Genomic DNA, 111,579 nt, shown 5'->3' with positions numbered 1-111,579 from the left:
TGTGTGTGGCAGGCATCGCAGCAACATCTGCAATCGCCCAACAGGCGACAAGCACCAACCGCGTTGCTGCAAAAACGGATTGGAGCGTTTTTGTCGAAGACGATCCCACCGAATGCTGGAGCGTCTCGGCACCCAAGGAAACCGTAAACACCCGCGGTGGACGTGTGGTTTCCGTACGGCGCAGCGATATCCTGCTGTTTGTGTTCTATCGCCCGAATGCCGAGGTGAAAGGCCAATTGACCTTTACCGGCGGCTACCCGTTTGCCGCGGGTTCGACGGTGAACCTGAATGTGGACGGGACCGAGTTCGAACTGTTCACAGAAGGCGAATGGGCCTGGGCCGCATCGGATGCGGATGATGCCAAGATCATCACCGCCCTGAAGCGCGGAACCGAGGCTGTTCTGACCGCCCGGTCCGAGCGCGGTACGCAGACGAAAGACACCTTCTCGCTGCTGGGCTTTACCGCAGCGATTGAAGACGCTGAGAAGCGCTGCACCAACTGATCTTGTCGCGTCGAGTGTTGAAAAGGCCCCGCCTCGTAGCGGGGCTTTTGACGTCTGGTCATCTGCCAGTTTTGATCCGTATCAAAGTTTCGCACTCGGCAATGTGAACTAAGTGGTTCAGCCACCTAGAGAGGACATCGTGATGAAACAGAAAACTTGGATCACTCTGGTTCTTGCCGCATCCGTCGCCGTGCTGAGCGCTTGCGAGAAGAACGCTGATTCCTATCCGATATCGGGCGAGCAATGTGGCCCGGAAGATCCGGTTCAGACCCTGGACGCCAGTGATTGCTACACACCGCCGCCGGTAAACTGATCAAAAAGGCCCGGCATGTGCGTCGTGCCGGGCCTGCCGGCTTAGGAAACCTTTTGAACTTTGCGCAGGTTCCTATATAGAGGCGCATCCCAAGCCCGATTCCTTTGAGATACGCCAATGTCGCCCAAAGCGCCGATCACCCAAGACGTCATGACCATCCCGCGCAAACTGCCCGACGGGAAGATCAACCTTGTCGGCCTTACGCGCGACAGGTTGCGCGACACCTTGATTGAACACGGCACGCCCGAGAAACAGGCCAAGATGCGCACCGGCCAGATCTGGCAGTGGATCTATCAATGGGGTGTACGCGATTTTGCCCAGATGACCAATCTCGCCAAAGCCTATCGCGCACAACTGGCCGAGCATTTCGTGATCGAAATCCCCGAAGTGGTGACGCGTCAGGTGTCCGAGGATGGTACCCGAAAGTATCTGTGCCGCATCGCCGGCGGGCATGAGGTCGAGGTGGTCTATATCCCCGAAGAAGATCGCGGAACCCTGTGCATCTCGTCTCAGGTGGGCTGTACGCTGACCTGTTCGTTCTGTCACACCGGAACCCAAAAACTTGTACGAAACCTGACATCCGCAGAAATCGTCGGCCAGATCATGATGGCGCGCGACGATCTTGAAGAATGGCCAACCCCCGGCGCACCCAAGGACGAAACTCGCCTGCTGTCGAACATCGTTCTGATGGGCATGGGCGAGCCGCTTTACAATTTCGAAAACGTCCGCGACGCGATGAAAATCGCCATGGACCCCGAGGGCATTTCTCTGTCACGCCGGCGGATTACCCTGTCGACCTCGGGCGTGGTGCCCGAGATCGCGCGCACGGCCGAGGAAATCGGGTGCCTGCTGGCGATCTCGTTCCACGCCACCACCGATGAAACCCGCGACGTTCTGGTGCCAATCAACAAACGTTGGAATATCGAGGAACTGCTGACAGCTTTGGCCAGCTATCCCAATGCTTCGAATTCCGAACGGATCACGTTTGAATATGTGATGCTGGATGGTGTGAATGACAGTGACGAAGATGCGCATCGTCTGATCGATCACATCAAGCGACACAACATTCCGGCCAAGATCAACCTGATCCCGTTCAACGAATGGCCCGACGCACCGTACAAGCGCAGCTCGAACAACCGCATCCGCGCCTTCGCCAACATCATCTATCAGGCCGGCTATGCCTCGCCCATCCGCAAGACACGCGGTGAGGACATCATGGCGGCTTGCGGTCAGTTGAAGTCGGCGACCGAGCGGGCGCGCAAATCACGCAAACAAATCGAGGCCGAAACGGGTCTGAGCCGATAGGGTTTGGTCCATCTCGGCTTGGCTTGATCGGATCGCGCCTTAAGTGTTTTCTGGCTCTGTCTGCACGTCACAATTGTTTTGTTCAAACTTAATGTTTCAGATGCTGAAACCACATGCATAATTTGCTATATTTCTCGAGCCCGTCGCTGAATTTGCCTCTTCAATTCGATGCACAAGCCGGTGAGGTGTCCGGGTCAGAGATGGCGAGTTATTGCGATTCCGCTAGACTGTTCCAAGTGGTGCAGAAAGCGCTCAGGTGAACTGAATTTCAGGTGGGCCACGATTATGAATGCAAGTTCTTTTTCGATCATCCGTTTTGGTGCCGCTGCGCTTGCTATCGTCTCGGGTTCAGGCTTGGCCTTTGCTGACGGCCAGGACGCTCATATCGCAATCGAAAACCCTGCCGAGTTGAGCAAACAAGAGGCTTTGGAACACTACCGATCCCTCAATCGCCGCATGGCGCGTGGCTACGCCGTGGCGCAACTGGACCTAATCCTCAACTACCAAAGCTGGCCGCTTTTCAACGATGCGCCCTATATTTCGGCAACCCACGGGCAAAGGTATGTGAACAGCTATGCCAATCGCATGGCGCATAACTACGCGACGTTGCAGGAAGGTGAAGAACTTCCCATGGGGTCGGTTCTTGCCAAGGACAGCATGACCGTGACGGATGAAGGTCACGTGCATCCCGGTGCTATGTTCGTAATGGAGAAACTGGCAGAAGATGCCAGCCCGGACACGGCGGATTGGCGTTACATCATGGTCTTGCCGGACGGCTCGGTCTTTGGGGACACTATGGGCGACCGCGCCGGTGCCGTGGCCTATTGCCATGTCTGCCACGAACAGGTGGCAGATCGGGACTACACGTTTTACGTGCCGGAAGAGTATCGAACACGCGACTGAGCCGGCTCAGGCTTGTTGCGCGCCCGGCAGCTTCAGTTCCGTCGCCTCGCGGCGGCTGAGTTGTTCGCCTTGTTTGCGCTTTGACAGAACTTCACGGGCCAGCGCGTATTTGTCGTCCTGCCAGAAAATCAAGCAGCCGTTGCAACCTTTGCCACAGCAACCCTCGGTGCCGATGCGGTTGGTTTTGAAACGGCGTTCGTTACCGTCTTCGCCGATCTTTTCAACCAAGGCGTCGCGACGGCGGGCATAGGCGCCAGGGTTGTCACGGCCCGAGGTTTCCAAACCCTGCACCAGCTTGTCAAAGCGGATGCGGCTCCAGTGTTCGTCGGTCAGGGCGCGTTCCTTGCGCAGAACGGAATAGACGGGGAACCGGGCGCGCAGATCGTCGATATCCTCGTGGTCGAACAGGGTGAAGGGCAGGCGGATCACTGTTTTGGTGCTGCCATGCACCACGTCCATCCGCGCACCATCGGATGCGCGTTCGAAATCATAGACCCGCAGCAGAACCGTCTCGCGCGAGATGGGCGAGACGAAATCCAGCACATCGCCCGGTTCCAGCTTGTTCTTTACCTCGACCAGAAAGGCATCCTCGGTCACTTCGGTGACGATCCCGGCATATTCCCACTGCGCGATGGACGCCGTGTGCTCGTAATCATGGGCGTAGTTGGTCAGCCGCCCCTCGTGGAAGGCCAGCGTGTAGCCGCGGTTTCCCACAGTCTCCAACTCGCGCATATAGGGTTTCGGGTCCCAGTTCTGGGGGTCGGCATAGTAATCGTCGATGGCCATGCGATAGGCCCGCGCGACGATGGCGGCGTAGTATTCCGACTTGCCGCGCCCCTCGACCTTGAGGCTGTCCACGCCGATCTTCAGGTATTCGTCTAGCTTGGGCATGATGCACAGATCGCGCGAATTGAGGATGTAGGAACCGCGGTCGTCTTCCTCGATCGGCATCAGATCACCGGGGCGACAGCCTTCTTCCAGCAGGAATTCGAACAGGTCGGCGTTTTCCTTGGTAATGCGCAACTCCTGATGGGTGCCATCCTTCAGGCGCAGTTTCAGCGCATAGTTCCAGCGGCAGGAATTGGCGCAGTTGCCCTGGTTCGCGCCGCGTTCCGCCATGAAGTTCGACAGCAGGCAACGGCCCGAATAGGTCATGCACATGGCCCCGTGGACGAAGGCCTCGAGCTTGATGTCGGGGCATTTTTCGCGGATCTCCACCAGTTCGGGGTAGGAAACCTCGCGTGCCAGAACCACCAGTTCCGCGCCCTGATCCTGCCAGAACTTCACCGACAGCCAGGAACAGATATTGGCCTGGGTCGAGATGTGCAGCGGCAGTTCCGGCGCGCGGTCCCGCACGTACTGGAACACGCCGGGGTCGGCGATGATCAACCCGTCCGGCTGCACTTTGCGGACCGTGTCGATATATTCGTCCAGCTTCGGGATGTCCTTGTTGTGCGAGAACAGGTTCAGCGTCAGATAGGCGCGCCGGCCATGGCTGTGGCAGAACTCGACACCCTCAATCACCTCTTCCAGCGAAAACTCGGATTTTGTGCGCAGCGACATATCGGGCGTGCCCAGATACACCGCATCCGCCCCGTAAAGGACAGCGAGTTTCAGCTTGCGCAGATTGCCCGCAGGCATCAGCAATTCGGATCTGGACTGGGTCATGGCGCCACCTGTCAAAGGATCAAGCCGGCCTTCTAATCCAAATGTTTCGAGTCCAAAACCCCGTTATCTGCGACGGAATCGCGCTGTACCGATGACCTTGACCAGTTGCTGCCGCACAGGTTCGGGTTGCGCCTCGATCGCGTTCAGAACTTCGCGCAGTTCGGCCCGCAGCCCGTGCAACTGGTCGATCAGTGAGATCATCATCGACAGTGCATCGGCCTCCATGTCGTACTGTTCGTGCAACTCGCAGGCCAGTTCCAGACGGGCGACGTCGATATTTTGATAAACCAGCCCTTGATCCGATTGTTCCGGAATCACGATTTCCGCCGCCAGGTATTCGGTCAGGCGGTCCGAGGTCAGGCGGGTGACCGTTTCGATCAGTTCCTTTTCGGTCAGGGTCATGACGGCATTCCTTTCCGCGGATCGTAGCTGTATGTTTTGCGCCAGGTCTCCATGAACTGTTTCAGATCGTCATCGATTTTGTTGGGCATCGAGACGGTCAGTTCGATCAACTGATCCCCACGCTCGGACGAGCCGCGTTTTTTGACACCCTTGCCCCGCAATCGCAGGGTTTTACCACTGCTGGTGCCCGCCGGTACGCTGACATTCACGCCGCCATCAATCGTAGGGGCGGGGACTTTGCCGCCCAGAATCGCCTCATCAATGCTGATGGGCAGCGTGATGTGGATGTCGTCGCCCTGACGATCAAACACCGGATGACTGGCGACCGAAACAGTTACCAGAGCGTCGCCAGGAGGGCCTTCGCCATATCCCGGGGCCCCTTTGCCCCGCAGGCGGATGGTTTGGCCGTCGGTAATACCTGCAGGGATTTTGACTTCGATCCGGTCGCCGTCTGGCAAGGTCAGTTTCTGGCTGGCACCGAACACGGCATCCAGAAAGCTGATCTGCAGCGAATAGTTCAGGTTGTGCCCCGGCGCGTGAAACTCATGGCCGCGCTGGCCGCCAAAACCGCCACGGCCCCCCATGAACTCGGCGAAGATGTCGGACATGTCGTCCGGGTCTGCCTGACGTCCGCGATAGGGGTTTCCAGCGGCTTCAGCATATTCACGGTAGTACTGTTGTTGCGGACGTTCCTGCCCCGAGGCGTCGATCTCACCATTGTCATACCGGGCACGGGTTTCCGGGTCTTTCAGCAGATCGTATGCGGCGGCGGCGGCTTTGAACTTTGCCTCAGCCTCGGCATCGCCGGGCTTCAGGTCCGGATGGCATTCCTTGGCGATGCGCCGATAGGCTTTCTTGATATCGGCGGCGCTGGCGTCTTTGGCCACGCCAAGAACGGAATAGGGATCGTCGCTCATCTCACACTCATGGCTCAGGGACAGGTCTGATCTTGATGAATGTGTTCTACCATGCGATTTCAACGGGTAAAACGAAAGAGGCGATTGAATTGTTTCGTAAAATCCTGCAGGTCTGTTAACATTTGCATGTTTCTAATTGTTGATTGACGGAGATCGTCACATGTCGCGTAGAATTAAATCGGCTTTGGCCTTGCTGGCGGGGAATGCCATTGGGTTGTTGCTTGCCTCGCTGATACTGTCGGGATTTGCGATCAAGCCGATCTCGTTCATCGTGGTGGTGATTGTCTTCACCGTCGTGCAGGTTGTCGCTGAACCCCTGATCCTGAAACTGGGCGAAAAGAAAGCGCCTGCGCTGAAGGGCGGGATTGCTTTGATTGTGACCTTTGTGGGCCTGTTGGTGACTGATCTCATAACCGCTGGGCTGACCGTAGGTGGAGTTGCGAACCTGTTGGGAGCAACGCTGTTGGTCTGGCTGGGGGCGCTGATCGCCAGCGTTGTGCTGCCGATCTACGTGTTCAAAGAACTGCGCGAAGCCAAGAAGTAATCACAGCGCGTTCAGGCTGGCCTCGATGGCTTGCCACAGTTCTTCTACAGGTTCGCATCCGACGGACAGGCGGATAAAGGCCGGATCAACGTCGTCGCCCCATCGCGCGCGCCGCTCGGCCGAGCTGTGGACGCCCCCGAATGACGTGGCCGGGCGCAGAAGCGGGCAATTGTTGATGAAGGCTTCGGCCTGGTCTTCGCTGTTCAGCGTCAGGGACAGAAGAAAGCCGAAACGTGTGGTCTGTTCTTGCGCCAGTTTATGCGACGGGTCGTTGGCCAGCCCGGGATAGCGCACCTGTTTCACTGCGGGATGTGCCGCCAGGCGTTCGGCCAATACTTCGGCCGAGCTGCACATCCGGTCGAACCGAACGTCCAGCGTTTCAAGGCCGCGATGCAGCAGCCATGCTTCATGTGGCCCCGGTATCGAGCCGGAGACTTTCCGCCATTCCCCGACCCGTTCCATGATGTCGCCGTTGCGGCTGGCCACATGGCCCATCAGCATGTCGGAATGCCCGCCCATCGCCTTGGTATCGGACGAGACAACCACGTCGATGCCTAGATCAAGAGGACGCTGACCCAGCGGAGTCATCGTCGTATTGTCGGCAATGGTTATGCCCCCGACAGCGCGCACCCGATCCGCCACCTCGGTCAGATCGATCATGTCCTGCCCCGGATTCGAGGGGCTTTCGGCAAAGATAACATCGAACCCGTCAAAACCGCCTTCGGCAAAGGCGATGGTGGGGCGTTCTTCAACGATCACACCCAGCCGCGACAGGAAACGATCGGCCAAAAGGCGCGTCACGTAATAGCCATCGGAGGGGATCAGCAGGCGTGTCCCGGCCTTTACGGTGGCAAACAGTGCTGCGGAAATCGCCGCCATGCCCGAGGGAAAGCTGAGGCAGGGCGCGTCCTCCAAATGCGACAGAACATGTTCCAGATGCACCCAAGTCGGGTTGTCCACCCGGCCGTAACTCGCCCGCCCGTCCGGGGTGCCCGGCAGGTGGTACATGCTGCTTTGGGTCAGCGGCAGCGCTACGGGTTCGCCCTTGCTCAGGGCATTTCCACGCAGATGCAGCATCTCTCCGGTCTTGGGTGCCATGGTTCAGCGCCCCGGGATTTCGTCGCGGGGCGGGGCGGGCTCCCAGTTTTCGATGATCTCGACCGCCTCCTGCGCCGTGTCCACAAAGCGGAACAGATCAAGATCCTCGTCCGAGATGGTTCCGGCATCGGCCAGCGCTTTCCAGTTGATGACCTTTTCCCAGAATTCGCGCCCAAACAGCAGGAAGGGCACGCGGTCCATCCGGCCGGTCTGAATCAGGGTCAGGGATTCGAACAGCTCGTCCATGGTTCCGAAACCGCCGGGGAAAATCGTGATGGCGCGGGCGCGCATCAGGAAGTGCATCTTGCGGATGGCGAAATAGTGGAAGTTGAAGCTGAGATCCGGCGTCACATAAAGGTTCGGGGCCTGTTCGTGCGGCAGAACGATATTCAACCCGATAGAACATCCGCCCGCGTCCTGTGCCCCACGGTTGCCTGCCTCCATCACTCCGGGGCCGCCGCCCGTGACAATCACGTTTTCACGGCAGCCGGTCTCGTTCGATTTCACGGTCATCAGCCGCGCAAACTCGCGCGCCTCGTCATAATAGGCCGACAGACCAGCCAGCGTTTCCGTTCGTGCGGTGTGTTTCTGCGATGGTTCAGGGATGCGCGCGCCGCCGAACATCACGATGGTCGAGGTGATCTCGCGTTCGCTCATGATCATCTCGGGTTTCAACAATTCCAGTTGCAGACGTACCGGGCGCAGCTCGTCCCGGCACAGGAATTCGTCATCGGCAAAGGCAAGGCGATAGGCGGACGATCGCGTTTGCGGCGTGTCCGGCACTTCGCTCGCGGTCGAGCGATCTGTCTGCGCATCGCGAAACGGATTGTGGCGGTCTTCTCTCATGGGTGATCGATCCCTGCTTGCGTGTTTTCCAAACAGCTATAGGGTTCGCGGGCAGAGTGCCAGTCACGGAAAGACAAGAATGAATTGGAAGAGCGAAATATCAGCGGCGCGGGATCGTATCGCCGGACATACGCAGGTGACGCCGGTGGTCGAGAGTCGTATTCCGGGCCATCCCATTGAGCTGAAGCTGGAGCACATGCAACACACGGGCAGTTTCAAGGCGCGCGGTGCGTTCAATACGTTGCTGAGCCTCGACGTACCCGATGCGGGTGTCGTGGCTGCATCCGGCGGCAATCATGGTGCAGCGGCGGCCTTTGCGGCGCAGGCGCTTGGATATCCGGCCAAGATTTTCGTGCCCGAACTGGCGGGGCCATCCAAGATTGCATTGATCCGGCAAACCGGAGCGGATCTGAGCGTTGTGCCCGGCGAATACGCCAATGCGCTGACACAGGCGCAGGCGCATGAAGCGGAAACCGGAGCGATGCAGATTCACGCCTATGATGCGCCGGCTACCGTGGCGGGGCAGGGGACCTGCTTTGCGGAATGGGATGCGCAGGGGCTACAGGCAGATACGGTTCTGGTCGCTGTCGGCGGGGGTGGGCTGATCGCCGGGGCGTTGGCCTGGTTCGACGGAGCGCGCAAGGTCGTGGCGGTCGAACCCCAGACCTCCTGCGCATTGAATGCGGCGTTGCAGGCCGGTGAACCGGTGGATGTTTCCGTATCCGGCATCGCGGCAAACGCGCTGGGCGCGCGCCGGATCGGGCAGATCTGTTTCGACCTGGCACAGGGGATGACGTCGGTCCTGGTGTCGGATGATGCCATCGCGGCGGCTCAGAAGGCGTTGTGGCAGGCGCATCGTATTCTGGTGGAACCGGCGGGCGCTACGGCGTTGGCAGCCTTGACCTCGGGCGTGTATCGGCCCGAACCAGGCGAACGCGTGGCCGTTCTGGTGTGTGGTGCGAATGTCGCGCCGGACCCGCTTGCGGGGTGAATTATCTGGTTGAGGATAGCTGTCGCAAATTTTATCTATAATTTATGACCGCTACGATCTCGGACACGATTTACCAGAACCTCAGCCAGCAAATCATCACCGGAGAGCTGAGCGCCGGGGAAAAGCTGCGGCAGGATCATATTGCCCGCACCTTTGACACCAGCCATGTTCCGGTGCGTGAAGCCCTGTTGCGGCTTGAGGCGCATGGATTGGCCCGGCACGAGCCGCGCCGGGGCATGCGGGTTACGGCGCTGGACCCGGCAGAGGTGCGAGAGGTCATCGAAATGCGCGTGGCGCTGGAAACACTGGCGTTGCAGCAATCGGTGCAGAACATGTCTCCGGTCGCATTGGACAAGATCGATCGCGCACGCATCGCCTGTGACGAGGCGCAGACGATGCCCCAATGGGAAGCGTTGAACAGAGCATTCCATCGCGCCATCCTGACACCTTGCGGGTTGCCCCGTCTGTTGCACACCATCGACGATCTACATATCGCAAGCGCACGCCACTTGTTTGCGCACTGGCGGTCGAAATGGGTGCAACAAACTGACAAGGATCACGCCGCACTTGTTCAGGCGCTCAGGCGGAAGGACCTGAGCACGGCAAAAGGTATTCTGACCCGACATATACGCCGCGCCAGCTGAATAGCGCCTTTCAGACGCAAAACGGCCCGTGTTCGTCGCATTGCGCCATTGGCCCGGCTTGCGTATAGGCCAAACCAACATGAACAGATTCTGTAGGGAGACGCCCCATGTCCAACGCGCAACTGGAAGCCGCCATCGAAGCCGCCTGGGAGGCACGCGACACGATCACACCCGCCACGGCAGGTGAACAACGCGAAGCGATCGAAGACACGCTGAATGCGCTGGACAGCGGGTCTCTGCGTGTTGCCGAAAAGCTGGAAAACGGTGACTGGCACGTGAACCAGTGGGCCAAAAAGGCGGTTCTGCTGGGCTTTCGCATCAAGGACATGGAAATTCAGACTGGCGGTCCGCAGGACGGCGGCTGGTGGGACAAGGTGGACAGCAAGTTCGCTGGTTGGGGTGAAGATCAATGGCGCTCGGCTGGATTCCGTGCGGTTCCCAACTGCGTTGTGCGCAAGTCGGCCTATATCGCGCCGGGCGTGGTGCTGATGCCATCCTTCGTCAACCTTGGTGCCTATGTGGATGAAGGCACCATGGTCGACACCTGGGCGACCGTCGGCTCATGCGCGCAGATCGGCAAAAACGTCCACCTGTCGGGCGGTGTGGGTATCGGCGGCGTGCTGGAGCCGATGCAGGCCGGCCCGACCATCATCGAGGACAACTGCTTTATCGGCGCGCGCTCCGAGGTGGTCGAGGGCTGCATCGTCCGCGAAGGATCGGTTCTGGGGATGGGCGTGTTCATTGGAAAATCCACCAAGATCGTGGATCGCGAAACCGGCGAAGTGACATATGGCGAAGTCCCGCCCTATTCCGTGGTCGTCGCGGGTTCGATGCCGTCAAAGAACAATATCAACCTGTATTGTGCGGTGATCGTGAAGCGGGTGGATGAAAAGACCCGGTCGAAAACCGGCATCAACGAATTGCTGCGGGACTGATCGCCCCGGTTGTACAGAAAGGCCGGAGCTGACCCGCTCCGGCCTTTCCAGTTTTTGGGGTGTTACGCGTATGTGACCGAACCTTGGTCAGAGCCGGTCCTGAGATTGTGTCCAGGCTCGGACGAACGCTCTGTGTGGATCAGCGATTTTCACCCTGCATAGCGTCAACTTCTGAGCTTCCTGCGTTGGTTTCCGTGCCTTCGCTTTCGTTGTCGCCGCCGCTTTCGCTGTCGCCTTCGCTTTCGTTGTCGCCGCCGCTTTCGCTGTCGCCTTCGCTTTCGTTGTCGCCGCCGCCTTCGTTTTCTCCACCACTCTCGTTATCGCCGCCGCCTTCGTTATCGCCGCCGCTTTCGTTGTCGCCGCCGCCTTCGTTATCGCCGCCGCTTTCGTTATCGCCGCCGCTTTCGTTGTCGCCGCCGCTTTCGTTATCGCCGCCGCCTTCGTTGTCGCCACCGCTCTCGCTATCGCTATCGCTACCGCCTTCGCTTTCACCGCCGCCGTCTTGGGCGTAAGCTGCACTTGGCGTCGCAAAAGACAGCACGGTGACAGCAGGTACTCCGGAAAGCACAATCACACTTGCAGTTGTCATCATTAACTTGGACAGAACACTCATTTTAATTCTCCTGTAAAAAATGACTTACGCAGTGGCTGCATCTTAGAGTTGGCTTCTCTTCACCGTTGTGAAAGGCAGGAAACGCGTCGAACTCAGCAGGAAATGGCCAAAATTGAGGCCAAAATGTGGCAGAAATGTGCCCGATTCAACTCAGGGAATGGAGATGAAACGCTGCTCAATTTTTGGGCGAAAACGGGAAAAGGGCTTTGCTGAGTCGCATTTCTGCAAGTCCTCAGTGCCTATGGGCGGGGCAAGGGGCTGCGTAAGATCCCATACTTAAAGCTAGGATCGATGGAAGCAGTTGACCCTTCAAAACGCCGCGCGTAATGCAGGGCCCATGGAAAAGCGCAAGAAGCCCTCACGTCAGCAAGTCTATACCCTTCTGGTCCAGATCGGCCGTAAGGATGGCGACGGGCTGCCGGACGGTGCGACGGGGGCAGCACTGATCTGCTACGCCAGTGGCGTGGACGAAGCCGAGGCCGTGCGCGAGACGGTTGCTATTCTGAAGCAGGCCGACACCGCGCCTTTGGATGTCACCGGGTACGGGACCTTGGCCGAGCGTGAGGCACAGGGACATGAAATCGAACCTGACGAACGTGCCCTGATGCAGCGTGCTCTGGATGAAAACGCCGTGATCGTCGCGCAGATGACACCGTTCTTCGGAGACGAGGCGCAGGCCTAGTTCCGCATACCGAACCACTTGCGATAGATTTCGTCATAAGTTCCGTCTTCACGCAATGAAAGCAGAGCCTGGTTGACATCCTCGACCAGAGGCGACCCGGTCGGGAAAGCGATGCCATAGTTCTCGCGCAGGAAAACGCCGCCTGTCATCGACGCCGTTCGCCGGCCTTCATGGGCCGCATAGTAGGACAGGATTGGCGCGTCGAATACGACGGCATCCAGTTGTTTGGACTGGAACGCATCCAGCATCTGCTCCAGCCCGGGATAGCCGGTGAATTCAATATCACGCCGGTTCAGAAAACTTGCCGCGGTCGAGTCCGTGATTGTCCCGACACTTTTGCCATACAGGTCATTCACCGAATTCACGCTGCCTGTGATCGCATCCACGGTCATGACCGAGGTGATGCGGGCCGTGAAAACGGACACGATGAACAGTGACGAAACAACCAGAACGACACCCAGAAGCCGGCCGAACGGCGTGCGCGGCATCCTCTCTTCGAACCCGCCGTTCACGACAAGGTTCAGCGCCCACCAGAACGAGGGAAACCAAGCCTCGTTCAGCTTGCGATCGAAATAGGGTTGAGCACTACGTTCAAAGCTCCACATCAACATGCCGCCGCCCAACAGAATGGCGAAGGCTAGGCCGATGGCGATAAACAACTCTTTTGAGAGCAGCGCATGCAGCAGCGAAGGCTGGCGCGCGGCTTCCGATGGCACCATGATCTGTAGGCCCGCCTCAAAGATCGGCTGGCTGAAGTCCATTTGCGTTTCCCGCAGCGCAGTGATCGAGATATTGGCGACCGCAAGATCGGCGGACCCATTCTGAACCGCCTCCAGCATATCCGAGAATGAATCGACCCGATTGATGGAATAGTCCCAGTTCAGCGCCTCTGCCAGCGCGGCGAGCAGATCCATCGAAAAGCCGGTTTCCGCACCGTCCTCTACATAGGAAAACGGGGGGCGGGTCACCGTCGTAACCGTTAGAGACTGTGCCATGCTCTGCTGCGCGAGGACGGCGAAAGTCAGGCAGATCAGTGCGTAGAATGCGCGCTTCATTTTCATTCACCTGTTTCGCGGCCCTGTAACGCGATTGTGCGGCGGGCGGCAAGATGGTCGCCGGGTAAACCGCCATGATTTGTTAGGGTGTCGCTTTGATATCTGCACATTTGGTCGCAACGATATTTTTGCGAATTGGGGTTGGAAAACCGGCCAATTCGTTGAATCTGTGCGCGAACCCGCGAAAGATACAGTTCCAGAGGCCATTGCATGACCGACCCCGTCCAATTGACAGCCGATCTGATCCGTTGCCCATCGGTCACACCTGCCGAAGGTGGCGCGCTGGTTCTGCTGGGATCGGTGCTGGCGGATGCGGGGTTTGAATGCACGCGTGTCGACCGTGGTGGCGTCAGCAACCTGTTCGCACGATGGGGTCAAAAAGGCCATCCGCGGAGTTTCGGGTTCAACGGCCATACTGATGTTGTGCCGGTCGGCGACGAGGCCGCGTGGACGATGCCGCCTTTCGGGGCCGAAATACGCGATGGTGTGATGTATGGGCGTGGGGCAACGGATATGAAATCCGGCGTTGCGGCGTTTGCGGCGGCGGCAATCGATTTCGTGCGCGACACCCCACCGGACGGAGCCATCATCCTGACGATCACCGGCGACGAGGAAGGCGACGCGCTGGATGGCACGACCGCTTTGCTGGATTACATGGACGGCGCGGATGAACATATGTCTGTCTGTTTGGTGGGTGAGCCGACCTGCCCGAACAAGATGGGCGAAATGATGAAGATCGGCCGTCGCGGGTCGATGACCGCATGGTTTACCATCACCGGTGTTCAGGGGCATTCGGCCTATCCGCATCGTGCCAAAAACCCGTTGCCAGCCATGGCGCGGCTGATGGATCGGCTGGCGGGGCACGAACTGGATCAGGGCACGGACCACTTCGATGCGTCGACATTGGCAGTGGTGACAATCGACACCGGGAATGCGGCTACCAACGTAATCCCGGCGCAGTGCAAGGGAACGGTGAATATTCGTTTCAATGATCTGCATTCCGGGGCCAACGTGAGTGACTGGCTGAAGACGGAAGCAGATGAGGTGGCCGCTCAGTTCGGCGTTGAAATAGATGTCACAATCAAGATTTCAGGCGAAAGCTTTCTGACCCCGCCGGGGCCCTTGTCGGATCTGGTGGCCAAAGCGGTAGAGGCGGAAACAGGCGCATCGCCCGAGCTTTCGACGACCGGTGGTACGTCGGATGCGCGTTTCATCAAGAACCATTGCCCGGTTGTAGAGTTCGGTCTGGTCGGTCGCACGATGCATCAGGTCGACGAATGCGTCGAGGTGGCCCAGATCCAGCAACTCAAATCGATTTATACTCGTATCCTGACCGACTATTTCGCCTGATCCATGCAGCGCACATTGGTGATCATGGTGAAGGAACCTCAACCGGGCCGCGTCAAAACACGGCTTGGACGAGAAATCGGCATGGTCGCGGCGGCGTGGTGGTTTCGACACCAGACCCGGTCCTTGATCCGGCGGCTGCGTGATCCCCGTTGGCGAATCGTTTTGGCCGTCTCACCCGATCAGCAGGGTCTGAACAGCCGGGTTTGGCCCGCTGACCTGCCGCGCGCCGCGCAGGGGCGTGGGGACCTGGGGGATCGCATGGGGCGGATGCTGCGCGGGATGCCCAAGGGGCCGGTTTGCCTGATCGGTGCGGATATTCCGGGCATTTCGCGCCGCCATATTGCCCGTGCCTTCGACGCATTGGGGCGTTCTGAGATGGTGTTTGGGCCAGCCCCGGATGGTGGCTATTGGCTGGTCGGCGCGCAACGATATGCAGCCTTGCCGGCAAGGCTGTTCCAAAACGTGCGCTGGTCGACGGAACACGCATTGGCTGACACGCTGGCCTCGATTTCTGGCGGTCGGGTGTCATTGCTTGATCAGCTGCGCGATGTGGATACGGTTGCCGATCTTGAACCCTGAGGCTTTTTGGTCATGACGCGGTCGCAAACGCGTGCTAGGCCGGACGTATGACTCGCATCCCTACCAAGCAGGAGGTCCTGGACTGGATCTCGGCGAACCCCACCCTGACCTCAAAACGCGATATCGCCAAAGCCTTTGGCATCAAGGGCGCGGATCGGATTGATCTGAAACGTATCCTCAAAGAGCTTGAGGCCGAAGGCCATCTTGAGAAGCGCAAGCGCAGTTACCGCGACCCGGATCGCCTGCCGCCGGTCAGCGTGTTACAGGTAAAGGCGCCGAATGCCGATGGCGACCTGTTCGCGCGGCCACTGGAATGGCATGGCGAGGGGGTCGAGCCCATCGTTCTGATCATTGCTCGTGCCAGCGACCCGGCGCTGGGCGAAGGTGATCGCATTCTGGCTCGTCTGACCGTGGTGCATGAGGAAGACCACAATTACGAAGCCCGCCTGATCCGCCGTATCGGGACGAACCCTCGGAAAATCGTGGGTATCTTCCGCAAAGGGGCTGAAGGCGGGCGGATCGTGCCGATCGACAAGGCCGGATCGACCGAATGGCTGGTGGCCGAAGGCGCTGCGCTGAGCGCCAGGGATGGCGAACTGGTCGAGGCTGAACAAGCCGGGCCGAAAAACCGCATGGGGCTGCCACGCGCGCGTATCGTAGAACGGCTGGGCGACCCGACTGCGCCCAAGGCCGTTTCGTTGATCGCGATCCATCAGCACGGCATCCCGGATGATTTCCCCGACAAGGTGATTGCCGAGGCCGACAAGGCCAAGCCTGTCGGCCTGAAAGGCCGCGAGGATCTGCGGGATATGCCTTTGCTGACGATCGATCCCTCGGACGCGCGCGATCATGACGACGCCTGTTATGCCCATGCAGACGATGATCCCAAGAACCCCGGAGGGCACGTCATCTGGGTCGCCATTGCTGATGTCGCCGCCTATGTGCGGCCCGGCACCGCGCTGGACGGCGAGGCGCGCAAGCGCGGCAATTCCAGCTATTTCCCCGACCGCGTCGTGCCGATGCTGCCCGACCGTCTGTCGGGTGATCTGTGTTCGCTGCACGAAGGCGTGCCGCGCGCCTGTATCGCGGTGCGTATGCAGATCGACGCGGATGGCAACAAGATCGGTCACCGGTTCGTACGCGGTCTGATGCGCTCGGCCGCGTCCCTGAACTATGCCGAGGTGCAAGAGGCCATCGACGGTCATCCGAACGACCGCACTGGGCCGTTGCTGGAGCCGGTTCTGAAACCGCTTTATGCTGCATATACCGCGCTGAAAAAGGCCCGTGCTGATCGCCAGCCGCTGGAGTTGGACCTGCCGGAGCGCAAGATCGTTCTGAACGACAAGGGCGAGGTCGAAAGCGTGGCCTTCCGCGAGCGGCTGGACGCGCACCGGCTGATCGAGGAATTCATGATCCTGGCCAACGTGGCCGCCGCCGAGACGCTGATCGCCAAGCGCAGCCCGCTGCTGTTCCGGGTGCACGAAGAACCCGCGCCCGAAAAACTGGAAAGCCTGCGCGAGACGGCGCAGGCCGCCGGGCTGAATCTGGCCAAGGGGCAGGTGCTCCAGACCCGTCACCTGAACGCGCTGCTAAATGCCGCCGCCGGCACCGAGGATGCCGAGCTGATCAATCTCAGCACCTTGCGGTCGATGGCGCAGGCCTATTACAGCCCGGAAAACTTCGGCCATTTCGGGCTGGCGCTGCGCAACTACGCGCATTTCACCTCGCCCATCCGGCGCTATGCCGACCTGATCGTGCACCGGGCGCTGATCTCGGCCCATGGCTGGGGCAAGGACGGGCTGACCGAGGACGAAATTGCCCGGCTCGAAGAAACGGCCACGCATATTTCGGATACAGAACGCCGCTCGATGATGGCCGAGCGCGATACGACTGACCGCTATCTAGCGGCTTATCTGAGCGAGCGCGTCGGCAACGAATTCACCGGGCGGATCAGTGGCATTGCCCGGTTCGGGGCCTTTGTGAAAATGGACGAAACGGGCGCGGATGGCCTGGTGCCGGTGCGGTCTTTGGGGCGCGAATTCTTCCATTTTGATCGAGAGGCCGGAACGCTGATGGGCTCGGATTCCGGGCTGATCATCGCCATCGGCCAGCGGGTCACGGTGAGACTGACCGAGGCGACACCTGTGACCGGCGGGTTGGAGCTGGAGCTGCTGTCCATCGACGATCAGGCGCTGCCGCGCGGGCGCGGGCCCGCCAAGCGGTCGACGCGACGCAAGGCAGCCAGCACCAAACGCAAGAAGGACAAGATCAAGCGCAAGGTCGAACGCAAGCGCCGTCAAAGGTGATAGGTCAGCGCCCGGGCAATCAGCCAGCCATGGCGGGTTTCATCGATCTGGCTCGGGTCATCGAACAGAATGGCCCGGTTTCCGTCAATCCGGTCCTCGCCCGGAAAGGCCGTGGTGAAATCACCGATCAATCGGCTTTGGCAGTGCACGAACAGTGCGAAATCCGCGGATTTGTGAGCCCCCAGCCGGATCGTTGATCCTTTGGGGGCAAGATAGGCGGGCTGGCCCCAGCGCAGCTCTTCTCGCAATGGATTGGCGGCGGGCAGAGACTCTGCTGTGTTCAGTATCAGGTCGCGAAGCGCCAGGGCCCCCGCGCGTGCTTGCGGGGGCATGGCTTCAAAGGCCGAGGCGACCGAGGGGTCATCAAAAGGTTTCGGGGTCATCAAAAGGTTTCATGCAATCGGTATCGCCTGTTCCATCCGGTCTACGTAACTGTTCAACAGATTATCCTGTTTGATCCTGCGGGTCAGTGGGGTATCGGCAGGCGTTGCGCGCATGGCGGCGAGCATCGGGCCGACGCTCATATCTGCTGAAGTCGGTTGATCCGCCAGCAGGAAGCGGGATTGCCACAGATGGGCCGAGATCGCCTCGAGATCGCGTTCGACCCGGTCCATGCGCTCGGGCAACGAGAACCGGCCGATCCCTTGTGACGTGATCCCTTTCAGAACGGATTTTCGGATCGCATTGGACGCCGGCTTTCGGATCAGAGCCGGAATTCCAGTGAAAAAGGTTTCGCGAAGGATCGGCCAGACCTCGTCATTGCCCCAGCGGTCCAGAACGATGTGGAAATACAGATGCTCTTCGGCCATTCGTACCAGCGCGCGGGATTGCGCTTTTTCCACATCCGAAAGCCCCTGATCGAACTCCGCCCCCTTTTGTTCCAGCCAATCGCGGATCAGATCGCTGTCTGGTATCAACCGCTCTGGCGTGCGCAGCACTGGCAGTTTTTGATGCGGCATCCTGCGCGGGTCAAGCATGTCCGAACGCTGCCAGACCTGACCGGAGTGCTGAAGCATCAAGGCTGTCTTGACGCAGAACGGGCTGGCGCTGAACAGTCCGAAGGCGGAAGGATAGGTGAGAAGGGTCAGCATCGCATGGCTCCGTGTTTTTGACGTGCCGGATGAGTAAACCGGCCTGATGACAGTTTTTGTCATTAGGGATAGGCTAGGGTTCATCATGTCCCGCACCGCCCGATTGTTCCAACTGATGCAAGCTCTGCGTTCTGGCCCATCGCCCAGAACGTCTGAACAACTGGCGCAGGATCTGGGAGTTTCTGCCAGGACGATACACAGGGATATTGACGCGCTGCGTGGTCTGGGGGCCGTTATCGACGGTGAGGCAGGGTTTGGGTTCACCCTGATCGAAGATGCCACTTTGCCGCCATTGGGTTTCACCGATGACGAGCTTGAGGCCCTGGTTCTTGGCCTGCGCGAAGTTCAGGTGATTGGTGACCCGGCCTTGTCAGATGCAGCCAGCGCCGCCCTGCGGAAATTGCAGGGGCGATTGCCACAGCGACAATCCCATCGGCTGAGCCACGCGGTTCTGGCGGCAACGCGGTTCAATCGCCCGCCCGCGCCGACAATCGACGTGGCCATTTTGCGGCAGGCGACGTGGGACGAACGCGCGGTCGAGTTCTCGTACACGGACGCAAAAGGCGATGCCACACAAAGACGGGTCAACCCGCTTAGCATCGTCTATATGGATCGATCAAATGTGTTGCTCGGCTGGTGCCACCTGAGACAGGATTTTCGCGTTTTCCGGTTGGATCGCATGCAGGACATGTCCGTGACAGATCAAAGCTTTAGACCGAACCGGGTGCCCATGCTGCGCGAAGTTTTGGCGCAAATCCGCGCAGCGCACTACGCGCAAGAACGCGATGAGGGTGCCTGAGACTTTGTGATTCGCCGATTTTGCGCTACTCTGAGGTCGAGCAGTAATCAGGAAAAATCGGAATGCAAAAATGCGTAGGCGGCGTCATGACCGTCGCATTGTGGGCATCCATGGTGCAGGCGGACATATCAGAAAAAACGACTTGGCCAGACAGTGCAGTGTCAGGCGAAAAGATACAGCTGGCCTCGGCGGATGTGGCGGTTTCGATCCGTCCGGTCCCGCGCCCGGCGGTTGAGGCTTTGCGGGTGTCCGCGGCCGTGACCGCACGGTTTCAGGCCTGGCTCGGCGCGTTTCAGGAGCGCGCGAAGCAGCAGGGTATATCGGAAAGAACATTGAACAGGGTGTTCTCGGACATGATCTTTGACGAGGACATCCTGAAAAAAGACCGCAATCAGGCTGAATTTTCGAAACCGATCTGGGAGTATCTGGATTCCGCCGTCTCGGACATGCGCGTTTCCAATGGTCGTGCCGCGATGCAACGATATCGGCAGGTGTTGCAGCAAATCGAGGCGGAATATGGCGTTGAAAAGGAAGTGGTCACGGCAATCTGGGGGCTGGAAACATCATTCGGCTCTTATCGTGGCAGCAACCGGACGCTGAGTTCCTTGGCGACACTGGCCTTTGATGCACGGCGGGCGCAGTTCTTTGAAACGCAGTTGATCGCCGCCCTGAGGATCGTGCAGGCAGGCGATGTCAGCGCCAAAAACATGCTGGGCAGTTGGGCAGGTGCGATGGGGCACACGCAGTTCATGCCAACCTCGTATCTGGATCACGCAGTTGATTTCGATGGCGATGGTCGGCGTGACATCTGGTCGGATGATCCGACGGATGCGCTGGCCTCGGCCGCGTCCTATCTGGCGCGGCACGGTTGGAAAAAGGGGCAGCCCTGGGGCGTCGAGGTGCGCCTGCCCGAAGGGTTCGACTATGCCACCGCCAAACGGGACTACACCCTGCTGCCGTCAGATTGGGCGGCGCGTGGCGTGGTGGGGCGTGACGGCAAACCGGTACCGGATCACGGGCAAGCCGCAATCCTTTTGCCCGCCGGGGGGCAGGGCGTGGCGCTGATGATTTTCGACAATTTCAGCGTGATCGAGGCCTATAACGGCGCCGACGCTTATGTGATCGGTATCGGGCACCTGTCCGACCGGCTTGCGGGTGGCACACCGTTTCAGTCCGACTGGCCCCGAGGTGAGCGGGCGCTGAGCTTCGCCGAGAAGAAAGAGCTGCAAACCCGCCTGACTGATGCGGGGTTCGATACAAAGGGTATCGATGGGCGCACTGGGCCGAACACCATCAATGCGGTTCGCGCCTACCAACTGGCGCAGGGTTTGGTGCCGGACGGCTATCCAACTGCGACACTTTTGGAGCGGCTGCGGTGAACGACAAGAGGCGACCCAGACGGGCCGCCCCTTTGTAGAAGCCTTTTTCTGAACTCAGGATGCGGCTTTCATCAGCCCCTGAGCGATGATTTCCGCCTGTGCTTCGTCCAGAGATTTGTAAATCCGCACGAACATCTCGTCGATATCCGTAGGGGTCAGGATCAGCGGCGGCGAGATGATCATACGGTCGCCCACATGACGCATGATCAGGTTGTTGGCAAAGCAACGGTCACGGCAGATATAACCGACCGTGCCGGGCTCGGACGCGAACTTGGCGCGGCTGGCTTTGTCGGGTGTCAGAGCGATGGAGGCCATCATTCCGACGATCTTCGCCTCACCCACCAGCGGGTGATCGGCCAGCGCCTCCCATTTCTGTTTCAGATAGGGGGCGGCAACATCGCGCACATGCTCGACGATCTTCTCTTCTTCCAAAATGCGCAGGTTCTCAAGCGCCACGGCAGCGGCGACGGGGTGGCCGGAATAGGTGTACCCGTGGTTGAATTCCGTCCCGCCGATCACTTCGGCGATCTCGTCATTCACGATGGACCCGCCGATCGGCGCATAGCCCGAGCTGAGCCCCTTGGCGATGGTCATGATATGCGGTCTGATGCCCACGGTTTGCGATCCGAACCAGTTGCCGGTTCGGCCGAACCCACAGATCACCTCGTCCGCAATCAACAGGATATCGTATTTGTCGCAGATGCGCTGAATCTCCGGCCAGTAGGTATCGGGCGCCACGATCACGCCGCCTGCACCCTGAACCGGCTCAGCGATGAAGGCCGCGACACGGTCTTCGCCCAGCTCCAGAATAGCCTCTTCCAGCTCGCGCGCGCGGGCCAGGCCGAATTCCTCGGGCGACATGTCGCCGCCTTCGGCCCACCAGTTGGGTTGGTTGATATGGTGAATGTTCGGGATCGGAATGCCGCCCTGCGCGTGCATGCCTGCCATGCCGCCCAGCGAAGCCGACCCGACGGAAGACCCGTGATACGCGTTTTTCCTGCTGATGATGATATTTTTGTCCGGCTGCCCCTTCTCGGCCCAGTATGTGCGCACGAGGCGGATATTGGTGTCGTTTGCCTCGGACCCGCCAGCTGCGAAAAAGACATGGTTCAGATCACCTGGTGCCAGTTCGGCGATTTTGGCCGCCAGTGCGATTGCCGGCACATGGGTCGTCTTGAAGAAGGTGTTGTAGTAGGGCAGTTCGCGCATCTGACGCGCCGCGACATCGGCCAGCTCATCGCGGCCATAACCGATATTGACGCACCAAAGACCTGCCATTGCGTCCAGGATTTCCTCACCTTCGCTGTCGGTCAGGTAAACCCCGCTGGCGCGTGTAATCACGCGGGCCCCTTCCTGCCCCAGCGCACCATTGGCCGAGAAAGGATGGATGTGATGCGCCGCATCCAGCGCCTGCAATTCGGCGGTCGGCATATGGTTGGTTATGGTGGACATCGGAGAATCTCCTACAAGAACGCAGTTGCGGATCACAATATGATCAAATTCATCGCTGTCAATCGAATCAGGCTGAGTTAAGCGGAAGTCAGGGCGTCCGACATCAATTCCATACCTTGCTCAATGTCCTGAGCCGTTGCCTTTGCCGCTTTTTCGGCGTCGCCTTCGCGCAAGGCGGAAATGATATCCTTGTGCCGATCCGGCAGGCTTTGAGTCCCGAATCGACCACATACGACACGCAGCGAAGGGCCGAACCGCAACCAAAGCCTTTCGGCAAGATCACTGAGAATCGGTGCGTTTGCATGAGAGTACAGCGTTTCGTGGAACGCCTGATTCAGACGCAGATATCCGCCCACATCCCCGTCGGCGATCATACGGTCCAAATGCGTATCGAGCCGCTCAAGATGATCGATGTCCTCGGCCTGCAAATTCGACGTCGCGCGCCTTGAAAGCTCTGATTCTATTGAGGTTCTTGCAAAGATCATTTCCTGGATATCGCCCGGGGACAGCAGCGGCACGCTTACGCGCCGATTGCCCTGGAACACCAATGCCCCGTCCGAGATCAACCGGCGGATGGCTTCGCGCACCGGTGTCATACCAACACCCAGCGAATCAGTCAGGCCCTGGATCGTGACAGGCTGGCCCGGAACCAATTCGCCGAACAGGATCTGTGATCTGAGCGTTTGATAAACCTGCTCATGCGCGGGCTGTTTCCCTTTGTCGTTTGTCGACGCAGATGCCTTATTTTTGATCAAATCCAATTGGTTCTTCCCATTTCGACTAACCCTGACTTGTCAGGTGACAGACCTCGTGAAACCATACGCTGGATCGAGGAAAAACGCAAAACTTGATCAAATCCAAAAAAACGGGAAAATAGCCGTACACTTGCAGGGAGAAGAATATGACAATCAAAACGCTGACCATGACAGCGGTCATCGCATTGGGGACTTCGGCGGCATTCGCCGAAGAGGTGCGTGTTTACAACTGGTCCGACTACATCGACGAAGAATTGCTGAGCAAATTCGAGGAAGAAACCGGCCTGACCCTGATTTACGATGTGTTCGACAGCAATGAGGTTCTGGAAACCAAGATGCTGGCCGGTGGTTCAGGATACGATGTGGTGGTGCCGTCGGGCACGTTCCTGCAACGTCAGATTCAGGCGGGCGCATTTCAGGAACTGGACATGGCCAAGATGCCGAATTCGGTAAATCTGTGGGACGTGATTCAGGAGCGTACCGCAGGGTATGATCCGAACAATGCCTACTCGATCAACTACATGTGGGGAACGACGGGCATCGGCGTGAACGTCGACAAGGTCAGGGAAGTCTTGGGTGGCGATGTGGCCCTGAACAGCATGGATTTGGTTCTGAAGCCGGAGAATATGGAAAAGCTGGCCTCGTGTGGCGTTCACTTCCTTGATGCGCCAGCCGAAATGATACCGATGACCTTGCAGTACATCGGTGAAGACCCCGACAGCCATGACCCGGAAGTGATCAAGAAGGTCGAAGACGTTCTGACAAGCGTTCGCCCCTACATCCAGAAGTTTCACAGTTCGGAATACATCAACGCGCTGGCCAATGGCGATATTTGCGTAGCCGTGGGTTGGTCCGGTGATATTTTGCAGGCGCGGGACCGCGCGGCCGAAGCCGACAACGGTGTGAACATCGAATACCACCCGTTCGCAGAAGGGTCGTTGATGTGGTTCGACCAGATGGCAATTCCCGCCGACGCGCCGAATCCGGAAGGTGCGCACAAATTCCTGAATTTCATTCTGGATGCCAACAACATGGCTGCTGCGTCCAACTACGTGTACTACGCCAACGGCAACAAGGCGTCTCAGGAGTTTCTTGAGGAAGACGTGATCGGCGATCCGGCAATTTATCCGGATGAAGCCACGATGCAGAACCTGTACATCACGACTCCGTACCCCGCGAAGACACAGCGGGTCGTGACCCGTCTTTGGACCAAGATCAAGTCAGGCACCTGATCCGGTCAAAAGCGCGGGGCGGTCTGGCGATCGCCCCGCCGCACTATTGTCCAAACTGACCATGCGGGGGCTGCTTTGAGTTCTGACGTTTTTGCGCCGTGGAATGACCCACAGGCGAAACCCTTGATCCAGTTCCAGAACGTGACCAAGCGCTTTGGCGAGTTCACGGCGATCGACAACCTGTCTCTGGATATTTTCGAACGTGAGTTTTTTGCCCTGCTAGGCCCTTCTGGGTGCGGCAAAACAACGATGATGCGGATGCTGGCCGGGTTCGAGACTCCGACCGAAGGCCATATCCTGCTGGGCGGGCAGGATATCGACCCCATCCCGCCGAACAAGCGGGCCGTGAACATGATGTTCCAGTCCTATGCCTTGTTCCCGCATCTGAGTGTCTGGGAGAACATCGCTTTCGGTCTGCGCCGAGACAACATGCCCAAGCACGATCTGGAAGACCGGGTCGAAGAGATGCTGCGCCTGACCCGGCTGGAACAGTTCGCCCGTCGCAAACCGCATCAGATCTCGGGCGGTCAGAGGCAGCGCGTCGCACTGGCGCGTTCGTTGGCCAAAGCGCCCAAGCTTCTGCTGCTGGATGAACCGCTGGGGGCGTTGGACAAGAAGCTGCGTCAGGATACCCAGTTCGAATTGATGGATATCCAGGAAAAGACCGGCACCACCTTTGTCATCGTCACCCATGATCAGGAAGAGGCGATGACAGTTGCCACCCGCGTCGCGGTGATGGATCAGGGCCAGTTAAAGCAAGTGGCCACCCCGGATCGGATCTATGAAAACCCTGAATCTGTTTATGTCGCTGACTTCATCGGAGATGTGAACATCATCGAAGGCCGCGCGACGCCATCCGGAGAGGACGCCTATCAGATCGATTGGGCCGAAGGTCAGGCCCCGTTTTCGGCGTCTTCGCCTGCTGTTTTCTCAGACGGTCAGTCCTGCCATCTGGCGATCCGCCCCGAGAAAGTGACGATCTCTGCCGAACGGCCCGTCGATGCGGTCAACGCCGTGCAGGGCAAGGTTCACGACATTGCCTATCTGGGCAATCTGTCCACCTATCACGTTGAATTGGCAAACGGCACGATCATCAAGGCGCAGACGGCCAATACCCGCCGCATCTCGCGCCGTTCGTTTACCTGGGAAGACCCGGTCTGGCTGTCCTGGACAGCCACGGCTGCGGTTCTGCTGGCCAACTGATGCGCCGCGCCGTTCTGATCGCCATTCCTTACGTCTGGCTGTTGGCCCTGTTTCTGGTGCCGTTCTTCATCGTTCTGAAGATTTCGCTGTCGGATACCGCACTTGCCATCCCGCCTTATACTCCGACTTTGGACCTGTCTGCCGGTTGGGCGGGAATCAAAGAGTTCTTCAGCCAGCTTGATCTGGAGAATTATGTCTGGCTGACCGAGGACGATCTGTATTGGAAAGCCTACCTGTCCAGTGTCAAGATCGCTTTGATTTCGACATTACTGACACTGCTGGTGGGCTATCCCATTGCCTACGGCATGGCCCGCGCGCCTCAGGAATGGCGACCGACACTGATGATGCTGGTCATCCTGCCCTTCTGGACCTCGTTCCTGATCCGGGTTTACGCTTGGATGGGCATTCTGTCGAACGAAGGGTACCTCAACCAGATCTTGCTGTGGACCGGTATCATCTCGACCCCGCTGACGATCCTGAACACGTCAACTGCCGTCTATATCGGCATCGTCTACACCTACCTGCCTTTCATGATCCTGCCGATCTATTCTGCGTTGGAGCGGTTGGACGGATCATTGATCGAAGCGGCCGAGGATCTGGGGTGTTCGCGTTTGCAGGCCTTCTGGCTGGTGACCATCCCGCTGTCCAAACCCGGTATCATTGCAGGGTGTTTCCTGGTGATGATCCCCGTGATCGGTGAATTCGTGATCCCATCCCTTCTGGGTGGTTCCGGTACGCTGATGATCGGCAAGGTTCTGTGGGAAGAGTTCTTTTCGAACCGTGACTGGCCGGTGGCAAGTGCGGTGGCCATCGTGCTGCTGCTGATCCTCGTCATTCCCATCGTGCTGTTCCAGCGCAACCAGCAGAAACAGGCGGAGGCCGAGGGATGAACAGATTGAGCTGGTTCAACACGGTTTCGCTGACGCTGGGTTTTGCGTTTCTGTACATCCCGATGATCATCCTGATCGTCTTCAGCTTCAACGAAAGCAAGCTAGTCACGGTCTGGGCCGGGTTTTCGACGAAATGGTACGGAGAGCTGCTTCGGAACGAAGCGTTCCTTGATGCTGCCTGGGTCACGATCCGGGTCGCGGTCTTTTCGTCGACGCTGGCGACTATTCTGGGAACGGCCGCCGCTTATGTGCTGGTCCGCAGCGGGCGTTTCTTTGGCCGGACACTGTTTTCCGGCATGATCTATGCACCGCTGGTCATGCCCGAAGTGATCACCGGCCTGTCGCTGCTTTTGCTGTTTATCGGCATCGGCCTGGATCGGGGTATTCTGACCATCGTTCTGGCGCATACGACCTTTTCGATGTGTTTCGTTTCCGTTGTCGTATCCTCGCGCCTCATCACCTTTGACCGCTCGCTGGAAGAGGCTGCGCTGGACCTTGGGTGTTCGCCCGCGCAAGCCTTCCGTCTTGTCACCCTGCCGATCATTGCGCCTGCGGTAATCTCGGGCTGGTTGCTGGCCTTTACCTTGTCACTTGATGATCTGGTGATTGCATCCTTCACTTCGGGGCCGTCGGCAACGACATTGCCGATCAAGATATTCTCGGCCGTGCGCCTTGGCGTCAGCCCGGAAATCAACGCGTTGTCGACGATCATGATCGCTGTGGTGACGGTCGGGGTAATCACGGCCTCGCTTGTGACCAAACGCGCGATGGTACGTCAGCAGCAGGATGAAATGGCCGCAGCGCGCACCGAATGAAGCGGATTTTTCCAGACTACGCCTATGGCAGCGAACCTCGCGACGGCTGTTGGTGGGACGAAACTGTTGCCAGCCCGGATTGGCCAGAGTTCCAGGGTGACATGCATGTGGATGTGGCCATCATTGGCGGCGGATTTACAGGCGTTTCGGCTGCTCTGCATTTGGCTGAAAAAGCTTCGGTTGCGGTGTTCGAAGCCGGCGCACCGGGGTGGGGAGCCTCGGGCCGAAATGGCGGGTTTTGCTGTCTTGGCGGCTCAAAACTTGGCCACGCATCCATGCAGCGCCGATTTGGCTGCGATGCCGCTTTGGACTATGCGGCAGCGGAACAGGAAGCGGTCCGACTGGTCGCCGATCTGTTGGCACAACATCAGATCGATGCGGATACCCACTCCAGCGGGGAAACCCAGCTGGCGCATTCCAGGCGGGCGATGGACATGCTACGCCGCAATGCCGACGAGGCGGGAACCCTGCACGAAGCCAGAGACCTGCCCGCGAAGGGCATGGGTGGCGCGTTTCATGGTGGATACACTTCGCCGGTTGGTTTCGGGTTGAATCCCCGCAAATACCTGTTCGGGATTGCCCGAGCCGCCGAAGCAATGGGCGCGCATCTGTTCCGGAATTCCCCGGTTCTGAGCGTTGAAAAAACGGCGTCCGGCTTTGTGTTGCAAACGCAGAGCGGGACAGTCAAAGCGCAGGCGGTGTTGGTGTGTACCAACGGCTATTCCAGCGAGGATATCCCGGCCTGGATGTCCGGACGATACATGCCTGCTCAGTCGACCGTCATGGTAACGCGACCCCTTGGTCGAACCGAGCAGATGGCACAGGGATGGACATCGGATCAGATGTGCTATGATACGCGCAATCTGTTGCACTATTTCCGCCTGATGCCGGACGGGCGCTTTCTGTTTGGTATGAGGGGCGGCCTGCGGTCATCGGCCGAGGCTGAAGCAGCCATTCGGCAAAAGGTCCAGCAGGATTTCAAACATATGTTTCCTGCTTGGTCGACGGTCGAGGTCACTCATATCTGGTCCGGTTTGGTGTGCCTGTCGCGGGCCCTGACACCTTTTGTCGGCCCCGTTCCGGATCAACCGGGGATGTTTGCCGGTTTTGCATATCACGGCAATGGCGTCGCCATGGGCACGTATTGCGGTCGAGCATTGGCGCGGTTGGTTCTGGGGCAGGACGCCAGGCTGCCGGTCGTGATGATGCAAACACCGGGTCGGTTTCCTTTGGGTCGCTGGCGCCGTGTGCTCATGCCGCCAGCCTACGTCATGCTGGCGCTGGCCGACCTGCGATGAGGCGGGGCGTTACAGAATTGCGGTTTCCAAGTTCAACCCTGTCGCGTAATCGGGCGCACCATTTTCAGCGCGCCAGAGGCAATACGTCGCCATGCGCCACGCATACCATGGCCTGAGTTGTTCATAGCGCGCGACGATTTCGGGCCTGCCGTAGGCCGAAAGAAACTGGTCTTCCTCTTTCTTCGACAGCGGTGAGCCTCGGTAAAGCTGCTGCATTGCAGGCGACAAAAACAGCGCAAGGTCTTCGCAGGGATCGCCCAGGGCCGGGCATTGCCAGTCGATCAAGGTCAGACCACCGGTCGCCACCAGGATATTGCCTGCCACGGGGTCGCCATGGATCAGGCACGTCTGTTGCGTGGGTGCGACCGAATTTGATGGTTGCAAATCAGCGAGTTTGTCGCGCCCGTTTGACGTACAGCCTTGCAGAATTCTTTTTCCATGAGCGCGCAAGTCTGCGCTGCCATTGCATCCGGCTGGCGCCTGGACGGCAATGGGCAGGGTATGAAGCTTGCGCAGCAAGGCGCCAACCTGTGCTGAATCCTGCCGCCAGGGGGCTCCGGGGGCGTGGTCGTAAAACACCCAACGGGCTTCATCGTATTGCCCTGTGGCCCGCAGCCTTGGCACGAAACCCGTGGTGCCAAGCGCCTTCAGGCATTGGGCCTCCAACTCTGCATCATTGCGAAACAAAGGATTGCGCAATGCCGTGCTGTAGAGTTTCAGGACTTTGTCACTGTCGCGGCCCTTGACCTTCCACACCCTGTTGGTGCGCCCGCCGTACAAGGTCGCGAACCGAGGATGCGCGTTGACCAATCCTTGCGCGTGAAGATGGTCAACCAGATCACGAGGGGGGGCAGGCAGGTCGGGCAGAGGTTCCATCACTTCTTATGGCGAGTCGATTTGCCAAGCTTTGGCCCGTCCCGCCCGACAGATCAAGCACCAGTTCGGACTGCGGTGACCTGAGTTGCGGGAATCACCTGACCGCCCTGCAAGGTCAGCAAAACAGTATCGTCGCCAACCTGTGCTTCGACGACGCGACCGTAGGCGGCGACAGGTTTCTCGGAGAGCAACTCATCGCCTTTGTAGCTTTCCAGGGTTGCAGTGTAGTTTCCTGATGCCAATGGATTTCCAGAAGAATCCACGCCCGCCCAAACAAACTCTTCAGTTGTCGTGGGTACAGTGACTTTATCGATCACCGTACCGTCACTGTCGCGGACCACCAATTTGGTTGCGTCCGCATCAGGGTCGGCCTGAGCAAACAGTGTTACGGGCTGGCCGTCAAAGTGAAAGGCTGATGTCGAACGGACGTCCATGCCCACCCAACTTGCAAGCTCGTTCAGTTTCGTACCGCCCAATGCGTTGGCCAGGGTGGACAAGAGGTCATTGGTCTGGACTTGTTGCTCGACCATCGAGAACTGCGCCAGCTGAGACGCATACTCGGTCGAATCCATCGGCTCCAACGGATCTTGATTCTTTGCCTGCGCCGTTAGCATCAGCAAGAATGTCTCAAAGTCCGACGTAATCGCGGATTTCTGAGATGCCCCGGCCTTTTGTTGATCCGCAACGGGCTGCGTGGTGTTGACAGGCGTAATCATTGGTCAAAACCTCATGTCGATGCCCCGGCCCGAGGCCAGATACTGTGTGTGGGAAGTTGTGTGATCGATCCGTTCGTGCGGCGCAGCTTCTGAATGTGAAGGGGATTGTGTGTCAGCGTCGTTTGCGTCCATTTGATGTGCGCCAGAACCCCAAGAGGTTCCCAGATCAAAGCTCAGATCCCCATAACCCAGCTTCTGAAACTCTTCTGTCAGAACGGACAAATGACGCCGCATTAAATCGAGGGTTTCCGGGCGCTCGGTCGCAATGGTGATTTGCAGCCCGTCCTCCCGGCCGTTCAGAACAATGGACACACGCCCAAGCTCTTCCGGATTCAGCGCTATTTCCGTTGCTCCTGATCCGGTGCGGGTCTGGACAGCCGCCGACAGCTGACCAGCAATCGCCCGGGCGATTTCCGCTCGGGCGGCAGTGGACGGAGCCGCGAATTGAGGCACGGACTCACGCGAGGTCAGCGGCAAAGGTTCCTCTCTGGCGGCCGGCGGGGCCTCAGCTTCGACAACGGGTGCCACGGGTTCGGCTTCAACGGCAGTTGCCATCAGCTGAAGCTGCGCCACCGAGGGCGCCCGGTCAGGCGCTGACGATTTGGGCGTCAGAATGTTCACTTCGGGCAACGGCTTCTTTTCAGGGTCCAGCGGGAGGGGGACGGCCCCCGTTTGTTCGACCGTGCCTTTGGGCTTTGCAAGCTGATCAAACATCTGGCCGAGTTCGGTCATGGCTGTCACGTGCACAGGTTGGGGCGTCGGACCCTGCACCTTCTGCGAGAGCGCCGGAACCGGGGAAGGTGTGTCGCTTTGTGTGGGCAAACCTTTTGGTACCGATGCCGGTGGTTGATTCGATATTTCCGAGGGTGCTTGTTTTACCTCCGCCAACTCAACCGGCACCACCTTTACTTCGTCCAAGTCCGGGGTTTCCAGGAATGCAGAAGGGGGTTGCTGTTCGCCGATGTGTTCTGAAATCGGGGTGGGATGGGCCGTTGCAGATGCCTCGGCCGATGTCTCCGGCACAGGTTCGGGCTCTGCTTCGACACTTTTCAGCTCGGCATTGATGGCAGCGTTTTCGCCTTCTGGGTGGCCGGTGGCACCAACCTCTTGCCCGAGGACATCCTGAAAGCTTTCTGAGCCAGTGTTTTGGCCCGGAGCCTTACGCGATGTGACGGCTTTCTCGGGCGTGGTCGGCGTTGCGTTCGCCAGCGTAAGGGGGTTGGGCATTTTGCTCCGGCTCCGTGTGACTGGTCGGAACACTGCCTGTAGGAAGTTACGATTATTTTAATCGCTTTCACCTTTGATCGAGAAAGTTCGAAGCAAATTCGGAGAATGCCATGAAGGTTTCCACCCTTCCTCACGTATCTCAATCACAGTCACCCCAGACCCGGCTGAAAAACGCCGCCATAGAGCTGGAGGCCGCGTTTCTGGCCGAAATGCTGAGATCCGCCGGGTTGGGAAAAACCCGCCAGTCCTTTGGCGGTGGCGCCGGTGAGGATCATTTTTCTTCGATGCTTGTTCAACATCAGGCGCAGCAACTGGCCCGGTCTGGTGGCGTGGGCCTTTCCGAAATTCTGTTCAAGTCACTGATGGAGAAAACCGATGACGTCTAAAGTCGATAATGCGTTGATCAAGTCTTTGGAAGAAGTCCTGGATTTGGAACGTGCCGCACTTGTGCAGGGGGATCTGGACCGTTTGTCCAGCATGGTGCCTGAAAAAGAAAAGCTGATCGGGGCAATCAATGATCTTCAGGTGCTGGAAAGTGAGGCACTGATTCGCGTTCAACAGAAAGCCGAGCGCAATCAGGCGCTGCTGAACAGCGCGGCTGAGGGCATCCGGGCAGTCGCCAGCCGAATGGCTGAATTGCGGCGCGTTCGGCAGGAATTCAGCACCTATGGTGCGGACGGACAGCGAAGTGAATTCGCGGTGCGCAGCACGGCAAAGCTGGAAAAGCGGGCATAGGCAGAAGTTTGATTCAAATCCGAAATTTCTGGGCCGGGCGCTTTAGCACTCCGTTAGGGGATCGAGTTCAAAAGTGGTGTTGCACCTGAGATCAACAGGTGGCGCGAACGGCCACGCGGCGCGTCGCACAGGTCAGAAAGACACCAATGCCCGCAAATAGTGCGGGGTGAACATGGGCAAAATGGCCCGAACGGAAAAGGATGAAAGCTATGTCCAGCATTCTGACAAACAATGGCGCGATGGTTGCGCTGCAGACTCTCAAGTCGGTCAACAAAAACCTGGCGATGACCCAGAACGCAATCTCGACCGGCAAGGATGTCGCAACGGCCAAGGACAACTCGGCAGTTTGGGCGATTTCCAAAGTGATGGAGTCGGACGTCAAAGGTTTCAACGCCATCAAGGACAGTCTTGCGCTTGGCGAATCGACCGTCGCCGTTGCACGGAATGCCGCGGAAACCGTCACTGATCTGCTGACCCAGATGAAAGGCAAGATCGTCGCGGCGCAAGAAGACAACGTTGATCGCGGCAAAATCAATGATGATGTGACTGCACTGAAAGATCAGATCGCGTCCGTTGTCAGTGCGGCGCAGTTCAATGGTCTGAACCTGGTTGACGGCTCTGCCGGTTCCGCTTCGATCCTTGCATCGCTGGATCGTGACAACACAGGTGCTGTGACCTCGTCGTCCATCACCGTTGTAGGGCAGAACCTGTCGACCGGTGGTTATGTCACCAAGCAGGTTTTTGACGGTTCGACCGGCGCATCGACAGGCAACGATCGCGTCGGCGCAACCATCGATAACGGTGCAACCGCCGCAACCGCGCTGGTCACCGACGAATCCAGCGGTGTTTTTGCCGCCGGGGACAAGGTCGTCGTAGCGATCAACGATCAGGTCGTATCCTATACCGTTTCCGCCGAAGACGCTGCCGCGACAACAACCGGTGATCTGGTTGCTGTTGGGTTGAAATCGAAGATTGAAGAGCTTGGGATTACCGGTCTGACCGTCGATTATGACTCGGGTACAGCCGGAACCTTGTCTGTCACCAACGGTACGGGCTCGGACATTTCGTTTTCGGCTCAATTCGTGAACGCCGGTGCAGGTGGTCTGGGCGCGCTGGCCGGCATTGATGTTTCGACCGGTGCGGGTGCGACCGCTGCCCTGGCCGCCGTTGAGTCGCTGATTGATACTTCGATCGACGCGTCTGCTGCTTTCGGTTCCTCTCAAAGCCGGATCGAAACTCAGAAAGAGTTCATCTCGAACCTGTCCGACTCGTTCAAGTCAGGCATCGGGTCGCTGGTCGACGCGGACATGGAAGAGACTTCGGCACGGTTGCAGGCGCTTCAGGTTCAGCAACAGTTGGCGACACAGTCGCTTTCGATCGCCAATCAGGCACCGCAGTCGATTCTGTCGCTGTTCCGCTAATTCGCGAAATCGGTTGGGGCGCGGATTTCGCGCCCCATCAATGACTGCCTGATGACGGCCCTTTGGAAGGATTTCAAGTGACACCGCAAACCCTAGCCCATCAAACCTATGCGCAAACCGCCGCGCCGACTCGGACGCCTCGAGACACGGAATACGAAGCGATTTCAAGGATCACACGGCGTCTGAAGGCAGCAACAGCGCAAAAGGCAACGGATTTTTCGGGCTTTGTACAGGCCGTGCACGAAAACCGGCGGCTATGGGGGGTGCTCGCCACCGGCGTTGCCGATTCCGAGAATGCCCTGCCCAACGACCTGAGAGCCAGGATCTTCTACCTTGCCGAATTCACCGAACAACACAGCAGCCGCGTTCTGGGAGACGGCGCAACCGTTGAACCGTTGGTGGAAATCAACACGGCCGTATTGCGCGGATTGCGCCAGATGAGGGCAACTTGATGAGTGGTCTGGTCCTGAAGCTTGCCCCGAAAGAAAGGGTTCTGATCAACGGGGTCGTGATTGAGAACGGCGATCGCCGCGGCCGGTTTTCGATCATGACGCCACAGGCAAATGTACTTCGACTGCGGGATGCGATTCATCCGGATGAGGTGAATACGCCGGTGCGCCGCGTCTGTTATGCCGCGCAGCTTGTATTGTCGGGGGACATCGAACCTGGCCAAGCACGTCAGCAATTGTTGCGCCGCGTGGAAGAGCTGAGCCAGGTTTTTACGGATGCAGATAGCCGCCGGGTCTTGGCCGAAGCCACGGATGCCCTGGTTGCAGAGCATTATTACAAGTGCCTCAAATCGCTTCGCTCGCTTCTGCCGCGCGAAGAGCGGCTGATGGCTTACCAGCAATGACATTCCAACCGGTCATCCCAAGCGGCGGAATCGTGGGCTGGCGGTTTCTGCAACGTACCTATGAAGGTCAGCTCCAGAGTTTTTCGTCGTCCGCTGCGAATGAAAGAGAGACAAAGTATTTTCTGGACAACATTGGGAAAATCCAATCCGCCGAAGAGCTGGTTTCGGATCGCAGGTTGTTGCAGGTCGCTTTGGGTGCGTTCGGCTTGGAAGGAGATTTGGACAACCGGTTTTTCATACGCAAAATCCTCGAGGATGGGGCACAGGCGGATGACGCGTTGTCCAATCGATTGGCCGACAAGCGATACCGGGAATTTTCTGACGCCTTTGGGTTTGGTCCCGGTGCTGTCCGAAAAACCGCGCTGACGTCCGACATGGAGCAAATCGCCCAGGCCAATTTGACGGCCCGGTTTGAAATTGCCGTTGGCGAGTCGGATGAAACGATGCGTATTTCGCTCCATGCACAACGAGAGCTTTCAGATCTTGCCAACAGAACCTCAAGCGCAGACACAAAGTGGTTCGATCTGATGGGGTTGCCGCCCTTGCGCAGCATGATGGAAACGGCACTTGGACTGCCGTCATCCTTTGCGCAGCTGGACATTGACAAACAACTGGTCGAGTTCAAGGCCAGGTTGCTCAAACTGACCGGCTCGGAGGATCTGGCACAGTTTTCGAACCCAAAGTCCATCGAGAAACTGACCGACACCTATTTGGCCAGAAGTCAGATTGCGCAACTTCAGAACACGATCTCGCCGGCGCAGACCGCATTGATCTTGTTGGGGGCCGTTTGAGCAGAACGCCTCCGGATCGAAGTGATCGGTGAAGCATGATCGCAAGGGCGTCACGCTGATCAAGGCAATGCGGTTTTCTTCAGAACTGCAACGAAAGGCCTCAACCGTTCAGAATCTCATCGGCTGCGGTTCGTAAAGCATATGATCTGACGGGTCGGGACACGTTGTGCAGATTGACGTCTCCCAGCGGTACAGCATTGGAACAGGCCGGTTCGATGTCTTCTGAAACGACAATGCGGTGCCCTTGCGACTTGCCGAACTCGCCCAAACGTGCGGCGATGTTTGCGGCCTGACCGATAACTGTGAAATCAAGCCGTTCGCGAGATCCCACATTGCCGTAGGTGACACGCCCATACGCGACGCCGATCGAACAGTCGCAATGCCTGTCCGTACCTTCTTTGCGCAGCTCTCCCAAAGTTTCGACGATTTCGATCGCCGAGCGCTGGGCATTGGTGCGGGCCGTACTGGCATCCTCGTCCGTTGCCGGGAAAACGGCCAGAACAGCGTCACCAATGAACTTCAGGACTTCTCCGTTGTTGTCATGAACAATGCCCGAGACCGTTTCAAAGAACTCGTTCAGGAGATTGATATACTCGCCCCGGCCCAGCTTCTCTTCCAGGCTCGTTGAATTGCGGAGGTCGCAGAACATGATGGCGGCGTCGATCTCATCCCCGTCACCCCGCCTGATTTCGCCGCCCAATACGCGCGCGCCGGTGCGTTTGCCGACATAGGTTTCCAGCAGGACCTGCGCGTTTTCGCGCTGCATGAACACTTCGTAGAAACGGGCGATTACCGAAGAACATTCAAAGACAAGGCCCAGATTTTCGGTGGTAAACCCGTCCGGGTGATCGCAGGTCAGCGTCAGAACATTGGTGCGCCCGTCGGAAAACGGCAAGGGCATGGCCACGTAATCTGTTGCGCCCTTGGCCCGCAGATCCTCCATGATCGGGAAGCTGTTTTGCGGGTTTTCATCATTCAACCTTTGCCGCACGCCACCCAGGCCGTTCGAGACATGCCGCAAGGGGCTGTTGATGAAAGCTGGGTGATCATAGATTTCGTATGTCGGAGCCCTAGTCAGAATCTCTTCTTCATCTTTTTCCCAGATATAGTGCTTTCCCGCGATCAGGGGGTGAAGGGACCAGGCCAGAATGCTCAGCCTTTGTATTGCGATGCCGTGCTCCAGCATCTTTTCGGCCAGCGCTTTGGTAAAGCTTTCGGGTGTTGCCGCGGTCGAAGCACCACGCATCAACCAATCAATCAGGGGCCCGCTGATGTTGCCGTCTTCAGGTTCACGAAGGCGGTTGTCGCCCAGATCGATTTTCGTATAGGCGCCGGGCACAAAGCCGATACAGCCTTGAATGGCCGCGCTTTCGGGCAGGGCTTCTTCATAGGCCCAGACAGAATTGGCCAGGTTTTCGGAACCCAGATTGATGTCGTGATATGTGGCAGTGCCTTTGAACGGGCAGAATGTTTGCAGATCTGTTTCTTCGCTCAGATCAACACAGACATCCGCGCGGGGAACATAGATCGTGGGCGGCAGGCGCGTTTCATACATCACCTTGGCATCTGTGCTTTCAGCCAAAAGCACATCATTGCGGTAAATGGCAATTCTGCCATTCAGCGATTCAACCGAGATTCCATACCCATTGATTTTTGGTGCGGCGTGGACGTTCATATGCGACCTCCCTTGCCTGGGTTTTTTCTAGAATGGGGCTTTGCATCCCACATTCCAAGTGGCGCAGAAGGGAAAAGTACCAACGCATACGGTCATGCAGCAAGGCTCAGACCATTTGTATCACGTCTTTTTCGATGGACAGCATATACCCTTTTTTGGCGATGTTCTTGACCAGAAGTTCACTGACCATCTGGTTGCCAAGCGCATCCCGCAACCGTTTGATCCGCGTCGCGCCTGCGGCTTCGTCGCAATCGGCCTCATTGCGGCCGGAAATCATCGCCTCGATCTGGGCGCCGGACAAAACCTCATCATCCAGTCGCGATTCAGCCAGAACAGACAGGGTTTCCATGGCGGCGGGCGTGAGTTTGAAATCCATGTTGTTGAGGTAGACGGTGTTTTCCTCGCGGCTGATCAGCAACGAGGTCACCTGAATGCCGGTGCGTTCGATCTGCGCCATGCGTCGGTTCAGCAGTACCAGCATCACCAGAAAGACCAATGCCGAGGCCATCATGGCACAGGCAAAAACCAGCAGCACATAGATCACCATCCGATAACTGGACAGGGTGTCGGCGAAGGCGGTGCCGGACTGGGCCAGAATTTCAAGCAACCGGATTTCGGTTTGCGAGGTCAGATCGGTCTCGATGAACAATCGCTCGACCCGGGCGTTGAATGCGTTGGCGTCCGGCAGGGTCCAGAACAGGAAAACGGCGGCGGTGATCAGAATGGCGACAATGGCTGCGACGCCCAGCACGACCAGACGGACCCCCGACCGGCGTGCGTCAGAAACGGAGATAGAATTTTCCGGCATTGCCTTTCCTCTGATCCAACCCTTCCGGCCCGAAAACGGACTGCACTTCAAGCAAGGTCCAGCCTGACGCGCTCAGGCGCTGGGCGATTTCTGCCTGGGCCTGGCCCTTGTCGCAGTTCGAGACCTGAATGACCCCATAGTGCAGACGCAACGGGTTGTCTTTCTTGGCCTTGTAATCCGCATAGCAATCCGCCGCAGACGCAGCAGAGCCAAGCGATATCAGGGCCGCAAAGGTCAGAGAAGAGAGGATCTGTTTCATAGGCCGCATCCTGCGCATGAGTTGCCGCGATATTCAATAACCCAAGGGGTTTGCGGGCTCTGATATCCGATAACACCGGGCCGTTATTGCTTGTCTGGACCGGTCACCCCCAGTGTCAGGGCAATCAGGACGCGCTCCGTCACACGGTCGCCCAAACACTATGAAGGACACGCATCATGCACAGGAAATTCATCGCTTTCATCGTTGCGACCGCGGTTGCAATAACCGGGGTTTCTGCGTCTCAGGCACGGGCTGCGGACGCAAAGGACATTCTTGGCGGGCTGGCGGCCATCGCGCTCATCGGGGCCGGGGTTCACTATTACAACAAGGAAAAGAAAAAGGATCGGGCGACTCGCCATCAGACCTATACCCCGGCACCTTACACGCCGCAGCCGGTGCGCCCTCTGCCGCCGCGCGTGGCGCGTTATGATCTGCCCCAGCGCTGCCTGCGCACATTCAACGGGTATTCACAGGATCATCCGCTGCTTGGGCCGAAATGCCTCAAGAAGCACTACAAACATGCCAATAGCCTGCCGCAAGAGTGCAAAGTCGGTTTCTGGAATGGCCAAAAGGTCAAGCGGGCATACGAACCCGCGTGCTTGCGCCAGAAAGGATACCGTGTCGTTTACCAGTAATACCGGTTGAGCAGGAGCGGCGCCAAAGACGCGCCGCGTGAGAGAGGGTGGTGTGGGCTGCCCTCTCTCTTTTTTCTTGCGGCGCTGTGTGAAACGCGGTTTTCCAAGGGTATGACAAAACCAGATTTCGAACTTGAACAGGCGCTGCTGGACCGGGGCCATTTTCGCATCGCGGGAGTGGATGAGGTCGGGCGCGGCCCCTTGGCCGGCCCGGTCGTCGCCGCGGCCGTGATCCTGAGCCCACAGGCCATCCCCGAAGGGTTGAATGATTCCAAAAAGCTGACGGCCAGACGTCGGGCCGCCCTGGATGCCGAGATCCGGCACAGCGCCGAGTTTGCCGTGGCCGAAGCTTCGGTCGCCGAGATTGACGAGATCAACATCCTCAGGGCATCGCATCTGGCGATGCTGCGCGCGGTCGAGGCACTGACACCGGCCCCCGATTTCCTGCTGATCGACGGGAACATGATTCCATGCGGCCTGAAAATCCCGTCGCAGGCGGTCGTGAAAGGGGATGCCCGATCGGTGTCGATTGCAGCCGCCTCGATCCTTGCGAAAAACTGGCGCGATCAGGTGATGGTGGATTTGGCGCAACAGCATCCGGGATATGGATGGGAAACCAACGCCGGTTATCCGTCAAAACAACACAAGGAAGCACTGCAAAATCTTGGCGTGACCCCACACCATAGACGTTCGTTCAAGCCGGTGCACAATATCTTGTATCAAGAGTAAATCGTAAGTCGCTGATTCAAAAAAGAAATTGACGCCGATTCGTCTTTGACTCATCCTTGTCTCAACCAAATGAGCGCAAAAGCGCCGTGGACACTTGAGGCAGTGATATGACGACAACCACCAAAAAGGGCGCAATAGCGCCCCCTTTAAACACGATTCTATCCGGGGACTGCATCGAAGTGATGAACAGTCTTCCCGAGGCATCCGTTGACCTGATTTTTGCGGATCCGCCCTATAATTTGCAGTTGAAAGGTCAGCTGCATCGCCCGGACAATTCTCAGGTGGATGCGGTGGATGATCACTGGGATCAGTTTTCCAGCTTTGGTGCCTATGACCAATTCACCCGCGCGTGGTTGAAGGCGGCGCGCCGTCTGCTCAAGCCAAATGGTGCGATCTGGGTGATCGGCTCTTACCACAACATCTTCCGCGTTGGTTCGGCGTTGCAGGACGAGGGCTATTGGATTCTGAACGATGTGGTCTGGCGCAAGTCAAACCCGATGCCCAACTTCCGCGGCAAACGTTTTACCAACGCGCATGAGACGATGATCTGGGCATCCAAGCGCGAAGGGGCCAAGTACACCTTCAACTATGAGGCGCTGAAGGCCCTGAACGAAGGCGTGCAGATGCGCAGCGACTGGGTGCTGCCGATCTGCACCGGGCATGAACGTCTGAAGGATGAAAACGGTGACAAGGCACACCCGACGCAAAAGCCGGAATCACTGCTGCACCGTGTTCTGATCGGCTCGACCAACCCCGGGGACGTGGTGCTGGATCCGTTCTTCGGCACCGGAACGACCGGAGCCGTCGCCAAGATGCTGGGCCGCGAGTTCATTGGTATCGAACGCGAGGAAAGCTACCGCAAGGTGGCCGAGAAGCGCATTGCCAAGGTCCGCAAGTTCGACCGTGAGGCTCTGGAAGTCAGCGCCAGCAAGCGCGCAGAACCCCGCGTTCCCTTCGGCCAACTGGTCGAGCGTGGGATGCTGCGCCCGGGCGAAGAACTCTATTCAATGAACAGGCGTCACAAGGCCAAGGTCCGGGCCGATGGCACATTGGTCGGTGACAACGTCAAAGGCTCGATCCATCAGGTGGGCGCCCATCTGGAAAATGCGCCGTCCTGCAATGGCTGGACCTATTGGTGCTTCAAGCGTGACGGCAAAACGGTTCCGATCGACGTTCTGCGCCAGCAGATCCGGGCCGAGATGAACTGATACAAAGAACACCGCCGGTGCCTGTGGCCTGACACAAGGCACTACGCCTTGCCCCGCCGATCCTACGGCGGGGTCTTTTGTTTTCGGATCAACAGTGATTGCATGTTGTTGACCCTGACACTGCAAGAAAGATCACGGCCATGACCGAGACAACCGCGCAGCCCCGCCGCAGTCTGTTTTTCACGGAACCTGACACGTTCGATCTGGACAACAAATACACCGAGGCCGCGTTGGAGCGGCACAAGCGTGAAGGGTTGGAACTGGCCGTTCGCGCGCGCTGGGTGGCGATGGCACTGACCGGGGTTCTTCTGGTTTTCCTGAACCCGCAATGGGAGGTGCTTTGGTATCACTTCATTCTGCTGCTGATCTGCGCCAACGGTTGGCTGATCCGCCGTTCCGGTCGGGTGGGACAATCGCGGGTCGAGCTTCTTTTGATCTTCGTGGATTTGCTGATCATGACCCTTGGAATGATTGTGCCCAACCCGTTCAGCGACGATGTCCGCCCTCTGGCCATGCAATACCGGTTTGACAACTTTCAGTACTTTTTCGTCATCCTGGCGGCTGGAACCCTAGCCTATTCCTGGCGCACGGTCATTGCCATCGGTTCGTGGACGGCATTGATGTGGACGATCGGTTGGATCGTTGCCTCGTGGGTGGCAACGCCGATTCCGGGCATCAGCGAAAAGGTTGCAGAGGCTTTGCAGGGCTATCCGGATGTTGCCGAACTGTTGGACCCCAACAGTTTCATGGTCCCTCAACGCATCCAGCAAGTGATCGTATTCATAATGGTCGCGGTAACGCTGGGCATTTCGATGCGGCGTCTCAATCAATTGTTGATGAACAACGCGGGATTGGAACGGGAACGGGCAAACCTGTCGCGGTATTTCTCGCCCAATGTGGTGGATGAGCTGAGCCAGAACGATGAGCCGCTGAAACAGGTCCGCAAAGAAGATGTGGCCGTTCTGTTCATCGATATCGTCGGGTTCACCAAATACGCCGCCGGGCGGGATCCCTATGAAGTGATCGAGGTTCTGCGCGGGTTTCATGCCCGTATGGAAACCGAGGTATTCCGGCACCACGGGACCTTGGACAAGTATCTGGGCGACGGTTTGATGGCGACCTTCGGCACTCCGGTGCCAACGCCCCTGGACGCGAGTAATGCCCTAGACTGCGCGCGTGCGATGGTGGGTGTGATCGACCGTTGGAATCTGGAACGCCGCCGGGCGGGTGAGCCTGAAATCCATGTCGGCGTTGGGGTGCATTACGGCTCGGTCGTACTTGGGGATATCGGTGCCAACCGGTTGGAATTCGCGGTGATTGGCGATGCGGTCAATGTGGCGGCCAAGCTTGAGGCACTGACGCGTGATTTCAAGGCGCGTATCGTTGTCAGCGATGCCGTGCGTTTGCGGGTTGAGGAAGAAAACCCGCAGGCGCCGGAGGTCATGGCCGGTTTTGTTGCCTGCCGCGACCAAACCGTGCGAGGGGTCGAGGCGCCGATGGATGTCTGGGTGATGAAAAGCTGAGGGCCTCCCGCCCGTCAGAACAGCATCGCAGATGCAGTGCTGACAGTTGGGTCCAGCAGCGCGCCTGTGCGCGCTGCGGTCACGCTTTGGGCATGGGGTTCAAAGATTTGTTGTAGGGGTGCCAGTCGGTGATCTCGGGATAATAGTGGCGTCGCCACGCGCGAACGCGCGGGTTCATGACCCGCCGCCAAAGCGGAGGGATCATAGCGAACACGGTCATGACGGGATAGCCATAGGGCAATTGTGGGGCTGCGTCCGACGCGTGATGTTGCAGCAGCGGAAACCGGCGATTGGGTTTGTAATGGTGGTCCGAATGGCGCTGAAGATTGATCAGCAACCAGTTCGAAGCTTTCTGCGAGGCATTCCAGGAATGGCGTGGCAGGACATGCTCGTACCGTCCCTCGCCCAGGTGTTTTCGGGTCAGGCCGTAATGCTCGACGTAATTGACCAGCTCGAGCTGCCATATTGCGACACCAGCCTGCAGCAGAAACAGCGCCACGCCGGACCATCCTCCGATCAGGCCGGCCAGTGCCAGCATCCCACCTTGCAGCGCCCAATACCGCCAGAACGGGTTTGAACGATCTGTCCACGGTCTGTCGATGCGGGCCAGCTTGTTGCGCTCGGCCTTGAAGGCCGAAACCCAGCATTGCCACAGAACGCGGGGATAGAAGCGATGGAAACCTTCGTTGTAGCGCGCCGTTACCGGATCGCGCGGGGTGCCAACATGGCGGTGATGGACCAACAGGTGCTCGGACCGAAAATGAGAATACAGCACCATGGCAAGAAGGATGTCCCCCAGCCAGCGTTCCAAGCGGCTTTTCTGGTGCATCAACTCGTGGCTGTAATTGATCCCAATCGTGCCCGAAATGACGCCCATGCCAAAGAAGAGGCCGATTTTCTCAAGCGTTGACAGATGGGTGCCGTGGGTTGCGTACCAGATGAGACCAAAAAGGGTAACGAACTGGATCGGGGCCCAGAGTTTTGTCAGCAATATGTACCATTGCAGCGCCGTGTCCGGCGTCTCGGGGTCGGCGTTTTGAGTGTTGAGCCCGGTGATCCGGTCCAGCACTGCAAAAGCCCACCAGGTTGCGGCAGGAACCAGCAGGACAGACCATCCACCGGTAGCAGCTGAAAACCAGACCAGCGGAATCAGCAACAACGACACCCAGAAAGGGGATGCAGATTGCCAGCGGGACAATGTGCCTGTTGCGATCATCTTTTCTGCTCCAAATTTATGGAGATATCCTAGCCATGGCCCGAAGACTTGCACAGCGGACTTATTGTCCTCGCCAAAGATCATAGACCTTGCGCATCACGGTTGGCAGGTCGCCGGGCCTGAAGCTGTGTTTGTCTACAACTGTCAGATGTTCGGGTATGTCGTGATCGGCGGCATCCGTGGTCCAGATCCGCAAAATCAGGTGGAAATGTGTAAACGTATGGCGCACTTCGCCCGGCAACATCGTCCAATTCGCAGGGAATGGAGGCCGTTCGGCCGGGGCATCGTTCCACTCTGATCCGGGCCAGCCCAGCATTCCGCCCAGCAAACCTTTGTCAGGCCGGCGTTCCAGCACCATGGCCCCGTCTGCACTTTGCGCAACATACACGTGCCCACGGCGCGTGGGTTTGGGCTTTTTGGGTGTTTTTCGTGGCAGGTCGGCCTGGGTGCCTGCGATGCGGCTCTGACAGGGGTCACGCAGGGGGCAGATGCCACATGCCGGCGACTTCGGCGTGCAGATGGTTGCCCCCAAATCCATGACCGCCTGCGCGTAATCGCCGGGACGTATGGCCGGGGTCAGGGCCGACGCCTTTTCCTTCAGCAGGGGTTTGGACCCGGGCAGCGGATCGTGAATGTCATGGAGCCGGGCCATGACCCGTTCGACGTTTCCATCCAGCACGGTTTCAGGCCGATCAAACGCGATGGCCGAGATCGCAGCGGCGGTATAGGGGCCTATGCCGGGTAGGTTCAGCAGCGCTTCTAAGCTGTCGGGAAACCGGCCATCGTAGTTCTGCGTGACGGCACGGGCGCATTTCAAAAGATTGCGGGCGCGGGCGTAATAGCCAAGCCCGGCCCATTCCCCCATGACCTGCTCGTCCGGTGCGGCGGCCAGAGCCTGAACCGTGGGCCAGCGGGTGGTGAAGCGCAGGAAATAGTCGCGAACGGCGGCAACTGTTGTTTGCTGCAACATCACTTCGGACAGCCAGACCCGATAGGGGTCGGGGCGCATCCCGGCGGCGCGATCCGCCGGACCGATGCGCCATGGCATTTCGCGGGCGTGGCGGTCATACCATTCCAGCAACGCATCACTGACGGTGAATTCAGCAGAGTCACGCAAGTTTTATTCAACTCCCGGTCGGGTTTCGCTGGCACATGGTGGCCTGCCCAGTACAATAGAGGTGTAGGAGCAGGAAACCAGATGCAACGCAGACGTTCTTCGACCCGCGGGTTCAAACGCACCGCATCCTTGCTGAACGATCAGATCCGGCGCGCCGGGGAAAGCCGGGGGTTTGCCGTGTCGCGGCTTTTGACCCACTGGGCCGAGATTGTCGGCCAGGAAACCGCCGCCATCGCGCGCCCGGTCAAAGTGGGTTATGGCAAGGGCGGATTTGGTGCCACCCTGACCGTGTTGACGACCGGGCCACAGGCTCCGATGCTGGAAATGCAGAAGGAACAGCTGCGCGGCAAGGTAAACGCGGTCTATGGCTATAACGCCATCAGCCGTGTCCGTATCACCCAGACCGCTCCGACCGGATTTGCCGAGGGGCAGGCCAGTTTCGACCACAAGCCGAAGCAAGCCAAACCCCAGATTGCGCCTGACATTGCCACCGAGGCCGACAAAATGTCACGCGATGTACATGATGAAGATCTGCGCGCGGCTCTTGAACGTCTCGGGCGCAACGTTTTATCCAAACAGAAACGCTGAGAAAGGGCTGAAAATGAGCCGTATTGCAACCTTAATCTGTGCGGCCGTCGCCGTGGCCGCTGGCGGCTATTGGCTGACAGGGTCGAACACCAATGTCACCATTCCACTGGTCAGTGCCGCCGAAGCGCAGGAGGCAGACCTGGATACTTCGACGATCGTCGAGATGGTGCTGGGCGCCGAGGATGCACCTGTCGAAATCATCGAATATGCGTCCTATACCTGCCCGCATTGCGCGAGTTTCCATCAGGGCGCCTTCAAACAACTCAAGAAAGACTTCATCGACACCGGCAAGGTCAAGTTTACCTATCGTGAGGTGTATTTTGACCGCTACGGCCTTTGGGCATCGATGGTTGCACGCTGCGCTGGCCCCGAAAAGTTCTTCGGTATCACAGACCTGATCTATGAAGGGCAGGCAGAATGGACACGCGCAGGTGGTCCGGCCGAGATCGTGGACGAGCTGCGCAAGATCGGTCGTTTGGCCGGCATCGATGGCGATCAGCTCGAGGCTTGCCTGCAAGACGGTACCAAGGCGCGGACATTGGCTGCGTGGTATCAGGAAAACGCCGAACGAGATGGTATTCAGGCGACTCCGTCGTTCCTTGTGAACGGCAAGAAGGTCGACAACCAGTCCTACGCTGACTTCAAAAAGCTGATCGAAGACGAACTGGGTGGCTAAACACCCTTTTCCGGTTGGCCCTGTCTGGGCCGACCGGGCCTATTGTGGTGCAGGTGCTGCCTTCAGCAGCATGTCGCGGACCTTGTCGGTTTCGCCGACTCGCAGACGCACCGGCAGAGTGATCACTTTGCTCCGAAAAGCCGGGGGCAGACGTACGGCATCTTTCTCGGTCGTTATCATCTGAGCACCCAGTTGGCGCGCCTCGTTTTCCAGACGGGCCATCAGTGCCTGAGTCAGAGGCTGGTGATCGTCCAGGGCTTCGGCGCGGACCAGGTCTACGCCCAGCTGCCGCAGGGTTTTGAAGAACTTCTCGGGGTGGCCGATGCCGGCAAATGCCAAAGCGCGTGTGCCGGTCCAGTCCATGCCGGTTTGCAGGGGTTCGATTGCTCCGGTGACATGGGGAACGGACAACTTGTCGCCCCACTGAGCAGTGAAAGCCATTTGAGCGGCCTCATCGCCCAGAGACAACACAAGGTCGGCCCGTTTCAACCCGATGTCGACCGGTTCCCGCAGTGGCCCGGCAGGCAGGCACAAACCGTTTCCGAACCCGCGTTGAGCATCGACAACAATGATCGAGAAATCCTTGGCCACCGAGGGGTTTTGAAACCCGTCATCCAGCACGATTACCGTGGCGCCCGCCGCTGCGGCGGCCCGTGCGCCTGCCGCCCTGTCCTTGGCAACCCAGACTTCGGCAAACATCGCCAGAAGCAGCGGCTCGTCCCCAACTTCGGCAGCCGTGTGCCGGGCCGGATCAACCTGCACCGGCCCGTCCAAAGAGCCTCCGTGCCCCCGCGTGACGACATGTGGTTCGTGCCAGGCGCCTCGAAGCTGTTCAAGGGTCCAAATCACCGTTGGTGTTTTACCGGTTCCACCAGCATTGAGGTTGCCGATACAGATCACGGGCACACCCGGCTTTTCGCCGGATTCCGAGGCGATCCTACGGGCGGTTGCCGCTGCATATAGGCGCCCCAACGGTGCCAGCATACGCGCCCTTAGATCCGGTTGATCCGGAGTCGTGTTCCAGAATTCAGGTGCCCGCATGATCCGCACCCCGCTGATCCAGAATATCCTGCACCATTTCGATCAGGGCGTCAGCCTGCGGTGCGCCTTCGGTCAACAACTGCCATCCAGCCAAAGCCATGCCGGCAGCTTGATCCGGTGCCAGAAGCTGCACAACGGCGTCGCCCAGTTCGGTTGCCGTCTTAACCTCTTTGGCGGCGTTCACCTGTTGCAGGCTGGAATAGAATTCCTGATGACGCTGCACATATGGTCCGAACATGATCGCAGACCCCAGCGCGATTGCTTCGGACGGGTCCTGACCGCCCGCGCCGCGTTCCAGCGAGCTGCCCATGAAGGTCACTGGTGCCATGCGATGCCACAGGCCCAGGTTTTCGGGGTCCGATGTCAGGACGACCTGAGTGGTGTCTTCAATCATGTCCCCTTCATCCCAGTTGATGCAGCGCAGGTCCATCGATTCCAGCCGCCGTCTCAGCGGCGAGACTTCCGGCTCGTTTGCCACGTGCAACACCAGAACCAGCCGATGCAGCATCCGCAGCGCCTGACGGTGGGCTGTCAGAACCGAGATGAATTCCTTGTCCTGAACCCATGCTGCCAGCCAAACCGGACGCCCGGCAAGTGTATGAGTGGTCTCGATAAGTTCGTCTTCTGGCCAGGGCCGGGGGTTGGGGCTGATCCGCAAAGGCGGTGATTCCGCAACTTTTCCGGATTGGATTCCGAGGCGGCGGATCTGTCGAGCCGTCTCGGCGGATGGCGTGAGAATCTTGCGGAAACAGTCAAAGGTCACCCGCGTGATGTCCGGCAACCAACGGGCGTTCCGGGACAGTGTGACGCTGAATTGGGCGTCGAACAGGACCAGCGGGATCGCCTGTTCGTCAGCGCGCGTGACAATGTTGGGCATCAGATCGCCACCGACCCACAACCCCATGTTCGGACGCCAGTATTCGATAAACTCGCGGGCGGCGCCACTCTGTTCCTGTGGCAGGTTGATCAAAGGGAACCTGCTGTCCGGCCAGTTGGACAGATCCTCATCCGGGGGGGCTGTCAGCAGGAAATTCAGCTTGGCCCTGACCTGCGACAGCCGACGGCAGAAGTCGGTCACAGCCCGCAGCCGATCCGGTGTGGCAACATGGATCCATAGCAACTCACCTTCGGGGCGCGGCGGGTTGGATTGCGGCGCAACCCCGTTGCGCAACCCCCATGACAACACCCTGTAGGCGGCCAGGCTGAGTGAGCGCGGTTTGCTCATGTTCCGATTCCCGGCCCGGCCGGATCCAGCAGTGCCGACAGTTGCTGATGAATCGAGGCGCTGGCGGCGATCACGCCGTTCAACCTGGGATGCATATTGTTGAAGATCAGCCGTTGACCCGTACGGTCGGAACAGACGCCGCCGGCTTCTCGGATGATCAGGTCGCCGGCGGCAATGTCCCATTCCCAACTGGGGCGCAGGGTCAGCATGCCATCGAACCGCCCCTGCGCGACCAAAGCCATGCGATAGGCAAGTGACGGACGATAGGCGCGTTCGAAATCTGGCGCCTGCGCGTCGCGCCAGTGCCGAGTGTCAAGATTTGGCTTGGCGGCCAGAATTTCTGATTGCAAAAGCTCTGCGGTATCCGAGGTCGTGATCGTCTTACCATTGAGAGTGGCGCCCTGACCCTGTGCCGCCGTGTACAGCAAATCCCGCATCGGCAGGTAAATGACCGCCGCCGTCACCACGCCGTTATCGGCGACGGCTATGGAATGCGCCCAGGTGCGCGCGCCTTCTGCAAAGCTCCGGGTGCCGTCGATCGGGTCGATGATGAAAGTGCTGTTACGGTCCAGCCGGTCGGTGGAATCCTCGGATTCCTCACTGAGCCAGCCATAGCCCGGTCGCGCCGAACACAACCGCTCCTCCAGCATCGTGTTCACGGCAAGATCCGCCTCGGTCACTGGGCCGGCGCCATCGGGTTTGTCCCAGCGCTGTGCTTGCGTGCCGGAATAGCGCGTGGCGATCTTGCCGGCCTCCAGCGCCGCCTCGATCAGCAGGGGCAGATCAGTTGCCGGCAAGTGTCATTCCTTCGATCAGAAGCGACGGAACCACGCGCGACAGGTATGGGCGGGCATCGTTCGCCGGGATGATCCGGCGCAGCATGTCCCGCAGATTGCCCGCGATGGTGCATTCATTGACCGGATGCGTGATCTCGCCATTCTCGACCCAGAAGCCCGATGCACCCCTTGAATAGTCACCGGTATTGGGGTTGATCGTCGATCCGATCATGGACGTGACCAGCAACCCGGTACCCATATCGCGCAGCAGGTCGGCGCGGCTTTGGTCACCTTGTGTCAGGCTCAGGTTCCAGTTGCTGGGCGATGGCGGGCCCGAGACCCCACGAGCGGCATTTCCCGTGGACGCCATATCCAGTTTTCGCCCGCTCGACAGGTCCAGCGTCCAGCCGGTCAGAGCGCCGTTTTCCACGATTGCCCGGCGTTGTGTCGGCAGACCCTCGGCATCAAAGGGACGCGAGCCCGAAATGCGCGGGCGGTGTGGGTCTTCGATCAGGGACAGGTACGCAGGCAGAACGTCCTGCCCCAAGCAATCCTTGAGCCAGGATGCGCCTCGCGCGATCGCCGCGCCATTGCTCGCGGCCAGAAGGTGGCCGATGAGCGAGGACGAGATCCGTTCGTCGAAGAGCACCGGAAAACTTCCCGTCACAGGTTTGCGCGCACCAACCTGTTGCACCGCGCGTTCGCCTGCTGTGCGCCCGATTTCTTCCGCGCTGCGCAGGTCGAATTGGAACGTCCGGCTGTCGCCGTCATAGTCCCGTTCCATCCCGGTGCCTTCGCCCGAGATCGCAACACAGGAAACTGACCGGCTGCTGCGCGCATACCCGCCGGTGAACCCGTTTGTCGCGGCCAGATGCACATGGTGGGTTCCGTAACTTGCGGCCGCATCCGACACCTGGGTAACGCCGGCGACGGCCAGTGCTGCGGCCTCGGCCGTCAGAGCATCCTGCATCAGGGCTTCGGCAGACGGGGCCGGGGCGGGGTCTGACAATTCCAGTGACTCTATGTTCCAGTCTGTGACCAGCTGGTCCTTGTCAGCCAGCCCGGAAAACGGATCTTCGGGGGCCTCTCTGGCCATTGCGACAGCTCGTTCCGCCATGGCGCGCAGGGTTTCAGGGCGGCTGTCGGAACTGGACACAATGGCGGATCGTTTGCCCAGAAACACCCGCAATCCCAAATCAGTCCCTTCCGAGCGTTCGGCATGTTCCAGCGCGCCGCCCCGCACTTCGACGGAAACAGAGGATCCGTCGATAACGATGGCATCCGCCGCGTCCGCGCCTGCCTTGCGGGCCACGTCAAGCAAGTGATGGCTGATTTCTTCTGGTGAGCAGGTCATGAGGCCTCCGGGTTGATTGCCAAGGACCTAGCCTTGGACCGCCCGTCTCGCAAGACCTGTGACCAGATTGTGCGTTGAGGATCGCGGTGAACCCGTGCCGTTTCAGAGGTTTGGGCAGGGGTTGGCAGGACAGAGAAAGGGCCGCATGTTGCGCGGCCCTTTCCGTTGATTGTCACTTGATACGTTGACCATTCGCTAGGATCTGGCCGTCTTCGGTGAACTCGATCTTCGAGTTCAGTGTGTCAGGTTCTTCGCCCGGAACTGCCATCAGACCCATCATCATGCGGGCGCCCAGCGCGTCTTCGTCCGAGATGATTCCCATTCCGATCAGGGTGTCGATCAACTGGTTGGCGCCAACCAGCTGAAGGTTCGCCACGCCGCTTGGGCTGGGCAGGCCATCAAACTCTTCGGTGTTGGTGTTGTCGAAAGCAAAATCACCGTCACCGGTCAGTTTGGCGCCAACTAGCGAAACCAGCAGTTCGTTGATCTTCAGCGAGTGCAGTTCCCCCGGCGCTTCGTCGGATTCGACGTCGATTTCAGGATCGAAGATATTCATCAGCACTTTCGCGGTTCCCGTCGCATCCAGCGCAATCGTCGCCGGATCACGCGGCAGCGCGCCCGCAGGATCGAAAATGCCCCACAATATGTCCGACATGGTGAAATCGGTCAGGTTCAGCCCAAAGCCGAAGGGTTGAACCTCGTCCGATTGCTGGATGGGGAATTCGAAGTTCAGGCCCGCCTTGGCCATCGAAAGTTCGATCGGGAACGGCAGGCCCGCCGTGGTAACGGCCATCTTCGTGCTGTTCTGGTCAATGTCATAGACGATACGCTCTGCATCGATGCTGGCTGCAAAACGCCCGCCTTCGGACGTGCTGTTCATCGAGAACGCCTGACCTTCGCTGGTCCCGCTCAGATCCGTGCTGCCCGCGGCATAGGTGAAGGTGCCGTCAAACGAAAAACCAGCCTTGTAAAAGGCTTCTGGGTCCGAAAAGTCAAAATCCGGCGGGACCACGTTGTTGCCCTCAAATGCCAGTTGATCGAGTTGACCGTTGATCAACCCGCTTTCGCCGCTTTCAGGATCCTGAAAGTTCAGATCATAAGTTAACGTGGCTGCGTTGAACGTCTGGCTGATGTTCCGATTGTCACCGATCTGCATCCGCGAGCTGCCGGACAGATCGCTTGCTTGGACATCGATGCCAAACACATCATTGGGCAGAGCCTCACCATCGACCTCAATCGAATCCAGTTTCACGCCCAGATTGTCAGCCTTGTAGTCATAGGTCATGTCGTCCGGTGTGCCTGACACGACCATTTTCAGTTGGTTGTGGGAATAGGTGACAGTGGCTGCGAAGTTTTCGTCTTCGGCCTGACCGGTGATTTCCATGGGAAAGCTTTCCGGCAGGTCAATGGTAACGGTCCCGTCACCATTTTCGGTCAGTGTCATTTCCGGCATGACCATCTGAAACTGTCCGTCCTCTTCGGGAAGGGCCACTGAAAGTGTCATGTTGGAAATCGTGGTGACGTCGCCCGAGGTGCTTTCGTCTCCTGTGACGGTGTAACCCATCGAGGTGAAATAGCTCTGCCAATCAGACCAGACGTCATCGGCCGACAGATCGGCAAACGCCCCTTGGGTGGCAACGGCATAAGCCAGGGCAGCGCCGCAGCTGCGGCGAAGGAAAACGGACATAAGGTAACCCTTCTTGATCAATTTGTGGCGCATGGTCGGTTTTGTGGCGGGTATCGTCAAGGGGGCAAGGGCTGGACCCTTTCCCCGTTTACGCGCTACGGCTGTAGCCGACAGAGATTGCAATACGTGAGGAAGGGCAAATGCAGGGAAAAACTGTTCTCATAACCGGGGCCAGCCGAGGAATTGGGGCCGAGGCAGGGCGCGTTTTTGCCGCAGCCGGCGCCAATGTCGCATTGGTGGCTCGCAGCAAGGACCAGATTGACGCTCTGGCGGCCGCATTGGGCGATCAGGCCATCGCATTGGCCTGTGACGTCAGCGATTTCGCGCAGGTGGAACAAGCCGTGGCCACATGCGTGGACCGGTTCGGTGGGTTGGATGTTCTGATCGGCAACGCGGGTGTGATCGATCCGATTTTTCATCTCTCGAATGCTGACACCGAGGCGTGGAGCAAGGCCATCGACATCAACCTGAAAGGTATTTTCTACGGGATGCGCGCGGCGTTGCCGGTGATGCGGGCTGCGGGAGGGGGGAGCATTCTGACGATCTCGTCCGGTGCTGCATCGAACCCGGTCGAAGCCTGGAGCCACTATTGCGCCTCGAAGGCCGGGGCCAAGATGCTCACGGAATGTCTGCATATGGAAGAAGCCCATAATGGTATTCGCGCCATGGGCCTGTCACCGGGGACGGTGGCCACCGATATGCAGCGGTCGATCAAGGCCAGCGGCATAAATCCCGTCAGTCAGCTGGACTGGGATGTGCATATCCCTGCGGACTGGCCCGCACGGGCGCTGTTGTGGATGTGCTCGGATGATGCCGATGAGTTTCTTGGCACTGAAATTTCGCTGCGGCTTGAAGACATCCGCAAACGGGCCGGGCTGATATGATCGATTTGACCAAAGAGGACGGCCTGTGGACCGTCACGATCAACAATCCCGGCAAGGCGAACGCCCTGACCGGGGCCATGCTCGCGGAACTGGCCGAGATCGCCGAATCCGCGACAGAGGCCAAGGCGTTGATCCTGACCGGCGCGGGCAAAGTGTTCAGCGCTGGGGCAGATCTGGACGAAGCGCGCGCCGGTCTGGCCAAATCGGATGTCTGGGAAAGGCTGTCCGGTGCCATTGCCGCGTTGCCCTGTCTGACCGTTGCCGCACTGAACGGCACTTTGGCAGGCGGGGCCAACGGTATGGCACTGGCCTGCGATCTGCGCATTGCCGTGCCATCGGCCAAGTTCTTCTATCCGGTGATGAAGCTGGGGTTTCTGCCACAACCGTCCGACTCCGCGCGGCTGGCGGCTCTGGTCGGACCGGCAAGGGCCAAGTTGATCCTTGTGGCGGGTCAGAAAATCACCGCGCAGGAGGCGTATGAATTTGGCCTCGTGGACCGAATTGTGGATCCCGATCACCTGATGCAAACCGCACGCGATCTGGTGGCCGACAGCGTGAACGCCGACCCCGAGATCGCGGCGGGAATCGCAAGGTTGTGCTCATGAGGCTGTCTGCACTGCGCCTGCGGGTCGCCGACCCGGATCGGCTGGCCGCGTTTTATCGCGACATTCTGGGCATGTCCGTCGGCCCAGCAGAAACCGGCTACCGTGTCGGCTATGACAGTGCAGACGCAGATATTTTGTTGCTGCCGGGTGGAGGAGGGTACACCCACGACAAGGGGCAGCGCTACTGGAAGATAGGAATCACCGTGCCGGATGTCGATCTTGCTGCGGCTCATCTCCGCAGGTTCGACGTTCCAGTTAGCACGCCGATCCAGTTTCTGGACATCGGCTACATGTGCCATCTTGCGGATCCCGAAGGATTCGTCATCGAACTGCTGCAACATGATTTCGAAGGCAACCGGCCGCCGTATGCAGCGGACCCCGACGCGCCTTTTGCGCAGGCTCGGATCGGTCAGATTACCCTTCGAACCGGCGATATTGCCGCCGAAGACGCATTCTGGCGCGCCCGGGGCATGTCGTTGCTGTCGATGCAGGAGGTCGCCCCTTACGGCTTTGACCTGCATTTCTATGCCTTTACCGACGAAACCCCGCCCAATCCTGACCTTTGGGCTGTTGAAAACCGCGAATGGCTGTGGAAACGCGCCTATACGACGTTGGAATTCCAACATGTTGCGGGCGCACAATTCGCCCATGTACCGGACTTTCGGGGTATCGAGATCGAAGGCCTGTCCGAACCTCTCACAGATATTGTCGGCGACCAGATCCTGCCAGGTTGATCAGCGCCCGCGCCGCTTGCCCGGAACTTTCGAACGAAACCCGGGTGGACGTTTGCGGACCCAAGTCAAAAATTTCTCGAGCCTAGGATGCGCACGCAGGGCCTCGACTGTGTTGAAACTGCGTGCCAGTTCGGCTTCGGTCAGGGTGGCGTGCACCTCTTTGTGGCAGATCTGATGCAGCAGAACGGTAGGTCCGCCCTTGCCTCCTTTGAGTTTTGGGATCAGATGATGCAGGCTGCCACCCCCGTTGGGGATCGGGCGGCCGCAAAGCGGGCAGATCGGATCGCTGTTCGTCATGATGATGTGAAACTTGCGCCTGTGACGGGCGAAGGCAAGAGGGTGCGAATGGCGCAGGCAGTGGTGATCGGAGCAGGCCCCGCCGGGTTGATGGCGGCAGAACAGCTGGCCGCAGCCGGGCATTCCGTGTTGGTGGCCGAGGCCAAACCTTCGGTCGCGCGCAAGTTCCTGATGGCCGGGAAATCGGGGCTGAACCTGACCAAGGACGAGCCGCTTGATGACCTGATCCGCACCTATGGTGAAGCGGCGGATTGGTTGCGTCCGATCATGTCTGACTTTGATGCCGAAGCTGTTCAGCACTGGGCGCGCGGGTTGGGGCAGACGCTGTTTGTCGGCTCGACGGGGCGCGTGTTTCCCGAAGCAATGAAGGCCTCGCCCTTGTTGCGGGCCTGGTTGGCACGATTGGACAAGGCCGGGGTCGAGATCAGGACCCGCTGGCGTTGGGCCGGCTGGGAAAGTGATGCGCCGGTGTTCGACACTCCGGACGGGCGGCGCAGTGTTTCGACGGATGTCACCGTGCTGGCACTGGGAGGTGCAAGCTGGGCCCGCCTTGGCTCGGACGGTCACTGGGCGCAGATATTGGCCGGAAAAGACGTGGCTTTGGCACCCTTTGAACCCGCAAACTCAGCCATTTCCGTTGATTGGAGCCCACATATGCAGCCCCATTTCGGGGCCGCATTGAAATCGATCCGATGGATGGCAGGCGATTTGAAAAGCCGAGGAGAGGCTGCGATTTCCAGAACCGGTCTGGAAGGCGGAGGGCTGTATACGCTGACACCGGCCTTGCGCGCGGGGCAGCCATTGTTTGCTGATCTGACGCCTGATCTGGACCAACAGGCTCTGCTGGCGCGGTTGTCCGCGAAACGGTCGAAAACAACGCTGTCCCAGTGGATGAGGAAATCGCTGAACCTGTCTGCTCAGAAAATCGCCCTGTTTCATGAAATGGCAAAACGCGGCGGCCACCCTCAATCCGTGCAGGTGAGCATGTTGAAAAAGCTGCCTATCCGGCATGCCGGCCTTCGCCCGATGGACGAAGCCATTTCGACCGCAGGTGGTGTCAAACGGACAGCGCTGGATGGTGGGCTGATGCTGACGGCCCTGCCGGGTGTGTTCTGCGCTGGGGAAATGCTGGATTGGGAAGCCCCGACCGGGGGCTATCTGCTCACGGCTTGCCTGGCGACCGGGCGCTGGGCCGGTCGGTCTGCCGCCGACTGGCTGGAAAAGGCTGAGTGACCTAGCGGGATCGCGCCAACATCGCCAAACGGATCATCGCGCGTTCCACCAGCGCCATTGCAGGGGCCGTCTGCCCGGCCGACCGCAGTGCCAAATCCGTATCGGTCAGAACCGTCAGCGCGGTTTGCAGCTTGGCCGCCCCCCAACCTTGTGCCTGCCGCAGGATACGGTCACGCCGTTTGCCGTAAACCGGCGGACGCAGCTTGCCGATGCCCTGCGCAGCACCACCGGGATCGGACGCGCAGGCATAGAGTGTCCGAAAATGCCGCGTCGCCCCGATGCACAGTGTCACGCCATTGGTGCCTTGCGCCTGCAACCTCCGGATCAGCGGCCCGATCTCACCCGCGCGGCCTTCGGCCACGACGTTGAGAACGTCATCCAGCGCCGCCTCGGTCGAGCGCGGAGCGCAGGCCTCGATATCTTCGACTGTCAAGTCAGAGCTGTCATCACGCTTGTAAAGAGACAGTTTTTCAACCGTTTGCGCGAAATCACCGGGGCTGAGGCTGACGGCCAATTCGCTGATTGCAGACATGACATCTCGGGGCACGTTTTTCATACCCGACTCGGCAAGAACCCGTTCCACTTCGGCGCGTGAGGGCGGGTCGTCATAAATGCCGACGGCATAGGCGGCAGGGTGGCCTTCGAACACCTTGCGGATTTTCGAGCTGGGTTTCAATTGCCCTGCGGTTACGATGATCTGGGCGTCTCCGGGGGCCCAGTCTTCGAGCGCGGCCAGAATTGCAGGCGCTGCGGTTTCGGTTGCGTCTTCTACGAAAACGGCACGTGGGCCGGGAAAGAAGCCGACCGCCTTGACCGCGTCCAGCAACAAAGCGGGATCACCACGCAGATCGCCACCGGGCATGCGGGTCAGGCGCATTTCTTCTTCGGCTTCGGGGCCAAGCAGAGCGGCCAGCACCTGTTGCCGCTTGAGCGCAACCCGCATCGCATCCGCGCCATATATAAGCAGCCCGGTCTTGTCCGCGTCCGGCTTGGCAAAATACCCCTCAGCCTCGCGCGGGCTCAGCTTCATGCGGCCAGGTCCGGTGTGGCGTAAAGGCGGTTCATGATCTGACCCGACAGTATCATCATCAGCCGTCTCTTGGCATCGCGCTCATCCGCCAAGGTGGAAACGGTCGATCCTGCGGCGGAATATGACACAAAATCCGCCACCGAGCCCGAGGCGATGATCTGACCGGTTGCGTTGGACCGCAGCGCGTATTGCGCGCGTCCGTCGATGGTGTAGCGTTGCGTTTCGTTCGTGGTAGTGATTGCTGCGCCACGCGTTACGGTCGAAACCTGAACATCCAGCTTGTAGTCGTTGACCGATCCGGCGCTTCGCCCCAGTTGCTGTTCCAGATTTTGGACCAGCAAATAGCTTTCCACGGTGTTGGGGGCCGACACCTCGACACGGCCATACAAGGCCGAACCCGATCCGCCGGGCGCATAGACGGGCTCAAAGCCGCAGGCGGCCAGCGCCAGCGGCATCAGCAAAAAGGTTCTGCGATCAAACGACGACATTCACAATCCGGCCCGGAACGACGATTACTTTCTTCGGCGCATTCCCTTCCAGCGCCTTTTGGACAGCTTCGGTGCTGAGCGCGATTTTTTCAACCTCGGCTTTGTCCAGATCTTTGGCCACGCTGATTTCCGCGCGACGCTTGCCGTTGATCTGAATCGGCATGGTGACGGTGTCATCGACCAGCATCGCCTCGTCGGAGACGGGCCATGGCGCAACGGCCACAAGGCCTTCGCCGCCCTGATGGGCCCAAATATCTTCCGCCAGATGCGGTGTCATCGGCGACATCAGCTGTGCCAGCGTTTTGATGGCCTGCTTTTGGGCCGCAGCACCTGCCTTGGATTTCGCCAGGGTGTTGGTGAAGGCATAAAGCTTGGCGATGGCCGCGTTGAAGCCAAAGCTTTCAACACCCAATGTCACGTCGCGGATGGTTTTGTGCATCTCGCGCAGCAGCTCCTCATCGCCTTCGCCCGTGGCGTTCGGGTCCATGGCACCGATCTTGTCGCAGAGAGTCCAGACACGGTTGAGGTGCTTGTACGCGGCCTCGGCCCCCGCAGCCGTCCATTCCACGTCCCGTTCGGGCGGCGAATCGGACAGCACGAACCAGCGGGCTGTGTCGGCGCCGAAGGCCGAGATGATGCTGACCGGGTCGACAACGTTCTTCTTGGACTTTGACATTTTGGCCGATGGGAGAACGTCAGGGTTTCTTTCAACATAACCGACACTGTTTGCTGCTTCGGTTCGGCTGAACTCCTTTTCTTTTTGCCAAAGGTTTTCCAATTCCTCGGGGTTGCCCGCCGACACACCGTTTTCTTCGACAAAACTCTTCAGAAGTGCTTTCTCAGTGCCATTCCACTGAAACCGCACAACTTCTTCGGGAAAGAAGAATACTGGCCGCCAAGTTCGTCCAGCTTTGATTACTTGTTGCTCATGTTCGTCGTACCGTTCTCCAGCGACTTCCACCACTTCCCGGCTTGCATACATCTCGTGCGTCACCATGCCTTGGGTGAACAGCGCGTCGAAGGGTTCGATGGCTTTGTCCGGCAAATGCCCGGTGATGTTCATCGCGCGGGCGAAGAACCGCGAATACAGCAGATGCAGAATCGCGTGTTCGATACCGCCGATATACTGGTCGACATTCATCCAGTATTCCGCCTCGGCCAGATCGGTGGGCGTTTCCGCGCGCGGAGCGGTGAAACGGGCGAAATACCATGACGAATCCACGAATGTGTCCATCGTGTCGGTCTCGCGCTTGGCTGGGGCGCCACAATTCGGGCAAGCGCAGTCGCGCCAGGTCGGGTGGCGGTCCAGCGGGTTGCCCGGTTTGTCGAAGGTGACATCATCGGGCAGGCGAACCGGAAGGTTCTCTTTCTTTTCAGGGACCACGCCACAGCTTTCGCAGTGAACGACTGGAATCGGACAACCCCAATAGCGCTGGCGGCTGAGGCCCCAGTCGCGCAGGCGATATTTCGTGACCCCTTCGCCCCAACCGGCTTTTTCGGCGAAATCGATGGTGGTGTTGATCGCCTCTTCGCCGGTTGCTTCGGTCAGGCCCGCGAAATGGTTCACCCAGCGGACTTTCTCGGTCTTTGGCGGGACAAAGGCGATCTTGTCGACCGGCGTGTCGTCGTCCAGCGCAAAGAACGTATCGATCACCGGCAGATCGTATTTGCGGCAGAAATCAAGGTCGCGCTGGTCATGGGCCGGGCAGGCAAAGATCGCGCCGGTGCCATAATCCATCAGGATGAAATTGGCGATCCAGACCGGCAGTTCCCAGTTCGGGTCCAGCGGATGCTTGACGCGGATGCCGGTGTCGAAACCCAGCTTCTCGCCGGTTTCGATGGCTTCTTCCGTGGTGCCGCCCTTGCGGCATTCGGCAACGAATTCAGCGACCTCCGGGTTCTCGGCCTCAAGCTGTTTGGCGATCGGGTGATCGGGCGAGATCCCCACGAAGGATGCGCCCAGCAGCGTGTCGGGGCGCGTCGTGTAGACAGTGATCGGTTCCCCACCATCGGTGCGCTCGAACCCGAATTGCAGGCCGCGCGACTTGCCGATCCAGTTTTCCTGCATCAGTCGAACCTTGGCGGGCCAGTTTTCCAGCGTGTCCAGAGCGTTCAGCAGTTCTTCGGAATAATCCGAGATCTTGAAGAACCACTGCGTCAGCTCGCGCCGTTCCACCAGCGCACCCGAGCGCCAGCCGCGCCCGTTTTCCACCTGTTCATTGGCCAGAACGGTCATGTCGACCGGATCCCAGTTGACCACGGCATTCTTGCGATAGACCAGCCCGGCCTCGAGCATGTCGAGGAACAGCGCCTGCTGCTGGCCGTAGTACTCCGGATCACATGTGGCGAATTCACGGGACCAGTCGATCGACAGGCCCAGTGGCTTCATCTGGGCGCGCATGTCGGCGATATTGCCGTAAGTCCACTCTTTGGGGTGGCCGCCGATCGCCATGGCAGCGTTTTCCGCCGGCATCCCGAACGCGTCCCAGCCCATGGGGTGCAGAACATTGTGCCCGGTGGCCAGCTTGTGCCGCGCGATGACGTCGCCCATCGTATAGTTGCGCACATGCCCCATATGGATTCGGCCGGACGGGTAGGGGAACATCTCAAGCACATAGTATTTCGGCTTGTCCGCCTTGTGGTTGGCGGTGAAGATTCCTGCCTTGTCCCAGGCTTCTTGCCATTTTGCTTCGATTTCGGTGGCCGAATAGCGCGACATTGTGCGGTCCTTCGTGAATGAAAACGCCGGGTAGGAACCCGGCGTGGTATTAGTGTGATTTTCGGCGGAGTGCTAGAACTTGTTGTCCGCGATGCGCAGCTGACGCGCGCGGGACAGAATCGCATCCTCTACAGCACGGGTTGTTGCCGCGCTTACCGGGGCGCCGCCGCTGGATTGCAGGGCAACGGACAAAGACCGGGCCGCAAGCGCCGGATCACTGATGTGTACGGTCGCCCTGTATGACCGTCCTCCGCCCGGAGGAGTGCCGTAACCCGTTACGATCACTCCGGTAAACGGATCGACCTCCTGCACAGGCAAGAAGTTCAAAATGTCCAGTGAAGCTGCCCACAAGTACCGGTTTACATTGGTGGTCTGCTCGGCCGTGCTGCGGTCGAAAATGTCCCACAGCGTCGAACGTTCAGGATCGTTCAACTCGCGTTCATCGGAATTACCGCTGGCGGGATTGGCGGAATATGTCGAAGTGCTTCGATTCTGCCCGCATGCCGCAATAGTGGTGGTCAGCATGATTAATCCCAAAATCGTAGGCAGGCGCATTGTCAGCAGGTCCTGTTTTCACTTGTTGTGCAGTATTCAGGGCATACTCCTAGCCAAGGACCCTCGCTGCAACAAGCCTATTCTTCTGAAATGTAAGCGTGTCAGCCTGATCCGGGCAAAAACGAACTGTGGCATCCTTGCACCAATCTGACCCCAATGACGTGACCGGGTTTATGCCAAGCTTGCGCAACAGGGGCAAAAAGAGCGAAACGGTGTCCGTGCTGAGACATATGCCGAGGCATGTGTCGAGTAGATAACTCTTTTGAATGAAACCGAGGGAAACAAGATGAAAAAAGTTCTCTTCGCATCGACGGCGCTGATCGCGACCGCAGGCGTTGCAGCAGCTGAAGTTAACTTCAGCGGTTATGGCCGTTTTGGTATTGGCTACACTGAAGATCGTAGCGAAACCACCATCGTACGTGGCCCTGGCGCAGATGGCCTGAACGGGACAGCCGACGACGTCCTGGCAAGCTCGACCGCTCAAACCGACGACGTCATTCTGGTGTCGCGCTTCCGTCTGAACATCGACGGTATCGCAGAAACCGACGGCGGCGTACGTTTTGAAGGCCGTGTTCGTCTGCAGGCCGACGAAGACGCCAGCAACGGTGAAGCAAACTCGGCCGGCCTGAACGGCGCGCGCTTCTCGGTCATCTACGGTGGTCTGCGTGTTGACGCGGGCAACGTCGCAGGTGCCTTTGACAACCTGGCAAACTACTACGGCAACGAAGTAGGTCTGGAACTGTTCGCTGGTCAGTACTCGGGCGTTAACTATAACTTCCTGGCGTACTCGTCGACCGGTTCGGGTGCGAACGCTGTGTTCTTCCAGTACTCCGTAGGCGACTTCTCGTTTGGCGCATCGTATGACCAAGCACAGGCTACCGTTATCGGAGCTGGTGGTACAACTTCGACCACCGTTGACGCAGACCGCTGGGACATCAGCGCAACCTACACCTTCAACAACATCACTGCTGCTGTGGCCTATGGTCAGACCGACGCGGGTGTTGCCGGTGTAAGCGATCCGAGCCTGACCGTTCTGACCCTGGGTGGCGAATGGGGTGACTTCTCGGGTACTCTGTTTGTCGCGGACGACGCAACCCAAGTTGCTTCGACCGACGGTACTGCATGGGGTCTGTCGGCTGCCTACAACTTGGGCGCTGCAACCACCCTGCTGTTCACCTACGGTGACGGTAACGCTTCTGCTGACACTCAGCAGGTTGCTATCGGTGCGATCTACGACCTGGGTGGCGGTGCATCGCTGCGCGGTGGTCTGGGTGTAAACGACTGTGACTCTTGCGCAGACTCGACCATCAAGGCTGACTTCGGTGCTCAGTTCAACTTCTAAGCTGATCTGAACCGTAAGGTTTAAGGGCGGGTCTTCGGACTCGCCCTTTTCTTTTGCGCCGACTTGGTGTTTTTCTGCGCCAAAGACAGATTGAGGGCCCCATGTCGTTGCAAGAAATCACCTCACGCATTGCAAATTCCGAAGCCAGATCGGACCGCCCTGCCGGTTCCGTCAAACTGATCGCTGTATCCAAAGTACAACCGAATGAGCGGGTTCAGGCGGTGCTGGAGCAGGGCCACAGGTGTTTTGGTGAGAATCGCGTACAGGAGGCGGCCAGCAAATGGCCCGCTTTCAAAGAGCAATTCGATGCCGTCGATCTGCATCTCATCGGCCCGTTGCAGACCAATAAGGCCAGGCAGGCGATGGAACTGTGCAATGCGATCCATTCGGTCGACCGCCCCAAACTGGCCAAAACCCTGGCGCGGCTGGCGCAAGAGGTGGGATACTGCCCCGACCTTTTCATTCAGGTCAATACGGGTGAAGAAGCGCAGAAGGCAGGCGTTCTTCCTGCGGACGCGGACGGGTTTATCGCGGAATGCCGATCGCTGGACCTTCCGGTGCGCGGGTTGATGTGCATCCCGCCGGTCGATGAAGAACCCACTTTGCATTTCGCCCTCTTGGCCAAGATCGCCGCACGCAATGGGCTTGAGGGGTTGTCGATGGGGATGAGCGGTGATTTCGAGCAGGCCATCGCCTTGGGCGCGACCCATGTTCGTATCGGGTCGGCCATTTTTGGTGAGCGGGTCAAACCTCAGGGATGATCAGGCGCGTTCCAAGGGCAATTCGCCCTGCAATCCAGTGCAGATGGTCCCGACGGAAGGCAATGCAGCCCTCGGTGGGGTAGCCGGGCCTGCGCCACTGGTGCAGAAAAATAGCCGATCCCTTGCCGGGAACGGCATTCGGCCAGTTCCAGTCGGTCAACAGGACCAGATCGTAAAGCGGATCAGCCCGGCGCAGTTTTTCATGACTGAACGCATAAGGGGCCGGCACCATGTGATTGTAGTGGCTGTCCTCGACGTCATCCGACCACAAGTCCTGCGGCCCAATCGGGATTGCCCAGAAGTTGGGGGCGACCAGCCGGTCGGGCCGGTAGAGCAAGCCGACGATTCGATGGCATCCGGTAGGCGTCGCCCCATCACCCTCGTGTTTCGTGTTGCTCAATCCGCCTTTGCCAACCGAACAGGGGAACGTCCTGCCAAGAAAGCGAACGCCACGCGGGGTGAGCACAAGATCGTCTGGGGTCACAACAGGTGCCCGGATTTCGCGGCTTTCGTGGCCAGGTATCCCCGGTTGTGCGCGGTTTCACCCACTTTCAAAGGAACGCGCTCGGTCACGGCGATCCCCGTGCGTTCCATCATCGAGATCTTGGCAGGGTTGTTGGTCAGCAGGCGCACCGAGTTGAAACCCAAAGATTTCAGGATATCCGACCCGAGTCGGAAGTCACGCTCATCATCCTCGAAACCCAGCCTGTGGTTTGCTTCTACCGTGTCAAAACCCTGATCTTGAAGAAAATAGGCGCGCATCTTGTTGGCCAGCCCGATACCACGCCCTTCCTGGTTCAGATACAGAAGAACGCCAGCCCCTTCGGCCCCCATTTGTGCCAGCGCGCCGCGCAATTGCGGACCGCAGTCGCATTTCAGGCTGCCCATCAGATCGCCCGTGAAACAGGCGGAATGCAATCGGGCCAGCACTGGTTTGTCCCGATCCGGGCGGCCTATTTCGACTGCGTAATGTTCTTCTCCGCCATCTTCGGGGCGGAAAACATGCAGGCGGCCGGCCTCGGATACTTCCATCGGAAGACGCGCGGCAACCACCTCATGCAGGGCGCTGCGGTCCGCCAGATGCGGGGCGGCGCGCGTGTGGTCAATGCAGGTCAGGCCGTGCGATACGGCAAAGGCCCGACCGTCTTCGACCGGCACGACGACCGCGGCGGGAAGAATGCGCGCGGACTTGGCCAACGCAATCGCGATGCGGTGCAAATTGGCGTTGCCGTGGCGCTCGGTCATCAACGGGCCTTTCATCGGCGCGTTCAGATCGTCAGAGGGATCAGCAACCGCCTGCACCCAAGTGATGTCTGCATCGGCGGGAATCGAAACGCGCGCGAGATCGCCGTCATAGGCCCGTGCCTTGAGTGTTTCGGCCCGCCGCCCGGTAATGGCCACCACCGGGTCTCCGAGCTTTTTCAGATCGGCCAGGCGCTGCGGGTTGAGCGTTTCCGCAGAGATCGCCAAAACGCTAAAGCCACTGTCATCGGTCAGCACCACTGGAACGCCCATGCGCAGATCGGCCCGGGCCCGGGCAAGAAGTTCGGTGATATCGGGAATGAGGCTCATCTATGTTACCCTATAACGCTCAGCCCTTCTCCTAGCTGTTTCGAAAGGAAATGTGAAACATTTCTGCCAACTCTGACACGAAGGCGTGAAACCGTTGCAGCAAATCTTGTTGATTGCATATTCCGCGCGCAAGTGATGGAAAAGCGTTTGGAGGATCGGGAAATGGCTCAACTCAAGAAAATCCTGTTGGTGGACGATGACGAGGATCTGCGCGAGGCGCTCAGCGAGCAACTTGTCATGACCGAAGACTTTGACGTTTTCGAAGCGTCAGACGGCCAGTCCGCGATGGAGCGTGCACGCGAAGCGATCTATGATCTGGTCATTCTTGATGTGGGTTTGCCGGATACCGACGGGCGGGAACTGTGCCGCCTGATGCGCAAACAGGGCGTCAAGAGCCCGATTCTGATGCTGACCGGTCATGACAGCGATGCCGATACGATCCTGGGCCTGGACGCCGGCGCGAATGACTATGTCTCCAAACCGTTCAAATTTCCGGTATTGCTGGCCCGGATCCGCGCTCAGCTGCGGCAGCACGAACAATCCGAGGACGCGGTATTTGTTCTTGGCCCCTATACGTTCAAGCCGGCGATGAAGATGCTGATCACGGAAGAAGACCGCAAGATCCGTCTGACCGAGAAGGAAACCAACATCCTCAAGTTCCTGTACCGATCAACCGACGGTGTCGTGGCACGGGATGTGCTGTTGCACGAAGTGTGGGGATACAATGCCGGGGTCACGACCCACACGCTGGAAACCCACATCTATCGTCTGCGTCAGAAGATCGAGCCCGATCCGTCCAATGCGCGCCTTTTGGTCACAGAATCGGGTGGATATAGGCTCGTGTCTTAACTGGTTGTGGATTGATGTGGATCAAAGTGATACTCTGCACTCATAATTAGGTTACTCCCAACCCGTGCATGTCCGGGTTATGACATGTACCTCCCTGTTGGACTGCCGGGCCGAATGGCCCGGCTTTTTTTCGTTGCTGAGGGGCGGTTTCCACAGAAGGCAGACAGCAGCACTGACCGATATTCGACCAATGGTGGAGGTGAGCTCCGCCGCGGTTCACCCTTGCGCCGGGGCAACGGCGCGCTGGTAAAGGTGCCACGTGGTGTGGCCAAGGATCGGAAGGGTAAAGATCAGGCCCAGAAACGCCGGAACCAGCGACAGCAGTATCGTGACCGAGATGATCGCCGCCCAGCTGAGCATGACCGCCGGGCTTTCGGATACGACGCGCAAAGAGGTCAACATGGCAGAGATGAAGTTGGTTTCCCGGTCCAGCAGCAAGGGCATGGCGACAACGGTCACCGAAAACAGCACGGCTGATAGGAACGCGCCGACACAGGTGCCTACGGCAAGGAAGATCCAACCCTGCGGCGTAAAGAAAACGGTGTTCAAAAACCCGTCGAAATCCGAGAAGGATGCGCTCTGGAGGATGATCGCCAGCCAAAGCCGGACCTGGTAGATCCACACCCAGAAAATGAAAAGTGTGACAAAGGCCATCCAGCCCAATTCGCGTTTGCGTTGATTGGCCATGACGCTGAGGATTTCAGCCCAGCCAAAGCTTTCGCCTTTCTGCAAGCGGCGCGACATTTCATAAAGCCCGGCGGCGGCGAAAGGCGCGACCAGCGGAAAACCGACAATGGCGGGAATGATCATCCAGATCTGGCCAAGCCAGATCAGGGCCCAAACCAGCAGAATTCCGAATACTGCATAGAACAGACCGAAAAAGCCGCTCAGGACAGGGCGGGCCAGAAAGTCGGAAAACCCGGCTTTCAGCGACGCCCTGATGTCATCCGTCGTGATCTTGTTGACCTGCGGCATGTCCCGCTGCTGCGGCGTCAGATTCTCCGGTGGCGTGGAACCTGCGGTCTCGGATGCCATGACACACTCCTCCCAAAGCATGGTGCCGGGCCGGTCTGTTCGCGAACAGACCCAGCGGTGAAACAGACATTCCTCATTCGCAGACAAGTCTGCATCAGGCGAGATATCAGGGCAAGGGAAAGCACGAATGTGACGCCCGCCTAACTGCCGGCCTGTGGTCCCGGCATCGGGCCGCCTTTTCTCGTGGCAACTGGCGTTGTGCCACGCTAACCTGCGCCAATCGCGACAAAGGAATCCCCGACATGCCTTTCACCCTTGCCACATGGAACATCAATTCCGTTCGCCTGCGCGAGCCTATCGTGCTGAAATTGCTGCAAGAAGAAGACCCTGATGTATTGTGCCTGCAAGAGTGCAAATCACCGGTTGAGAAGATCCCGACCGAAGGGTTTGCCGAACTGGGCTACACCCACATGATCGCGCGCGGGCAGAAGGGGTATAACGGTGTCGCCATCCTGTCGCGCCTGCCGATGGAAGAGGTGGGCGACAAGGATTTCGCGGGTCTCGGACATGCCCGCCATATTGCCGGGCGGTTGGAAAATGGTGTCACGATCCACAATTTCTATGTCCCGGCGGGCGGCGACGTGCCGGACCGGGAGGTGAATGAGAAATTCGGCCAGAAGCTCGACTATCTCACTGATATGCGCGATTGGTTCCGTGCGGAAAAGCCGGCTAAATCCATCCTTGTCGGCGACCTGAACATCGCTCCGCGTGAGGATGATGTGTGGTCACACAAACAACTGCTGAAGGTCGTCTCGCACACGCCCATCGAGGTCGAGCATCTGGCCGAGACACAGGAAGCAGGTGGCTGGGTCGATATCACCCGTCAGGACATCCCGGAAGGGCAGCTTTACAGCTGGTGGTCCTATCGCGCCCGGGATTGGGATGCGGCGGACAAGGGGCGCCGGCTGGACCATATCTGGGCCACGGCCGATATCTCGAACGCGGGCCATTCCAGCCGTATTCTGCGAGACGCCCGTGGGTGGGAAAAACCAAGCGATCACGCTCCGGTCTTTGCCAGTTTCGACGTCTGATCCGCAACTCAGCACTTGGTTTCCGCGGCAAGCGGCTGCATATAGGGCGCAAGTTCGAACGAAAGAGTGATTGCCATGGACCTTCTGAACGGCGGAAACGCCCCAGCAACCGATCTGATCAAAGACGGGACCGAGGCCACTTTCATGGCCGATGTGGTGGAAACCTCGCAGGAAACACCTGTGATCGTTGATTTCTGGGCACCTTGGTGTGGCCCGTGCAAAACCCTTGGGCCGATGCTGGAAGAGGCTGTGACAGCCGCGAAAGGCGCGGTGAAGATGGTCAAGATCAATGTGGATGAGGCACAGACAATTGCCGCGCAAATGCGCATCCAGTCGATCCCGACCGTCTATGCCTTTTTCAAGGGCCAGCCTGTGGACGGGTTTCAAGGCGCGTTGCCGGGATCCGAGATCAAGGCTTTCGTCGACCGTGTGATCGAAGCCGCTGGTGGTGAAAGCCCGGGGGGCCAACTGGATGATGCCGTGCAGGCTGCCGAGGAAATGCTTGCCGAAGGCGCGGCTGCGGACGCGGCTCAGACCTTTGCCGCAATTCTGGGCGAAGATCCGAACCACGCCGCGGCGTACGGTGGTCTGGTGCGGGCGCATATCGCCACCGGTGATCTGGAGCAGGCAGAAGCGATCCTGAACGGCGCTCCGGCCGAGATTTCCACATCGGCCGAGCTGGAGGCCGCACATGCGCAGCTGGAGCTTGCAAAGCAGGCAGCAGATGCCGGCCCCGTCGCCGAGCTGACGGCGGCTGTCGAGGCGGATCCGGACAACCATCAAGCCCGCTTTGATCTGGCGCAGGCGCTGCACGCGAACGGCAATGTGGAAGAAGCCGTGGCACAATTGCTGGAACTGTTCCGCCGGGATCGTGAATGGAATGAAGGCGCAGCCAAGACACAGCTTTTCACCATCTTCGATGCGCTCAAGCCCAATGACCCGATTGTTCTGAACGGACGTCGCAAACTCAGTTCGATGATATTTGCCTAATCTCTCATCAGAGCTAGAGTCGGGTACATGATGCATCCCGCCGACCTGCCGGAAACGGTATCTGTTTTTCCATTGCCCAGGGCGCTGCTGCTCCCGCGTTCGCGCTTGCCGCTTCACATATTCGAGCCGCGCTATCTTCAGATGCTGGACGACGCGCTGAAAACCAAGGAACGGTTGATCGCAATGGTTCAGCCGAATCCTTCGGTCAATGACGAAGACAAGCTGCACCGTATTGGATGCGCAGGGCGGGTGACGCAGTTTTCGGAAACCGAAGATGGCCGGTACCTGATCACGTTGACCGGCATATCCCGGTTCAGGGTCATGTCAGAGCTGGATTCGTTCACGCCCTACCGGAGGTGCGCGGTCTCGTGGGACGGGTTCGACCGTGATCTGGGAAAGGCCGAGAAAGACAACGGGTTTGACCGCAACGCGTTCCTGACACTGTTGGAGCGTTTCTTTTCATCCCGTCAATTGTCCACCGACTGGGATTCGCTCAAGGACGCAGAGGATGAACTTTTGGTGAATTCCCTGTCGATGCTTCTGGATTTCGACCCCGAGGACAAACAGGCCCTGCTGGAAGCCCCCTGCCTGCGCACCCGGCGCGAAACGTTGGTGACGCTGATTGAGTTCGCCTTGCGCGGCGGATCAAACGAGGAAAAACTGCAATGACCGACCCTGAACACGCCTTTGATCGCCACATGCTCGAGGCGATGATCTGCCCGCAGACACATACGACCCTGCACTATGACGCCGAAAAGCGAGAGCTCGTTTCAAAAGCGGCGGGTTTGGCTTTTCCCATCCGCAACGGCATTCCGGTCATGCTGGTCGATGAGGCCCGGCAGCTGGACTAAATCGGGCGCCCTTGCAACAGCTTGGGCAGATCCCCGGTCAGCCCGGCCGCTTCGCGAACGAAACCGCGACGGAGGCCGGGCAAAGCGCCGACAACCCCCATGCCAATGTCACGCCCAAGCCGCAGCAGCGGGTTGTCGTTGGAAAACAGCTTGTTGAAGACATCCGTCGCCATCGCCAGCGAGGCCGTGTCGAAACGGCGCCATTCCTGATAGCGCTCCAGTACCATCAACGAGCCGATATCCTCGCCGCGCCGTCCCGCCAAAGTCAGAACCTCAGCCAGAGCGCCGACATCGCGCAGGCCAGCGTTCAGGCCCTGACCGGCAATGGGGTGCATTCCGTGCGCGGCATCCCCGACCAGCGCCATGCGATCGCTGATGAAGGAATTGGCGATGGTCAGGTTCAGCGGATAAGTGAAACGATCACCCGCCAGACTGATTTCACCAAGAAAATCGCCAAATCGCGGGCGCAGCACTTGCACGTAGTCATCCCCGGGCAGGGCGTTGATGTGCTGTGCGGTGTCGGCGCGTTCGCTCCAGACGATGGAACTGCGATTGCCGGTCAACGGAAGAATCGCCAGCGGACCGGGTGGCATGAAAAACTGATGTGCAATGCCATTATGCGGCAGCTCATGTTCGATGGCGCAGACCAATGCCGTCTGGCCGTAATCCCAACCGGTGCGTTTGATGCCGGCCCGTGACGCGGTTCCGCTGCGGCGACCGTCACAGCCAACCAGCAGGCTGCCGCCCAGGGTTGTGCCGTCATCCAACGTCACGGTCACGCTGGCCGCGTCGGCCTGTTGCGAAACGACGGATTTGCCGCTTACCTGGGTGATGCGCGGCTCTTCGGCCATCGTGCCCAGAAAAGCACGGCGCAGGTGGCGATCCTCGACCATATACCCCATGGGGCCTTCTTCGATCTCGGCATGGTCGAAATGCATGAAAAAAGGCGATGGCCCCGTTCCGGCATGGCCATCTGTGACCTTGATTTCCAGCATCGGTTGGGCGTGCTGCGCGACGCGGTCCCAAATGCCGATGGCATCCAACAACCGCTGTGAGGCCAGAGCCAGCGCATAGGCGCGTCCGTCGAATGCCGCGTTCTTGCGAACCTTTTCGACAAGCGCATCGATCACCGTGACCGAATGACCGGTTTGTGCCAGTGCCAGCGCCAAAGCAGGGCCGTTCAACCCGCCGCCCACGATCAGAATGTCAGAAGCCTGTTTCATGCCCTGCAATATGCGCGCCCTTTCGGGATTGTCCATGTGCAGTCCTGTCGCTACCGTCACCCAAAGTCGAAAAATCTGGAGGGATGAGATGCAGGATTGGTTGACAATGACCGCGTGTGATTTGGGCCGTGGCATTGGCATGGGGCAGATCGATCCGGTCGAACTGACGGAAACCTACCTGTCCGCTATTGACGCTCATCCGCATCGGGACCGCATCTATGCCCGCGTCACCCGTGACCGCGCCCGGGCCGAGGCTGAAGCCGCTCGGCAACGAGCGCAACTGGGCCTGCGCCGGTCGCTGCTGGACGGGGTCCCGATCAGTTGGAAAGATCTGTTCGACACCGCCGGCACCGTGACCGAGGCTGGTTCGGCTCTGCTGAAGGATCGCGTGCCGGATGCGGATGCGTTGGTGCTGCGCAATGCGACTCAGATGGGCACCGTTTGCCTGGGTAAAACACATATGAGCGAGCTGGCCTTTTCCGGCCTCGGGTTGAATCCGATCACCGAAACCCCGCCCTGCATTCATGACGAGGCAGCAGTGCCCGGGGGGTCGTCTTCGGGGGCTGCGGCCTCGGTCGCCTGGGGGTTGGCGGCGTGTGGCATCGGCTCGGACACGGGTGGTTCGGTGCGTATCCCGGCGGCTTGGAATGATCTGGTGGGGCTGAAAACCACTGCGGGGCGGCTCAGCCTGGAAGGTGTGGTGCCGCTGTGCCTGCGTTTCGACACGGTTGGACCTGTGGCGCGTTCGGTCGAGGACGCAGCGCATGTGCTGGCTCTGCTCGAGGGGGGAACGCCTGCCGATCTGCGTGGCGTTTCGCTGAAAGGGCGCCTTTTTGCCGATTTGCAGAACATTGCCAAGGACGACCTGCGCGACACACCGCGCAATGCGTATGACGAAGCTGTGGCCAAACTTGCCGACGCGGGGGCCGAGATCGTGCCGTTGGAAGTGCCCGAGTTGAACGAGGCCATGACGTTGACCAGCATCGTATACACGACCGAGGCCTATGGGCTGTGGCGCGATGTCATCGAAGCCAATCCCGATGCAATGTATCCCGAGATTCTCGAACGCTTCCGCATTGGCATGGGCTATTCGGGCCCCGACTATGTGGCAGCCTGGGCCAAACTCAAGGCATGCCGCAGCGCCTGGGACGCGGCAACCGCCGGGTTTGACGCGGTTCTGGCGCCGACAGCGCCGATTTTGCCGCCCAATCTGGAGCGCTTGCTCAGCGATCACGACTATTACGTAACCGAGAATCTTCTGGCCCTGCGGAACACGCGGATTGGCAATCTGATGGGGCTGGCGGCGCTGAGCCTGCCCACAGGAACGCCCGGCTGCGGGTTGATGATGCTGGGCTATCCCGGCTCGGAAGAGGCGTTGTTGCGGCTGGGTTCGGCAGCGGAAACGGTGCTGGCCTGAATGCCACAATCCCCTGATTCGGAACCTCTTTGTCTGGACGAAGAGGCACACGGACTGTAATCTGCCAAAAAAACGGGGCGCCAATGACCCCGATATTGAGGCAGTACCATGGTTTTCCCCGAGCGGTTTTCGAACCTACCGGCTTATGCATTCCCGCGTCTGCGCGCCCTGTTGGATCACCACCAGCCGGGCGGTAATGTCGTTCACATGACCATTGGTGCACCGACACATGATTTTCCGGCTTGGGTGACGGATGTCATCATGGAAAACGCCGCCGGGTTCCAGGGATATCCCCCGAACGAAGGGTCGGATGACCTGCGCACGGCGATTACGGATTGGATCAAGCGGCGATATGGGGTTCAGATGGACCCTGATGCCAACGTGATGGCGCTGAACGGCACGCGCGAGGGGCTATACAACGCCGCCATGGCTTTGTGCCCGGAACAGAAGAACGGTCAGCAGCCGATCATCCTGTGCCCGAACCCGTTTTATCAGGTCTACATGGTCGCCTCGCTGTCGGTGGGCGCGCAGCCTTATTTTGTGCCCGCCACCGCCGCGACGGGCCATCTGCCGGACTATGCCGGCCTGCCTGCGGACGTGCTGAACCGCACCGCCGTGGCCTATATCTGTTCACCCGCCAATCCGCAGGGGGCCGTTGCCTCGCGCGAGTATTGGGCCGACCTGATCCGTCTGGCCGAGCGGTACGATTTCCGTATTTTTGCGGATGAGTGTTATTCCGAGATTTACCGTGAAGAAGCCCCGACAGGTGTTCTGACTGTCGCGCAGGAGCTGGGCGCTGATCCTGAACGGATCACGCTGTTCAACTCACTTTCCAAACGTTCGAATCTGGCCGGTTTGCGGTCGGGGCTTATCGCCGGTGGCCCAAAGACGATCAAACAAGTCAAGCAGTTGCGCACCTATGCCGGGTCGCCTCTGCCTCTGCCCTTGCAAGCTGCCGCGGCAAAGGTTTGGGCGGATGAGGAACACGTTCGCGAAAACCGCGCGCTGTATCAGGAAAAGTACGCCATTGCGGATGAGGTATTCGCAGGCGTGCAAGGCTATATGGCGCCCGAGGCCGGTTTCTTTCTGTGGCTGCCGGTCGAGAATGGTGAAGACACCGCATTGAAAGTCTGGAAGGAAACCGGTGTCCGGGTCCTGCCGGGCGCATATCTTTCACAAGGCGATCCGGGAAAGAACCCGGGCGAAGGATTTATTCGGGCTGCATTGGTGGCCCCAAAAACAGAGTTGCAGCGTGGTCTGATCACACTCCGCGACTGCATCTATTCGTGAGGTACGAGGGCAAAATGGCATCATATAACGCGCGCAACCGCGATCCATTGCTGGACAGCACAACGCAGGCAGCCCTTGAGCGACGCAGCAAAGAGTTGATCGGCATCGCCCTGATCCTGCTGGGTTTGGCTGCGGCCGCGATGATCTGGTCCTACACGCCCGATGATCCAAACTGGATGGTGTCCACCGACGCGCCGGTGCAAAATTGGATGGGGCGGATTGGGGCCTCGATCGCCGCACCCTTGTTCATGATCGTCGGCTGGGGAAGCTGGGGCATCGCATTGGTTCTGATCGGTTGGGGTTTTCGGTTTGCGGGCCATTTCGGGGAAGATCGCGCCATTGCGCGTCTGATTTTTGCGCCGATCTGGATCGCCGTCGTCTCGGTGTATGCCGCAACCCTCGTTCCTGATGCAGACTGGCGCGCGACTCACAGTTATGGTCTGGGCGGTTTGTTCGGCGATACGGTCATGGGCGCGTTGCTGACGCTGTTGCCGATTTCGTCACATTTTCTGGTGAAGCTGATGTCGCTGGCCATGGCGGTCGGGATGATTGCGCTGGGTATATTTGTGCTGGGTTTCACCAAAACCGATGTCAAGCGGGGTTTCCGCGCCTTCCTGCTGGGGCTTGTGATGGCATATGATATGCTGATGACCCTGATGGGCCGTGGTGCAGCCTCGGCTGCGCAGGCGGCACGAGATCGTCGCGCGCAATGGGAAGAGCGCAAACTTGCGCGAACCGCAGGTGCCGAGGCCGTGTTCGAGGATGATCTGGCTTATACCGATCCAATCTTTGAAGAACCTGAACCGGAAAGTCCCGAACCTCCGGTCAAGTCCGGTCTGTTGGCGCGTATGCCGTCACTCATCAGGCGCCCCGATCCCATGCCCGAGCCAGAGCTGGTCGATCCGGAACCAATCGCGGGTTTCGACGAAATGCCGGGTGAAGATCGCATCCGTTCGAAAATCTCGGCCGCTGTGCGCAATCGCAAAGTGGCGACCGGTGAGTTGACACCCGAACCCGACCCGAACCTTCCGCTCACCAAGGGCCGTGGCCGTCGCCCGGGCCCGCTGATCCTGAACGCAAGCCAGCCGGATGGCCTGCCAATGGAACCGCCGGTGACATCAGCAGGACTGCCGCCCGAGCCGCCCGTAACAGCGGGTGACATGCCAGACTGGCAAGAGTCCACGCCGTTTGAAAATGCGCCCGAACCCATGCGGAACCACTATGCATCCGAGCCGGATCTGGAGGACGAGGTATTCGAGGATGTCGAAGAAGCTGTTTTGCAACCACGCCCGGCGATGAAAATCCCGGTAGCCGAACCGCGCAAGCCCGTGGTCGCGCAACCGGTACGCCGTACACCGCAACCGTCTCGCCGCGCACAGGCCGAGGCACAGCCTGCATTATCCTTTGAAGAGCGGCACTCGGACTTCGAACTGCCACCTCTGGGCCTTTTGTCGAATCCGGCCAGCATTCAGCGCCACCATCTGAGCGATGAAGCCTTGGAAGAAAACGCGCGGATGCTGGAAAACGTGCTGGATGATTATGGCGTGAAGGGTGAGATCGTCAGCGTTCGCCCCGGCCCGGTCGTCACCATGTACGAACTGGAGCCCGCTCCGGGGCTGAAGGCAAGCCGCGTGATCGGCCTGGCCGATGACATCGCGCGTTCGATGTCGGCACTGTCAGCGCGGGTTTCGACCCTTCCGGGCCGTTCGGTGATCGGCATCGAACTGCCGAACGAAAACCGCGAAATGGTGGTTCTGCGCGAAATCCTGGCCAGCCGCGATTTTGGCGATGGCAACCAGGCACTGCCGTTGGCCTTGGGCAAGGATATCGGCGGCGAGTCCGTCGTGGCAAACCTCGCCAAGATGCCTCACCTACTGATTGCTGGTACAACCGGTTCCGGTAAGTCGGTGGCGATCAACACCATGATCCTTTCGCTGCTGTACAAGCTGACGCCGGATGAATGCCGCCTGATCATGATCGACCCGAAGATGCTGGAACTGTCGGTCTATGACGGCATCCCGCATCTGCTGTCGCCCGTTGTGACCGACCCGAAAAAGGCGGTGGTCGCCCTGAAATGGGTCGTGGGCGAGATGGAAGATCGCTATCGCAAGATGTCCAAAATGGGCGTCCGCAACATCGCGGGCTATAACGGCCGGGTGAAGGATGCGCTGGCCAAAGGCGAGATGTTCAGCCGCACGGTGCAAACCGGGTTTGACGATGAAACCGGTGAACCAACGTTCGAGACAGAAGAATTCGCGCCCGAAGCGATGCCCTATATCGTCGTCATCGTCGATGAGATGGCCGACCTGATGATGGTGGCGGGAAAGGAAATCGAAGCCTGCATCCAGCGTTTGGCGCAGATGGCGCGGGCCTCGGGCATTCACCTGATCATGGCCACACAGCGCCCTTCGGTCGACGTGATCACCGGTACGATCAAGGCGAACTTCCCAACGCGGATTTCCTTCCAGGTGACGTCGAAAGTCGACAGCCGCACCATTCTGGGTGAAATGGGGGCCGAACAGCTGCTGGGGCAGGGCGACATGCTTTACATGGCCGGCGGTGCCAAGATAACCCGCTGCCACGGACCCTTTGTCTCAGATGAAGAGGTCGAGGAAGTCGTCAACCACCTGAAACAGTTCGGTCCGCCAGACTACATTGGCGGTGTCGTCGACGGTCCGGCCGAAGAAAAGGCTGACAATATCGATGCCGTTTTGGGCCTGAACACTGGCGGCAATACGAACGGAGAGGACGCGTTGTACGATCAGGCGGTGGCAATCGTGATCAAGGATCGCAAATGCTCGACCTCGTATATTCAGCGAAAACTTGCCATCGGCTACAACAAAGCTGCGCGGCTTGTTGAGCAAATGGAAGACGAAGGTGTTGTTTCGTCAGCAAATCATGTCGGGAAACGCGAAATCCTCGTCCCCGAGCAATAGGATATTTAATAACAAGGGCAGAAGACCTATCTGTACGGCATGAAACAGATTGCTTTTGCCCTTGCTTTGACACTGGCCGCACCTGCCGCATGGGCGGCGGAGAAGCTGCCGCTCTCGCAGATTTCCAATTACCTGAACGGGTTGAAGACGGTTCAGACGACATTCACTCAGGTGAATGACGATGGCTCGCTGAGCACCGGCAAGCTGTGGATGCAGCGCCCCGGCAAGATGCGGTTTGAATATGACCCGCCCAACAGTGCCGTGGTGCTGGCAAGATCCGGAAGCGTTCAGATCTTTGATCCGAAATCGAACCAGCCGCCCGAGCAATACCCGCTTAAGCGCACGCCGCTGTCCATCGTGCTGGCGCGCAACGTGAACCTGAGCCAGGCGAATATGGTTGTAGGTCACAGCTTTGACGGCACGGCCACCGTCGTCACCGCGCAGGATCCCAAGAACCCCGAAGCGGGCCGGATCGAACTGATGTTCACGGACAATCCGGTCGAGCTGCGCAAGTGGGTGATTCACGACAATGCGGGCAGCCAGACAACGGTATTGCTGGGCGCCATGAATGAAGGCGGTCGCCTTGATCAGAAGCTGTTCTCGGACAAAAAGAGAAGCGGGTCAGGCAATCGCTGACCCACTTGTACGTATCAATACCGGCAGTTCGCCAACTGTGCCTGATATAGTTGTGCGCGTGCGTCCACGTCATTGGCAACGTTCAACAACCAGGATTTGCTGTTGTAGCTGCCACGGGCGTACCCTGTGTGACCTTCGTGATAGGCCAGGTATTGATTGCGCGTATCTGCCGGGTGGATACCGTTTCGCTCGTAGCTTTTGTTCATGTACCAGCCGATAAAATCCGAGGCGTCGCGGATGCGATCGCGCTTGGCCCGGCGTTTTCCTGTTTCACGCTGGTACTGTTCCCATGTGCCGTCCAGTGCCTGACCATAGCCGTAAGCGCTGCTTTGACGACCCATCGGGATGACGCCCAATACGTATCTATGCGGAGTGCGCGCATCATGCCGATAGCGGCTTTCCTGATAGATGGTCGCCATCTGAACGTGAACCGGAACGCCCCATTTGCGTTCGGTGTTCTTGAAGGCCTTGATATAGTCTGGTTTTTCACGCGCAATACTGCACGCATCGTTTAATCTGCTGGGCGGCTGTTTAGAGCCGCCCCCACAGGATGCCAGAAGCAGCACCCCTAGGAGTACGAAAAGAATTCTGCTCATGTGCCTCGTGCCTTTTTTGTGTATTCTAGCGCAGATTGAGCGCTGAGGAAATCACAATCGCTATAAAATGATAGCCAGAACAGCCGGTAACACCGCTACGGAAAGCACTGTGGACACCATGACCATGCCGGCGACGGCGTCGGAATCGGCCCCAAACCGTTCGGCCAACAGGTAAGAGGTTACGGCAACCGGCGTACAGATTTGAAGAACCAGAACGCCAAATGCGATCGTATCCAAATCAAACCATCGCCCGATTCCCCATCCCAGCGCAAAGCACACCGCCAGTTTCAGCGCTGACAGCCACAGCGCCCGCCCCAAGCTGTGCGAGGTCAGACGGGCGATTGCCACACCCAATGTGACCAGCATCAGCGGGACGGCCATTTGCCCCAAAAGCTCCAGCGTGCTGGTCAGAAATGTCGGCGTCTGCCACCCCTGCGACAGAAACACTGCGCCAAGGATCGTCGCCCAGGCCATTGGTTGGCGCGCAACCTGTCCCCACGCACCTTTACCGGCGACCAGATAAATCCCGTAAGTGAAAGAAAACAGTGCAGTAATTGACAGAAAGATGACTGCATACCCCAGGCCGACCTGTCCAAAGGCAAAGATACACAGCGGCAGGCCCAGATTGCCGGTATTGCCGAAAATCAAAGGTGACAGATACGTTCGCGGGTCCAGTCTCAACCCTCGAACGATCACCCAGAACAACACTGCCAGCAGCAGATTTGCGACCAGTGTCGCCATTGTGAAGCGTGACAGATCATTGCCCGGGATCTCGGTTTGCATCAGGGCAACAAAAATCAGGCTGGGCATTGCAAGCATCGTTGCAAAGCGGGTGACGAATTGCAGGCGGTATTCGAAACCCAGCTTGACCCAGCTAAAACCAACAGCCGCCAATAGAAAAACCGGCGCCACGATTTCGAACACTGTCAGTATAAGGTTCACAGACTGTTTCCCTGATTTTCACATCAATGATTGGCTTTTCCGCCCGGAAACGGGTAAAAAAAGCGTTGGGGGCTGATACAATGCTAAAGACACGTGCAAAATACGGCTTGGGCCAGGTGGTTCGTCACAAGAAACACCCTTTTCGAGGGGTGATTTTTGACGTGGATCCCGAGTTTTCGAATACCGAAGAATGGTATCAGGCCATTCCGGAAGACAGCCGCCCAAGGAAAGAGCAACCGTTCTATCACCTGCTGGCCGAGAACGATCAATCCTTCTATGTTGCTTATGTTTCAGAACAAAATCTGGTTGCCGACTATTCAGGAGAACCGGTCGAGCACCCGGATATACCCAATATGTTCGGACCGTTCGAAGATGGTGCATACCCCCTGCATTTCCACCTGAACTAGCGGAACCGAACCGGCGGGCGTAGGTCTGCCGCAGATCAGTATCCAAGCGAACAGCCATCCTTGCGTGGGTCGCTGCCGCCTTCCAAAACGCCGTCGTTCCGGATTCGGATCGCTTGCGCTCCGCCAAGAGGTGTTTCCGGCACTTCAATATTGTGGCCGATATCGGACAATTGTTTCGCGATTGCCTCGCTGTACCCACGTTCCAGTTTCAGAACCGATCCGTCGAAGAAAGCGCGCGGCGCATCGATGCTTTCCTGCAACCCAAGCCCGAAATCGGTAAGATTTGACACGAAACGCGCGTGTCCGGTTGGCTGATAGGCACCGCCCATGACACCAAACGGCATCGTGACCCGACCGTTCTGCGCCAACATTCCCGGAATGATCGTGTGCATCGGGCGTTTGCCGCCGCCCAGTTCGTTGGGGTGGCCGGGTTGCAATGTGAATCCAGCCCCGCGGTTTTGCAGCAATATGCCGTATTTTTCCGACGCGATACCGGACCCAAAGCTGTGAAAGATCGAATAGATCAACGAAACAGCCATTTGGTCGCGGTCGACGACGGTGATGTAAACCGTGTCCTTGTGAACCGCTTCGGTCAGAGGCGCCGCAGCAGGCATCGCCTTTTGGGGATCGATCAAAGCAGCCAGTCTGGCAGCGATATCCGGATCCAGAAAGCGCTCTACTCTTGCCATGTGGTCGGGATCCGCGATGAACCGGTTTCGAGCGTCATAGGCCAGTTTGGTGGCCTCGGCTTCGATATGAATACGCTCTGCTCCGAATGGATCCATCGAGGCCATGTCAAAATGCTTGAGGATATTCAGCAGCAAAATCGCGGTTGCGCCCTGGCCGTTCGGCGGATGTTCCACCAAATCCACACCTTTGTAGGCCCCATGTATCGGCTGCGTTTCAGTACATCTTGTGTGATGAAAATCCTCAGCGGAATGGACACCACCCCTTTTCGAAAGTGCGGTGATCATATCATCGGCGATTTCACCTGAATAGAACGCGTCGCGCCCGTGAGCCGCGATCTGGCGCAAAACCTCCGCCTGTCCCGGCGCACGGAAAACCTGCCCGATCGACGGGGCTTGCCCGTCAATCAGATAGTGGTCGCGGGCGGCGCCCTGAAGTGTTGCGGCACCCGATTTCCAATCGAAAGCGACCCGAGGAGCCACCGGAACACCCGCTTCAGCATAATGAATCACCGGTTTCAAAATCGCGCCCAACCCCAGGCGACCCTCGGTCTGGGCCAGGTGGCAGAAGGCATCGACGGCTCCGGGAATGGTCACGGCATCCGGCCCATTCAAAGGTACGGATGACAGGCCCTGATCGCGCAACACTTGGGAGTGCGCGGCAGCCGGCGCGCGACCCGATCCGTTGAGTGCGCGTATCCTGCTTTCGCCGGCGCGATTGAACAGAACGAAGCAATCGCCGCCCAATCCGGTCATCTGAGGTTCGCAAATCCCCAAAAGAACAGCCCCGGCAATCGCGGCATCCATCGCATTGCCGCCCTGGCCCAAGATATCGATGGCCACTTTGGCCGCCAGCGGATGCGACGTCGCGCACATGCCTTGCGTGGCAAAAACTTCGGATCGGCCCGGATTATGCAGATCACGCATGGCGAATTCTCTCTCGTTGGAACAAGAGAAAGCTATTCACTGATCAGCGATTGTCCAGCGATTTCAGGATGGGAAGTTCCTCGGCGCCATTCACTGGGTGGGGGCTGTGATATGTGGCGCCGAGGGAAGCTATCTGAGCTACGAGTCACTGTATGGCGGTTGTTTGCGGCGCGACAATGTTTCGAAAATGACCTTATTGTGACCAATTATGGTCGATCACCCGTTGGGTTCAAAGTCAAACCGCAGGGACAGACGGTTGCATCCCCCGCGCCGCTCGTACCTGATATCACTGGTGAGGCGATGAATCAGGAACCAGCCGAACCCACCTTCGGGGAGGTCTTGCAGATCCGTTCCAATCGGAGCAGGGGTGCCATCCGGAGGTTGGTATCCAGGCAGCGGGCGCCCCGTATCCGAGATCAAGATGTCCAGAAGATCCCTGTCCAGCCGGCAGGTGACCTGAACCTTGGCCGCGGCGATGCCATTGTAAGCGTGTTCCACGACGTTGTTGATGGCTTCAGCCAAAGCAATCTTCACGTCACCGGCTTTATGCGGGGGCAATCCCCGTTCCGCCAGACCGACGCTGAGCCTTGCAATGCCCTCGCTGGCCTCTGATTCCGTCGCAGGGAAGGTCAATTCCAGACAGGTCTTGTTTTCAATCGGCTCCACGCCATCTATCCCCTGCTGCCGTCAGGCGTCTGTCTCTGACAACGCGTCATCCAGTGTTTCAAAAAGCCTGAAAACCGTATCCATGCGTGTCAGGCGAAAAACTTTTTCGACCACTGGCTGCAATCCGGCCAGATCAAGCCTCCGGTCCTTGCCCAGCTGTTTCATGGAGGCAACGATTGCACCCAGACCGCTGGAGTCAATGAACTCGACATCGGACAGATCCAGCACAACGCGATGAGCGCTGTCCTCGGTATTGGCGCGCATGTCTTCCTTGAACTGAATGGCCATTGCAGCATCGATCCGGTCGGCATGAACGGTGATGATCTGAGTTTCGCCGGTTGTCTTGCTGGTCAGCCCCATGATCCTGCCGCCTTCCAAACTGAAATTGAGTCGTAGAAATACGCTAGACGGCAATTCTTACCATTCGGTATTCAAGAGCCCGAAAGCAGGAGGAAAACCCGGATGAGAGACGTTGTAATAGCAGGGGCCGCCCGTACACCGATGGGCGGGTTTCAGGGCATGTTTGACGGTGTTGCTGCGGCTGACCTCGGGGGCGAAGCAATCCGCGCGGCTTTGCAGCAGGCAGGGGTGCAGACGGTCGACGAAGTGCTGATGGGCTGCGTTTTGCCGGCGGGGCAGGGTCAGGCACCTGCGCGGCAGGCCGGGTTCGCGGCGGGATTGGGCGAAGAGGTTCCTGCCACGACGCTGAACAAAATGTGTGGTTCGGGGATGAAAGCCGCTATGATGTCCTTTGACCAAATTGCATTGGGTCACGCAGATACGATGGTTGCGGGCGGCATGGAAAGCATGACCAACGCGCCCTATCTTCTTCCAAAGATGCGCGGCGGTGCCCGCATTGGCCACGGCCAGGTGGTTGATCACATGTTCCTCGACGGCCTTGAAGATGCCTATGACAAAGGCCGCCTGATGGGGACTTTCGCCGAAGACTGTGCCGAGGCGTATCAGTTCACCCGTGAAGCACAGGATGAATACGCGCTGCAATCTTTGTCCAACGCGCTGTCTGCGCAGGAAAATGGTGCATTCGATCAGGAAATCACGCCCGTTACCGTCCGGACGCGCAAGGGTGAAACTCTGCTGGAGACAGATGAGCAGCCAAAATCCGCCCGCCCCGAGAAGATCCCGACGCTGAAGCCTGCCTTCCGCAAGAACGGTACGGTGACGGCGGCCAACTCGTCTTCGATTTCGGACGGCGCGGCGGCGCTGGTCCTTGCGTCGGCAGAAACCGCCGAAGCGCAGGGCATGACGGTTCGGGCCCGGATTTTGGGGCATGCGAGTCATGCTCAGGCGCCCGGCCTTTTCACGACGGCTCCGGTTCCGGCGGCGCAGAAGCTCTTGTCACGCATTGGCTGGAGCAAGGATGACGTCGACCTGTGGGAAGTGAACGAGGCCTTCGCGGTTGTTCCGATGGCATTCATGCACGAAATGGGCTTGCCGCGAGACAAGGTGAATGTGAATGGCGGCGCCTGCGCCCTGGGCCATCCCATCGGTGCCTCTGGTGCCCGCATCATCGTTACGTTGTTGAATGCGCTGGAAAAACGTAACCTCAAACGGGGCGTCGCGGCGATCTGCATTGGCGGGGGGGAAGGCACGGCCATTGCCATCGAACGCGTTTGACCCTTCATCTTTTTCCAAATACTCCGGGGGTTCGGGGGCCGTGCCCCCGACCATCCGAAGGGGTTGCAATCAATGACTGCCGATTATGAGACACTTGCCAAAACCATCGCGGCCCTGACCGAAGGCGAAACGGACCAAGTTGCTCTTATGGCCACTGTCGCCTGCGAGGTTCACCATTCCGACGATCGTTTCGACTGGACCGGGTTTTACCGTGTCACCGAACCGGGCGTTCTGAAGATCGGCCCCTATCAGGGTGGGCATGGTTGTTTGGTCATCCCGTTCGAACGGGGCGTCTGCGGTGCCGCCGCAAGAACGGGCGAAACGCAACTGGTGCCGGATGTCGATGTGTTTCCGGGTCACATCGCCTGCGCCAGCTCAACTCGGTCCGAACTGGTTCTGCCCGTGCGGGATTCGTCGGGAAAAGTTATCGCCGTTTTTGACATTGACAGCGACCAGCCGGATGCTTTCACGCAACAGGATGCGCGAAATCTGGAAGGCATTTTGACCGCCGTGTTTGCCGGGCACTGACCGTTGCGGTCGTTGCGGATGTGCATCAACCCAAGGGATTCCCGGGCGATTGAACGGCCCGGCTGACTTCGTCTTGCAGGCTTCGAAGCGATCTCCTATCAAAATCCATAGCGAAGTTTCGTTTTGGGGTGTTTCTCACGGATGCAAGAGTCTGACATCAATCCGACGGTCGCGGATGAAGCGCCTCCAAAAGGGATCAGACGCGCCCATATGGCGACATTCCCGGATCGCATCGGCGTATTGCCCCATTCGGTGGCAAGCATCGCGCATCAGGTCGACAGAGTTTTCATCTGCCTGAACGAATATCAGGACGTTCCCGATTTTCTGGGCGAGTTCGACAACGTCACCGCCGTGATCCCCGATCGGGATTACAAGGATGTCGGCAAGTTCATCTTCCAGCCGGATCCGGCAGATACCGTTTTTCTGGTCGACGACGATATCGAATATGCGGACAACTATGCCCGTCAGACCATACGCCGGGCGCGGGGCGTCGGACTGGAAAAGCGTGTCTTCGGCTATCATGCCACGACGTTCACAAACCCGACGCCCAGGTCGATACGGCAGCGCACGTTGTTGCGTATGAACCAACGGCTGACCTACTCGACCAGGGTACACCAGCTGGGAACCGGAACCGTCATGGTGTCCGGGTCGCTGTTCCCGACACTGGAATACATGGAAGGCAGCGAGAAATTCGTCGACGTGCGTTTTGCCCGTTACTGTTTCGAAAATGGTATCGAAATGTGGACGCTGCCCAGAAATCGCCGCCGCTTTCCTAGCTTGCTTGCCGGGCTGGAGCCGGAAAAGCGTGAAACGATCGCCGACAGTTTCACCCGTCGTTGGCCTCAACATGTGTTGGATGAAGTGAAGGTCTTTGCCGGCCTTCAATTCTAAAGCCGGACGGGCTTTGCACGATTCAGGCTTTTCCAGATCTTTCTCTGTCGCGAAGGGTTTCCCATGTCGCCGCAACGCGACGGGGGAACGATATGTGCTGTCTTTTTGAAATGAAGCCCTTGTACGGCAAAAACTGAAATCCGACTGCTGCGCCCCTGCGGTTTTTCTGGTGTTTCAGGGGCCTGTGCGCCTGCTGGTCCTCAATTCTGTCTTTCGCACACGATGAGGATCGACACCCCATTGAAACCGGGCGTGAAAAAACGCTTGGAAATTTCACCGACTTGCTCCATCGTGAAAAACGAAGGAAGAATTTCACGAGATTCGGAGCGGCCTGTGAACAGCCAAGCCCCCCAAAGCGCGACCCTTGGTGCTGACCTGAGGGCCTTGCGCAAGGCCAGAGGGTTGACCCTGACCGAGATCGCAACTCGGCTGGATCGCTCTGTCGGTTGGTTGAGCCAGGTAGAGCGCGATTTGTCCGAGCCTTCAATCTCGGACCTGCGCCAGATTGCAGAATGCCTTGGCGTGCCAATGTCGATGCTGTTTGCGCATTCCGCTGCCCCAGCAGACGAACAGGGCTACGTCGTGCGCGCCGGGTCGCGTCGCCCGATGGGGTCGGGCGAAGAAGGCCTGATCGAAGAGTTGCTGTCGCCGGATCTGACCGATGATTTCGAAATAGTGCATTCCACGTTCGAGCCAAATTCACGGATGCAGACACCGGCCAACCGCCCGACTCAGGAAGTGGGCTATATGATTTCAGGTCGATTGAACCTGACGATCGGGTCGCGTGAATTCCTCGTGGGGCCAGGCGACAGTTTTCGGATCAAACATGAACCTTATCAATGGGCCAACCCCTATGAAGAGCCTGCTGTGGCCATCTGGGTCATTGCTCCGCCGGTGTACTGATGTCATTCGAGGCCTGGACCATTTTCGCGTTGTTCTGGGTGGTATTCGTCACCACACCGGGGCCGAACGCGGTCAACTGCATCTCGAACGGGATGAGCCTGCCGTTTCCAAAGGCCATGATGGGTGTATTGGCCATACTGACGCAGGCCAGCATGTTTTTGATTCTGTCCGCGCTGGGCGTCACAGCCCTGATTGCCGCTTCTCCGACCGGGTTTTTCGTAGCCAAGCTGGTCGGCGCGGGCTTTCTGATCTGGTTGGGCGTGCGGGGATGGATGAATGCCGGCAAGCCCGCTCCGGTCTCGGAACGCCCGGCCCGGCACGTTTATCTGCACGCGCTGGCAGTGGCCACGATCAACCCAAAAAGCGTCGCGGGCTATCTGGCCGCGTTTTCGCAATTCGTGCAGCCGGACGTGCCGATCTGGCAGCAGATGGTCGTGATCATGCCAACCGCACTTTTCATCACAACGCTCAGCTATACCGGTTTTACCGTGTTGGGCGCTTTGATGGGCAAGGCGGCGCTGGGCGCAGTGTTCAACATCTGGGTGCGCCGGGTGATGGCGGCCTGTTTCATAATCTACGGCGTGTTGTTGGGAACCAGCACCGCGCCTGCGGCAAGGGGGTAATCTTATGTACAGAGGGTCCTGCCTTTGCGGTTCAGTTGCTTTCACCATCGACGGAGACCTTTCTCCGCCTTCGGTCTGCCATTGCGGGCAGTGCCGAAAGCAATCCGGCCATGTCTGGGCCTCGACCACGACCCATCAGGACAATCTGAGTTTCTCGGCCCGCGACACGCTGAACTGGTTTCGCGCATCAGACATCGCACGGCGCGGGTTTTGCAACAAATGCGGCTCATTTCTCTTCTGGCAACATACCGAAGAGGACACGATTTCGATTGCCATGGGCGCGTTCGATGCGCCCACGGGCCAAAAGCTCTCGAAGCACATCTTTGTGGCTGACAAGGGCGACTACTACGACATCACGGACGATCTGCCCCAACGGGCACAGTAACAGGGACCAAGACACATGAGTGATTTTCCGACAAAAGCCCGCGTGGTCATTATCGGTGGCGGTGTGGTGGGGGCTTCCTCGCTGTATCATCTGGCCAAGAAAGGCTGGACCGACTGCGTTCTGCTGGAAAAGAACGAACTGACCGCAGGCTCGACCTGGCATGCGGCCGGTAACGTTCCGACCTTTTCGACCTCGTGGGCGATTATGAACATGCAGCGCTATTCGACCGAGCTGTATTCGCGTCTGGGCGAAGAGGTCGACTATCCGATGAACTACCATGTTTCGGGGTCGATCCGTCTGGCGCACAGCAAAGAGCGGATGCAGGAGTTCCAGCGGGCCATGTCGATGGGCCGCTATCAGGGAATTCCGATGGAGATGTGGACGCCGGAGCAGGCCAAGGAACGTTACCCTTTCTTGGAAACTCATGATCTTGAGGGAGTCCTGTATGACCCGACCGACGGTGACATCGACCCGGCTCAGCTGACGCAGGCGCTGGCCAAGGGCGCGCGTGACATGGGCCAGAAGATCATCCGGTTCTGCCCTGCCACAGGCGTGAGCCAGCATGACAACGGCACCTGGACCGTCCATACCGAAAAGGGCGATATCGACTGCGACTATGTCGTCAACGCCGCCGGCTACTACGCGCAGCGTGTGGGTGAATGGTTCAAGCCTTATGGTGGTCGCACCGTGCCAGCGATGGTCATGAGCCACCAGTATCTACTGACTGACGAGATCCCCGAGGTCGAGGCCTGGTCGAAGGAAAACGGCGGCAAGCTGCCGCTGCTGCGCGACGTGGATATTTCCTACTACCTGCGGCAGGAGAAGCATGGCTTCAACCTTGGCCCCTACGAGCCCAACTGCAAGGGCCATTGGATGACCGAGGACGACCCGATGCCCGAGGACTTCAGCTTCCAGCTGTGGAACGACGATCTGGACCGGATCGAGGATATCGTCACCGACGCGATGGAACGGGTGCCGCTGATGGCGACCTCGGGCGTGGGGCGCGTGATCAACGGCCCGATCCCCTATGCGCCCGATGGCCTGCCGCTGATCGGCCCGATGCCCGGCGTCAAGAACGCGTTCGAGGCGCATACCTTCACCTTCGGCATCGCCCAGGGCGGCGGCGCGGGCAAGGTACTGGCCGAATGGATCGTGGATGGCGCCACCGAATGGGATATGTGGGCCGTCGATCCGCGCCGCTATACCGACTACACCGATCAGGACTACTGCAACCAGAAGGGCATGGAAGTCTACGGCAACGAATACGCCATGCACTTCCCGCATCACGAATGGCCCGCCGCACGTGATAAGAAGCTGTCGCCGGTGCATGCCAAGGTCAAGGAACTGGGCGGTGTCATGGGGGTCTACAACGGCTGGGAGCGCGCCAACTGGTTCGCGCAACCGGGCGATGACACCTCCGAGGAAAGCACCCACACCTGGGGCCGCTCGGGCCCGTGGGAGCAGCGGATCAAAGAGGAGTGCGAGGCCGTGCGTGACCATTGCGGCGTGCTCGACCTGCCGGGTTTCTCGCGGTTTGTCGTCAAGGGCGAAGGCGCGGCCGAGGCGCTGCGCGGGCTGGTCACCGGTGGCCTGCCCAAGGTGGGCCGGATCAACCTGGTCTACATCGCCGACGATCGCGGCCGCATCCTGACCGAGATGTCCTGCATGCGCCTGGGTGAGGATGACTTCGTGATGATCACCGCCGCCACCGCGCAATGGCATGACCGCGACATCCTTGTGAACGCGATGCCCGCGGGCGTCACCGTCGAGGACGTGACTACCACCCGCGACACGCTGATCGTGACCGGGCCGAAATCGCGCGAGATCCTGTCGGGCTTGACCGATGCCGACCTCTCGCTGGGCTGGCTGACCCATCAGGCGGCCACCGTGGCCGGACAGCCCGCCCACCTGATCCGCGTGTCCTTCGCCGGCGAACTGGGCTGGGAGGTGCATGCGCTCAACGAGCACATGCCCGCGATCTATGACGCGATCCTTGCCGCCGGGGCCAAGCCGTTTGGCATGTATGCGCTGAACAGCCTGCGCATCGAAAAGGGATACCGCGCGTGGAAGGGCGATCTGAGCACCGACTACTCGCTGCTGGAAGGTGGGCTGGAGCGCTTCATCAAGTTCGACAAGCCGCAGGACTTCCCGGGCAAGGCCGCGTTGCTGGCCGAAAAGCAGCGTGGAGTGAAGAAGTCTTTCGTTACGCTGGTCGTCGAGGCCGGTGACTGCGATGCGCCTTACATGTCCTGCATCTGGCAGGGCGATCAGATCGTGGGCGAGACCACATCGGGCGCCTGGGGCTATCGTGTCGGCAAGTCCGTCGCGCTGGGCATGATCAAGGCCGATCTGGCCAACCCGGGTACCGAGCTCGAGGTGGAAATCTACGGCGAAAAGTGTCGCGCCGTGGTACAGGAGGATCAGCCGCTGTGGGATCCCATAAACGAGCGGCTGCGCGCCTGACACAAGGAGGCCCATATGCGCCCGCGATATTCCAAGCAGGGACCCGGTGAGGGTCCTAACTATGACTGGGAGAGCGACCATACCTTCGTGAAGGTTTCCGGTCAGGACACGGGCGGGGCGTACACCCTGATGGAAGACAACTTGAAGGCCAGCTTCACGCTTGGCCTTCATCGCCACGACAGCCACGCCGAGACTTTCTATTTTCTCGAGGGCGCCGTGGATTTCTATGTCGACGGAGACTGGCACCTGTGCACGCCGGGCACCACCATGCATGTTCCGGCGGGTGTGCCGCATGCCTGCCGGGTTGCCGACAAAAAACCGGCACGGATGCTCATGATCTTTCAACCATCCGGGTTTGATGGTTTCCTTGCGGAACTGGCAACCATGACCCCGGCGGATTTCGAGGACGAGGCCAAGATGGCCGACCTGAATGCCCGATATGACATCGTGCCGATGGGACCGGTTCCGCCCCATCCCGACGACCAGACCTGAGAAGCCAGCGAAATGAATGCTCCAAAGACGATGTCCGGTGTCTATCTGACGGGTCACGGTGGCCCCGAAGTTCTGGAATGGCGAGATGATATCCCGGTTCCTGAACCCGGGGCAGGGCAAGTTCTGGTTCGGGTCGCCGCCGCAGGCGTGAACAACACGGATATCAACACACGGGTCGGTTGGTATTCCTCGGACGTCACCGGCGCGACGGATGCCGTTGATCAGAAGGTCGAAGCGGGCGGTTGGGGCGGTGCATTGCACTTTCCCCGCATTCAGGGCGGAGATCTTTGCGGCATCGTGGAACAGGTTGGGCCGGGTGTTGCCTTCAAACCGGGTCAGCGCGTGACTTGTCCGATAAACCTGCCGCGCCCGCGCCCGGGAAACCCGCAGGGCTTCATTGCGCTGGGTTCCGAAATCGACGGGGCTTTTGCGCTGTATTGTCTGGTTGAAGCCGATGATCTCTATGACGTCAGCGCCTCGCCCCTTTCGGATGTGGAAATCGCCGCCATTCCTTGCGCCTTTGGGACGGCGGAAAACCTGCTGACCCGCGCAGGCGTGACTGCCGGGCACAAGGTGCTGATCACCGGCGCCTCGGGTGGCGTCGGGCTGGCGGCGGTGCAACTGGCCGCCCTGCGCGGGGCGTCGGTTTGGGCTGTAACAGCGGGCACGAAAGCCGAGATCGTGAAATCCCAGGGGGCCGAGAATACGTTTGACCGGAACGACCCGCTTCCGCAGGATATGTTCGATGTGGTGATCGACGTTGTGGGTGGCCCGGCCTGGCCATCGCTGATCCTTTCCCTGAAATCCGGCGGGCACTATGCCGTTTCGGGGGCAATAGCAGGCCCGATTGTCGAAGCTGATCTGCGGGACATATATCTGCGCGACATCATCATACATGGGTGCACGCACCAGGCGCCCGAAGTCTTTGACCGTCTTGTTGAACTGGTGAATACCGGACGGATCAAGCCACTGGTTTCCCGGACCTATCCGTTGAAGGATATTGGTATTGCACAGGCTGATTTTCAGTCAAAGACTCTTCCGGGAAAACTGGTATTGGTGCCCTGAGGAGTAATGACATGGCGGATATCACTCTTTTGGACGGCTCTATCGGGCAGGAACTGGTAAAACGCAGTGGCGACCGGGCGACACCGCTGTGGTCGACGCGCGTGATGATCGATCACCCCGATTTGGTCGCGGAAGTGCACCGCGATTATTTCAGCCGGGGTGCGACGGTCGCGACAACCAATACTTATGCCGTCCATCGCTCTCGTCTGGTGCGGGTGGGGATGGAGGATCATATGCCTACCCTGATCGACACCGCCCTGACACAGGCCGTACGTGCCCGAACGGAAACCGGGGGGCGGATCGCGGGTGCACTGGGGCCATTGCTCGCTTCATATCGCCCCGACCTTAACCCGGACCCGGCGGATGCGGCTGAAAAGTTCGCCGAACTTGTGGCCATGATGGCCGCGCGGGTCGATCTGTTTTTGATCGAGACCGTCTCGTCGGTACAGGAAGCCGAGGGCGCATTGCGTGGCACGGCAGGATGCGGAAAACCGGTTTGGCTGTCCCTGTCGGTCAATGATGACGATGGCAGCCTTCTCAGGTCCGGCGAACCGTTGGCGGACATTGCTCTGCTGGTGGAGGAGTTTTCGCCCGATGCCGTGTTGATCAATTGTTCGTGCCCCGAGGCGATCCCGGCGGCGCTGGAAGTTCTGTCCGGCATGGGTCGGCCCTATGGGGCCTACGCCAATGGCTTCACGCATATTTCGGATGATTTCCTTCAGGATGCGCCGACCGTGGATGCGCTGCAAAAACGGCATGACCTTGGCCCCGGGGCTTATGCGGATCAGGTGATGCGGTGGATCGATCAGGGGGCAACGATTGTTGGCGGATGCTGCGAAATCGGGCCGGATCATATCGAAGAACTGGCGAACCGGTTGCGGGCCACCGGTCATAACATCGTTTGAAGAAAATGGCGGCAAAATCTACTTCGGACGCTCCAAAACAGGCCATCCGGCATTTCGACATCCTTGTCGCGCCGGGTTTCGTGCTGTTGGAGCTGGCGTCGTTGGTAGAGGTATTGAGGCTGGCCAACCGCGTATGCCCAAGCCCTCCGTTCACCTTCACCTATCGCTCGCTCAAAGGTGGCCCGATTGCCAGCAGCAGTGACGCCGTGGTTCAAACAGAAGCGGTGCCGTCACAGCCAAGGGCGGATTACCTGTTCGTAATCGGCAATTCAGACCCGGACCATCCGGATTTGTCGTTGGGGCGGGTGGTGTCGGACTATACCTTCCGGGACGCCAAGGTGTTCCTGCTGGCCGAAGCCGCCAGCCGCTATATCGACGAGCAGGGAACAGCCGACCTGGCAACCCATTGGGAAAACGCATCGTTCCTGCGGGAACGCGGCGCCCGGTTCGAAGCCAAACTGTCGATCGCAACCGAACAGGGCGCGGTTGTGACATGTGCCGGGATGGAGGCCACGACGGATATCGCCTTGGCGGTGATCGGGCGCCATATCTCGGGGCCTGCGAAGATGACCGTGGCCGACATCATGCTGCATGAGAATATCCGCGATTTCGCTTCGATGCAGCCATTCTCGGGCGCCAAATTGACGGCGACAGGCGATTCGAAGCTGGATCAGTGCATAAAGCTTATGCAGGCCAATATCGAAGACCCCCTGCCGATCAATCAGATCGTCGAATCGCTGCACCTGTCGAACCGGTCCCTCGAGCGTAAGTTCAAAACCTTTTTTGGAACCACTCCCAACGGATTCTACCGGGAAATGCGACTGGCCAAGGCAAATAACCTGTTGCTGAACACCACGATGAGCGTACGCGAAATTGGTTTGGCCTGTGGTTTTCCGAACGGGTTTTCGTCTGTTTACAAAAGCTTCTTCGGGGTCACGCCCTTTGTCGTACGTCGGCAAAAGCGAGCGGCATCACATCGGTGAAAACTGCGGATTTCGTGACGCTTTTGGTGCATTTGTTGTCGATCTTCCGTGGCAACCTATGCCAAACCTGACACAGCGGAGATTTCAGGATGGTTGATCTTCCCAGCAAGGCCCGAGCGGTCATCATCGGCGGTGGCGTCATCGGATGCTCGGTCGCTTATCATTTGACCAAGAAGGGTTGGAAAGACGTCGTGTTGCTTGAGCGAAAGCAGCTGACAAGTGGCACCACCTGGCATGCAGCGGGTCTGATCGCACAGCTGCGCGCCACCGCAAACATGACCAAGCTGGCGAAGTACAGTCAGGAGCTGTATGGCTCACTCGAAGAGGAAACCGGTGTCGCCACGGGCTTCAAGCGCTGCGGGTCGATCACCGTGGCGCTGACCGAAGAACGCAAAGAGGAAATCTATCGTCAGGCTGCGATGGCGCGGGCGTTTGGCGTCGAGGTCGAAGAAATCTCGAATGAGCGCGTGCAGGAACTGTATCCGCATATCAATCTCGAGGGCGTCAAGGGTGCAGTTTATCTGCCGCTGGACGGGCAGGGTGATCCGGCCAACATCGCGCTGGCTCTGGCCAAGGGCGCCCGCCAGCGTGGCGCCATCGTCAAGGAACGGGTAAAGGTCACCGAAATCGTCAAACAGGGCCGCAGCGTGACCGGCGTGGACTGGGTGGCCGATGACGGCAGCGCCTCGGGCCATATCGAGTGTGACATGGTGGTCAACTGCGCCGGCATGTGGGGGCACGAAGTTGGCCGAATGGCGGGCGTAAACGTCCCGCTGCACGCCTGCGAACATTTCTACATCGTGACCGAGAACATCGACGGCCTGACGCAGCTGCCGGTGCTGCGGGTGCCGGACGAATGCGCCTATTACAAAGAGGACGCCGGGAAAATCCTGCTGGGCGCTTTCGAGCCCAACGCCAAGCCCTGGGCGATGGAGGGCATCCCAGACAGTTTCGAGTTCGATCAGCTGCCCGAGGATTTCGACCATTTCGAACCGATCCTCGAGGCCGCCTGCAACCGCATGCCGATGCTGGCCGAGGCAGGCATTCACACCTTCTTCAACGGGCCCGAAAGCTTCACGCCCGACGACGCCTATCACCTTGGGCTCGCGCCCGAGATGGACAACGTCTGGGTCGCCGCCGGCTTCAACTCGATCGGGATCCAGTCGGCGGGCGGCGCGGGCATGGCGCTGGCCGAATGGATGGACACAGGTGAAAAACCCTTTGACCTGGGCGATGTGGACATCAGCCGGATGCAGCCCTTCCAGGGCAACAAGCAGTATCTTTTCGAACGGTCCAAGGAGACGCTGGGCCTGCTCTATGCCGACCACTACCCCTATCGCCAGAAAGCCACCGCGCGCGGCGTGCGCCGGACGCCATTCCACCACCACCTGAATGAACACGGTGCCGTGTTCGGTGAACTGGCCGGGTGGGAGCGCGCCAATTGGTTCGCCAACGAAGGGCAGGAACGCGAATACAACTACAGTTGGAAGCGTCAGAACTGGTTCGAGAACTCGGCCGCCGAACACCGCGCTGTGCGCGAAAACGTGGGCATGTACGACATGTCCTCGTTCGGCAAGATCCGGGTCGAGGGCCCCGATGCCGAGAAGTTCATGAACTATGTCGGTGGCGGCGACTATGCCGTGCCCAATGGCAAGATCGTCTACACGCAGTTTCTGAACCGTTCCGGCGGGATCGAGGCGGATGTCACCGTCACCCGCCTTTCCGAGACCGCCTATCTGGTGGTCACCCCGGCGGCGACGCGCCTGGCGGATCAGACCTGGATGATGCGTCGTTCGGGCAATTTCAACGTGGTCATCACCGACGTCACGGCGGGTGAAGGCGTTTTGGCGGTGATGGGTCCGAATGCGCGGGCCTTGCTGGAGAAAGTCTCGCCCAACGACTTCTCGAACGCGGCAAACCCCTTCGGCACCGCGCAGGAGATCGAGATCGGTATGGGCCTCGCCCGCGCCCACCGCGTCACCTATGTGGGTGAGCTGGGCTGGGAGATCTACGTCTCATCCGACATGGCGGGCCACGTCTTTGAAACGCTGCACGAGGCGGGGCAGGACATGGGGCTGAAGCTGTGCGGCATGCACATGATGGACAGCTGCCGGATCGAAAAGGGCTTCCGCCATTTCGGCCATGACATCACCTGCGAAGATCACGTGGTGGACGCCGGGCTGGGCTTTGCCGTCAAGGTGGACAAGGGCTGCGACTTCATCGGCCGCGAGGCGGTGATTGCGCGCAAGGAAAGCGGCCCGAAATCGCGCCTTGTGCAATTCCGCCTGACCGATCCCGAGCCGCTGCTGTTCCACAATGAACCGATCGTCCGCGATGGCGAGTATGTAGGCTATCTCAGCTCGGGCAACTATGGCCACACGCTGGGAGGTGCGATTGGCTTGGGTTACGTGCCGTGCGAGGGGGAGAAGGCCGCCGACGTTCTGGCCTCGAGTTACGAGATCGACGTGTGTGGCACGAAAGTTCGGGCCGAGGCGTCGCTCAAGCCGATGTATGACCCGAAATCCGAACGGGTGAAGGTGTGACCGCGGGTTTTGGTGGGGGCGCTGCCCCCGCCGCCTTCGGCGACTCCCCCGGGACATTTTCGGCCAGATGAAAAGCGGGTCCCTTGTTCATCTGGCCACAAATATCCCGGAGCGCGAGGCAGAGCCTCGCATTTCAGACCCCGCGTGAAAAGCGTGGTCTGACAACTCATCAAACATTGTTATGTGACACTTCACTGTTTTCAGAGTTTTCAACCCCCTCATTTCTGCCTTAAACCGAACCGGTATCAACCGGAGACCCGATGTGGCAGACACGCTTCTACCTTCACAGAACACGGACACACCAAAGGGGCTTGCGCTGGCAGTCACGGCCTATGTCCTGTGGGGGTTCTTGCCTCTGTACATGAAAGCACTGGATCATATGGGAGCGGTTGAGGTTGTAGCGCACCGTGTTATCTGGTCAGTGCCTGTGGCCGGGTTGTTGCTGGTTGTCCTGGGCCGAACCCGGGATCTGAAGGCCGCGCTTGGCAATCCGAAGATGTTGGGTATGGCCGCTTTGACAGCAGCGCTTATTTCCGTGAACTGGGCGATTTACGTATGGGCCATTTCCACGGGCAACGCACTGGATGCGGCGTTGGGTTATTACATCAACCCCCTATTCAGTATCGCGCTGGGGGCAATCCTGTTGAGGGAACCCCTGACACGGACACAATTGTTCGCGGTCGGATTGGCCGCGCTGGGTGTGGTAGTACTTGTGGTGGAAGCCGGTCGTTTGCCTTGGGCGGCTCTTGGGTTGATGATCAGTTGGGGATTCTACGCGTTCTTCAAGCGCTCGCTGCCGATTGGGCCGAACCAGGGTTTCCTGCTTGAGGTCCTGATCCTTTTGATTCCGGCACTGGTCTATGTCACCTTTCTGGGTGTGCGGGGCACTGGTCATTTCGGTGTCGCGATGTCGGACACCTTGTTGTTGTCCTGTGCAGGGGTCGTGACGGCGGTGCCGTTGCTGGTCTATGCAAACGGCGCCAAACTGGTGCGCCTGTCCACGATGGGCATCCTGCAATACATCGCACCGACCATGATCTTCATTACAGCGATAACCCTGTTCGGCGAGAAGATAGACACGGGCCGGATGATCGCATTCCCACTGATCTGGGCGGCTCTGGTCGTTTACTCGATCCCTATGATCCGGCAGGCGCGCGGTCAGGCCTGAAGCAACAGGCGCGCGGCTGCATCCGCCCAAAGCGCATACGCCCGGGGGCTGGGATGATAGCCATCCGGTGCAGCCAATGCCGGATAGTCCGGCAGGTCGAGTGGCAGGTGTTGAACATGCGGGAATGCAGCCGCAACCTCTTGCAACCCTTGATCCAGGCGCGCAGCCTGGCATCCAAGCACCCAGGCCAGCGGCTGAGGCAGGGCCGGAAACCTGTTCATCTGCGGGACTGCGGTTGCGACGATGCGACGAGCCCCCAGGTTTTCTGAAAGCAAGCGGATAAGGCGGGTCTGGCGGCGCGCAAATTGCTGGCGTGTCACAGCCCGGGTGACATCATTGACTCCGAGTGCCGTAACGACAGCATCGAATTCGCCTTCCATTTGCGAAAGACGCTCGATCGTGTCCTGGGTGGTGTGCCCGGTTGTCGCTTCCAGCCGCCATTCGACCGCATAGTGCCCGGCCAGACGGTTGACCAGATGGCCGGATAACGCCTGATCCTGCGTGCCTGCGCCCACTCCGGCTGCCGAACTGTCACCGGTGATCAGAAGCCGCAGACGCGGCCCGCGCCCTGTGCGGCCTTCGCGCGGGCCAGTCGGTTCCGGCAGCAACTGCGCGTTCCTGCGTACCGATAGGCCCTGCGCGGCAAGCACCGGAAGCAAGGGAACCCGCAAAATCTGATCGGCAGCCAGTGAACGAGGCATTGTCAGCTCAGCGCGTTTTTGAATTCCAGAAAACGAGCGTCTGTCATGACCCGCGCCATCATGGCATCGCGCAAGGCACCTACCGTTTTGTAGGGGCGCATGACGACCTCGAAAACCTGGATCAACCCATCGTCGTTCAACGTAACAAGATCCACGCCGATACCATCCAGATCACCGACTTTGCATTGAAACTCCAATGCCCAGTCTTTCCCGTCGCCCATGGCGCGCCGATAACGAAAATCTGAAAACACCTGCCCGACATGCCCCAGAACGGCAGCGACCGGTGCGCGCCCTGTCCAGGTGCTGTAGTATGTGGGCGGCAGGAACTGCACATCTTCGGCCAGGAGTTGATGGATCAAGGCCTCATCGCCCTTTGCGACAACCTCTTGCATGCGTTCAATTGTCGGGTGCATGGCATCTCCTCCGCTTTTGGAGAGAAGGTCACCGAACATGGGCGGGCATGCAAGGACGACGTTGCGGGAGGTCACGAGCTGGGATAGGCACCCTGCATGAGCGACACCTATGATCCCCCTCAAACCCCGCTGGATGTGTTGCATGAAGATGCACAGCTGATCGTGGTGAACAAACCATCGGGCCTGCTTTCGGTTCCGGGGCGGGGCGCCCATCTGTCAGATTGTCTGTTGACCCGGGTGCAGGATGTATTTCCACAAGCACTGCTGGTGCATCGGCTGGACCGGGACACGTCCGGTGTCATGGTCTTTGCCCAGACGCCGCACGCGCAGCGCAACCTGAGCATGCAATTCGAGCAGCGTCAGACCCGCAAAACTTATATCGCCCGTGTCTGGGGGCAGCTGGAACCCAAGACCGGCACCGTGGACTTGCCTCTGATCGTGGACTGGCCCAACCGGCCCAGACAGATGGTTTGCCATGCGACGGGCAAACCTGCCGTGACGGACTGGCGTGTCGTGAAGACCGAAGGCGATACGACGCGTGTGCGTCTGTTTCCCAAAACGGGCCGGTCTCATCAACTTCGCGTTCATATGCAGGCGCTGGGCCACCCGATCCTGGGCGATCCATTCTATGCGACGGGCGATGCGCTGGACTTCCCCAGATTGATGCTGCATTCAGAAGAACTGCGCCTGAAACACCCGGAAGGTGGGGTTTCGATGAAGTTTCGGGCCCGGCCCGAGTTCTGATCTCAGGCCGTGCTGGTCCAGAGCATCTTCAGATTCCCCAGCGAAAAACGTCTGGATCGTTTCTTTGAAACGGGCTGCTTGCACTGCCGGGCCATGGCGATTTCGCGCTCGATCTCGAAGGCGCGCAGGGTATGGTCCTGAGACCATTGCCCCAGCCTGAGTGTCATCATGACATGGGTGTCGAGGTAAGGCATTTTTCGTGCTCCTTCTTTCGATGCCATTCCAATCTGGCCCATCACTCCTGACACCCTCTTGTCAGTGGGGTGTGCTAGGGTGTCAGCATGTTGACAGGAGGATGCAATGCGCCGTTCGACCCGATTGTTTGAAATCATCCAGATCCTGCGGGCTGCGGGCGCTCCGGTCACGGCAGAGGCGCTGGCCGCAAGGTTGGAGGTGTCCGTGCGCACGGTCTATCGGGATATTGCCGAGTTGCAGGCGCAACGGACGCCTATCGAAGGTGAGGCCGGTATCGGGTACGTGATGCGGCGCGGCTATGATCTGCCGCCGCTCAATTTCGATGCAGAAGAGGTTGAAGCCTTGTGGGTTGGCCTGTCTCTTCTTGCGCGTACCGGCGACAGTCACCTGCAAAGGGCCGCCAGCCGGATATGCCAGAAGATCGACGCATTGCATTGCCCAGCGGATTGGTTGCAGGTTGCCCCATGGGGTGCCCCGGCGGATGATCCAAACAAGGGTTGCGTTTCGATCGCGCATTACCGCGAAGCCATCAGGGCAGAGCGGAAAATCCGTATCACCTATGAAGATGGCGAAGGCGAACGCACGGTTCGGGTCGTGCGCCCTGTGGCGCTGATCTATCACATCGAATGCACGATGCTGGCTGGCTGGTGCGAATTGCGCAACGGGTTTCGCCATTTCCGCACCGACCGTATCTGGTCCAGTGAATGCACCGAAGATAGCTTTTCAGGACAAAGCGGGTCATTGCGCGAGCTCTGGCAGGAGCAACAGAATGCAGAAACGTTCGTTGAAGCGGTTTGAATACGTGTTTGGCGGGTATTCGCCGACTTCACCGCATTGTTGCTTGAGCCGCCAAGCCTGCCCAGTGATATACTGCGGAAAACGAAGCACGCCCGAATAACGGGTGCTGGAGCAGAAGGTGATATCATGACGATTTCCAAGTTTTTCGTGGCCACAGGTTTGTGTTCAGCCCTTGTGTTGGCGGCCTGTACCGACCCGGGCACGCTGACAGTACAAGACGACCCGAACCAGAACGCCAAACAGGGCGCCGTTCTGGGTGGGCTGGTCGGCGCTGGAATCGGGGCGATTGCCAATAATTCGAACCCCGGTCTGGGCGCATTGGCCGGTGCTGCAATCGGTGCTGCCGGGGGCGGCGTGATCGGCAATCAACTGGACAAGCAGGCTGCGGAGCTGCGTCAACAGCTGGCAAATGACGGAATTACAATCGTCAACGCAGGCGATCGCCTGATTGTGACTGTTCCGAATGACATCACCTTTGACACCGACAGTTCGACCGTGCGCCCGGCGTTGCGGTCTGATCTGGTGAAAGTGGGCCAGAACCTGGTCAACTACCCGAATTCGAACGTGCAGATCATCGGGCACACTGACAGCGACGGCGACGCAACCTACAATCAGGGCCTGTCAGAGCGTCGCGCGAATGCCGTGGCCGATATCCTTCAGGCCAATGGTGTCAGCTATAACCGCATTCGCACGATCGGGCAGGGCGAAAACAACCCTGTCGCGTCCAACCTGACGCCCGAAGGAAAATCGCAAAACCGGCGTGTCGAGATTGTCGTGGTGCCCAGCGGAAACGCGTAACCACTGCGCGGCATGAACAGCGGGGCCGCCCAATGGGCGGCTCGGATTGCGCAATGACTGTGCGTCAAATGGGGTTTGGATCGGGGTGATCTCGGTCTAACTTGCGGGAAACACAGAAACGGAGCTTTCCCGATGTCCCAACCGACCCTTCTTGGCCTGTCCGGTTCTCTGCGCCAGAACGCGACCAACCGTAAGCTTCTGCGCGAGGCGGCACGGTTGTTCGATCCGGCAAGCTTTGTCGAAGCGGATTTGAACCTGCCCCTCTACGATGGTGATCTGGAAGACGGAGAAGGGATTCCCGAGGCGGTTCATACGCTGGCCAATCAGATCGCACGAGCCGATGCGGTGATCATTTCGACACCTGAGTACAACAAGGGTCCATCAGGCGTTCTGAAGAACGCGCTGGACTGGATCAGCCGAACGCAAGGCAATCCATGGGCCGACAAACCGGTTGCGGTCATGTCGGCGGCCGCTGGTCGTGCAGGCGGGGAACGGGCGCAGATGATCCTGCGGGCCTGTATGGTTCCATTTCAGCCGCGCATCCTTCAGGGGCCCGAAATCCATCTGGCGAACAGTTCGAACGAATTCGACGATCAGGGAAAGCTGCGTTCGGACCGGTACGAAAAGTCTTTGCATGACTTGATGCAGAAACTCCGGGCCGAGGCCGGTTTCTGATCGCGGGTCAGGCAAATGACGCAAGAGCGACAGACCGATCTCTTGGATCCGGCCCGCGCGACCGCATTTCAGGTGGCGCTGGGCGGTGTGCCGTCGATCGCCAGTGGTTCGGAATTGCCGCCCTTCTTCCATCAGCTTTATTTCTGGACCCCGCAACCGGCCGCCGAATTGGGTCGGGATGGGCATCCCAAGGTTGGGGGCCTGATCCCGGATATGGGATTGCCGCGCAGAATGTGGGCCGGCGGGCGGTTGACCTTTCACGTTCCTCTAATCGCAGGGATCACCGCCGAAAAGAAATCGGTTCTTGAAAGTCAAAGAGCCAAGGTGGGGCGGTCCGGCCCGTTGGGCTTTGTCACTTTGCGTCACGAGATCTGGCAGAACGGTCAGTTGCGCGTGACAGAGTGGCAGGATCTCGTTTATCGCGAAGATCCTGCGCCGGATGCTGAAATGCCCCAACCGCCCAGAGCGCGCACCGATGAGACCGATTGCCGCGAAGTCGGGTTCGATTCAACGTTGTTGTTTCGATACTCGGCCCTGACCTTCAATGGCCACCGTATTCACTATGATCTGGACTATGCGCGCGATGTCGAAGGATATGGCGGGCTGGTCGTGCACGGGCCGCTTCTGGCGCAGCTTCTGATGCTTTTCGCGGTTGACCTGATCGGTCCGCTCGCCTCGTTTTCGTTCCGCGCGACTTCGCCATTGATGCATTTCGAAACTGCCCAGTTGTGCCGGAGGGGTGAAAACGTGTGGGTGCGCGGCCCTGGCGGGCGGCAATGCATGCAAGCCGTCGTGCAGTCACAATGAGGCTTCGGGCCGGAACTCATCAGGGATCGTATCCCGATCTTCAAGCATAAGATCGGCCATGACCTCGGCGATTTTGGGGGCCATGCCGAAACCGATTTTGAACCCGCCATTGGCGATGAACTGCCCCTGATGCAGGGGATGGGCGCCCAACATCGGCGCACGGCTTTTGCTGCGCGGGCGCACACCGGCCCAGCGTTCGATCACCTCGGCCCCGTGCAACAGGGGCAGGACGCGCGTGGCGCGGTCTATCACGTCGTCCAGAGCTTCGTCCGTGCTGGTCGGGTCCTCATAATTCCGTTCCGAGGTCGATCCGATCGCAAGTGTTCCGTCTGCATGCGGGACAATGTGAATCGCGTCGGCGAATAGTTGCGGCACTTCCCCCGCGTCGAAGCGCAACAGGGCGGCCTGCCCTTTGACACCATTTCCGACGGTCTTGCCGTAGGCGTCGTTCAGTTCCTGCAATCCTGCAAGGCCCGTGGCGTGGATGACCTGCCCCTTGTCCTCGGCTTCACTGACAATGTGAACGCCCATGACCTCCAGGGCTGCGACCAGCGCGGCACAGGCCCGCCGGGGGTGCATTCGTGCCGTCAACGTATCGCGAATGACAAAGCCTGTGGGGCTGGGTGGGCACCAAGAACCCGCTTGGGTCGTGGTGATGACGCACCATTCCGCGCGGCCTTGCCAAAGCTCATCTGCGGTGCCTTCGCGCTGGCGGGCCAGTTCCAGACCACGCGCGTCCGGGATCGGCTGAAGGCGGCCCAGTCGGCCATAGCCGGGTGAAACCCCGCCGGTGTCTTCGATCTGTCGCCAGAACGGTTCAGCCATAATCAGACTGTCGAACTGAAATGCTTTCTTGGCGTTCCAGTTTTCCGGTACGTGCGGGGCCAATGCGCCGACCAGACCTCCGCTGGACCCGGCGCCGGGACCGGACGGATCGACGACCTGCACTTTCGCACCGCGGCGCGCACAAATCCAGGCGATGGACAGGCCGAAAATTCCTGCGCCGCGAACCGTCACATCGACCATTGCCAATTCCCTTTTCCTTGTTCAGTGTCGCGCCGCTTAGCTACAGGATTCCCCAATGGCAGACCAGCGCGCCGAATTGACGTGGACCGAAGATCAGATACCGGTCTCGGACCGCTTCGACGACCCATATTACTCGTTGCAGAACGGGCTGGAAGAGACGCGCCATGTGTTTCTGGCGGGAAATGACTTGCCTGCACGGTTTGCGCCGGGATTTCACATTGCCGAGTTGGGTTTTGGCACCGGCCTGAACCTGCTGGCCGCCTGGTCAGAATGGGAGGCATCCGGCCAGAAAGGGCCATTGCGCTTTACCAGTTTCGAAGCCTTTCCCATGGCGCCGGAAGACATGCAGCGCGCGCTTGGGGCCTTTCCTGAATTGCATCCGTGGAGCAGCCGGTTTCTGGCGCATTGGACAGGACGCACATGTGTGTTGGATTCGCTTCGGTTTGAGGTGGTGATCGGCGATGCACGCAAGGCATTGCCGAACTGGGACGGAACGGCCGATGCCTGGTTTCTCGACGGGTTTTCACCAGCCAAGAACCCCGAACTGTGGGGCGCGGACCTGATGCAGGACGTGGCAAGCCACACTGTCACGGGCGGTACCGCGGCCACCTATACGGCCGCAGGTTTTGTGCGCCGGGGACTTGAGAGTGCAGGTTTCAACGTAACCCGCACGCCCGGCTATGGTCGCAAGCGGCACATGACACGGGCACACAAAGCATGACCCAGAAGAACAATGTCGGCGCGGGCATCGCTTTGATGGTGGGCGCGACAATTGTCTTTGCCTTGCAGGACGGTATCTCGCGCCATCTGGCCGGAACCTACAACACCTACATGGTGGTCATGATCCGCTATTGGTTCTTTGCGGCTTTTGTTATCGCTCTGGCCGCGCGGGCCCCCGGTGGGCTGAAGGCGGCCACAAAGACAAATCAGTTGGGTTTGCAGATCCTGCGGGGCTTGTTGCTGGCGGCCGAGATCTGCATCGCGGTCTTTGGCTTTACGGTCCTTGGCCTGATCGACAGTATGGCGGTTTTCATCTGTTATCCTTTGCTTGTCGCCGCGCTGAGCGGGCCGGTGCTGGGCGAAAAGGTCGGATGGCGGCGATGGGCTGCGATCGGTGTCGGCTGCATCGGCGTTCTGATCATCCTGCAACCGGGCGCCGGGGTCTTCAACCCGTGGGCTGTCATACCTTTGATTTCTGCATTGCTGTTTGCGATCTATGGTCTTTTGACGCGATATGTCGCCCGTCAGGACAGCGCGGCGACCAGCTTTTTCTGGACCGGTGTCGCCGGGGCCGTGGCGATGACCGTGTTTGGCATGTGGTTCTGGGAGCCGATGGCGCGCAGCGACTGGCTCTGGATGGCGCTGCTTTGTGTCAGTGGGGTGTTCGGGCACTGGCTGCTGATCAAGTGTTATGAGATGGCCGAAGCCAGTGCGGTTCAACCCTTTGCATATTTCCACCTGGTTTGGAGCGCGATCCTGGGTATTTCGATCTTTGGCGAAACGTTGCGCCCCGAAGTCGTGGCGGGCGCAACCATCGTCGTAGCCGCAGGTTTGTTCACCTTATGGCGCGAACGCCGCCAGAGATGATCCGATCAGCTCCTGCGAGAACGGAATCGGAAGGGCGGGTTGCCCCAGGCGGGCACGGTAGACCGGCAGGCTTTCGGTCACGCGCATCACGTAGTTCCGCGTTTCGCTGAACGGGATCGTCTCGATCCAGTCGACGATATCGACCTCGCCTGTGCGTGGATCACCATAGCGTTCCATCCACGAGATCGGGCGCCTTGGCCCCGCATTGTACCCCGCCGCCATCATCACAACGTTGCCGTTGAAATCGGCCGCCAGACCAGAAAGATAGTTGGCCCCAAGCTTTGCGTTGTATTGCCAGTCCGTGGTCAAACGTCCCGTCTGATGGCCGCTGAGAATGCCCAGCTCGCCCGCAACCAACTTGGCCGTGGCGGGCATTACCTGCATCAGGCCGCGCGCGCCCGCACCGCTTACGACAACCGGGTCGAACTCGCTTTCGCGGCGCGCGATGGCCAATGTCATTTCCTTGGCCATCGGCAATCGCATATCTGCCACCGGATGGACCGGGTAATAGGCTGCGGGTAAAACGGTTCCCGTGGTCGCCGCCCGCTTGGCGATCATCACGGCCAGATGCGGCTGTTTCAGTTCGATAACCAGGTCGCCCAATTGATTGGCCTGCACTGGATCAAGGCTTTCGACCAGATGGGTCAGGAACCGCTCGGACAGGTTTGCTTCTCCGGCTTTCAACAACAGCAATCCGGCCTCCAAAACGCTGGAATCGGCAAACTCCGCCTGCCGCCAATGCGGCGCGCGACGCGGATTGGCCAGTTCCGCATCAAACGGTCGTCCGATCCGTTCTGCGGCCAACAGACCGTAGAATGAGGTCTGGTAATCGGCCCCCATTGCATAGGCGTCATACGCCTTGTCCGCGTCACCCAATGCCGCGTAAGCGCGCCCAAGCCAATAGCCACCACGGCCTTTCGAGATCGGAGATTTCACGGCGTCCGAAAAGTTCTGGAAGTGGCGAACGGCGGTGGCAGGATCGTTCAGTTTGCGAAGCGCCAGAAAACCGGCCAGCCATTCAAGATCGGCATAGCCGTAACCCATTTCGGGGGTCATGTGATGATTGGCGGCCACGTCATATGCGCGCGCCGCACGGCCCGATCGCATCTCAAGCCGTGCAAGACGGCGCCGTCCCTCGGCCCATTTGTCAGGCTCACCCAGGGCGTCAGGCCCGGTAGAGCGTGCCAGCATCAGATCGACGGCGCTGTCATCCAGTTCTTTCTTGTCGCGCCAGACAAAACGATCGAAGGCCAGCCCGGGCGCATCCGCCAGAGACTTGGGAACTGCTGCCACCTTGGTGTCCACACCGGGTTGGCGTTTCTGCAATGCTATGCGCGCTTCGGCCAGTTTGCGTTCGTCCGGACCGACCAAAGGCAACATCTGTCCGGCGCTTACAAGATGACCGTCCCAAAGCATTCTGTCCAGCCGCGCCGCGTGATGCGGTTTCAGAAGTTTGGCAAAGTTCTCCAGATAGCTTTTTTGCAGACCCGAACCCATTGGCATGGTGCGCCAAGCGGTCACAATGTCGGCCTCCGCTTCTCCGATGCGTCCCTTGGCTTTCAGGGCGACGGCATAGTTCAACGCGCCCTCTGCCGTCTGAGGCGGCATGTCGGCATAGAATTTCAGAACCCTGTCTGGATCGGCACCGGTGAAAACAGGCTCGCTCTTGCGGCGCAGCCATGCCAGCCCGGGCCAGTCCGGGCGACGTTCGAGAAACACCAACACGTCGCCAGAGCTGCCGAAGCCCTCGCGCAGCCAGTGCCAGACAATGATATCGCGCGATACAGAACCTCGCTGGCCGGATACGCGCAACGCTGCGTTCCAGTCGCCTTTGCGCATTTCGTTAAGTCCAGCGCGCAAATCAGCAGCAGCATCTGCCCGTGCTGAATGCGTCGCAGTCACCGAATACAGAATCACAGCAGTCAACAGTGCCAGAAAGCGTGTCATCCCTTGCATTTCCCAACCAACCGAGGATAGAGCCTGTGAGGATAAACCGTGCGTCGCCGGGATCAACTCACAAAGCTGGAAACGTGAGGAACCGCGGCGTAAAAACTGCAAAATGCACCTTGAAGGAGCGTGTCATGTTCAAAGGCTCGATGCCAGCCCTCGTCACCCCGTTCAACAACGGCGAGTTGGACCTGAAAACGCTCAAACATCTGGTGGACTGGCAGATATCCGAAGGCTCGACCGGGCTGGTGCCTGTGGGAACAACCGGTGAAAGCCCGACGCTCAGCCACGAAGAGCATGAAACGGTGATCGAAGAGGTTGTTAAAACCGCTGCGGGCCGCGTTCCTGTCATTGCCGGTGCCGGGTCGAACAACACGGTCGAAGCTGTCCGCTTCGTTCAGTTCGCGGAAAAAGTCGGAGCGGATGCGGCACTGGTCGTCACGCCGTATTACAACAAACCAACTCAGCGCGGCCTGATCGCGCATTTCCAGGCGCTGCATGCGGCCGCGGATATCCCGATTATCATCTACAACATTCCGGGCCGCTCAGTCATTGACATGACACCTGCCACGATGGGTGAACTGGCCAAGCTTCCTCGCATCGTCGGGGTCAAGGATGCAACGGGCGATCTGGCCCGTGTCAGCCAGCAGCGTGCAACTTGCGGCGCGGATTTCTGCCAATTGTCCGGCGAAGACGCCACGGCCCTTGGGTTTAACGCCCATGGTGGTGTTGGCTGCATCTCGGTCACCGCAAACGTGGCCCCCAAGCTCTGCGCCGAATTCCAGCAGGCCACGCTGGCCGGAGATTATGCAAAAGCGTTGGAGTATCAGGACAAGCTGATGCCGCTGCATGAGGCGATCTTCATCGAGCCGGGCCTTGTCGGTGCCAAATATGCACTCAGCAAACTGGGCCTTTGCAGCACCGAAGTGCGTTCACCCCTGACCGAGCTGGAAGACAGCACCAAGGATGCAATCGAGGCCGCAATGGCCCATGCCGGCCTGATCTGACTGGTATTTCAGAATACGACGAAGGGCGGCCTCAAACCTTGAGCGCCGCCCTTTCTTTTTGATGTATCCAGACTTCATCTGGCCAAAAAATATCCCGGGGGAGTCGCGGCTTGCCGCGGCGGGGGCAGAGCCCCCTCAGCGTTTGCCGTAATACAGCCCCACGACATGTTCGGCCTGCGCAAAGAACAGCCAGCGCGACGTTGCAACACCTGCCAGATGCGAGGCCACGGCCAGCAGGGCGAAGACGTGATTGAACGGCAGCAGCAACAGCAGAACCGGCAGCACGAATGCCAGAACGAACGAGATCAGCCGCAGTTTTTCGGCGTGTTTGCGCCCGACCACGTGAACGAATTCTCGCAGCAGATAATTGGTGCCGGTATGGGGCGGCTCAAAGGCGCGGACGGATCCGCGTGCGCCAAGCCCGGTGGCTGTTCCCAGATCCGTTCCCGATAACGCAAACGCCTGATCCCCCTTGCGCCAGTACAGTATCTGCACCAGCGCCGCGATCAGCAGCAGCGGCAGAGCTGCGCTTGTCTGACCTGCCAGCAATGCACCACCGGCCAGGCTGAAGCTGAGAAACATGGCAGGTGTCAGGTTCATGTTCCAGCGTGGGATGGTCTTGAGCTGCGTGTAGATCATCGAGGTCGTGAACACTGTGGCCAGCGACAACCCTGCGCCGATCCAGCCCAGAAAACCCCAGCGTTGGTCCAGAAACACCACGCCAATCGCATAGAGCCCCATGATGACCAGCGCGAGGACGGCACACCAACCTTCACGGCTGAGCCAGCTGGTTTTCCATTGAGTGAACGCCTTCAAGGCCCGTTCCGGATGGCCCAGGTGGAAGGTCGAAGCCAAAAGCCCGCCGACGGCCAGACCATAGGCAATGGCGAAGAACACAAAAGCCACCCAACCCGAGACAGCCGGAAACCCCAGGCCAAGAAAGAACAGCAGTCCAAATCCCAGACCGGACAGGGTGGTGAACAGAATGACGGAGGGTGCGGGATGCATCAGAGTTTCTCCAACGTCTTGTCGAGCCAGCCGAGGAACCCTTTGGGCTCGTCAGCGATGGGTGCCAGCAGGGGGGCCAGTATGTCGATCTGGTCTTCCACGGTGTCCTTGGGGCGCGGGGGCAGGTATTTGTTGACGGGTTTGGTGCCCATTTCCGGCATCAGGTCCATGCCGCCCCGTTCTGCAACCAGCTGGCTGACATCGCTGTCAGGGTCGCCCAGATCGCCAAAGTGCCTTGCGCCCGCAGGGCAGGTGCGAACACAGGAGGGGATACGGTCGACCTCGGGAAGGTTTTCGTTGTAGATGCGGTCCACGCACAGTGTGCATTTCTTCATCACGCCCTCGGCCACATCCAGTTCCCGCGCACCGTAAGGGCAGGACCAGGCGCACAGGCCGCATCCGATGCAATCGCTTTCATTGACCAGGACGATGCCATCCTCGACCCGTTTGTAGCTGGCGCCGGTGGGGCAAACGGTAACACAGGGCGCGTCTTCGCAATGCAGGCAGGATTTCGGGAAGTGGATCAGCTGGGCATGCCCGTCGGCAGGTTGCACTTCGTAGGAATGCACGCGGTTGAGAAAGGTGCCCGAAGGGTTTGCACCATAGGCGTCCTGATCCGAAAGAGGGGCCCCGTAATTTTCCGTGTTCCAGCCTTTGCAGGAAATAACGCAGGCGTGGCAGCCGACACAGGTGTCCAGGTCGATGACCAGGCCCATCTTGCGGTCAGTGGAGTTTGGTAGCTGGGTCATGTCAGGGAACCTCTGCTGTTGAGGGCAGGTGAGGGGGCCAGCCCCCTCTTGAGCCTGCGGCTCAATTCACCCCCGGGATATTTTTGGCCAGATGAAGTGCGGATCCGGGTCATTTGCCCACCTTCCAGGCCAGGTTCTCAGGGCCGGTTCCGACAGGAGATTTGATCGGGTCGAAATTCGGCTGGCTTTGCGCATCGGCAGGTGCGTCGGCTTTTTCGATTTTGACCTTCAGGTCGAACCATGCCGCCTGACCAGTGATCGGGTCCGAGTTGGCCCAGCGCATTCCATCATTTTTGGACGGCAGCAATTCGTGAATCAGGTGATTGAGCAGGAAACCTTTGGTCGCTTCTGGCGCGTCGTCCTGCAAGGCCCAGGCGCCCTTGCGTTTGCCGATGGCGTTCCAAGTCCAGACCGTGTTGTCATTCAGCGCGGCCATCTCCATCACCGGCACGGTGATCTCACCGTGGGGGGAGCTGACTTTTGCCCAGTCGCCGTCTTGCAGGTTGTGTTCTCGCATCAGTTTGGTCGGAACATACAGCGGGTTTTGCCCGTGCAACTGGCGCAGCCACGCGTTCTGGGTGCCCCAACTGTGATACATGGCCATTGGGCGCTGGGTCAGCGCGTTGACGGTGAAGCCTTCATTGCCCTGCTGGTCGGTTTCGTACCAGATCGGCAGCGGATCCATGGTGTCCTTGATGCGCTGGCGCAGGTGCTCGGGCGGCTGGCGGTCACCGTGACCTTCAGCAGCCAGCTGGAACCGGCGCATCGGTTCGGAATAGAGCTGGAACAGATAGGGCTGAGGGCTGTCATAGATGCCCATCCCGACGGCCCAGTCCTGATAGGCGGTGTTCCACGGTTTGTAGTAATCCGCGCCTTCCGGGATATGCGCCACATAAAATCCGCCGTTTTCGATATACCGATTCAGCTGATCCGGATTGACCTCTCCGCGGCCTTCCTTGTCGCCGTCTGGACCCCGGAAACCGGCCAGCGGGCCGATGCCAGGGCGTCGTTCGTGGTTTACGATGTAATCCGCGTAGTCTTTCCACTTTGGGCTGCCGTCTTCATTCGTGAAACCCGGCAGGCTCATGCGGTTGGCCAGCTCGATCAGAACCGACTGGAAACCACGCACGTCACGGTCGGGTTCGACCACTGGCCAGCGAATGGCGTCTGCTGCGGCGTCGGCCTCGCAGATCGGGCGATCCAGCAGCGAGATACAGTCGTGCCGCTCGAGATAGGTGGTGTCGGGCAGGATCAGGTCGGCATAAGCCACCATTTCCGAAGAATAGGCGTCGGAGTAAATGATGCGCGGGATGACGTAATTGCCGTCATCGGTCTTGGCCGTCAGCATCTCCATCACACCTTTGGTGTTCATGGAGGAGTTCCACGACATATTCGCCATGTACATGAACAGGGTGTCGATCTTGTAGGGATCACCAGCCGCAGCGTTCGAAATCACCATGTGCATCAACCCGTGCACGGACATCGGGTTTTCCCAGGTGAATGCCTTGTCAATGCGTTGCGGCGTGCCGCAGTCGTCCAGCAGCAGGTCTTCGGGACCACGTGGAAAGCCCAGATGCGGGCCGTTCAGCGGACGTCCCGGACGCCTGTCGCCATGAGGCGTCGGGTGTGCTTCGACTGGTTTGGGATAGGGTGGCTTGAAGCGGAAACCGCCCGGTACCTCGACTGTTCCCAGCATGATCTGCAGCACATGCAGTGCGCGGCAGGTCTGGAATCCGTTGGCATGGGCTGATACGCCCCGCATGGAATGGAAGCTGACGGGTCGACCAATCATCTTCGAGTGCTTTTCACCCCGAAAATCAACCCATTCCTGATTCAGTTCGATCGCTTCGTCAAAAGCGACCCTGGCGATTTCAGCGGCAATGGCCCGGATACGTTTGGCGGGGATGCCGCAGCGATCGGCCACCGCCTCGGGCGCGTGTTCGTCGCTGAGGTATTTTTCGGCCATCAGGTGGAAAACGGGGCGGTGCGTCACACCGTCCTTGTCATAGGTCGCCGACAGGTCCGGGCGCACGCCGGGCTTGTCGAATGCGGTTGGCTCGCCCGTCTTGCGATCAATAACCAGCGGCTTGCCGTCCTCGTCGCGCAGGAACAGGCCCTTTTCCGCACCCTCGCTTGCGTTCACCAGAACCGGCGCATTGGTATAGCGGCTCAGGTAATCCAGATCGATCTTGCCGGCTTTCATCAGAACGTGGATCAGCGACAAAATGAACAGCCCGTCTGTTCCGGGTGTGATGCCGACCCAGTCATCGGCAACAGCGTTATAGCCCGACCGGATCGGATTCACCCCGATCACCCGTGCGCCGCGCGCCTTGATCTTGCCGATCCCCATTTTTATCGGGTTGCTGTCATGATCCTCGGCGACGCCGAACAGCATGAACAGTTTGGTGTGATCCCAGTCGGGTTGTCCAAACTCCCAAAACGCGCCACCCATCGTGTAAATGCCACCGGCCGCCATATTGACCGAGCAGAAGCCGCCGTGGGCTGCGTAGTTCGGAGTGCCGAAATTCTGGGCCCAGAAACTGGTGAAGCTCTGGCTCTGGTCGCGGCCAGTGAAAAAGGCCAGCTTCTGCGGTGCGGTTTCATGCAGTTCGTTTAGCCAGCCCACGGCAGTGCTGAGCGCCTCGTCCCACTCGATTTCGCGAAATTCACCCGAGCCACGTGGGCCGACACGCTTCAGCGGTTTGCGCAGGCGAGAGGGGGCGTTGACCTGCATGATCCCGGCAGAGCCCTTGGCGCACAAAACCCCCTTGTTGACCGGATGGTCCCGGTTTCCTTCGATATAGGCAACCTTGCCATCTTTCATGTGAACGTTGATGCCGCAGCGGCAGGCGCACATATAACAGGTGGTTTTGCGGACCTCGTCCGAAACTTTCGGAGACGTTTCAAGGATCGGCTGCTGATGGGTCATTGGCGGGTCCTGTCGGTTGTGTCGGGAGGACTTTGTCACTTTCCTTCCGATTTGAGAACATCGTTCTGGAAACGACGCGAGTTCTGAGTTTTATTCCCTGATAGCTTGCAGTGCCGTCACGGCGATCATCTGGGTCACATCTTCGGCGCTGCATCCGCGGGAAAGATCGTTGGCGGGTCGGGCCAGCCCCTGCAAAACCGGGCCGATCGCGGCGTAACCCCCCAGTCGTTGCGTGATCTTGTAGCCGATATTGCCCGCGTCGAGATTGGGAAATATCATCACGTTGGCCTGACCAGCGACCGAAGATCCGGGCGATTTGCGATCCCCGACCGAGGGCACGAAGGCCGCGTCGAACTGAAGCTCGCCGTCGACCTCGAGATCCGGGGAACTTTGGCGCAGTGTTTCAGTGGCCTCGATCACCTTATCTACGTCGGGATGCTTTGCGCTGCCCTTTGTCGAAAAGCTGAGCATGGCGATCTTGGGGTCTACCCGCAGCAGTGCCCGCGCCGATCTGGCCGAGGCGATGGCAATTTTGCTCAACTCGTCAGCGCTGGGATCGATGACCAGGCCGCAGTCCGAATAGAGCATTGCCCGCGCTCCGGGCTGAGCGATTTCCGGCGGGTACATCAGGAAAAAAGACGATACCATTCCGGCATCAGGGGCCATGCCGATCACCTGAATGGCCGCGCGTACAATGTCTCCGGTCGTGTGAACGGCACCACCTACGGTTCCAGTGGCCCGCCCGCTGCGTACCAGCATGGCGGCATAGACAGGCGGTGTTTCAACGGTGGCACGGGCTTTGGCCGGATCGACGCCCTTGTGTTGGCGCAGTTCAAAATAGGTTTGGGCAAATTCCTCGGTCAGGTCCGAGGTTGCCGGGTCGTGAACCATGACGCCGTCAGAGCGAGCGGCATTCTGGTTCTTGAGGGCGGCTTCGACCTCGGCTTGTGGACCGACCAGAATGACATCGGCCAGTCCGGCCTGGTGGGCGGCCAGCGCCCCCGCAACGACGCGGGGATCACTGCCTTCGCATAAAGAAATCACAGGGTGCGAGGCCGGGGCGTTCTGACGCAACAGTTCAATTGGTGTCATTGTCATACGCTCTGGCCTCGTCCTTTGATCAAGCTTCCTGAGCTTTCATGTCGTCGGCCGAGATTCCTGCGACGGCGACGGGTTTTTTCATTGCGTCGCGGCGGAAGGGTTCG

Annotated in this window: 115 protein-coding genes (1 of these 115 only partly in view); 68 read left to right on the top strand and 47 right to left on the bottom strand. The window is 59.1% G+C overall.

Annotated features, from left to right (window positions below; translation table 11 throughout):
- The 4 genes from GOW31_RS19265 to GOW31_RS19250 form a co-directional block, all read left to right on the top strand.
- A protein-coding gene (locus tag GOW31_RS19265) for an invasion associated locus B family protein (protein WP_171119964.1) crosses the window boundary here: on the top strand, positions 1-503 show its 3' portion. It extends 34 nt beyond the left edge of the window; only the last 503 of its 537 coding nucleotides appear in the window; the start codon falls outside the window, past its left edge; it ends in the stop codon at positions 501-503.
- A 142-nt stretch (positions 504-645) separates the two neighbouring features.
- Positions 646-816: a hypothetical protein gene (locus tag GOW31_RS19260; protein WP_171119963.1), complete on the top strand. Its 171-nt coding sequence runs from the start codon at positions 646-648 to the stop codon at positions 814-816.
- A gap of 117 nt (positions 817-933) precedes the next feature.
- Positions 934-2,121, top strand: a complete 1,188-nt coding sequence (gene rlmN, locus GOW31_RS19255) for a 23S rRNA (adenine(2503)-C(2))-methyltransferase RlmN (RefSeq protein WP_171172342.1) — start codon at positions 934-936, stop codon at positions 2,119-2,121.
- 285 nt (positions 2,122-2,406) lie between these two features.
- Entirely contained in the window at positions 2,407-3,024 is a 618-nt protein-coding gene (locus GOW31_RS19250) for a cytochrome P460 family protein (RefSeq protein WP_171119961.1), read from the top strand.
- Between the two features lie 6 nt (positions 3,025-3,030).
- Here GOW31_RS19250 and GOW31_RS19245 read toward each other — a convergent pair whose 3' ends face one another.
- The 3 genes from GOW31_RS19245 to GOW31_RS19235 form a co-directional block, all read right to left on the bottom strand.
- The gene (locus GOW31_RS19245; protein WP_171172340.1) at positions 3,031-4,692 is read right to left on the bottom strand and encodes a U32 family peptidase; all 1,662 of its coding nucleotides are present in this window, start codon (positions 4,690-4,692) and stop codon (positions 3,031-3,033) included.
- Positions 4,693-4,755: 63 nt separating this feature from the next.
- Complete coding sequence (locus GOW31_RS19240; protein ID WP_170345537.1) at positions 4,756-5,094, bottom strand: hypothetical protein; 339 nt, start codon at positions 5,092-5,094, stop codon at positions 4,756-4,758.
- Complete coding sequence (locus GOW31_RS19235) at positions 5,091-6,011, bottom strand: DnaJ C-terminal domain-containing protein (protein WP_171172338.1); 921 nt, start codon at positions 6,009-6,011, stop codon at positions 5,091-5,093. The genes GOW31_RS19240 and GOW31_RS19235 overlap by 4 nt, the downstream gene beginning before the upstream one ends.
- A 160-nt stretch (positions 6,012-6,171) precedes the next feature.
- On the opposite strand from GOW31_RS19235, the gene GOW31_RS19230 reads away from it, so the two are divergent.
- Positions 6,172-6,555 (top strand): hypothetical protein, encoded by a 384-nt coding sequence (locus tag GOW31_RS19230; RefSeq protein WP_171172336.1) that lies wholly within the window; start codon positions 6,172-6,174, stop codon positions 6,553-6,555.
- Here GOW31_RS19230 and GOW31_RS19225 read toward each other — a convergent pair whose 3' ends face one another.
- Together GOW31_RS19225 and GOW31_RS19220 are read right to left on the bottom strand one after the other, a co-directional pair.
- Positions 6,556-7,653, bottom strand: coding sequence for a cystathionine gamma-lyase (locus GOW31_RS19225; RefSeq protein WP_171172334.1), 1,098 nt, complete (start codon positions 7,651-7,653; stop codon positions 6,556-6,558).
- 3 nt (positions 7,654-7,656) lie between these two features.
- Positions 7,657-8,499, bottom strand: coding sequence for a TIGR00730 family Rossman fold protein (locus tag GOW31_RS19220; RefSeq protein WP_152459318.1), 843 nt, complete (start codon positions 8,497-8,499; stop codon positions 7,657-7,659).
- 79 nt (positions 8,500-8,578) lie between these two features.
- On the opposite strand from GOW31_RS19220, the gene GOW31_RS19215 reads away from it, so the two are divergent.
- The 3 genes from GOW31_RS19215 to dapD all read left to right on the top strand — a co-directional run bounded on the left by GOW31_RS19215 (position 8,579) and on the right by dapD (position 11,069).
- Complete coding sequence (locus tag GOW31_RS19215) at positions 8,579-9,490, top strand: threonine/serine dehydratase (RefSeq protein ID WP_171172332.1); 912 nt, start codon at positions 8,579-8,581, stop codon at positions 9,488-9,490.
- A gap of 44 nt (positions 9,491-9,534) precedes the next feature.
- Entirely contained in the window at positions 9,535-10,134 is a 600-nt protein-coding gene (locus GOW31_RS19210; protein ID WP_171119956.1) for a GntR family transcriptional regulator, read from the top strand.
- 107 nt (positions 10,135-10,241) lie between these two features.
- On the top strand, positions 10,242-11,069 hold the full coding sequence (gene dapD / locus GOW31_RS19205) for a 2,3,4,5-tetrahydropyridine-2,6-dicarboxylate N-succinyltransferase (protein WP_152459315.1): 828 nt from the start codon (positions 10,242-10,244) through the stop codon (positions 11,067-11,069).
- A gap of 139 nt (positions 11,070-11,208) precedes the next feature.
- On the opposite strand, the gene GOW31_RS19200 is transcribed toward dapD, so the two are convergent.
- Positions 11,209-11,682, bottom strand: coding sequence for a hypothetical protein (locus GOW31_RS19200; protein ID WP_171172330.1), 474 nt, complete (start codon positions 11,680-11,682; stop codon positions 11,209-11,211).
- 337 nt (positions 11,683-12,019) lie between these two features.
- Between GOW31_RS19200 and GOW31_RS19195 the strand changes: the two genes are divergently transcribed.
- Positions 12,020-12,364 (top strand): hypothetical protein, encoded by a 345-nt coding sequence (locus GOW31_RS19195; protein WP_171119954.1) that lies wholly within the window; start codon positions 12,020-12,022, stop codon positions 12,362-12,364.
- Here GOW31_RS19195 and GOW31_RS19190 read toward each other — a convergent pair.
- Positions 12,361-13,419 (bottom strand): transporter substrate-binding domain-containing protein, encoded by a 1,059-nt coding sequence (locus GOW31_RS19190; protein WP_171172328.1) that lies wholly within the window; start codon positions 13,417-13,419, stop codon positions 12,361-12,363. The two genes, GOW31_RS19195 and GOW31_RS19190, sit on opposite strands and share 4 nt — an antisense overlap.
- Positions 13,420-13,629: 210 nt before the next feature.
- Here GOW31_RS19190 and dapE point away from each other — a divergent pair, with 210 nt between their 5' ends.
- The 3 genes from dapE to rnr are packed head-to-tail and all read left to right on the top strand — an operon-like array spanning position 13,630 to position 17,654.
- Complete coding sequence (gene dapE, locus GOW31_RS19185; protein WP_171172326.1) at positions 13,630-14,769, top strand: succinyl-diaminopimelate desuccinylase; 1,140 nt, start codon at positions 13,630-13,632, stop codon at positions 14,767-14,769.
- Between the two features lie 3 nt (positions 14,770-14,772).
- Positions 14,773-15,348 carry a TIGR04282 family arsenosugar biosynthesis glycosyltransferase gene (locus GOW31_RS19180; RefSeq protein WP_171172324.1) on the top strand — a complete coding sequence of 192 codons (576 nt, stop codon included), beginning with the start codon at positions 14,773-14,775 and terminating at the stop codon, positions 15,346-15,348.
- A gap of 47 nt (positions 15,349-15,395) precedes the next feature.
- Positions 15,396-17,654 (top strand): ribonuclease R, encoded by a 2,259-nt coding sequence (gene rnr / locus GOW31_RS19175; RefSeq protein WP_171172322.1) that lies wholly within the window; start codon positions 15,396-15,398, stop codon positions 17,652-17,654.
- On the opposite strand, the gene GOW31_RS19170 is transcribed toward rnr, so the two are convergent.
- Complete coding sequence (locus GOW31_RS19170) at positions 17,645-18,037, bottom strand: DUF1801 domain-containing protein (RefSeq protein WP_171172320.1); 393 nt, start codon at positions 18,035-18,037, stop codon at positions 17,645-17,647. The two genes, rnr and GOW31_RS19170, sit on opposite strands and share 10 nt — an antisense overlap.
- A gap of 9 nt (positions 18,038-18,046) precedes the next feature.
- Positions 18,047-18,745, bottom strand: coding sequence for a glutathione S-transferase family protein (locus GOW31_RS19165; RefSeq protein WP_171172317.1), 699 nt, complete (start codon positions 18,743-18,745; stop codon positions 18,047-18,049).
- Between the two features lie 85 nt (positions 18,746-18,830).
- Here GOW31_RS19165 and GOW31_RS19160 point away from each other — a divergent pair, with 85 nt between their 5' ends.
- Both GOW31_RS19160 and GOW31_RS19155 read left to right on the top strand, forming a co-directional pair.
- On the top strand, positions 18,831-19,544 hold the full coding sequence (locus GOW31_RS19160) for a YafY family protein (RefSeq protein WP_171172316.1): 714 nt from the start codon (positions 18,831-18,833) through the stop codon (positions 19,542-19,544).
- Positions 19,545-19,606: 62 nt separating this feature from the next.
- Complete coding sequence (locus GOW31_RS19155; protein WP_171172314.1) at positions 19,607-20,923, top strand: lytic murein transglycosylase; 1,317 nt, start codon at positions 19,607-19,609, stop codon at positions 20,921-20,923.
- Between the two features lie 54 nt (positions 20,924-20,977).
- On the opposite strand, the gene GOW31_RS19150 is transcribed toward GOW31_RS19155, so the two are convergent.
- Together GOW31_RS19150 and GOW31_RS19145 are read right to left on the bottom strand one after the other, a co-directional pair.
- The gene (locus GOW31_RS19150; protein WP_171172312.1) at positions 20,978-22,375 is read right to left on the bottom strand and encodes an aspartate aminotransferase family protein; all 1,398 of its coding nucleotides are present in this window, start codon (positions 22,373-22,375) and stop codon (positions 20,978-20,980) included.
- 77 nt (positions 22,376-22,452) lie between these two features.
- Positions 22,453-23,136, bottom strand: a complete 684-nt coding sequence (locus tag GOW31_RS19145) for a GntR family transcriptional regulator (RefSeq protein ID WP_171119944.1) — start codon at positions 23,134-23,136, stop codon at positions 22,453-22,455.
- Positions 23,137-23,276: 140 nt separating this feature from the next.
- Here GOW31_RS19145 and GOW31_RS19140 point away from each other — a divergent pair, with 140 nt between their 5' ends.
- From GOW31_RS19140 to GOW31_RS19120, 5 genes are all read left to right on the top strand, one after another.
- A complete protein-coding gene (locus GOW31_RS19140; protein WP_171172310.1) occupies positions 23,277-24,362 on the top strand; it encodes a polyamine ABC transporter substrate-binding protein in 1,086 nt (361 codons plus the stop codon).
- Positions 24,363-24,437: 75 nt separating this feature from the next.
- Positions 24,438-25,565 carry an ABC transporter ATP-binding protein gene (locus tag GOW31_RS19135; RefSeq protein ID WP_171172308.1) on the top strand — a complete coding sequence of 376 codons (1,128 nt, stop codon included), beginning with the start codon at positions 24,438-24,440 and terminating at the stop codon, positions 25,563-25,565.
- A complete protein-coding gene (locus tag GOW31_RS19130; protein WP_171172306.1) occupies positions 25,565-26,455 on the top strand; it encodes an ABC transporter permease subunit in 891 nt (296 codons plus the stop codon). The genes GOW31_RS19135 and GOW31_RS19130 overlap by 1 nt, the downstream gene beginning before the upstream one ends.
- A complete protein-coding gene (locus GOW31_RS19125; protein ID WP_152459300.1) occupies positions 26,452-27,270 on the top strand; it encodes an ABC transporter permease in 819 nt (272 codons plus the stop codon). Before GOW31_RS19130 ends, GOW31_RS19125 begins: the two co-directional genes overlap by 4 nt.
- Complete coding sequence (locus GOW31_RS19120) at positions 27,267-28,568, top strand: FAD-binding oxidoreductase (protein ID WP_171172305.1); 1,302 nt, start codon at positions 27,267-27,269, stop codon at positions 28,566-28,568. The genes GOW31_RS19125 and GOW31_RS19120 overlap by 4 nt, the downstream gene beginning before the upstream one ends.
- 9 nt (positions 28,569-28,577) lie before the next feature.
- Here GOW31_RS19120 and GOW31_RS19115 read toward each other — a convergent pair whose 3' ends face one another.
- Genes GOW31_RS19115 through GOW31_RS19105 form a run of 3 tightly spaced genes read right to left on the bottom strand, consistent with a single transcriptional unit; the run spans position 28,578 to position 31,387 of the window.
- Entirely contained in the window at positions 28,578-29,444 is an 867-nt protein-coding gene (locus GOW31_RS19115) for an aminoglycoside phosphotransferase family protein (protein WP_171172303.1), read from the bottom strand.
- A 53-nt stretch (positions 29,445-29,497) separates the two neighbouring features.
- Complete coding sequence (locus GOW31_RS19110; RefSeq protein ID WP_171172301.1) at positions 29,498-30,160, bottom strand: flagellar hook capping FlgD N-terminal domain-containing protein; 663 nt, start codon at positions 30,158-30,160, stop codon at positions 29,498-29,500.
- Between the two features lie 3 nt (positions 30,161-30,163).
- Positions 30,164-31,387 (bottom strand): flagellar hook-length control protein FliK, encoded by a 1,224-nt coding sequence (locus GOW31_RS19105; protein ID WP_171172299.1) that lies wholly within the window; start codon positions 31,385-31,387, stop codon positions 30,164-30,166.
- A gap of 110 nt (positions 31,388-31,497) precedes the next feature.
- On the opposite strand from GOW31_RS19105, the gene GOW31_RS19100 reads away from it, so the two are divergent.
- From GOW31_RS19100 to GOW31_RS19075, 6 genes are all read left to right on the top strand, one after another.
- Complete coding sequence (locus GOW31_RS19100) at positions 31,498-31,773, top strand: rod-binding protein (protein WP_171172297.1); 276 nt, start codon at positions 31,498-31,500, stop codon at positions 31,771-31,773.
- Positions 31,763-32,122, top strand: coding sequence for a flagellar biosynthesis protein FlgN (locus GOW31_RS19095; protein WP_171172295.1), 360 nt, complete (start codon positions 31,763-31,765; stop codon positions 32,120-32,122). Before GOW31_RS19100 ends, GOW31_RS19095 begins: the two co-directional genes overlap by 11 nt.
- Before the next feature lie 209 nt (positions 32,123-32,331).
- Positions 32,332-33,543 (top strand): flagellin, encoded by a 1,212-nt coding sequence (locus GOW31_RS19090; RefSeq protein WP_171172292.1) that lies wholly within the window; start codon positions 32,332-32,334, stop codon positions 33,541-33,543.
- A 77-nt stretch (positions 33,544-33,620) separates the two neighbouring features.
- On the top strand, positions 33,621-33,995 hold the full coding sequence (gene flaF, locus GOW31_RS19085) for a flagellar biosynthesis regulator FlaF (protein ID WP_170345565.1): 375 nt from the start codon (positions 33,621-33,623) through the stop codon (positions 33,993-33,995).
- Complete coding sequence (gene flbT, locus GOW31_RS19080; RefSeq protein ID WP_152459291.1) at positions 33,995-34,396, top strand: flagellar biosynthesis repressor FlbT; 402 nt, start codon at positions 33,995-33,997, stop codon at positions 34,394-34,396. Before flaF ends, flbT begins: the two co-directional genes overlap by 1 nt.
- Positions 34,393-35,187: a DUF1217 domain-containing protein gene (locus tag GOW31_RS19075; protein WP_171172290.1), complete on the top strand. Its 795-nt coding sequence runs from the start codon at positions 34,393-34,395 to the stop codon at positions 35,185-35,187. Before flbT ends, GOW31_RS19075 begins: the two co-directional genes overlap by 4 nt.
- 100 nt (positions 35,188-35,287) lie before the next feature.
- On the opposite strand, the gene GOW31_RS19070 is transcribed toward GOW31_RS19075, so the two are convergent.
- The 3 genes from GOW31_RS19070 to GOW31_RS19060 all read right to left on the bottom strand — a co-directional run bounded on the left by GOW31_RS19070 (position 35,288) and on the right by GOW31_RS19060 (position 37,929).
- Positions 35,288-36,862: a DUF427 domain-containing protein gene (locus GOW31_RS19070; RefSeq protein WP_171172287.1), complete on the bottom strand. Its 1,575-nt coding sequence runs from the start codon at positions 36,860-36,862 to the stop codon at positions 35,288-35,290.
- 106 nt (positions 36,863-36,968) lie between these two features.
- Positions 36,969-37,670, bottom strand: coding sequence for a helix-turn-helix domain-containing protein (locus GOW31_RS19065; RefSeq protein ID WP_152459288.1), 702 nt, complete (start codon positions 37,668-37,670; stop codon positions 36,969-36,971).
- The gene (locus GOW31_RS19060; RefSeq protein ID WP_152459287.1) at positions 37,642-37,929 is read right to left on the bottom strand and encodes a hypothetical protein; all 288 of its coding nucleotides are present in this window, start codon (positions 37,927-37,929) and stop codon (positions 37,642-37,644) included. Before GOW31_RS19060 ends, GOW31_RS19065 begins: the two co-directional genes overlap by 29 nt.
- 176 nt (positions 37,930-38,105) lie before the next feature.
- On the opposite strand from GOW31_RS19060, the gene GOW31_RS19055 reads away from it, so the two are divergent.
- From GOW31_RS19055 to GOW31_RS19040, 4 genes are all read left to right on the top strand, one after another.
- Positions 38,106-38,564, top strand: a complete 459-nt coding sequence (locus GOW31_RS19055) for a hypothetical protein (RefSeq protein WP_152459286.1) — start codon at positions 38,106-38,108, stop codon at positions 38,562-38,564.
- 111 nt (positions 38,565-38,675) lie between these two features.
- Complete coding sequence (locus GOW31_RS19050) at positions 38,676-39,293, top strand: ribonuclease HII (protein ID WP_171172285.1); 618 nt, start codon at positions 38,676-38,678, stop codon at positions 39,291-39,293.
- Between the two features lie 107 nt (positions 39,294-39,400).
- Positions 39,401-40,501 carry a site-specific DNA-methyltransferase gene (locus tag GOW31_RS19045; RefSeq protein WP_152459284.1) on the top strand — a complete coding sequence of 367 codons (1,101 nt, stop codon included), beginning with the start codon at positions 39,401-39,403 and terminating at the stop codon, positions 40,499-40,501.
- A 140-nt stretch (positions 40,502-40,641) separates the two neighbouring features.
- Positions 40,642-42,024: an adenylate/guanylate cyclase domain-containing protein gene (locus GOW31_RS19040; protein WP_171172283.1), complete on the top strand. Its 1,383-nt coding sequence runs from the start codon at positions 40,642-40,644 to the stop codon at positions 42,022-42,024.
- A 79-nt stretch (positions 42,025-42,103) separates the two neighbouring features.
- Here the strand turns inward: GOW31_RS19040 and GOW31_RS19035 are convergent, their stop codons facing one another.
- Complete coding sequence (locus GOW31_RS19035; protein WP_171172281.1) at positions 42,104-43,240, bottom strand: alkane 1-monooxygenase; 1,137 nt, start codon at positions 43,238-43,240, stop codon at positions 42,104-42,106.
- 61 nt (positions 43,241-43,301) lie between these two features.
- The gene (gene mutY / locus GOW31_RS19030; protein ID WP_171172279.1) at positions 43,302-44,357 is read right to left on the bottom strand and encodes an A/G-specific adenine glycosylase; all 1,056 of its coding nucleotides are present in this window, start codon (positions 44,355-44,357) and stop codon (positions 43,302-43,304) included.
- Between the two features lie 81 nt (positions 44,358-44,438).
- Between mutY and GOW31_RS19025 the strand changes: the two genes are divergently transcribed.
- Together GOW31_RS19025 and GOW31_RS19020 are read left to right on the top strand one after the other, a co-directional pair.
- Entirely contained in the window at positions 44,439-44,945 is a 507-nt protein-coding gene (locus GOW31_RS19025; protein ID WP_152459280.1) for a DUF721 domain-containing protein, read from the top strand.
- 13 nt (positions 44,946-44,958) lie between these two features.
- Positions 44,959-45,621: a DsbA family protein gene (locus GOW31_RS19020; RefSeq protein ID WP_171172277.1), complete on the top strand. Its 663-nt coding sequence runs from the start codon at positions 44,959-44,961 to the stop codon at positions 45,619-45,621.
- Positions 45,622-45,660: 39 nt separating this feature from the next.
- On the opposite strand, the gene lpxK is transcribed toward GOW31_RS19020, so the two are convergent.
- The 5 genes from lpxK to GOW31_RS18995 form a co-directional block, all read right to left on the bottom strand.
- Positions 45,661-46,662: a tetraacyldisaccharide 4'-kinase gene (gene lpxK / locus GOW31_RS19015; RefSeq protein WP_171119926.1), complete on the bottom strand. Its 1,002-nt coding sequence runs from the start codon at positions 46,660-46,662 to the stop codon at positions 45,661-45,663.
- A complete protein-coding gene (locus GOW31_RS19010) occupies positions 46,649-47,887 on the bottom strand; it encodes a 3-deoxy-D-manno-octulosonic acid transferase (protein ID WP_171172275.1) in 1,239 nt (412 codons plus the stop codon). Before GOW31_RS19010 ends, lpxK begins: the two co-directional genes overlap by 14 nt.
- Positions 47,884-48,684, bottom strand: coding sequence for a 3'(2'),5'-bisphosphate nucleotidase CysQ (locus GOW31_RS19005; RefSeq protein ID WP_171172273.1), 801 nt, complete (start codon positions 48,682-48,684; stop codon positions 47,884-47,886). The genes GOW31_RS19010 and GOW31_RS19005 overlap by 4 nt, the downstream gene beginning before the upstream one ends.
- Positions 48,671-50,017, bottom strand: coding sequence for a TldD/PmbA family protein (locus GOW31_RS19000; RefSeq protein WP_171172271.1), 1,347 nt, complete (start codon positions 50,015-50,017; stop codon positions 48,671-48,673). The genes GOW31_RS19005 and GOW31_RS19000 overlap by 14 nt, the downstream gene beginning before the upstream one ends.
- A 172-nt stretch (positions 50,018-50,189) precedes the next feature.
- Positions 50,190-51,737 (bottom strand): DUF2125 domain-containing protein, encoded by a 1,548-nt coding sequence (locus tag GOW31_RS18995; protein ID WP_254441764.1) that lies wholly within the window; start codon positions 51,735-51,737, stop codon positions 50,190-50,192.
- 107 nt (positions 51,738-51,844) lie between these two features.
- On the opposite strand from GOW31_RS18995, the gene GOW31_RS18990 reads away from it, so the two are divergent.
- The 3 genes from GOW31_RS18990 to GOW31_RS18980 are packed head-to-tail and all read left to right on the top strand — an operon-like array spanning position 51,845 to position 53,927.
- On the top strand, positions 51,845-52,588 hold the full coding sequence (locus tag GOW31_RS18990) for an SDR family oxidoreductase (RefSeq protein ID WP_171172269.1): 744 nt from the start codon (positions 51,845-51,847) through the stop codon (positions 52,586-52,588).
- Positions 52,585-53,193, top strand: a complete 609-nt coding sequence (locus GOW31_RS18985) for an enoyl-CoA hydratase/isomerase family protein (RefSeq protein ID WP_171172267.1) — start codon at positions 52,585-52,587, stop codon at positions 53,191-53,193. The genes GOW31_RS18990 and GOW31_RS18985 overlap by 4 nt, the downstream gene beginning before the upstream one ends.
- Positions 53,190-53,927: a VOC family protein gene (locus tag GOW31_RS18980; protein WP_171172265.1), complete on the top strand. Its 738-nt coding sequence runs from the start codon at positions 53,190-53,192 to the stop codon at positions 53,925-53,927. The genes GOW31_RS18985 and GOW31_RS18980 overlap by 4 nt, the downstream gene beginning before the upstream one ends.
- Here GOW31_RS18980 and GOW31_RS18975 read toward each other — a convergent pair whose 3' ends face one another.
- Positions 53,928-54,224, bottom strand: a complete 297-nt coding sequence (locus GOW31_RS18975; RefSeq protein ID WP_152459270.1) for an HNH endonuclease — start codon at positions 54,222-54,224, stop codon at positions 53,928-53,930.
- Between the two features lie 48 nt (positions 54,225-54,272).
- On the opposite strand from GOW31_RS18975, the gene GOW31_RS18970 reads away from it, so the two are divergent.
- Positions 54,273-55,457 carry a TIGR03862 family flavoprotein gene (locus GOW31_RS18970; protein WP_171172262.1) on the top strand — a complete coding sequence of 395 codons (1,185 nt, stop codon included), beginning with the start codon at positions 54,273-54,275 and terminating at the stop codon, positions 55,455-55,457.
- 1 nt (position 55,458) lies between these two features.
- Here GOW31_RS18970 and holA read toward each other — a convergent pair whose 3' ends face one another.
- The 4 genes from holA to GOW31_RS18950 form a co-directional block, all read right to left on the bottom strand.
- The gene (gene holA, locus GOW31_RS18965; protein ID WP_171172260.1) at positions 55,459-56,487 is read right to left on the bottom strand and encodes a DNA polymerase III subunit delta; all 1,029 of its coding nucleotides are present in this window, start codon (positions 56,485-56,487) and stop codon (positions 55,459-55,461) included.
- Positions 56,484-56,975, bottom strand: coding sequence for an LPS assembly lipoprotein LptE (lptE, locus tag GOW31_RS18960; protein ID WP_171172258.1), 492 nt, complete (start codon positions 56,973-56,975; stop codon positions 56,484-56,486). Before lptE ends, holA begins: the two co-directional genes overlap by 4 nt.
- Positions 56,962-59,694 carry a leucine--tRNA ligase gene (leuS, locus tag GOW31_RS18955; protein WP_171172256.1) on the bottom strand — a complete coding sequence of 911 codons (2,733 nt, stop codon included), beginning with the start codon at positions 59,692-59,694 and terminating at the stop codon, positions 56,962-56,964. Before leuS ends, lptE begins: the two co-directional genes overlap by 14 nt.
- A 72-nt stretch (positions 59,695-59,766) precedes the next feature.
- Positions 59,767-60,249 (bottom strand): DUF3576 domain-containing protein, encoded by a 483-nt coding sequence (locus GOW31_RS18950; protein WP_171119915.1) that lies wholly within the window; start codon positions 60,247-60,249, stop codon positions 59,767-59,769.
- 286 nt (positions 60,250-60,535) lie between these two features.
- Here GOW31_RS18950 and GOW31_RS18945 point away from each other — a divergent pair, with 286 nt between their 5' ends.
- Together GOW31_RS18945 and GOW31_RS18940 are read left to right on the top strand one after the other, a co-directional pair.
- On the top strand, positions 60,536-61,591 hold the full coding sequence (locus GOW31_RS18945; protein ID WP_171119914.1) for a porin: 1,056 nt from the start codon (positions 60,536-60,538) through the stop codon (positions 61,589-61,591).
- A gap of 101 nt (positions 61,592-61,692) precedes the next feature.
- Positions 61,693-62,352 carry a YggS family pyridoxal phosphate-dependent enzyme gene (locus tag GOW31_RS18940; RefSeq protein WP_171172254.1) on the top strand — a complete coding sequence of 220 codons (660 nt, stop codon included), beginning with the start codon at positions 61,693-61,695 and terminating at the stop codon, positions 62,350-62,352.
- On the opposite strand, the gene GOW31_RS18935 is transcribed toward GOW31_RS18940, so the two are convergent.
- Together GOW31_RS18935 and ribA are read right to left on the bottom strand one after the other, a co-directional pair.
- Positions 62,336-62,836: a L,D-transpeptidase family protein gene (locus tag GOW31_RS18935; protein WP_171172252.1), complete on the bottom strand. Its 501-nt coding sequence runs from the start codon at positions 62,834-62,836 to the stop codon at positions 62,336-62,338. The two genes, GOW31_RS18940 and GOW31_RS18935, sit on opposite strands and share 17 nt — an antisense overlap.
- Positions 62,833-63,924, bottom strand: coding sequence for a GTP cyclohydrolase II (ribA, locus tag GOW31_RS18930; RefSeq protein WP_171172250.1), 1,092 nt, complete (start codon positions 63,922-63,924; stop codon positions 62,833-62,835). The genes GOW31_RS18935 and ribA overlap by 4 nt, the downstream gene beginning before the upstream one ends.
- A gap of 162 nt (positions 63,925-64,086) precedes the next feature.
- Between ribA and GOW31_RS18925 the strand changes: the two genes are divergently transcribed.
- Positions 64,087-64,773, top strand: a complete 687-nt coding sequence (locus GOW31_RS18925; RefSeq protein WP_117872957.1) for a response regulator transcription factor — start codon at positions 64,087-64,089, stop codon at positions 64,771-64,773.
- Between the two features lie 216 nt (positions 64,774-64,989).
- On the opposite strand, the gene GOW31_RS18920 is transcribed toward GOW31_RS18925, so the two are convergent.
- A complete protein-coding gene (locus GOW31_RS18920) occupies positions 64,990-65,808 on the bottom strand; it encodes a DUF2189 domain-containing protein (protein WP_171172248.1) in 819 nt (272 codons plus the stop codon).
- Between the two features lie 242 nt (positions 65,809-66,050).
- Here GOW31_RS18920 and GOW31_RS18915 point away from each other — a divergent pair, with 242 nt between their 5' ends.
- From GOW31_RS18915 to GOW31_RS18900, 4 genes are all read left to right on the top strand, one after another.
- Positions 66,051-66,839, top strand: a complete 789-nt coding sequence (locus tag GOW31_RS18915) for an exodeoxyribonuclease III (RefSeq protein WP_171172246.1) — start codon at positions 66,051-66,053, stop codon at positions 66,837-66,839.
- 75 nt (positions 66,840-66,914) lie between these two features.
- Positions 66,915-67,829, top strand: coding sequence for a thioredoxin (trxA, locus tag GOW31_RS18910; RefSeq protein ID WP_152459258.1), 915 nt, complete (start codon positions 66,915-66,917; stop codon positions 67,827-67,829).
- Between the two features lie 27 nt (positions 67,830-67,856).
- Positions 67,857-68,498, top strand: coding sequence for an LON peptidase substrate-binding domain-containing protein (locus GOW31_RS18905; RefSeq protein WP_171172244.1), 642 nt, complete (start codon positions 67,857-67,859; stop codon positions 68,496-68,498).
- A complete protein-coding gene (locus tag GOW31_RS18900) occupies positions 68,495-68,680 on the top strand; it encodes a Trm112 family protein (RefSeq protein WP_171119907.1) in 186 nt (61 codons plus the stop codon). Before GOW31_RS18905 ends, GOW31_RS18900 begins: the two co-directional genes overlap by 4 nt.
- Here the strand turns inward: GOW31_RS18900 and GOW31_RS18895 are convergent.
- Positions 68,677-69,903 carry an FAD-dependent monooxygenase gene (locus tag GOW31_RS18895; RefSeq protein ID WP_171172242.1) on the bottom strand — a complete coding sequence of 409 codons (1,227 nt, stop codon included), beginning with the start codon at positions 69,901-69,903 and terminating at the stop codon, positions 68,677-68,679. The two genes, GOW31_RS18900 and GOW31_RS18895, sit on opposite strands and share 4 nt — an antisense overlap.
- Before the next feature lie 88 nt (positions 69,904-69,991).
- On the opposite strand from GOW31_RS18895, the gene GOW31_RS18890 reads away from it, so the two are divergent.
- From GOW31_RS18890 to GOW31_RS18875, 4 genes are all read left to right on the top strand, one after another.
- Positions 69,992-71,320, top strand: coding sequence for an amidase (locus GOW31_RS18890; RefSeq protein ID WP_171172240.1), 1,329 nt, complete (start codon positions 69,992-69,994; stop codon positions 71,318-71,320).
- Positions 71,321-71,428: 108 nt separating this feature from the next.
- Positions 71,429-72,610 (top strand): aminotransferase class I/II-fold pyridoxal phosphate-dependent enzyme, encoded by a 1,182-nt coding sequence (locus tag GOW31_RS18885; protein WP_171172239.1) that lies wholly within the window; start codon positions 71,429-71,431, stop codon positions 72,608-72,610.
- Between the two features lie 14 nt (positions 72,611-72,624).
- On the top strand, positions 72,625-75,546 hold the full coding sequence (locus tag GOW31_RS18880) for a DNA translocase FtsK (RefSeq protein ID WP_171172237.1): 2,922 nt from the start codon (positions 72,625-72,627) through the stop codon (positions 75,544-75,546).
- Positions 75,547-75,585: 39 nt separating this feature from the next.
- On the top strand, positions 75,586-76,182 hold the full coding sequence (locus GOW31_RS18875; protein WP_152459252.1) for an outer membrane lipoprotein carrier protein LolA: 597 nt from the start codon (positions 75,586-75,588) through the stop codon (positions 76,180-76,182).
- Between the two features lie 14 nt (positions 76,183-76,196).
- On the opposite strand, the gene GOW31_RS18870 is transcribed toward GOW31_RS18875, so the two are convergent.
- Together GOW31_RS18870 and GOW31_RS18865 are read right to left on the bottom strand one after the other, a co-directional pair.
- Positions 76,197-76,778, bottom strand: a complete 582-nt coding sequence (locus GOW31_RS18870; RefSeq protein ID WP_152459251.1) for a lytic transglycosylase — start codon at positions 76,776-76,778, stop codon at positions 76,197-76,199.
- A 60-nt stretch (positions 76,779-76,838) separates the two neighbouring features.
- Positions 76,839-77,720, bottom strand: coding sequence for an AEC family transporter (locus tag GOW31_RS18865; RefSeq protein ID WP_171172235.1), 882 nt, complete (start codon positions 77,718-77,720; stop codon positions 76,839-76,841).
- An 80-nt stretch (positions 77,721-77,800) separates the two neighbouring features.
- Here GOW31_RS18865 and hspQ point away from each other — a divergent pair, with 80 nt between their 5' ends.
- Positions 77,801-78,127 carry a heat shock protein HspQ gene (gene hspQ, locus GOW31_RS18860; protein ID WP_050604943.1) on the top strand — a complete coding sequence of 109 codons (327 nt, stop codon included), beginning with the start codon at positions 77,801-77,803 and terminating at the stop codon, positions 78,125-78,127.
- 35 nt (positions 78,128-78,162) lie between these two features.
- On the opposite strand, the gene ggt is transcribed toward hspQ, so the two are convergent.
- The 3 genes from ggt to GOW31_RS18845 form a co-directional block, all read right to left on the bottom strand.
- Positions 78,163-79,740: a gamma-glutamyltransferase gene (ggt, locus tag GOW31_RS18855; protein WP_171172232.1), complete on the bottom strand. Its 1,578-nt coding sequence runs from the start codon at positions 79,738-79,740 to the stop codon at positions 78,163-78,165.
- Between the two features lie 216 nt (positions 79,741-79,956).
- Positions 79,957-80,406: an ATP-binding protein gene (locus GOW31_RS18850; RefSeq protein ID WP_171172230.1), complete on the bottom strand. Its 450-nt coding sequence runs from the start codon at positions 80,404-80,406 to the stop codon at positions 79,957-79,959.
- Between the two features lie 21 nt (positions 80,407-80,427).
- Positions 80,428-80,766 (bottom strand): STAS domain-containing protein, encoded by a 339-nt coding sequence (locus tag GOW31_RS18845; RefSeq protein ID WP_117872067.1) that lies wholly within the window; start codon positions 80,764-80,766, stop codon positions 80,428-80,430.
- Between the two features lie 102 nt (positions 80,767-80,868).
- On the opposite strand from GOW31_RS18845, the gene GOW31_RS18840 reads away from it, so the two are divergent.
- The 13 genes from GOW31_RS18840 (at position 80,869) to rarD (ending at position 94,990) form a co-directional block, all read left to right on the top strand.
- Complete coding sequence (locus GOW31_RS18840) at positions 80,869-82,041, top strand: acetyl-CoA C-acyltransferase (RefSeq protein ID WP_171172229.1); 1,173 nt, start codon at positions 80,869-80,871, stop codon at positions 82,039-82,041.
- A 72-nt stretch (positions 82,042-82,113) separates the two neighbouring features.
- Positions 82,114-82,569 (top strand): GAF domain-containing protein, encoded by a 456-nt coding sequence (locus tag GOW31_RS18835; protein ID WP_171172227.1) that lies wholly within the window; start codon positions 82,114-82,116, stop codon positions 82,567-82,569.
- A gap of 141 nt (positions 82,570-82,710) precedes the next feature.
- On the top strand, positions 82,711-83,460 hold the full coding sequence (locus GOW31_RS18830; protein WP_171172225.1) for a hypothetical protein: 750 nt from the start codon (positions 82,711-82,713) through the stop codon (positions 83,458-83,460).
- Between the two features lie 333 nt (positions 83,461-83,793).
- Positions 83,794-84,363, top strand: a complete 570-nt coding sequence (locus tag GOW31_RS18825) for an XRE family transcriptional regulator (RefSeq protein ID WP_171172223.1) — start codon at positions 83,794-83,796, stop codon at positions 84,361-84,363.
- Complete coding sequence (locus tag GOW31_RS18820; RefSeq protein WP_152459242.1) at positions 84,363-84,986, top strand: LysE family translocator; 624 nt, start codon at positions 84,363-84,365, stop codon at positions 84,984-84,986. The genes GOW31_RS18825 and GOW31_RS18820 overlap by 1 nt, the downstream gene beginning before the upstream one ends.
- Positions 84,987-84,990: 4 nt before the next feature.
- The gene (locus GOW31_RS18815) at positions 84,991-85,371 is read left to right on the top strand and encodes a GFA family protein (protein ID WP_152459241.1); all 381 of its coding nucleotides are present in this window, start codon (positions 84,991-84,993) and stop codon (positions 85,369-85,371) included.
- Positions 85,372-85,386: 15 nt separating this feature from the next.
- Entirely contained in the window at positions 85,387-87,834 is a 2,448-nt protein-coding gene (locus GOW31_RS18810) for an FAD-dependent oxidoreductase (RefSeq protein ID WP_171172221.1), read from the top strand.
- A gap of 15 nt (positions 87,835-87,849) precedes the next feature.
- A complete protein-coding gene (locus GOW31_RS18805; protein ID WP_171172219.1) occupies positions 87,850-88,326 on the top strand; it encodes a cupin domain-containing protein in 477 nt (158 codons plus the stop codon).
- A gap of 12 nt (positions 88,327-88,338) precedes the next feature.
- A complete protein-coding gene (locus tag GOW31_RS18800; RefSeq protein WP_171172218.1) occupies positions 88,339-89,391 on the top strand; it encodes an alcohol dehydrogenase family protein in 1,053 nt (350 codons plus the stop codon).
- An 11-nt stretch (positions 89,392-89,402) separates the two neighbouring features.
- A complete protein-coding gene (locus GOW31_RS18795; protein WP_171172216.1) occupies positions 89,403-90,296 on the top strand; it encodes a homocysteine S-methyltransferase family protein in 894 nt (297 codons plus the stop codon).
- 5 nt (positions 90,297-90,301) lie between these two features.
- A complete protein-coding gene (locus GOW31_RS18790; protein ID WP_152459236.1) occupies positions 90,302-91,279 on the top strand; it encodes a GlxA family transcriptional regulator in 978 nt (325 codons plus the stop codon).
- An 89-nt stretch (positions 91,280-91,368) separates the two neighbouring features.
- Complete coding sequence (locus GOW31_RS18785; RefSeq protein ID WP_171172214.1) at positions 91,369-93,822, top strand: FAD-dependent oxidoreductase; 2,454 nt, start codon at positions 91,369-91,371, stop codon at positions 93,820-93,822.
- A gap of 262 nt (positions 93,823-94,084) precedes the next feature.
- A complete protein-coding gene (gene rarD, locus GOW31_RS18780) occupies positions 94,085-94,990 on the top strand; it encodes an EamA family transporter RarD (protein WP_171119891.1) in 906 nt (301 codons plus the stop codon).
- On the opposite strand, the gene GOW31_RS18775 is transcribed toward rarD, so the two are convergent.
- Positions 94,981-95,691: an SGNH/GDSL hydrolase family protein gene (locus tag GOW31_RS18775; RefSeq protein ID WP_171172211.1), complete on the bottom strand. Its 711-nt coding sequence runs from the start codon at positions 95,689-95,691 to the stop codon at positions 94,981-94,983. The two genes, rarD and GOW31_RS18775, sit on opposite strands and share 10 nt — an antisense overlap.
- 2 nt (positions 95,692-95,693) lie before the next feature.
- Positions 95,694-96,104: a nuclear transport factor 2 family protein gene (locus GOW31_RS18770; RefSeq protein ID WP_171172209.1), complete on the bottom strand. Its 411-nt coding sequence runs from the start codon at positions 96,102-96,104 to the stop codon at positions 95,694-95,696.
- A gap of 96 nt (positions 96,105-96,200) precedes the next feature.
- Here GOW31_RS18770 and GOW31_RS18765 point away from each other — a divergent pair, with 96 nt between their 5' ends.
- Positions 96,201-96,848 carry an RluA family pseudouridine synthase gene (locus GOW31_RS18765; protein WP_171172207.1) on the top strand — a complete coding sequence of 216 codons (648 nt, stop codon included), beginning with the start codon at positions 96,201-96,203 and terminating at the stop codon, positions 96,846-96,848.
- Positions 96,849-96,850: 2 nt separating this feature from the next.
- Here GOW31_RS18765 and GOW31_RS18760 read toward each other — a convergent pair whose 3' ends face one another.
- Positions 96,851-97,042, bottom strand: a complete 192-nt coding sequence (locus tag GOW31_RS18760) for a hypothetical protein (RefSeq protein WP_170345624.1) — start codon at positions 97,040-97,042, stop codon at positions 96,851-96,853.
- A gap of 106 nt (positions 97,043-97,148) precedes the next feature.
- On the opposite strand from GOW31_RS18760, the gene GOW31_RS18755 reads away from it, so the two are divergent.
- The 4 genes from GOW31_RS18755 to GOW31_RS18740 all read left to right on the top strand — a co-directional run bounded on the left by GOW31_RS18755 (position 97,149) and on the right by GOW31_RS18740 (position 100,121).
- On the top strand, positions 97,149-97,841 hold the full coding sequence (locus GOW31_RS18755) for a YafY family protein (protein WP_171119887.1): 693 nt from the start codon (positions 97,149-97,151) through the stop codon (positions 97,839-97,841).
- A 126-nt stretch (positions 97,842-97,967) separates the two neighbouring features.
- Positions 97,968-98,639, top strand: coding sequence for an OmpA family protein (locus tag GOW31_RS18750; protein ID WP_152459228.1), 672 nt, complete (start codon positions 97,968-97,970; stop codon positions 98,637-98,639).
- 132 nt (positions 98,640-98,771) lie between these two features.
- Positions 98,772-99,314, top strand: a complete 543-nt coding sequence (locus GOW31_RS18745) for an NADPH-dependent FMN reductase (RefSeq protein WP_171172206.1) — start codon at positions 98,772-98,774, stop codon at positions 99,312-99,314.
- A 15-nt stretch (positions 99,315-99,329) separates the two neighbouring features.
- Positions 99,330-100,121, top strand: a complete 792-nt coding sequence (locus tag GOW31_RS18740; protein WP_171172205.1) for an acyl dehydratase — start codon at positions 99,330-99,332, stop codon at positions 100,119-100,121.
- On the opposite strand, the gene GOW31_RS18735 is transcribed toward GOW31_RS18740, so the two are convergent.
- Complete coding sequence (locus GOW31_RS18735) at positions 100,113-101,147, bottom strand: FAD-binding oxidoreductase (RefSeq protein ID WP_171172204.1); 1,035 nt, start codon at positions 101,145-101,147, stop codon at positions 100,113-100,115. The genes GOW31_RS18740 and GOW31_RS18735 overlap by 9 nt on opposite strands.
- Before the next feature lie 55 nt (positions 101,148-101,202).
- Between GOW31_RS18735 and mnmD the strand changes: the two genes are divergently transcribed.
- Together mnmD and GOW31_RS18725 are read left to right on the top strand one after the other, a co-directional pair.
- Positions 101,203-101,868: a tRNA (5-methylaminomethyl-2-thiouridine)(34)-methyltransferase MnmD gene (mnmD, locus tag GOW31_RS18730; RefSeq protein WP_171119882.1), complete on the top strand. Its 666-nt coding sequence runs from the start codon at positions 101,203-101,205 to the stop codon at positions 101,866-101,868.
- On the top strand, positions 101,865-102,734 hold the full coding sequence (locus GOW31_RS18725) for a DMT family transporter (protein ID WP_171119881.1): 870 nt from the start codon (positions 101,865-101,867) through the stop codon (positions 102,732-102,734). The genes mnmD and GOW31_RS18725 overlap by 4 nt, the downstream gene beginning before the upstream one ends.
- Here the strand turns inward: GOW31_RS18725 and GOW31_RS18720 are convergent.
- Complete coding sequence (locus GOW31_RS18720) at positions 102,708-104,681, bottom strand: lytic transglycosylase domain-containing protein (protein WP_171172203.1); 1,974 nt, start codon at positions 104,679-104,681, stop codon at positions 102,708-102,710. The two genes, GOW31_RS18725 and GOW31_RS18720, sit on opposite strands and share 27 nt — an antisense overlap.
- 134 nt (positions 104,682-104,815) lie before the next feature.
- Between GOW31_RS18720 and dapA the strand changes: the two genes are divergently transcribed.
- Positions 104,816-105,688, top strand: a complete 873-nt coding sequence (dapA, locus tag GOW31_RS18715) for a 4-hydroxy-tetrahydrodipicolinate synthase (RefSeq protein ID WP_171172202.1) — start codon at positions 104,816-104,818, stop codon at positions 105,686-105,688.
- Positions 105,689-105,823: 135 nt separating this feature from the next.
- On the opposite strand, the gene GOW31_RS18710 is transcribed toward dapA, so the two are convergent.
- From GOW31_RS18710 to pta, 4 genes are all read right to left on the bottom strand, one after another.
- Entirely contained in the window at positions 105,824-106,696 is an 873-nt protein-coding gene (locus GOW31_RS18710; protein WP_152459220.1) for a DmsC/YnfH family molybdoenzyme membrane anchor subunit, read from the bottom strand.
- On the bottom strand, positions 106,696-107,445 hold the full coding sequence (locus GOW31_RS18705; RefSeq protein ID WP_171172200.1) for a 4Fe-4S dicluster domain-containing protein: 750 nt from the start codon (positions 107,443-107,445) through the stop codon (positions 106,696-106,698). Before GOW31_RS18705 ends, GOW31_RS18710 begins: the two co-directional genes overlap by 1 nt.
- A gap of 109 nt (positions 107,446-107,554) precedes the next feature.
- Positions 107,555-110,374, bottom strand: coding sequence for a molybdopterin oxidoreductase family protein (locus GOW31_RS18700; RefSeq protein WP_171172199.1), 2,820 nt, complete (start codon positions 110,372-110,374; stop codon positions 107,555-107,557).
- Between the two features lie 90 nt (positions 110,375-110,464).
- Complete coding sequence (gene pta, locus GOW31_RS18695) at positions 110,465-111,472, bottom strand: phosphate acetyltransferase (protein WP_171172198.1); 1,008 nt, start codon at positions 111,470-111,472, stop codon at positions 110,465-110,467.
- Positions 111,473-111,579 lie beyond the last annotated feature (107 nt).

Origin of the sequence: Ruegeria sp. HKCCA0370, from assembly GCF_013033705.1 — a bacterium.
Taxonomy (GTDB): domain Bacteria; phylum Pseudomonadota; class Alphaproteobacteria; order Rhodobacterales; family Rhodobacteraceae; genus Ruegeria.
Note: the sequence above shows the minus strand (reverse complement) of the source record. Positions and strands in the feature narration are given on the sequence as shown.

Bases quoted from the DNA above. Each gene is read 5' to 3' on its own strand.
- GOW31_RS19050 (WP_171172285.1), top strand. From the start codon at position 38,676: ATGACAAAACCAGATTTCGAACTTGAACAGGCGCTGCTGGACCGGGGC.
- GOW31_RS19160 (WP_171172316.1), top strand. From the start codon at position 18,831: ATGTCCCGCACCGCCCGATTGTTCCAACTGATGCAAGCTCTGCGTTCT.
- GOW31_RS19260 (WP_171119963.1), top strand. From the start codon at position 646: ATGAAACAGAAAACTTGGATCACTCTGGTTCTTGCCGCATCCGTCGCC.
- GOW31_RS18890 (WP_171172240.1), top strand. From the start codon at position 69,992: ATGCAGGATTGGTTGACAATGACCGCGTGTGATTTGGGCCGTGGCATT.
- GOW31_RS19125 (WP_152459300.1), top strand. From the start codon at position 26,452: ATGAACAGATTGAGCTGGTTCAACACGGTTTCGCTGACGCTGGGTTTT.
- dapA (WP_171172202.1), top strand. From the start codon at position 104,816: ATGTTCAAAGGCTCGATGCCAGCCCTCGTCACCCCGTTCAACAACGGC.
- GOW31_RS19220 (WP_152459318.1), bottom strand. From the start codon at position 8,499: ATGAGAGAAGACCGCCACAATCCGTTTCGCGATGCGCAGACAGATCGC.
- hspQ (WP_050604943.1), top strand. From the start codon at position 77,801: ATGCTAAAGACACGTGCAAAATACGGCTTGGGCCAGGTGGTTCGTCAC.
- dapD (WP_152459315.1), top strand. From the start codon at position 10,242: ATGTCCAACGCGCAACTGGAAGCCGCCATCGAAGCCGCCTGGGAGGCA.
- GOW31_RS19165 (WP_171172317.1), bottom strand. From the start codon at position 18,745: ATGCTGACCCTTCTCACCTATCCTTCCGCCTTCGGACTGTTCAGCGCC.
- GOW31_RS18830 (WP_171172225.1), top strand. From the start codon at position 82,711: ATGCAAGAGTCTGACATCAATCCGACGGTCGCGGATGAAGCGCCTCCA.
- GOW31_RS19180 (WP_171172324.1), top strand. From the start codon at position 14,773: ATGCAGCGCACATTGGTGATCATGGTGAAGGAACCTCAACCGGGCCGC.
- GOW31_RS18880 (WP_171172237.1), top strand. From the start codon at position 72,625: ATGGCATCATATAACGCGCGCAACCGCGATCCATTGCTGGACAGCACA.
- GOW31_RS18925 (WP_117872957.1), top strand. From the start codon at position 64,087: ATGGCTCAACTCAAGAAAATCCTGTTGGTGGACGATGACGAGGATCTG.
- GOW31_RS18875 (WP_152459252.1), top strand. From the start codon at position 75,586: ATGAAACAGATTGCTTTTGCCCTTGCTTTGACACTGGCCGCACCTGCC.
- GOW31_RS18765 (WP_171172207.1), top strand. From the start codon at position 96,201: ATGAGCGACACCTATGATCCCCCTCAAACCCCGCTGGATGTGTTGCAT.
- GOW31_RS18995 (WP_254441764.1), bottom strand. From the start codon at position 51,737: ATGCGCCACAAATTGATCAAGAAGGGTTACCTTATGTCCGTTTTCCTT.
- rnr (WP_171172322.1), top strand. From the start codon at position 15,396: ATGACTCGCATCCCTACCAAGCAGGAGGTCCTGGACTGGATCTCGGCG.
- GOW31_RS19105 (WP_171172299.1), bottom strand. From the start codon at position 31,387: ATGCCCAACCCCCTTACGCTGGCGAACGCAACGCCGACCACGCCCGAG.
- GOW31_RS19100 (WP_171172297.1), top strand. From the start codon at position 31,498: ATGAAGGTTTCCACCCTTCCTCACGTATCTCAATCACAGTCACCCCAG.
- lpxK (WP_171119926.1), bottom strand. From the start codon at position 46,662: ATGCGGGCACCTGAATTCTGGAACACGACTCCGGATCAACCGGATCTA.
- GOW31_RS19090 (WP_171172292.1), top strand. From the start codon at position 32,332: ATGTCCAGCATTCTGACAAACAATGGCGCGATGGTTGCGCTGCAGACT.
- GOW31_RS18900 (WP_171119907.1), top strand. From the start codon at position 68,495: ATGACCGACCCTGAACACGCCTTTGATCGCCACATGCTCGAGGCGATG.
- pta (WP_171172198.1), bottom strand. From the start codon at position 111,472: ATGACAATGACACCAATTGAACTGTTGCGTCAGAACGCCCCGGCCTCG.
- GOW31_RS18750 (WP_152459228.1), top strand. From the start codon at position 97,968: ATGACGATTTCCAAGTTTTTCGTGGCCACAGGTTTGTGTTCAGCCCTT.
- GOW31_RS18795 (WP_171172216.1), top strand. From the start codon at position 89,403: ATGGCGGATATCACTCTTTTGGACGGCTCTATCGGGCAGGAACTGGTA.
- GOW31_RS19035 (WP_171172281.1), bottom strand. From the start codon at position 43,240: ATGATCGCAACAGGCACATTGTCCCGCTGGCAATCTGCATCCCCTTTC.
- GOW31_RS18840 (WP_171172229.1), top strand. From the start codon at position 80,869: ATGAGAGACGTTGTAATAGCAGGGGCCGCCCGTACACCGATGGGCGGG.
- GOW31_RS18990 (WP_171172269.1), top strand. From the start codon at position 51,845: ATGCAGGGAAAAACTGTTCTCATAACCGGGGCCAGCCGAGGAATTGGG.
- GOW31_RS19010 (WP_171172275.1), bottom strand. From the start codon at position 47,887: ATGAGCAAACCGCGCTCACTCAGCCTGGCCGCCTACAGGGTGTTGTCA.
- GOW31_RS18810 (WP_171172221.1), top strand. From the start codon at position 85,387: ATGAGTGATTTTCCGACAAAAGCCCGCGTGGTCATTATCGGTGGCGGT.
- holA (WP_171172260.1), bottom strand. From the start codon at position 56,487: ATGAAGCTGAGCCCGCGCGAGGCTGAGGGGTATTTTGCCAAGCCGGAC.
- GOW31_RS19095 (WP_171172295.1), top strand. From the start codon at position 31,763: ATGACGTCTAAAGTCGATAATGCGTTGATCAAGTCTTTGGAAGAAGTC.
- GOW31_RS18775 (WP_171172211.1), bottom strand. From the start codon at position 95,691: ATGCCTCGTTCACTGGCTGCCGATCAGATTTTGCGGGTTCCCTTGCTT.
- GOW31_RS18945 (WP_171119914.1), top strand. From the start codon at position 60,536: ATGAAAAAAGTTCTCTTCGCATCGACGGCGCTGATCGCGACCGCAGGC.
- GOW31_RS19120 (WP_171172305.1), top strand. From the start codon at position 27,267: ATGAAGCGGATTTTTCCAGACTACGCCTATGGCAGCGAACCTCGCGAC.
- GOW31_RS18705 (WP_171172200.1), bottom strand. From the start codon at position 107,445: ATGACCCAGCTACCAAACTCCACTGACCGCAAGATGGGCCTGGTCATC.
- GOW31_RS18785 (WP_171172214.1), top strand. From the start codon at position 91,369: ATGGTTGATCTTCCCAGCAAGGCCCGAGCGGTCATCATCGGCGGTGGC.
- GOW31_RS19070 (WP_171172287.1), bottom strand. From the start codon at position 36,862: ATGAACGTCCACGCCGCACCAAAAATCAATGGGTATGGAATCTCGGTT.
- GOW31_RS18800 (WP_171172218.1), top strand. From the start codon at position 88,339: ATGAATGCTCCAAAGACGATGTCCGGTGTCTATCTGACGGGTCACGGT.
- GOW31_RS18820 (WP_152459242.1), top strand. From the start codon at position 84,363: ATGTCATTCGAGGCCTGGACCATTTTCGCGTTGTTCTGGGTGGTATTC.
- GOW31_RS18835 (WP_171172227.1), top strand. From the start codon at position 82,114: ATGACTGCCGATTATGAGACACTTGCCAAAACCATCGCGGCCCTGACC.
- GOW31_RS18980 (WP_171172265.1), top strand. From the start codon at position 53,190: ATGAGGCTGTCTGCACTGCGCCTGCGGGTCGCCGACCCGGATCGGCTG.
- ribA (WP_171172250.1), bottom strand. From the start codon at position 63,924: ATGAGCCTCATTCCCGATATCACCGAACTTCTTGCCCGGGCCCGGGCC.
- GOW31_RS18735 (WP_171172204.1), bottom strand. From the start codon at position 101,147: ATGGTCGATGTGACGGTTCGCGGCGCAGGAATTTTCGGCCTGTCCATC.
- trxA (WP_152459258.1), top strand. From the start codon at position 66,915: ATGGACCTTCTGAACGGCGGAAACGCCCCAGCAACCGATCTGATCAAA.
- GOW31_RS19250 (WP_171119961.1), top strand. From the start codon at position 2,407: ATGAATGCAAGTTCTTTTTCGATCATCCGTTTTGGTGCCGCTGCGCTT.
- GOW31_RS18885 (WP_171172239.1), top strand. From the start codon at position 71,429: ATGGTTTTCCCCGAGCGGTTTTCGAACCTACCGGCTTATGCATTCCCG.
- GOW31_RS19150 (WP_171172312.1), bottom strand. From the start codon at position 22,375: ATGTCCACCATAACCAACCATATGCCGACCGCCGAATTGCAGGCGCTG.
- GOW31_RS18905 (WP_171172244.1), top strand. From the start codon at position 67,857: ATGATGCATCCCGCCGACCTGCCGGAAACGGTATCTGTTTTTCCATTG.
- GOW31_RS19115 (WP_171172303.1), bottom strand. From the start codon at position 29,444: ATGGAACCTCTGCCCGACCTGCCTGCCCCCCCTCGTGATCTGGTTGAC.
- GOW31_RS19235 (WP_171172338.1), bottom strand. From the start codon at position 6,011: ATGAGCGACGATCCCTATTCCGTTCTTGGCGTGGCCAAAGACGCCAGC.
- GOW31_RS18895 (WP_171172242.1), bottom strand. From the start codon at position 69,903: ATGAAACAGGCTTCTGACATTCTGATCGTGGGCGGCGGGTTGAACGGC.
- GOW31_RS19060 (WP_152459287.1), bottom strand. From the start codon at position 37,929: ATGAAACAGATCCTCTCTTCTCTGACCTTTGCGGCCCTGATATCGCTT.
- GOW31_RS19130 (WP_171172306.1), top strand. From the start codon at position 25,565: ATGCGCCGCGCCGTTCTGATCGCCATTCCTTACGTCTGGCTGTTGGCC.
- GOW31_RS19000 (WP_171172271.1), bottom strand. From the start codon at position 50,017: ATGACCTGCTCACCAGAAGAAATCAGCCATCACTTGCTTGACGTGGCC.
- GOW31_RS19055 (WP_152459286.1), top strand. From the start codon at position 38,106: ATGCACAGGAAATTCATCGCTTTCATCGTTGCGACCGCGGTTGCAATA.
- dapE (WP_171172326.1), top strand. From the start codon at position 13,630: ATGACCGACCCCGTCCAATTGACAGCCGATCTGATCCGTTGCCCATCG.
- GOW31_RS18985 (WP_171172267.1), top strand. From the start codon at position 52,585: ATGATCGATTTGACCAAAGAGGACGGCCTGTGGACCGTCACGATCAAC.
- GOW31_RS19020 (WP_171172277.1), top strand. From the start codon at position 44,959: ATGAGCCGTATTGCAACCTTAATCTGTGCGGCCGTCGCCGTGGCCGCT.
- GOW31_RS19230 (WP_171172336.1), top strand. From the start codon at position 6,172: ATGTCGCGTAGAATTAAATCGGCTTTGGCCTTGCTGGCGGGGAATGCC.
- GOW31_RS19225 (WP_171172334.1), bottom strand. From the start codon at position 7,653: ATGGCACCCAAGACCGGAGAGATGCTGCATCTGCGTGGAAATGCCCTG.
- GOW31_RS19045 (WP_152459284.1), top strand. From the start codon at position 39,401: ATGACGACAACCACCAAAAAGGGCGCAATAGCGCCCCCTTTAAACACG.
- GOW31_RS19170 (WP_171172320.1), bottom strand. From the start codon at position 18,037: ATGACCCCGAAACCTTTTGATGACCCCTCGGTCGCCTCGGCCTTTGAA.
- GOW31_RS18940 (WP_171172254.1), top strand. From the start codon at position 61,693: ATGTCGTTGCAAGAAATCACCTCACGCATTGCAAATTCCGAAGCCAGA.
- lptE (WP_171172258.1), bottom strand. From the start codon at position 56,975: ATGTCGTCGTTTGATCGCAGAACCTTTTTGCTGATGCCGCTGGCGCTG.
- ggt (WP_171172232.1), bottom strand. From the start codon at position 79,740: ATGCGTGATCTGCATAATCCGGGCCGATCCGAAGTTTTTGCCACGCAA.
- GOW31_RS18720 (WP_171172203.1), bottom strand. From the start codon at position 104,681: ATGACACGCTTTCTGGCACTGTTGACTGCTGTGATTCTGTATTCGGTG.
- mnmD (WP_171119882.1), top strand. From the start codon at position 101,203: ATGGCAGACCAGCGCGCCGAATTGACGTGGACCGAAGATCAGATACCG.
- GOW31_RS18700 (WP_171172199.1), bottom strand. From the start codon at position 110,374: ATGACCCATCAGCAGCCGATCCTTGAAACGTCTCCGAAAGTTTCGGAC.
- GOW31_RS19040 (WP_171172283.1), top strand. From the start codon at position 40,642: ATGACCGAGACAACCGCGCAGCCCCGCCGCAGTCTGTTTTTCACGGAA.
- GOW31_RS18815 (WP_152459241.1), top strand. From the start codon at position 84,991: ATGTACAGAGGGTCCTGCCTTTGCGGTTCAGTTGCTTTCACCATCGAC.
- GOW31_RS19140 (WP_171172310.1), top strand. From the start codon at position 23,277: ATGACAATCAAAACGCTGACCATGACAGCGGTCATCGCATTGGGGACT.
- GOW31_RS19195 (WP_171119954.1), top strand. From the start codon at position 12,020: ATGGAAAAGCGCAAGAAGCCCTCACGTCAGCAAGTCTATACCCTTCTG.
- GOW31_RS18710 (WP_152459220.1), bottom strand. From the start codon at position 106,696: ATGCATCCCGCACCCTCCGTCATTCTGTTCACCACCCTGTCCGGTCTG.
- GOW31_RS19025 (WP_152459280.1), top strand. From the start codon at position 44,439: ATGCAACGCAGACGTTCTTCGACCCGCGGGTTCAAACGCACCGCATCC.
- leuS (WP_171172256.1), bottom strand. From the start codon at position 59,694: ATGTCGCGCTATTCGGCCACCGAAATCGAAGCAAAATGGCAAGAAGCC.
- GOW31_RS19200 (WP_171172330.1), bottom strand. From the start codon at position 11,682: ATGAGTGTTCTGTCCAAGTTAATGATGACAACTGCAAGTGTGATTGTG.
- GOW31_RS18870 (WP_152459251.1), bottom strand. From the start codon at position 76,778: ATGAGCAGAATTCTTTTCGTACTCCTAGGGGTGCTGCTTCTGGCATCC.
- GOW31_RS19190 (WP_171172328.1), bottom strand. From the start codon at position 13,419: ATGAAGCGCGCATTCTACGCACTGATCTGCCTGACTTTCGCCGTCCTC.
- GOW31_RS18950 (WP_171119915.1), bottom strand. From the start codon at position 60,249: ATGCGCCTGCCTACGATTTTGGGATTAATCATGCTGACCACCACTATT.
- GOW31_RS18770 (WP_171172209.1), bottom strand. From the start codon at position 96,104: ATGCACCCGACAATTGAACGCATGCAAGAGGTTGTCGCAAAGGGCGAT.
- GOW31_RS19215 (WP_171172332.1), top strand. From the start codon at position 8,579: ATGAATTGGAAGAGCGAAATATCAGCGGCGCGGGATCGTATCGCCGGA.
- rlmN (WP_171172342.1), top strand. From the start codon at position 934: ATGTCGCCCAAAGCGCCGATCACCCAAGACGTCATGACCATCCCGCGC.
- GOW31_RS19155 (WP_171172314.1), top strand. From the start codon at position 19,607: ATGCAAAAATGCGTAGGCGGCGTCATGACCGTCGCATTGTGGGCATCC.
- GOW31_RS18805 (WP_171172219.1), top strand. From the start codon at position 87,850: ATGCGCCCGCGATATTCCAAGCAGGGACCCGGTGAGGGTCCTAACTAT.
- GOW31_RS18920 (WP_171172248.1), bottom strand. From the start codon at position 65,808: ATGGCATCCGAGACCGCAGGTTCCACGCCACCGGAGAATCTGACGCCG.
- GOW31_RS18970 (WP_171172262.1), top strand. From the start codon at position 54,273: ATGGCGCAGGCAGTGGTGATCGGAGCAGGCCCCGCCGGGTTGATGGCG.
- GOW31_RS18760 (WP_170345624.1), bottom strand. From the start codon at position 97,042: ATGCCTTACCTCGACACCCATGTCATGATGACACTCAGGCTGGGGCAA.
- GOW31_RS19065 (WP_152459288.1), bottom strand. From the start codon at position 37,670: ATGCCGGAAAATTCTATCTCCGTTTCTGACGCACGCCGGTCGGGGGTC.
- flbT (WP_152459291.1), top strand. From the start codon at position 33,995: ATGAGTGGTCTGGTCCTGAAGCTTGCCCCGAAAGAAAGGGTTCTGATC.
- GOW31_RS19110 (WP_171172301.1), bottom strand. From the start codon at position 30,160: ATGATTACGCCTGTCAACACCACGCAGCCCGTTGCGGATCAACAAAAG.
- GOW31_RS19210 (WP_171119956.1), top strand. From the start codon at position 9,535: ATGACCGCTACGATCTCGGACACGATTTACCAGAACCTCAGCCAGCAA.
- GOW31_RS18745 (WP_171172206.1), top strand. From the start codon at position 98,772: ATGTCCCAACCGACCCTTCTTGGCCTGTCCGGTTCTCTGCGCCAGAAC.
- GOW31_RS18845 (WP_117872067.1), bottom strand. From the start codon at position 80,766: ATGGGGCTGACCAGCAAGACAACCGGCGAAACTCAGATCATCACCGTT.
- GOW31_RS19075 (WP_171172290.1), top strand. From the start codon at position 34,393: ATGACATTCCAACCGGTCATCCCAAGCGGCGGAATCGTGGGCTGGCGG.
- GOW31_RS18975 (WP_152459270.1), bottom strand. From the start codon at position 54,224: ATGACGAACAGCGATCCGATCTGCCCGCTTTGCGGCCGCCCGATCCCC.
- GOW31_RS18915 (WP_171172246.1), top strand. From the start codon at position 66,051: ATGCCTTTCACCCTTGCCACATGGAACATCAATTCCGTTCGCCTGCGC.
- GOW31_RS18790 (WP_152459236.1), top strand. From the start codon at position 90,302: ATGGCGGCAAAATCTACTTCGGACGCTCCAAAACAGGCCATCCGGCAT.
- GOW31_RS18755 (WP_171119887.1), top strand. From the start codon at position 97,149: ATGCGCCGTTCGACCCGATTGTTTGAAATCATCCAGATCCTGCGGGCT.
- GOW31_RS18740 (WP_171172205.1), top strand. From the start codon at position 99,330: ATGACGCAAGAGCGACAGACCGATCTCTTGGATCCGGCCCGCGCGACC.
- GOW31_RS19240 (WP_170345537.1), bottom strand. From the start codon at position 5,094: ATGACCCTGACCGAAAAGGAACTGATCGAAACGGTCACCCGCCTGACC.
- GOW31_RS19245 (WP_171172340.1), bottom strand. From the start codon at position 4,692: ATGACCCAGTCCAGATCCGAATTGCTGATGCCTGCGGGCAATCTGCGC.
- GOW31_RS18725 (WP_171119881.1), top strand. From the start codon at position 101,865: ATGACCCAGAAGAACAATGTCGGCGCGGGCATCGCTTTGATGGTGGGC.